Origin of the sequence: Acinetobacter sp. NBRC 100985 (assembly GCF_000241225.1) — a bacterium.
In the GTDB taxonomy this organism is placed as follows: domain Bacteria; phylum Pseudomonadota; class Gammaproteobacteria; order Pseudomonadales; family Moraxellaceae; genus Acinetobacter; species Acinetobacter venetianus.
Window position 1 is genome coordinate 1 of sequence record NZ_BAEB01000038.1, and the last position, 115,343, is coordinate 115,343.

General features: G+C 38.5%; 101 protein-coding genes and 4 pseudogenes (1 of these 105 running past the window's edge). 64 read left to right on the forward strand and 41 right to left on the reverse strand.

What is annotated here, in order from left to right; all coding sequences use genetic code 11:
• Positions 1–19: 19 nt before the first annotated feature.
• The gene (locus tag ACT4_RS13710) at positions 20–940 is read right to left on the reverse strand and encodes an alpha/beta fold hydrolase (RefSeq protein ID WP_004879749.1); all 921 of its coding nucleotides are present in this window, start codon (positions 938–940) and stop codon (positions 20–22) included.
• Between the two features lie 2 nt (positions 941–942).
• A complete protein-coding gene (locus tag ACT4_RS13715; RefSeq protein ID WP_004879746.1) occupies positions 943–1,500 on the reverse strand; it encodes a PadR family transcriptional regulator in 558 nt (185 codons plus the stop codon).
• A gap of 123 nt (positions 1,501–1,623) precedes the next feature.
• Here ACT4_RS13715 and ACT4_RS13720 point away from each other — a divergent pair, with 123 nt between their 5' ends.
• From ACT4_RS13720 to ACT4_RS13735, 4 genes are all read left to right on the forward strand, one after another.
• Complete coding sequence (locus tag ACT4_RS13720) at positions 1,624–3,648, forward strand: NADPH-dependent 2,4-dienoyl-CoA reductase (RefSeq protein WP_007483073.1); 2,025 nt, start codon at positions 1,624–1,626, stop codon at positions 3,646–3,648.
• 78 nt (positions 3,649–3,726) lie between these two features.
• On the forward strand, positions 3,727–4,137 hold the full coding sequence (locus ACT4_RS13725; RefSeq protein WP_007483075.1) for a nuclear transport factor 2 family protein: 411 nt from the start codon (positions 3,727–3,729) through the stop codon (positions 4,135–4,137).
• Between the two features lie 34 nt (positions 4,138–4,171).
• A complete protein-coding gene (locus tag ACT4_RS13730; protein ID WP_007483077.1) occupies positions 4,172–4,891 on the forward strand; it encodes an SGNH/GDSL hydrolase family protein in 720 nt (239 codons plus the stop codon).
• 15 nt (positions 4,892–4,906) lie between these two features.
• A complete protein-coding gene (locus ACT4_RS13735; RefSeq protein ID WP_007483078.1) occupies positions 4,907–5,995 on the forward strand; it encodes a YheT family hydrolase in 1,089 nt (362 codons plus the stop codon).
• Between the two features lie 60 nt (positions 5,996–6,055).
• On the opposite strand, the gene ACT4_RS13740 is transcribed toward ACT4_RS13735, so the two are convergent.
• Positions 6,056–6,493: a hypothetical protein gene (locus ACT4_RS13740; RefSeq protein ID WP_007483080.1), complete on the reverse strand. Its 438-nt coding sequence runs from the start codon at positions 6,491–6,493 to the stop codon at positions 6,056–6,058.
• 368 nt (positions 6,494–6,861) lie between these two features.
• On the opposite strand from ACT4_RS13740, the gene ACT4_RS13745 reads away from it, so the two are divergent.
• The 14 genes from ACT4_RS13745 to ACT4_RS13810 all read left to right on the forward strand — a co-directional run bounded on the left by ACT4_RS13745 (position 6,862) and on the right by ACT4_RS13810 (position 17,447).
• Positions 6,862–8,499 carry a CTP synthase gene (locus ACT4_RS13745; protein WP_007483082.1) on the forward strand — a complete coding sequence of 546 codons (1,638 nt, stop codon included), beginning with the start codon at positions 6,862–6,864 and terminating at the stop codon, positions 8,497–8,499.
• Between the two features lie 32 nt (positions 8,500–8,531).
• Complete coding sequence (gene kdsA, locus ACT4_RS13750) at positions 8,532–9,389, forward strand: 3-deoxy-8-phosphooctulonate synthase (protein WP_007483084.1); 858 nt, start codon at positions 8,532–8,534, stop codon at positions 9,387–9,389.
• A gap of 45 nt (positions 9,390–9,434) precedes the next feature.
• The gene (eno, locus tag ACT4_RS13755) at positions 9,435–10,724 is read left to right on the forward strand and encodes a phosphopyruvate hydratase (protein WP_004879735.1); all 1,290 of its coding nucleotides are present in this window, start codon (positions 9,435–9,437) and stop codon (positions 10,722–10,724) included.
• 125 nt (positions 10,725–10,849) lie between these two features.
• On the forward strand, positions 10,850–11,221 hold the full coding sequence (gene ftsB / locus ACT4_RS13760; protein ID WP_004879733.1) for a cell division protein FtsB: 372 nt from the start codon (positions 10,850–10,852) through the stop codon (positions 11,219–11,221).
• Positions 11,205–11,906: a 2-C-methyl-D-erythritol 4-phosphate cytidylyltransferase gene (ispD, locus tag ACT4_RS13765; RefSeq protein WP_007483087.1), complete on the forward strand. Its 702-nt coding sequence runs from the start codon at positions 11,205–11,207 to the stop codon at positions 11,904–11,906. Before ftsB ends, ispD begins: the two co-directional genes overlap by 17 nt.
• A 140-nt stretch (positions 11,907–12,046) precedes the next feature.
• Positions 12,047–12,523 (forward strand): DUF6438 domain-containing protein, encoded by a 477-nt coding sequence (locus ACT4_RS13770; RefSeq protein ID WP_004879729.1) that lies wholly within the window; start codon positions 12,047–12,049, stop codon positions 12,521–12,523.
• Positions 12,524–12,600: 77 nt separating this feature from the next.
• Positions 12,601–12,855: a hypothetical protein gene (locus tag ACT4_RS13775; protein WP_007483090.1), complete on the forward strand. Its 255-nt coding sequence runs from the start codon at positions 12,601–12,603 to the stop codon at positions 12,853–12,855.
• 3 nt (positions 12,856–12,858) lie between these two features.
• Entirely contained in the window at positions 12,859–13,605 is a 747-nt protein-coding gene (locus ACT4_RS13780) for a hypothetical protein (protein ID WP_007483093.1), read from the forward strand.
• A gap of 82 nt (positions 13,606–13,687) precedes the next feature.
• Complete coding sequence (locus tag ACT4_RS13785) at positions 13,688–14,107, forward strand: YeeE/YedE family protein (protein WP_007483095.1); 420 nt, start codon at positions 13,688–13,690, stop codon at positions 14,105–14,107.
• Positions 14,104–14,514, forward strand: coding sequence for a DUF6691 family protein (locus ACT4_RS13790; protein ID WP_004879719.1), 411 nt, complete (start codon positions 14,104–14,106; stop codon positions 14,512–14,514). The genes ACT4_RS13785 and ACT4_RS13790 overlap by 4 nt, the downstream gene beginning before the upstream one ends.
• A 10-nt stretch (positions 14,515–14,524) precedes the next feature.
• A complete protein-coding gene (locus tag ACT4_RS13795; RefSeq protein ID WP_007483098.1) occupies positions 14,525–15,397 on the forward strand; it encodes an MBL fold metallo-hydrolase in 873 nt (290 codons plus the stop codon).
• 237 nt (positions 15,398–15,634) lie between these two features.
• Entirely contained in the window at positions 15,635–16,333 is a 699-nt protein-coding gene (locus tag ACT4_RS13800; RefSeq protein WP_007483100.1) for a histidine phosphatase family protein, read from the forward strand.
• 16 nt (positions 16,334–16,349) lie between these two features.
• Positions 16,350–16,934, forward strand: a complete 585-nt coding sequence (locus ACT4_RS13805; RefSeq protein ID WP_007483103.1) for a uracil-DNA glycosylase family protein — start codon at positions 16,350–16,352, stop codon at positions 16,932–16,934.
• Positions 16,935–17,000: 66 nt separating this feature from the next.
• On the forward strand, positions 17,001–17,447 hold the full coding sequence (locus tag ACT4_RS13810; RefSeq protein ID WP_007483106.1) for a DUF6334 family protein: 447 nt from the start codon (positions 17,001–17,003) through the stop codon (positions 17,445–17,447).
• Between the two features lies 1 nt (position 17,448).
• Here ACT4_RS13810 and ACT4_RS13815 read toward each other — a convergent pair whose 3' ends face one another.
• Positions 17,449–18,957: a phospholipase D family protein gene (locus ACT4_RS13815; RefSeq protein ID WP_171054827.1), complete on the reverse strand. Its 1,509-nt coding sequence runs from the start codon at positions 18,955–18,957 to the stop codon at positions 17,449–17,451.
• Positions 18,958–19,255: 298 nt separating this feature from the next.
• Between ACT4_RS13815 and ACT4_RS13820 the strand changes: the two genes are divergently transcribed.
• The 9 genes from ACT4_RS13820 (at position 19,256) to hchA (ending at position 30,481) form a co-directional block, all read left to right on the forward strand.
• Positions 19,256–19,531 (forward strand): metal/formaldehyde-sensitive transcriptional repressor, encoded by a 276-nt coding sequence (locus tag ACT4_RS13820; RefSeq protein ID WP_007483111.1) that lies wholly within the window; start codon positions 19,256–19,258, stop codon positions 19,529–19,531.
• A 20-nt stretch (positions 19,532–19,551) separates the two neighbouring features.
• Positions 19,552–20,661: an S-(hydroxymethyl)glutathione dehydrogenase/class III alcohol dehydrogenase gene (locus tag ACT4_RS13825; RefSeq protein WP_034605246.1), complete on the forward strand. Its 1,110-nt coding sequence runs from the start codon at positions 19,552–19,554 to the stop codon at positions 20,659–20,661.
• A gap of 59 nt (positions 20,662–20,720) precedes the next feature.
• Positions 20,721–21,077 carry a winged helix-turn-helix domain-containing protein gene (locus tag ACT4_RS13830; RefSeq protein ID WP_007483117.1) on the forward strand — a complete coding sequence of 119 codons (357 nt, stop codon included), beginning with the start codon at positions 20,721–20,723 and terminating at the stop codon, positions 21,075–21,077.
• Positions 21,078–21,326: 249 nt separating this feature from the next.
• Positions 21,327–23,153, forward strand: coding sequence for an allophanate hydrolase (gene atzF / locus ACT4_RS13835; RefSeq protein ID WP_007483119.1), 1,827 nt, complete (start codon positions 21,327–21,329; stop codon positions 23,151–23,153).
• A gap of 17 nt (positions 23,154–23,170) precedes the next feature.
• Positions 23,171–26,776 (forward strand): urea carboxylase, encoded by a 3,606-nt coding sequence (gene uca, locus ACT4_RS13840; protein WP_007483122.1) that lies wholly within the window; start codon positions 23,171–23,173, stop codon positions 26,774–26,776.
• A 6-nt stretch (positions 26,777–26,782) separates the two neighbouring features.
• The gene (locus ACT4_RS13845; protein WP_004879699.1) at positions 26,783–27,475 is read left to right on the forward strand and encodes a GntR family transcriptional regulator; all 693 of its coding nucleotides are present in this window, start codon (positions 26,783–26,785) and stop codon (positions 27,473–27,475) included.
• Positions 27,476–27,608: 133 nt separating this feature from the next.
• On the forward strand, positions 27,609–28,484 hold the full coding sequence (locus tag ACT4_RS13850; protein WP_007483125.1) for an AraC family transcriptional regulator: 876 nt from the start codon (positions 27,609–27,611) through the stop codon (positions 28,482–28,484).
• 7 nt (positions 28,485–28,491) lie between these two features.
• Entirely contained in the window at positions 28,492–29,496 is a 1,005-nt protein-coding gene (locus tag ACT4_RS13855; protein WP_004879693.1) for an NAD(P)H-quinone oxidoreductase, read from the forward strand.
• Positions 29,497–29,608: 112 nt separating this feature from the next.
• Positions 29,609–30,481 (forward strand): glyoxalase III HchA, encoded by an 873-nt coding sequence (hchA, locus tag ACT4_RS13860; RefSeq protein ID WP_007483127.1) that lies wholly within the window; start codon positions 29,609–29,611, stop codon positions 30,479–30,481.
• 56 nt (positions 30,482–30,537) lie between these two features.
• Here the strand turns inward: hchA and ACT4_RS13865 are convergent, their stop codons facing one another.
• On the reverse strand, positions 30,538–31,896 hold the full coding sequence (locus ACT4_RS13865; RefSeq protein WP_007483129.1) for a hypothetical protein: 1,359 nt from the start codon (positions 31,894–31,896) through the stop codon (positions 30,538–30,540).
• A 387-nt stretch (positions 31,897–32,283) separates the two neighbouring features.
• On the reverse strand, positions 32,284–33,795 hold the full coding sequence (locus tag ACT4_RS13870) for an aldehyde dehydrogenase family protein (RefSeq protein ID WP_004879686.1): 1,512 nt from the start codon (positions 33,793–33,795) through the stop codon (positions 32,284–32,286).
• Between the two features lie 139 nt (positions 33,796–33,934).
• On the opposite strand from ACT4_RS13870, the gene ACT4_RS13875 reads away from it, so the two are divergent.
• On the forward strand, positions 33,935–35,116 hold the full coding sequence (locus tag ACT4_RS13875; RefSeq protein ID WP_004879685.1) for a hypothetical protein: 1,182 nt from the start codon (positions 33,935–33,937) through the stop codon (positions 35,114–35,116).
• Between the two features lie 211 nt (positions 35,117–35,327).
• Here ACT4_RS13875 and ACT4_RS13880 read toward each other — a convergent pair whose 3' ends face one another.
• From ACT4_RS13880 to ACT4_RS13950, 15 genes are all read right to left on the reverse strand, one after another.
• Positions 35,328–36,500, reverse strand: a complete 1,173-nt coding sequence (locus ACT4_RS13880; protein ID WP_007483133.1) for an iron-containing alcohol dehydrogenase — start codon at positions 36,498–36,500, stop codon at positions 35,328–35,330.
• A gap of 174 nt (positions 36,501–36,674) precedes the next feature.
• The gene (locus tag ACT4_RS13885) at positions 36,675–37,877 is read right to left on the reverse strand and encodes an OprD family outer membrane porin (RefSeq protein WP_050934474.1); all 1,203 of its coding nucleotides are present in this window, start codon (positions 37,875–37,877) and stop codon (positions 36,675–36,677) included.
• A 102-nt stretch (positions 37,878–37,979) separates the two neighbouring features.
• The gene (locus ACT4_RS13890; protein WP_007483136.1) at positions 37,980–39,344 is read right to left on the reverse strand and encodes an aromatic acid/H+ symport family MFS transporter; all 1,365 of its coding nucleotides are present in this window, start codon (positions 39,342–39,344) and stop codon (positions 37,980–37,982) included.
• A gap of 181 nt (positions 39,345–39,525) precedes the next feature.
• A complete protein-coding gene (pcaD, locus tag ACT4_RS13895) occupies positions 39,526–40,299 on the reverse strand; it encodes a 3-oxoadipate enol-lactonase (RefSeq protein WP_007483139.1) in 774 nt (257 codons plus the stop codon).
• A 10-nt stretch (positions 40,300–40,309) separates the two neighbouring features.
• On the reverse strand, positions 40,310–41,524 hold the full coding sequence (gene pcaF, locus ACT4_RS13900; protein ID WP_007483142.1) for a 3-oxoadipyl-CoA thiolase: 1,215 nt from the start codon (positions 41,522–41,524) through the stop codon (positions 40,310–40,312).
• Positions 41,525–41,935: 411 nt separating this feature from the next.
• Positions 41,936–42,589 carry a 3-oxoacid CoA-transferase subunit B gene (locus tag ACT4_RS13905; protein ID WP_007483143.1) on the reverse strand — a complete coding sequence of 218 codons (654 nt, stop codon included), beginning with the start codon at positions 42,587–42,589 and terminating at the stop codon, positions 41,936–41,938.
• Positions 42,590–42,599: 10 nt separating this feature from the next.
• Complete coding sequence (locus ACT4_RS13910; protein ID WP_007483145.1) at positions 42,600–43,283, reverse strand: 3-oxoacid CoA-transferase subunit A; 684 nt, start codon at positions 43,281–43,283, stop codon at positions 42,600–42,602.
• Between the two features lie 30 nt (positions 43,284–43,313).
• The gene (benE, locus tag ACT4_RS13915; protein ID WP_007483146.1) at positions 43,314–44,534 is read right to left on the reverse strand and encodes a benzoate/H(+) symporter BenE; all 1,221 of its coding nucleotides are present in this window, start codon (positions 44,532–44,534) and stop codon (positions 43,314–43,316) included.
• Positions 44,535–44,575: 41 nt separating this feature from the next.
• Positions 44,576–45,361, reverse strand: a complete 786-nt coding sequence (locus ACT4_RS13920) for a 1,6-dihydroxycyclohexa-2,4-diene-1-carboxylate dehydrogenase (protein WP_007483149.1) — start codon at positions 45,359–45,361, stop codon at positions 44,576–44,578.
• 17 nt (positions 45,362–45,378) lie between these two features.
• Positions 45,379–46,395: a benzoate 1,2-dioxygenase electron transfer component BenC gene (gene benC / locus ACT4_RS13925; RefSeq protein WP_007483150.1), complete on the reverse strand. Its 1,017-nt coding sequence runs from the start codon at positions 46,393–46,395 to the stop codon at positions 45,379–45,381.
• Positions 46,396–46,464: 69 nt separating this feature from the next.
• Entirely contained in the window at positions 46,465–46,968 is a 504-nt protein-coding gene (gene benB / locus ACT4_RS13930) for a benzoate 1,2-dioxygenase small subunit (protein WP_007483152.1), read from the reverse strand.
• Between the two features lie 11 nt (positions 46,969–46,979).
• On the reverse strand, positions 46,980–48,356 hold the full coding sequence (gene benA, locus ACT4_RS13935; RefSeq protein ID WP_007483154.1) for a benzoate 1,2-dioxygenase large subunit: 1,377 nt from the start codon (positions 48,354–48,356) through the stop codon (positions 46,980–46,982).
• 79 nt (positions 48,357–48,435) lie between these two features.
• Entirely contained in the window at positions 48,436–49,356 is a 921-nt protein-coding gene (gene catA / locus ACT4_RS13940; RefSeq protein ID WP_004879658.1) for a catechol 1,2-dioxygenase, read from the reverse strand.
• A gap of 140 nt (positions 49,357–49,496) precedes the next feature.
• Positions 49,497–49,787, reverse strand: coding sequence for a muconolactone Delta-isomerase (gene catC, locus ACT4_RS13945; protein WP_007483157.1), 291 nt, complete (start codon positions 49,785–49,787; stop codon positions 49,497–49,499).
• Positions 49,788–49,797: 10 nt separating this feature from the next.
• A complete protein-coding gene (locus ACT4_RS13950; RefSeq protein WP_007483158.1) occupies positions 49,798–50,913 on the reverse strand; it encodes a muconate/chloromuconate family cycloisomerase in 1,116 nt (371 codons plus the stop codon).
• 111 nt (positions 50,914–51,024) lie between these two features.
• On the opposite strand from ACT4_RS13950, the gene ACT4_RS13955 reads away from it, so the two are divergent.
• The 8 genes and pseudogenes from ACT4_RS13955 to ACT4_RS13990 all read left to right on the forward strand — a co-directional run bounded on the left by ACT4_RS13955 (position 51,025) and on the right by ACT4_RS13990 (position 61,505).
• Positions 51,025–51,960 (forward strand): LysR family transcriptional regulator, encoded by a 936-nt coding sequence (locus ACT4_RS13955; protein WP_007483160.1) that lies wholly within the window; start codon positions 51,025–51,027, stop codon positions 51,958–51,960.
• Between the two features lie 207 nt (positions 51,961–52,167).
• Positions 52,168–53,237, forward strand: a pseudogene (locus ACT4_RS13960) (amidohydrolase).
• Positions 53,238–53,824: 587 nt separating this feature from the next.
• Positions 53,825–54,886: an HlyD family secretion protein gene (locus ACT4_RS13965; protein ID WP_007483165.1), complete on the forward strand. Its 1,062-nt coding sequence runs from the start codon at positions 53,825–53,827 to the stop codon at positions 54,884–54,886.
• 25 nt (positions 54,887–54,911) lie between these two features.
• The gene (locus tag ACT4_RS13970; RefSeq protein WP_007483167.1) at positions 54,912–56,459 is read left to right on the forward strand and encodes a DHA2 family efflux MFS transporter permease subunit; all 1,548 of its coding nucleotides are present in this window, start codon (positions 54,912–54,914) and stop codon (positions 56,457–56,459) included.
• Between the two features lie 150 nt (positions 56,460–56,609).
• Positions 56,610–57,431 carry a hypothetical protein gene (locus ACT4_RS13975; RefSeq protein WP_007483169.1) on the forward strand — a complete coding sequence of 274 codons (822 nt, stop codon included), beginning with the start codon at positions 56,610–56,612 and terminating at the stop codon, positions 57,429–57,431.
• On the forward strand, positions 57,428–59,014 hold the full coding sequence (locus ACT4_RS13980; protein WP_007483171.1) for a GH3 auxin-responsive promoter family protein: 1,587 nt from the start codon (positions 57,428–57,430) through the stop codon (positions 59,012–59,014). The genes ACT4_RS13975 and ACT4_RS13980 overlap by 4 nt, the downstream gene beginning before the upstream one ends.
• Positions 59,011–60,336 carry a TolC family protein gene (locus ACT4_RS13985; RefSeq protein ID WP_007483173.1) on the forward strand — a complete coding sequence of 442 codons (1,326 nt, stop codon included), beginning with the start codon at positions 59,011–59,013 and terminating at the stop codon, positions 60,334–60,336. Before ACT4_RS13980 ends, ACT4_RS13985 begins: the two co-directional genes overlap by 4 nt.
• A gap of 2 nt (positions 60,337–60,338) precedes the next feature.
• The gene (locus tag ACT4_RS13990) at positions 60,339–61,505 is read left to right on the forward strand and encodes a GNAT family N-acetyltransferase (protein ID WP_007483175.1); all 1,167 of its coding nucleotides are present in this window, start codon (positions 60,339–60,341) and stop codon (positions 61,503–61,505) included.
• Between the two features lie 82 nt (positions 61,506–61,587).
• On the opposite strand, the gene ACT4_RS13995 is transcribed toward ACT4_RS13990, so the two are convergent.
• Positions 61,588–62,010, reverse strand: a complete 423-nt coding sequence (locus ACT4_RS13995; protein ID WP_004879617.1) for an Lrp/AsnC family transcriptional regulator — start codon at positions 62,008–62,010, stop codon at positions 61,588–61,590.
• Between the two features lie 221 nt (positions 62,011–62,231).
• Between ACT4_RS13995 and ACT4_RS14000 the strand changes: the two genes are divergently transcribed.
• The 11 genes and pseudogenes from ACT4_RS14000 to ACT4_RS14050 form a co-directional block, all read left to right on the forward strand.
• Positions 62,232–63,506 carry a Glu/Leu/Phe/Val dehydrogenase gene (locus tag ACT4_RS14000; protein WP_122975452.1) on the forward strand — a complete coding sequence of 425 codons (1,275 nt, stop codon included), beginning with the start codon at positions 62,232–62,234 and terminating at the stop codon, positions 63,504–63,506.
• 74 nt (positions 63,507–63,580) lie between these two features.
• A complete protein-coding gene (locus ACT4_RS14005; protein WP_004879612.1) occupies positions 63,581–64,786 on the forward strand; it encodes an aspartate aminotransferase family protein in 1,206 nt (401 codons plus the stop codon).
• 21 nt (positions 64,787–64,807) lie between these two features.
• The gene (gene astA, locus ACT4_RS14010; RefSeq protein ID WP_007483181.1) at positions 64,808–65,851 is read left to right on the forward strand and encodes an arginine N-succinyltransferase; all 1,044 of its coding nucleotides are present in this window, start codon (positions 64,808–64,810) and stop codon (positions 65,849–65,851) included.
• Positions 65,851–67,320 (forward strand): succinylglutamate-semialdehyde dehydrogenase, encoded by a 1,470-nt coding sequence (astD, locus tag ACT4_RS14015; protein WP_007483184.1) that lies wholly within the window; start codon positions 65,851–65,853, stop codon positions 67,318–67,320. The genes astA and astD overlap by 1 nt, the downstream gene beginning before the upstream one ends.
• Positions 67,321–67,338: 18 nt before the next feature.
• Positions 67,339–68,679 carry an N-succinylarginine dihydrolase gene (gene astB, locus ACT4_RS14020; protein WP_007483187.1) on the forward strand — a complete coding sequence of 447 codons (1,341 nt, stop codon included), beginning with the start codon at positions 67,339–67,341 and terminating at the stop codon, positions 68,677–68,679.
• A 33-nt stretch (positions 68,680–68,712) separates the two neighbouring features.
• Positions 68,713–69,687 (forward strand): succinylglutamate desuccinylase, encoded by a 975-nt coding sequence (gene astE, locus ACT4_RS14025; RefSeq protein ID WP_007483189.1) that lies wholly within the window; start codon positions 68,713–68,715, stop codon positions 69,685–69,687.
• Positions 69,688–69,858: 171 nt separating this feature from the next.
• On the forward strand, positions 69,859–71,340 hold the full coding sequence (locus ACT4_RS14030) for an amino acid permease (RefSeq protein ID WP_007483191.1): 1,482 nt from the start codon (positions 69,859–69,861) through the stop codon (positions 71,338–71,340).
• A gap of 179 nt (positions 71,341–71,519) precedes the next feature.
• Positions 71,520–72,077: a lipocalin family protein gene (locus tag ACT4_RS14035; RefSeq protein WP_007483193.1), complete on the forward strand. Its 558-nt coding sequence runs from the start codon at positions 71,520–71,522 to the stop codon at positions 72,075–72,077.
• 281 nt (positions 72,078–72,358) lie between these two features.
• Entirely contained in the window at positions 72,359–74,560 is a 2,202-nt protein-coding gene (locus ACT4_RS14040) for an OsmC domain/YcaO domain-containing protein (protein ID WP_007483195.1), read from the forward strand.
• Positions 74,561–74,790: 230 nt separating this feature from the next.
• Positions 74,791–75,585: an SDR family NAD(P)-dependent oxidoreductase gene (locus tag ACT4_RS14045; RefSeq protein ID WP_007483197.1), complete on the forward strand. Its 795-nt coding sequence runs from the start codon at positions 74,791–74,793 to the stop codon at positions 75,583–75,585.
• 162 nt (positions 75,586–75,747) lie between these two features.
• Positions 75,748–75,939, forward strand: a pseudogene (locus ACT4_RS14050) (hypothetical protein); the annotation flags it as partial.
• 323 nt (positions 75,940–76,262) lie between these two features.
• Here ACT4_RS14050 and ACT4_RS14055 read toward each other — a convergent pair.
• On the reverse strand, positions 76,263–79,733 hold the full coding sequence (locus tag ACT4_RS14055; protein WP_007483202.1) for an indolepyruvate ferredoxin oxidoreductase family protein: 3,471 nt from the start codon (positions 79,731–79,733) through the stop codon (positions 76,263–76,265).
• A 202-nt stretch (positions 79,734–79,935) separates the two neighbouring features.
• On the opposite strand from ACT4_RS14055, the gene ACT4_RS14060 reads away from it, so the two are divergent.
• The gene (locus ACT4_RS14060; protein WP_007483204.1) at positions 79,936–80,874 is read left to right on the forward strand and encodes a LysR family transcriptional regulator; all 939 of its coding nucleotides are present in this window, start codon (positions 79,936–79,938) and stop codon (positions 80,872–80,874) included.
• A 95-nt stretch (positions 80,875–80,969) separates the two neighbouring features.
• Here ACT4_RS14060 and ACT4_RS14065 read toward each other — a convergent pair whose 3' ends face one another.
• Genes ACT4_RS14065 through ACT4_RS14085 form a run of 5 tightly spaced genes read right to left on the reverse strand, consistent with a single transcriptional unit; the run spans position 80,970 to position 87,483 of the window.
• Positions 80,970–81,872 carry a hydroxymethylglutaryl-CoA lyase gene (locus ACT4_RS14065; protein WP_007483206.1) on the reverse strand — a complete coding sequence of 301 codons (903 nt, stop codon included), beginning with the start codon at positions 81,870–81,872 and terminating at the stop codon, positions 80,970–80,972.
• Entirely contained in the window at positions 81,869–83,860 is a 1,992-nt protein-coding gene (locus tag ACT4_RS14070; protein ID WP_007483208.1) for an acetyl/propionyl/methylcrotonyl-CoA carboxylase subunit alpha, read from the reverse strand. Before ACT4_RS14070 ends, ACT4_RS14065 begins: the two co-directional genes overlap by 4 nt.
• Positions 83,861–83,871: 11 nt before the next feature.
• Complete coding sequence (locus ACT4_RS14075) at positions 83,872–84,675, reverse strand: enoyl-CoA hydratase/isomerase family protein (RefSeq protein ID WP_007483210.1); 804 nt, start codon at positions 84,673–84,675, stop codon at positions 83,872–83,874.
• Between the two features lie 9 nt (positions 84,676–84,684).
• A complete protein-coding gene (locus tag ACT4_RS14080) occupies positions 84,685–86,286 on the reverse strand; it encodes a carboxyl transferase domain-containing protein (RefSeq protein ID WP_007483212.1) in 1,602 nt (533 codons plus the stop codon).
• Positions 86,287–86,310: 24 nt separating this feature from the next.
• A complete protein-coding gene (locus ACT4_RS14085; protein ID WP_007483213.1) occupies positions 86,311–87,483 on the reverse strand; it encodes an isovaleryl-CoA dehydrogenase in 1,173 nt (390 codons plus the stop codon).
• A gap of 145 nt (positions 87,484–87,628) precedes the next feature.
• On the opposite strand from ACT4_RS14085, the gene ACT4_RS14090 reads away from it, so the two are divergent.
• From ACT4_RS14090 to ACT4_RS14110, 5 genes are all read left to right on the forward strand, one after another.
• Complete coding sequence (locus ACT4_RS14090) at positions 87,629–88,252, forward strand: TetR/AcrR family transcriptional regulator (RefSeq protein ID WP_007483215.1); 624 nt, start codon at positions 87,629–87,631, stop codon at positions 88,250–88,252.
• A 103-nt stretch (positions 88,253–88,355) separates the two neighbouring features.
• On the forward strand, positions 88,356–90,050 hold the full coding sequence (locus ACT4_RS14095) for an AMP-binding protein (protein ID WP_007483217.1): 1,695 nt from the start codon (positions 88,356–88,358) through the stop codon (positions 90,048–90,050).
• 59 nt (positions 90,051–90,109) lie between these two features.
• Positions 90,110–90,850: a class I SAM-dependent methyltransferase gene (locus tag ACT4_RS14100; RefSeq protein ID WP_007483219.1), complete on the forward strand. Its 741-nt coding sequence runs from the start codon at positions 90,110–90,112 to the stop codon at positions 90,848–90,850.
• A gap of 251 nt (positions 90,851–91,101) precedes the next feature.
• The gene (locus ACT4_RS14105) at positions 91,102–92,391 is read left to right on the forward strand and encodes a DcaP family trimeric outer membrane transporter (RefSeq protein WP_007483220.1); all 1,290 of its coding nucleotides are present in this window, start codon (positions 91,102–91,104) and stop codon (positions 92,389–92,391) included.
• A gap of 94 nt (positions 92,392–92,485) precedes the next feature.
• Entirely contained in the window at positions 92,486–93,847 is a 1,362-nt protein-coding gene (locus ACT4_RS14110) for an MFS transporter (protein WP_007483222.1), read from the forward strand.
• A 190-nt stretch (positions 93,848–94,037) separates the two neighbouring features.
• Here the strand turns inward: ACT4_RS14110 and ACT4_RS14115 are convergent.
• From ACT4_RS14115 to ACT4_RS14130, 4 genes and pseudogenes are all read right to left on the reverse strand, one after another.
• Positions 94,038–95,211, reverse strand: a pseudogene (locus ACT4_RS14115) (acetyl-CoA C-acyltransferase).
• Positions 95,212–95,283: 72 nt separating this feature from the next.
• Positions 95,284–95,931 (reverse strand): 3-oxoacid CoA-transferase subunit B, encoded by a 648-nt coding sequence (locus tag ACT4_RS14120; RefSeq protein ID WP_007483228.1) that lies wholly within the window; start codon positions 95,929–95,931, stop codon positions 95,284–95,286.
• Entirely contained in the window at positions 95,932–96,636 is a 705-nt protein-coding gene (locus ACT4_RS14125; protein WP_007483230.1) for a CoA transferase subunit A, read from the reverse strand.
• Between the two features lie 219 nt (positions 96,637–96,855).
• A complete protein-coding gene (locus ACT4_RS14130) occupies positions 96,856–97,737 on the reverse strand; it encodes a LysR family transcriptional regulator (RefSeq protein ID WP_007483232.1) in 882 nt (293 codons plus the stop codon).
• 250 nt (positions 97,738–97,987) lie between these two features.
• On the opposite strand from ACT4_RS14130, the gene ACT4_RS14135 reads away from it, so the two are divergent.
• The gene (locus ACT4_RS14135) at positions 97,988–99,010 is read left to right on the forward strand and encodes an AraC family transcriptional regulator (protein WP_007483235.1); all 1,023 of its coding nucleotides are present in this window, start codon (positions 97,988–97,990) and stop codon (positions 99,008–99,010) included.
• 50 nt (positions 99,011–99,060) lie between these two features.
• Here ACT4_RS14135 and ACT4_RS14140 read toward each other — a convergent pair.
• From ACT4_RS14140 to ACT4_RS14150, 3 genes and pseudogenes are all read right to left on the reverse strand, one after another.
• Positions 99,061–99,693 (reverse strand): annotated as a pseudogene (locus tag ACT4_RS14140) (SDR family NAD(P)-dependent oxidoreductase); the annotation flags it as partial.
• 21 nt (positions 99,694–99,714) lie between these two features.
• Positions 99,715–100,632, reverse strand: a complete 918-nt coding sequence (locus ACT4_RS14145) for an alpha/beta hydrolase (RefSeq protein WP_007483239.1) — start codon at positions 100,630–100,632, stop codon at positions 99,715–99,717.
• 164 nt (positions 100,633–100,796) lie between these two features.
• Entirely contained in the window at positions 100,797–101,228 is a 432-nt protein-coding gene (locus ACT4_RS14150; protein ID WP_007483240.1) for an SRPBCC family protein, read from the reverse strand.
• 387 nt (positions 101,229–101,615) lie between these two features.
• On the opposite strand from ACT4_RS14150, the gene ACT4_RS14155 reads away from it, so the two are divergent.
• The 5 genes from ACT4_RS14155 to ACT4_RS14175 all read left to right on the forward strand — a co-directional run bounded on the left by ACT4_RS14155 (position 101,616) and on the right by ACT4_RS14175 (position 107,452).
• Positions 101,616–103,793 (forward strand): TonB-dependent siderophore receptor, encoded by a 2,178-nt coding sequence (locus ACT4_RS14155; RefSeq protein WP_007483242.1) that lies wholly within the window; start codon positions 101,616–101,618, stop codon positions 103,791–103,793.
• A gap of 204 nt (positions 103,794–103,997) precedes the next feature.
• Complete coding sequence (locus ACT4_RS14160; protein ID WP_004879483.1) at positions 103,998–104,453, forward strand: hypothetical protein; 456 nt, start codon at positions 103,998–104,000, stop codon at positions 104,451–104,453.
• A 298-nt stretch (positions 104,454–104,751) separates the two neighbouring features.
• Complete coding sequence (locus tag ACT4_RS14165) at positions 104,752–105,732, forward strand: DUF1852 domain-containing protein (protein WP_007483245.1); 981 nt, start codon at positions 104,752–104,754, stop codon at positions 105,730–105,732.
• 24 nt (positions 105,733–105,756) lie between these two features.
• A complete protein-coding gene (locus tag ACT4_RS14170) occupies positions 105,757–106,788 on the forward strand; it encodes a methionine synthase (protein WP_007483247.1) in 1,032 nt (343 codons plus the stop codon).
• Between the two features lie 172 nt (positions 106,789–106,960).
• Positions 106,961–107,452, forward strand: a complete 492-nt coding sequence (locus ACT4_RS14175; RefSeq protein WP_004879477.1) for a flavin reductase — start codon at positions 106,961–106,963, stop codon at positions 107,450–107,452.
• Positions 107,453–107,521: 69 nt separating this feature from the next.
• Here ACT4_RS14175 and ACT4_RS14180 read toward each other — a convergent pair whose 3' ends face one another.
• On the reverse strand, positions 107,522–108,220 hold the full coding sequence (locus ACT4_RS14180) for a hypothetical protein (protein WP_034605234.1): 699 nt from the start codon (positions 108,218–108,220) through the stop codon (positions 107,522–107,524).
• A gap of 320 nt (positions 108,221–108,540) precedes the next feature.
• Positions 108,541–108,735, reverse strand: a complete 195-nt coding sequence (locus tag ACT4_RS14185) for a hypothetical protein (protein ID WP_007483251.1) — start codon at positions 108,733–108,735, stop codon at positions 108,541–108,543.
• Between the two features lie 116 nt (positions 108,736–108,851).
• On the opposite strand from ACT4_RS14185, the gene ACT4_RS14190 reads away from it, so the two are divergent.
• The 3 genes from ACT4_RS14190 (at position 108,852) to ACT4_RS14200 (ending at position 110,601) form a co-directional block, all read left to right on the forward strand.
• Entirely contained in the window at positions 108,852–109,070 is a 219-nt protein-coding gene (locus tag ACT4_RS14190; protein WP_007483254.1) for a hypothetical protein, read from the forward strand.
• A gap of 140 nt (positions 109,071–109,210) precedes the next feature.
• Entirely contained in the window at positions 109,211–110,284 is a 1,074-nt protein-coding gene (locus ACT4_RS14195) for a replication initiation factor domain-containing protein (RefSeq protein WP_007483255.1), read from the forward strand.
• The gene (locus ACT4_RS14200; protein ID WP_007483257.1) at positions 110,284–110,601 is read left to right on the forward strand and encodes a hypothetical protein; all 318 of its coding nucleotides are present in this window, start codon (positions 110,284–110,286) and stop codon (positions 110,599–110,601) included. Before ACT4_RS14195 ends, ACT4_RS14200 begins: the two co-directional genes overlap by 1 nt.
• Before the next feature lie 174 nt (positions 110,602–110,775).
• On the opposite strand, the gene ACT4_RS14205 is transcribed toward ACT4_RS14200, so the two are convergent.
• Positions 110,776–111,390: a hypothetical protein gene (locus ACT4_RS14205; protein WP_252316393.1), complete on the reverse strand. Its 615-nt coding sequence runs from the start codon at positions 111,388–111,390 to the stop codon at positions 110,776–110,778.
• Between the two features lie 124 nt (positions 111,391–111,514).
• Entirely contained in the window at positions 111,515–111,985 is a 471-nt protein-coding gene (locus tag ACT4_RS14210; RefSeq protein ID WP_026094107.1) for an Lrp/AsnC family transcriptional regulator, read from the reverse strand.
• A gap of 109 nt (positions 111,986–112,094) precedes the next feature.
• On the opposite strand from ACT4_RS14210, the gene rarD reads away from it, so the two are divergent.
• A complete protein-coding gene (gene rarD / locus ACT4_RS14215; RefSeq protein ID WP_007483263.1) occupies positions 112,095–112,994 on the forward strand; it encodes an EamA family transporter RarD in 900 nt (299 codons plus the stop codon).
• Positions 112,995–113,075: 81 nt separating this feature from the next.
• Here the strand turns inward: rarD and ACT4_RS14220 are convergent, their stop codons facing one another.
• Positions 113,076–114,080 (reverse strand): AraC family transcriptional regulator, encoded by a 1,005-nt coding sequence (locus ACT4_RS14220; protein WP_007483265.1) that lies wholly within the window; start codon positions 114,078–114,080, stop codon positions 113,076–113,078.
• A 126-nt stretch (positions 114,081–114,206) separates the two neighbouring features.
• Between ACT4_RS14220 and ACT4_RS14225 the strand changes: the two genes are divergently transcribed.
• Positions 114,207–114,908 (forward strand): NAD(P)H-dependent oxidoreductase, encoded by a 702-nt coding sequence (locus ACT4_RS14225; RefSeq protein ID WP_007483267.1) that lies wholly within the window; start codon positions 114,207–114,209, stop codon positions 114,906–114,908.
• A gap of 65 nt (positions 114,909–114,973) precedes the next feature.
• Here the strand turns inward: ACT4_RS14225 and ACT4_RS14230 are convergent, their stop codons facing one another.
• Positions 114,974–115,343, reverse strand: the end of a protein-coding gene (locus ACT4_RS14230; RefSeq protein WP_007483269.1) for a TenA family transcriptional regulator. It continues 377 nt past the right edge of the window; the window shows 370 of its 747 coding nt (coding positions 378–747); the start codon falls outside the window, past its right edge; the stop codon is at positions 114,974–114,976.

A 115,343-nucleotide genomic window follows, 5' to 3' on the forward strand; every position in this document is an offset into this window, starting at 1 on the left:
TTTTTATATCTATGTTGATTTAGGCGGCATGTTTGGACTGAGCATTAAGGAAATGTCCAATTTCTTGGCTGAATTTTCTTGGTTCTGTAATTAGAGGTGTGTGCCCTGAACGCTCAAAGTAAACGGCTGTTGCATTGCTTAACGAGTTAGCAATCAATGTTTGTCCTGTTTCAGGGTAAAGCGTAGATTCACGACCAATAAAGAAAGTCGTTGGGCAATCAACATGACTGATTGCTTCACGATAATCTTCATCGTGATTTAAATAGTTCTCTACATACCAAAGCAAGTAATCTAGGCGTTGAATTGGTAGTAAATACTTTTGTAAGAATGGGCGATGTAATGCGAGTTTGAAAATCTTAGGGCTGTAACTGTTGCTGCTCTGAAACTCAATGAATCCAGCCCATAAACTTACTAGCTTATAGCGGATATCATCTGGCAAATCCTCTAACTTCTGAGCGTATTTATAATTGAGCAGAAGCGTTTGTATATCGAGGAGCAGCTTTTTAAATTGAGGTTGTTTTTGTCCAAATAAGCCATATTGCCAAGAATCATCAACTGCAATTTTGGGTGTTTGGTCAATGTGTAAATAGGCTTTTAATTTATTTGCTAGATCACCATGCTTCATACCATGCATTGCCGTCGTTGCGCCCATGGAATAGCCCATTAAGATGAATTGATCTAGTTTCAATTGCTTGATTAATGCATCTATATCATTCCAATGGCTTGAAATGGCATCCATTTCAGGAATAGCGCAGTTCTTTGAGCCACCAAAACCACGCCAATCGGGAATAATAAACTCGTATTGCTTACGATTTGCAAATAGGAAAGGTAGCCATTGCCAACTATGCATACCAAGTCCTGACAATACGAGTACAGGTTCACCTTCGCCAACACGACGTACAAAAAGTTTTTCTTGGTCAGGCATAGTATAAAACGGCATTATTATTCTCCAGTTTTGTCTGATTGCTCAAATTTCTTTAATTGAGGAATCATTTGTTCTAACCATTTTATCCATTCATTTTCTTTAATGATACCGAGTTCAAGAATCATTTTATGGATAAAAAGGATACGATTAGTCGGTTCATGATTTTTAAAATCTTTATCATGAATTGCTTGGTATAAGCTTAATTTTTCCTTATGAAGCTCAAGATGACGCTCAAGTTCAGGTAAAATATTGTTACCGCCGAGTTGAGCTTCAGCTCTTAATCTAACCATAAGGTCATCGCGCAGTTGAGCAGGTTCACTTTGTTGTTCAATCCATGAAGCGAGTTGTATTCTGCCGAGTTGTTCGACTTGATAGGTCTTTTTTCGGCTATTCGCAGCTTGTTCTTCTAGTGTAGAGATCCATCCTTTTTTCAGCATTCCATTGAGTTCCCGATAGATTTGCTGATGAGTCGCATTCCAAAAGAAGCCCATTGAACGGTCAAAGCGACGAGCTAATTCAAAACCAGTACTTGGCTTTTCTAATAAGCTTGTCAATAAAACATGGGCAAGTGACATAATATTCCGTAATAAAAATGACTCATTAGAATTATGCAATATGTTGCATAAAAATCAAATCTTGTTTATAACTTTATGCAACAAGTTGCATTAGCAAGCAGATTGCTAGCCAAAGGAGAAAACATGTCAGCTTACCCACATTTATTAAAGCCACTTGATTTAGGCTTTACGACTTTAAAAAACCGCGTGCTTATGGGGTCTATGCATATTGGTTTAGAAGAAGCACCGCAAGGATATGATCGTATGGCAGCATTTTATGCTGAACGTGCAAAAGGTGATGTGGGTTTAATTGTAACGGGTGGTGTTTCTCCAAATGATGATGGTGTTGTTTTTTCGCACGGTACAAAATTAGATTCGATCGAGGAAGCTGAAAAACATAAAGTGATTACTCAGGCTGTACATGACGCTGGTGGTAAAATCGCAATGCAAATCCTGCATACGGGTCGTTATTCTTATCAAGCAAATAACGTTGCACCATCTGCTATCCAAGCACCAATTAACCCAATAAAACCTAAAGCGTTAAGTTCAGCGGAAGTACAACAAACAATTGATGATTTTGCTAACTGTGCCAAGCTTGCTCAATACGCTGGCTATGATGGTGTCGAAATCATGGGTTCAGAAGGCTATCTAATTAATGAATTTATTGCTGCACGTACCAATCACCGTGATGATGAGTGGGGTGGTAGCTATGAAAACCGTATTCGTTTTCCGCTTGAAATTGTAAAGCGTACCCGTTCATTAGTTGGTGAGAACTTCATTATTATCTATCGTCTATCGATGCTTGACTTGGTTGAGGGTGGTTCAAGTTTAGAAGAAGTTATTCAACTTGCTAAAGAAATTGAAAAAGCAGGTGCAACGATCATTAACACAGGGATTGGCTGGCATGAAGCACGCATCCCAACGATTGCGACTAAAGTACCTCGTGCAGCATTTACTTGGGTGACTGAGAAGCTAAAAGGAACGGTTTCGATTCCACTGATTACTTCTAACCGCATTAATACACCAGAAATGGCTGAACATGTATTGGCATCGGGTCATGCGGATATGATTTCAATGGCACGCCCAATGTTAGCAGATGCTGAATTTGTATTAAAAGCCAGTGAAGGTCGTAGTGATGAAATCAATACATGTATTGGTTGTAACCAAGCATGTTTAGATCATATTTTCTCTATGAAAATTGCAACTTGTTTAGTGAATCCGCGCGCATGTTATGAAACTGAGCTTATTTTTAAAGAAGCAAACACAGCAAAAAATATTGCGGTGATTGGTGCAGGTCCAGCTGGTTTGAGCTTTGCAACCTATGCTGCAAGTCGTGGTCATAAAGTAAAAGTATTTGATTCGAGCAATCAAATTGGTGGCCAATTTAACATTGCGAAAACGATTCCTGGTAAAGAAGAATTCTATGAGACTTTACGCTACTTCAAACGTCAAATTGAATTACAACCGAATATTGAGCTCGTACTGAACCACACCGCGACTTATGAAGAGTTGAGTCAAGCAAACTATGATGACATCGTCGTTGCAACAGGTGTTACACCTCGCCAATTACAGTTTGAAGGCATTGATCATCCAAAAGTATTGAGCTATATCCAAGTTTTAAGAGAGCGTATGCCTGTAGGTAAGCGTGTCGCAATTATTGGTGCGGGTGGAATTGGTTTTGATACAGCAGAATACTTAACGCATGAAGGCGATAGTGGTAGCTTGAATCCACAAAAATTCTATGATGAATGGGGTATTGATACATCATATGAAAATGTGGGTGGGCTAAAACCAGCTGAGCTTGAAAAATCTGAGCGAGAAATTTACCTTTTACAGCGCAAGACGGCCGCAGTTGGCGCAGGTTTGGGCAAAACAACTGGCTGGATTCATCGCACTGGCTTAAAACATCGTGATGTGAAAATGATTGCAGGTGCTAGCTATGACAAAGTTGATGATCAAGGTTTGCATATTACGGTTGACGGCCAAACACACATACTCGAAGTAGATAATGTCGTAATTTGTGCAGGACAAGAATCATATACAGCAATGTACGACCAACTCAAAGCAGATGGGAAGAATGTACATCTGATCGGTGGTGCGAAAGAAGCGGGTGAGCTAGATGCAAAACGTGCGATTCGCCAAGGCGCAGAATTAGCAGCAGTCGTATAACTCAATTAAGGGCATTCTTCCAAAGAGGAATGCCCTTAAATATATAAATCACAGCATAATTTAAAAAGGAATATAACAATGACACTCGCAACAACGAAACATTCTTTAGAACAATGGCATGAGATGATTAAAACTCATGATTTGACAAGCCTAAATGATTTATTAGCAGAAGATGTCGTGTTCCGTTCACCAGTCGCATATAAGCCTTATGAAGGGAAGCATGTTGTTTTCTTTATTCTCACAAATGTGATTCAGGTGTTTCAGGATTTTACCTATCACCGTGAGTTCTATACTGAAGATGGTGAAAATGTGGTGCTTGAGTTTAGTGCCAATGTCAGTGGTAAGTCATTAAAGGGGATCGATATGATCAAATTTAATAAACAAGGTAAAATTATTGATTTTGAAGTGATGATTCGTCCAATGAGTGGATTGGCGGCACTTGCAGAGCAAATGGGCGCTCGATTTGCTCAATATCGAGCAAATGCATAAAAGAAAAATAGCCTAAGTAAGCAGAGGTTTGAAGATGTGGTTAAAAATTACGACACTTACATTACTTCCTATTATTGCTATACAAGGAATCAAAGTTCGTAAAAAGATGCTACATCTTCCAGAAGCAAGTGGTGAAAGGGATGGAGTAATCGGCAGTGGAAAACCGCTTTCATTGCTAATTCTTGGTGATTCTGCCGCAGCAGGTGTTGGGGTAGAAATGCAACAAGATGCTTTGTCGGGTTCGATCATTAAAGAACTTGGCAATGAATTTACTTTGACGTGGAAGTTACAAGCGCAAACAGGTGACACGACACAACAAGTGATTCAGGCAGCTAAACAAATAAGTGATCAGCAGTATGATATTGTTGTTACATCAATAGGTGTAAATGATGTTACGAAATTTACTTCGGCGAGATCATGGTTAAAACAACAAAAACAATTATTTATAGATATTGAAAACAGGTTTAATCCTAAATTAATCATCGTGTCTGGTGTGCCACCAATGCAACATTTTCCTGCTTTGCCTAATCCTTTGGCATGGTTGTTTGGAAAATATGCAGCGCAAATGAACCAAGTATTACAACAATGGTTAATGCCGCAGGATAAATTTAAATTTATCCAATATGATATAAAAGAGTTTCAGGCATTAAATTTGCCTATGGCAAGTGATGGTTTTCATCCGGGTAAAGAAATTTACGCAATTTGGGGGCAAAAAGTCGCATTTTTAGTGCGAGAAACATTTACTTATCGTTAAAGGTAGTGAGCGGATATGGGTATTTCAGCTTTAAATAAAATTAAAGTTTTAGGTTCAGAATTATTTGATGCAGTTGTTGGTGCTGAACAACCCAAAATGTATTATGACCCAAAAGGAAAAATTAAAAATACACTCGAAAAGCTACCCCAGTTACGAGAAAAATATCGCCCAACGCCGTGGTTGAGTAATACCCATCTTCATTTACTTTATTTTGATGTGATTAGAAAGAAAACTATAAAACTTGAGTATGATCGCGTTGACCAACTGACGATGCAAGATGGAGGAATCACTGCGATAGCTTGGTATGGATATGATTTACCAGCAGAGACTCCAACAGTGGTGATCATGCATACAATTACGGGAACACCTGAAAGTATGCGTGAGCTTGTCAAAGATTTACATGAATATACAGGATGGCGCATCGCACTCTGTTTGCGCCGTGGTCATGCAGGTTTACCTATGCCTGTCCCGCGTATTTCCTTGTTTGGATCGACGAGTGATCTTCGGGAACAGTTACAGTATATTCAAAGTTTATTCCCTCAAACAGAACTATATGCGGTTGGCTCTTCTGCGGGAACTGGATTATTGGTTCGGTACTTGGGAGAACAAGGCTGTGACACACCATTCAAAGCTGCTTTTGCCATGTGTCCAGGCTACAACACAGAAATTGGATTTAAAAATGTTCATCCGTTTTATAGCAAAATGATGACTAAAAAATTATTCAAATATTTTATTCAACCCTATCAAGATATTTGGAATCAGGTTTCTTCGATTGAGAAAGTACTTGCAACTACGAATTTAGAGGAATTTGAAAAAGTTTATTTTGAAATGGCGGGATATCAAGATTATCAGAGTTATTGCCAAGCTATAAATCCAATCTATGTTTTTGAGAATATTAAAATTCCGTTGATGATTCTAAATGCTGAAGATGATCCTGTGTGTTCAATTAAAAACTTAGAACCTTATAAAGATGCGATTCAGCAGATGGATAATATTGCGGTTGTAACGACGAAGAAAGGTAGTCATTGTGGTTTTTACGAAAGCTTTAGTGCTAAATCTTGGGCTTCGCGTTTAATTGCAGACTTCTTTAAAAGTACAACTTAAGAGAATGAGTGAATAAAAAAGCCAGTTGGAGGCAACTGGCTTTTCAATCTAATGAATAGATTAATTATTTAAAGCAGGTGTTGCTGCCGCAATAGCAGCTGCTACAGCATCATCTTCAGTTTGAGATGGACCAGTAGAGCTTTGAGTTTTTACAGGTTGTTCTACTTTGGCTGGTTTTGGCTGTTCAGTACGTGGAGTTTCTTGAGTAGCTGTGTCATTAGAAGTTTGTGCTGGACGAGTTTCACGACGAATTTCAGTCGTTGTGTTTTCAGTTTCTTCACGAGTTGTTTCAATTACAGGAGCAGGAGATTCTTGTGTATCTGCGCTTTCTAAAGTTTGAAACTCTTGAGCTTTTTCTGGTTCAGGTTGTTGAGTTTCTTGAGTCTCAGTCGCCTGTTCTTGCTGCTCTTCGTTTTTAGGTTCTTCTTTTTTCACACAAGCCGTCAATAAAAGACCTGCTGCAAGTGCTGCACAAATTAAAAGTTTTTTATTCGCCATTGCCAAAACAACATATTAAATTAGGACAGCGGAATTATAGCAGTAAAATTATTAGAGTGAATCACTGATCATTATTCAGTTTGTTGATATTTTATAAACGCTTAACCAATTTTCTTTTCTAAAGAAGCTTCGAATAGTTCATTTCATAGGTTATTTTCTGACAGATTCAGTATTTTGGGTTAGAGAAAACTAAATTAAGTATGAAAATTCCACAAATCCCATAAATTTTTATCGAAAATGCTGATAGAATAACCAGTTGTTTATAGTTCTTTGAATTGATGCGGTTTGACTTTGCTTTATAGGGGCAGAGTACAGTAAAATTGCCCAACATTGTAGGCCGATTTCGGCTCGATTGTACGAGAAACTCAATGACCCATTTTATTTTTGTCACTGGTGGTGTTGTTTCATCACTAGGTAAAGGTATTTCTGCTGCTTCTGTTGCTGCACTTTTGGAAGCTCGTGGCTTAAAAGTCACTATGGTAAAAATGGATCCATACATTAATGTCGATCCAGGTACCATGAGCCCATTTCAGCACGGTGAAGTTTTCGTCACAGAGGATGGTGCTGAAACTGACTTAGATTTGGGATATTACGAACGTTTCTTACGTCGTGCAAAAATGACTAAGTTGAATAACTTTACAAGTGGTCGTGTATATCAAGACGTTTTAAATAAAGAACGTCGTGGCGACTATCTTGGTGGTACTGTTCAAGTTATTCCACATATCACAGATAATATTAAAGAACGTGTGCTTCGTGCAGGCGAAGGTTATGACGTTGCGATTGTAGAGATTGGTGGTACTGTAGGTGATATCGAATCACTTCCATTTATGGAATCAGTACGTCAGTTAATGGTTGAGCTTGGTCATAAGCGTACGATGCTTATGCATTTAACTTTATTGCCATATATTAAATCTGCTGCTGAGTTAAAAACTAAACCTACACAACATTCTGTAAAAGAACTTCTTTCTATTGGTATTCAACCAGACATTTTAATCTGCCGTACAGAATATGATGTAGATGCTGATACAAAACGTAAAATTGCATTGTTTACGAATGTTGAAGCGCGTGCAGTTGTTGTATGTAAAGATGCAAAAACAATTTATCAAATTCCTCGTAACTTCTCCGAACAAAAGGTTGACGATTTAATTTGTGAACGTTTTGGTTTTAATGATCTTCCTGAAGCAAATCTTGAAGATTGGGACAATGTGGTAGAAGCATTATTAAATCCTGAATATACCGTTCGCGTCGCGATGGTTGGTAAATACGTTGAATTGCCAGATGCATATAAATCTGTCAATGAAGCGCTTTTACATGCAGGTATTCAAAATCGCGTTAAAGTTCAAATTGACTACGTCAATGCTGAAGATCTAGAACAACAAGACATCAATGTTTTGAGTACGGCTGATGCAATTCTTGTACCGGGTGGTTTTGGTGAGCGCGGTACAGAAGGGAAAATGCGTGCGATCCAATATGCTCGTGAAAACAAGATTCCTTTCTTAGGTATTTGTTTAGGCATGCAATTGGCTGTAATTGAATATGCTCGTAATGTTGCTGGTATTCCAGAAGCAAGTTCTACTGAGTTTAATCGTTCTACAAAGTCTCCATTAATTGGCTTAATTACTGAATGGTTAGATGAACGTGGCGAATTACAACAGCGTAGTCTTGAATCAGACTTAGGCGGAACGATGCGTTTAGGTGCTCAAAAGTCTGAATTGGTTGAAGGCACAAAAACACGTGAAGTTTATGGTAAAGCTGAAATTACTGAACGCCATCGCCATCGTTATGAAATGAATGATCGTTTCATTCCTACGCTTGAAGAAGCGGGTATGAAAATTTCAGGTTATTCTTCAGTACAGCATTTAGTTGAAACTGTCGAAATTCCTGAACATCCTTGGTTTATTGCTGTACAATTCCATCCAGAATTTACAAGTTCACCACGAGATGGACATCCATTATTTGCTGGTTTCATTGATGCTGCAAAAAAACAGCACAAACAAGGTAAATAAGGCAGTTCTTTAAATAAACTGGGAAAGTTTAAATGTCACAATTAAAACCACAAGAAGTTGTACGTTTAGGCGATATACAAATGGCAAATCATTTGCCATTTGTATTATTTGGCGGAATGAACGTACTCGAGTCAAAAGATTTAGCATTTGAAATTGCTGAAACTTATATTGATATCTGCAAACGCTTAGAAATCCCTTACGTGTTCAAGGCAAGTTTTGATAAAGCGAACCGTTCAAGCTTAACTTCTTTCCGTGGACCGGGTTTAGAAAAAGGGATTGAATGGCTTGCGGATATTAAAAAACAATTTAATGTTCCAATCATTACTGATGTACATGAACCACATCAAGCTGCGCCAGTTGCTGAGGTAGCTGACATCATTCAGCTTCCAGCATTTCTAAGTCGTCAGACTGATTTAGTTGAAGCAATGGCGAAAACTCAAGCCATCATCAATATTAAAAAAGCACAATTTTTAGCTCCACATGAAATGCGTCATATCTTGCATAAATGTTTAGAGGCTGGAAATGATAAGCTTATCCTTTGTGAGCGTGGCTCAGCATTTGGTTATAACAACTTAGTGGTTGATATGCTCGGCTTCGATATCATGAAAGAAATGAATGTTCCTGTATTCTTTGATGTGACTCATGCATTACAAACACCAGGTGGTCGTGCTGATTCAGCAGGTGGTCGTCGTGCTCAAATTACGACTTTAGCCCGTGCTGGTATGGCGACTGGACTTGCTGGTTTGTTCTTAGAAGCACATCCAGATCCTGAAAAAGCGAAATGTGATGGGCCTTGTGCTTTACGCTTATCACAGCTTGAGCCTTTCTTGGCACAATTAAAAGAATTGGATACTTTAGTTAAAGGATTCAAAAAGTTAGACACTCATTGATGCAGCTATTTGCATCTTGTTATTCAATCAACAGAGGAATTGTTCATGAGCCAAATCGTTGACATTCGTGCACGCGAAATTTTGGATTCTCGTGGTAACCCAACCATCGAAGCAGACGTAATTTTAGAATCTGGTGTTGTTGGTCGTGCATGTGCACCATCTGGTGCTTCAACTGGTTCTCGTGAAGCTTTAGAACTTCGTGACGGAGATAAATCTCGTTACCTAGGTAAAGGCGTTCGTACTGCTGTTCAAAATGTAAATAGTTCAATTCATGAATTACTTGTTGGTCAAAATGTTTTTGAGCAAAAATTGCTTGATGACAAAATGATTGCATTGGATGGTACTGAAAACAAAGAGAAATTAGGTGCAAATGCAACTTTAGCAGTATCTTTGGCTGCTGCTCGTGCTGCGGCATCTGAACAAAAACTTCCATTGTTCCAATATATTGCAAACTTACGTGGTCAAACAACTTTGACTATGCCTGTTCCAATGATGAACATCTTGAATGGTGGTGAACACGCTGATAACACTGTTGATATTCAAGAGTTCATGATTGAGCCTGTAGGTTTTACTTCATTTGCTGAAGCATTACGCTCAGGTGCGGAAGTTTTCCATGCTTTGAAATCTGTACTTAAAAAGCAAGGTTTAAATACTGCAGTTGGTGATGAAGGTGGTTTCGCACCGAACTTACGTTCTAACGAAGAAGCCATTCAAGTTATTCTTCAAGCGATTGAGTTGACTGGTTATAAAGCTGGTTCAGATATGATGCTTGCTTTAGACTGCGCATCTTCAGAATTCTATAAAAATGGCCAGTACGTTTTAGAGGGTGAAGGTAACCGTGCATTTACAAGCCATCAATTTGCTGATTATTTAGCTGGGCTTGTAAATCAGTATCCTATTATCTCAATTGAAGATGGTCTTGATGAGTCTGATTGGGAAGGTTGGAGCTACTTAACATCAATTCTTGGCGATAAAATCCAATTGGTTGGTGACGATTTATTCGTGACGAATCCTAAGATTTTACAACGTGGTATTGATGAGAAAGTAGGTAACTCTATCCTGATCAAATACAACCAAATTGGTACATTAAGCGAAACCTTAGATGCAATTTACCTTGCTAAAGCAAATGGTTATTCAACTGTAATCTCTCATCGTTCTGGTGAGACAGAAGATTCAACAATTGCTGATTTAGCTGTTGGTACAGCAGCGGGTCAAATTAAGACTGGTTCACTTTGCCGTTCTGACCGTGTTGCGAAATATAACCAATTGCTTCGTATTGAAGAATTAACGAAAGCAGCTTACCGCGGTAAAGCTGAATTCAAAGGTCTAAAATAAGGTCAATTTATCTATGTTGAATACTTTTGATCATCTTTCTTTACAAAAGAGAGAAACTCTGCAAATTCATAATCCTATAGAATTTGCGGATAATCTTCCTTTGAGAAAGATGTAGAGAGTTTTTCATGATAGAGATGTTTCGATCTACTTCAAGTAAGTTGATTCTGTTGCTTGTAATCGCATTGGTTACAAGCTTACAGTACCAATTTTGGTTTGGTGAGGGAGGCTATCTTGCTCACCAAGCGCTTACACAGCAAATTACCCAACAATCAGAAATAAATACTGAGCTTAAAGAGCGAAATCGTATTTTAGCGGCCGAAGTTTTTGACTTAAAAAATGGCACAGAAGCGATTGAAGAACATGCTCGTCTTGATTTAGGTTTAGTTAAACCTAATGAAACTTTTGTTCAAATGAGCACAATTAGCACGCATTACAAGCCAATTTATATTGATCCAAATGCAAAAGTAGATACAGCGACGAATGAAAACCCAGACTAAACTGTGGGCGGTTGTACCAGCAGCAGGTTCTGGCAGTCGTTTTTCTAAAACAGAATTAAAGCAATACCAATATATTCAGGATCAGACTGTACTTGAACATACAGTTAATCGCCTTAACTCTCTTGATTTAGCTGGTTGCGTGCTTGCTATAGGCGAACAAGACAATTTTGCAAAAACGCTCTCTTTTCAAAATCAAAACAAAGTACATTTTTGTTTAGGTGGAAAGGAGCGTGTCCACTCGGTTTTAAATGCTTTAATCTATTTATCTGAAATAGCGGCAGATGATGATTGGGTGCTTGTTCATGATGCAGCAAGACCTTGCATAACTCAACAGAATTTAGAGCAATTGGTTGTATCTGCGATTAATGCAGATCAAAGTACTATTTTAGCAATACCTGTTCGTGATACTTTGAAATTGGTTCAAAGCAATAATCTGATTACAAAGACTGTGAGCCGTGACTTGTTATGGCAAGCACAAACGCCTCAAATGGCTAAATTAAAAACATTAAAATCTGCAATTGAAAATGCTTTGGCAGACAATGTTTTAATTACTGATGAAGCAAGCGCTCTTGAATATGTAAATGAACCCGTACAAGTTGTACAAGGTCGTTCTGATAATATTAAAATTACTTATAGTGATGATTTAGAGCTTGCTCGTTTAATTCTTCAGTCGCAAAATCCATAGTTAAAGCGTAAATACAGGTCATATCAACCATAGTATCGCAGATAAATAAGTTGAAAATTAAAGCTTTTAACATCAATATAAATGACAACTATTTCACTATTTGTTAAATTTGAATAACATACTTTATAACGGATCAACAAATGAAAAAATTATTACTTGCAGGTCTTTTTACATTTTCTTTAGTCGGCTGTGCAACGACACCCGACCAACCACAAGATACCATGCAAGAAACTATACGTTATTCTTCTAGTCCTTGTTTTGGTGCTTGCCCAATTTATTCTGTAGAAGTTTCGCCATCTGGAGCTGTGCACTTTGATGGTAAGCAATATACGAAAGTTATTGGTACTCAAGATCTTACAGTTGATCCTTCTGTTTATAAAAAGCTCCAACAGGAACTTAAGACATATCGTCCTGAAACTGGTGCGAATGTCAAAACAACAGGTTGTGTGCAAACTGCTACTGATCAACCTAGTGCTTATTTTTGGTGGAAACGCCCAGATGGTACTGTTACGCGTTTAAGCCATTATCAAGGTTGTATTTCTCCAGCAAATGCTGAGTTGAATAAGTTAATTGAGAAATTACCGACATTGATTGGAATTGAAGATTTAGTACGTTAACCCATGCTGTAAAATTAGACAAAATTCGCAGTTATGTTAGTATAACGATACAACGCAATAATGCGGAGGGTTCACAAATGACAGCTTTTACAAACATGCAAATGACAATGCAAGAAGAAGATAATCTTCCAAATCTTGCTGTTCAAGCATTTCGTGATGCTTTTAAGCAAGCTAGTGAATCTTCTACTGTCGTTTTCGCAAAAGATCATCAATTAATTGAGAAGTTACCTTCTGGTAAGATTAATGTGATTAAAGATATTTCTGCGGCATATACGTCGATTACAGCAACTCAAAAAGTACTTAAGCGTAAGAGAAAACAGGCTGTTATATAATAAATGCGACAACCTCGTATTCGTATGTTTGCTGGGCCAAATGGTTCTGGTAAGAGTACAATAAAAGACTATCTATTGCCCCGACATATCGGGGCATATTTAAATGCAGATGAATTAGAAAAAGTCTTAAATCAAACACAAGTTTTAGATTTAGAGAGCTATCATAATCACCTTGAGCCATTAAAACTGCTTGAGTTTTTACGAAGTAAGAAGAAAAAATTAAACCACAATACATTTGCTTTACTTAGTCAAGAACCTCAGCAAATAAGTAAAAAGAAAATACGTTTTGCTCATCAAGATGTTGATTCATATTTAGCGGCTCGAATTATTGATTTTATTCGTTTAGAATTTCTAAGATTAAAAATAAGCTTTACTTTTGAGACCGTGATGTCTCATATCAGTAAAGTCGAGTTCTTGAAAGAAGCACAAGCTCAAGGATTCAAAACATACTTATATTTTGTCTCTACTGTAGATCCTGAGATTAATATTGCTCGAGTTAAATATCGAGTAAGCACAGGAGGGCACCCTGTACCAGAACAGAAAATTCGTGATCGATATTTTAGAAGTATGGATTTACTTATGCAGGCGGTAGAAGTTACAGACAGAGCATTTTTATTTGATAATTCATCTGATGGACAAAAAGCTGCTTTTTTAGCTGAAATAGAACATGCAGAAATATTAAAATTAAATCAAGTGGTTACTGAATTTCCAATATGGTTTGCAGATAAAGTTCTTTCAGAGTTTGAGTAATTTGTATCAAAATGAATAAATCACTTCAATAATTATACTTAATGATATATTATAAAAACATATAATGTAATGGGCAAAGCAAATGTCTAGCATCATCTCAGCTTTAATCGGTGGTGGAATCCTTGGAATCGCAGTCGTAGGCTACCTCTATGTAAACGGTCGGATTGCAGGTATTAGCGGTCTACTCGCACAAGTATTACAACCAAAATCACTTTTAGCGAATCCAGCATTTTGGTTCTTGCTTGGGTTATTTCTCACGCCATTTTTGTATGGATTGTTTGTACAACCTGAAATTAAGATTAATGCAGCTCCATTTAGCTTGATCATCGCAGGTCTTTTAGTTGGCTTTGGTACACGTTTAGGTTCAGGCTGTACCAGTGGGCATGGTATCTGTGGTATGAGCCGTCTATCAATACGCTCAGTGATTGCAACGATGACATTTATGCTTGCTGGCATTGTGACTGTGTATGTGATTCGTCATGTTTTAGGAGCGGTAATATGAAAAATGTATTCGCTTTTATCTTTGGAAGCTTATTTGCTCTAGGTTTAATGATCTCGGGCATGTCGAATCCAGAAAAAGTTCTAGGATTTTTAGATATTTTCGGTCAGTGGGATATTAGTTTAATGTTTGTGATGATCGGCGCAATTGCAATTGCGATCATTCCATTCCAAAAAGCAATCCGTAATCCTAAAACTTTGTTTGGTGAAAAAATTTCTTTACCTACAAATACCCAAATCGACAAAAAGTTGATTTTAGGAGCAGTCATATTTGGTGTAGGTTGGGGGATTGCAGGGATTTGTCCAGCACCAGCAATTACTTTAATTGGTTTAGGTTATTCTGAAGCTTGGTATTTTATCGCTTCAATGTTACTGGGTATTTTTATTCACCGTTTGTGGGCTGAACGATAGGAGCGTAAACATGCAACATCCTCAAGTTAAAGCTTTCTTTGATGAAAACACCAATACTTTTAGCTATGTGGTCAGTGATCCACAGACATTACAATGCGCCATTATAGATAGTGTGTTGGATTATGATTCAGCATCAGCTTCAACAACGACATACAGCGCTGATCATATTATTAAGTTTATTCAAGAAAATCAGCTTAAAACTGAGTGGATTTTAGAAACACATGTCCATGCGGATCATCTCACAGCATCTCAATATCTAAAATCGCAACTTGGTGGAAAGATTGCCATGAGCGAAAAGATTAGTATTGTTCAAGAAACATTTAGCGCAATTTATAATATTGATATTAAAACGTTGAATAGCCATCAAACATTTGACTATCTTTTTAAAGATCATGAGCATTTTAAAATTGGCGATCTAGATGCATATAACATTCCGACACCAGGACATACGCCTGCGTGTCTAAGTTATGTCATTGGTGATGCAGTTTTTGTTGGAGATACGTTGTTTATGCCCGATTATGGAACTGCACGTTGTGATTTTCCGAAGGGCAGTGCGGATATTTTATTTGAGTCAGTGCATAAGCTTTATCAATTACCTGACCAGATGCGAGTTTTCTTGTGCCATGACTATAAGCCGATTGGACGAAATGAATATCAATCTGAAACCAGCATTGAAGCGCAAAAACAGACAAATATTCATCTTAATGTGAATACTCAAAAGCAAGATTTTGTTCGCATGCGTAATGCTAGAGATGCGACGCTATCCATGCCAAAATTGATTTTGCCATCCATTCAAATCAATATGGATGCTGGTCGTTTTCCTGAACCCGAACCGAATGGTATTCGTTATCTGAAACTGCCTTTTAACTATTTTAAGCACTAATTTTTAATAAATGTCATTTTGCGGAATGGCATTTTTATATTTCTAAAATAGCCTAAGCAAAAATTAAGTTGTAATTTTAGAGATTTTGGATACCTCTTAAATAGCAAGAGCAAATATAAATCTCATCATTAAAAAACCAAAATATAAGAACTTAAACAAAAAATCTTTGTATTCAATAAAAAAGCTATGCTACAAATACATCTCATTTTAGAACTGGCAATATTATAAGGTAATTTAATGACCACAATCTATTTAGTCAGACATGGTCAAGCTTCTTTTGGCAAAACAAATTATGATGAGCTTTCAGAAAATGGAGAAGCTCAAGCCAAAATCTTAGGGCAGTACTTTAAAAAAACGATAACTGAACAGCCACTGATTATTTCTGGAGCAATGCAACGTCACCAACAAACAACTCAAATCGCATTAAATGAGTGTTTTCCTCAGGCTAATTATCAAACTAGTGCTTTGTGGAATGAGTTTAATCATCAACAAATTTTTTCACGTTATGAGCCTAAATTTGAACAGCCAGAGTTATTGAAACAAGAGATTCATAACGAAATAGATCCAAGAACTTATTTAGCACAAATTTTTGATCAAGCGATACAGCGTTGGACAGATGAATCCTATCATCATGAATATGATGAATCATGGATTGTATTCAAAACTCGTGTAGAAGTTGCATTACAAAATTTATGTACTGAATTGCAAAACACTCAAGCAAAAGAAGCTATCGTATTTACTTCTGCTGGAGTTATTTCAGTGATTGTGGGCAAATTACTTGAGTTAAATGTACAACGTACATTTGCCTTAAGCTGGTCGATTGCAAATACGAGTATCACAACTTTAAAGCTGTTAAATGATGAACCACAACTTTTTAGTATGAATGAACATCAGTTTATTAAGTCCCAAAATCCCGATCTTTTGACATGGTTATAATTGAGGTTTAAAGATTTTGATCGAAATTGAAACACATCCATTAAAACCATTTTTGCCTTCCAATGCTAAATTACTCATGTTGGGAAGTTTTCCTCCACCTCAAAGTCGTTGGAAAATGGCCTTTTATTATCCAAATTACCAAAATGACATGTGGCGAATATTTGGTCTGATCTTTTTTAAAGATAAAAATTATTTTTTAGATTTAGCCAATAAAAATTTTCAAGAGCAAAAAATTCGTGAATTTTTGACTGAAATTGGTGTAGGGATATTTGATACGGCGTTCCAAGTAAAACGTCTACAAGGTAATGCGTCTGATAAGTTTTTAGAGATCGTTACACCAACTAACCTGACTCAATTGCTTAAACAGATTCCGAAATGTCATACCATTATGACAACAGGAGATAAAGCTACCGATACATTGATGCTACATTTTCCTGAGCAGAGTAATAAGCCCATGATTGGTCAGTCGGTACAAGTCCATTTTGAGAGTCGTGAACTTAATTTATACCGTTTACCATCTTCATCGCGTGCATATCCATTGGCTTTAGAGAAAAAAGCAGAAGCTTATCAGCAGTTCTTTAGACAAATTGGTTTGGTGTAGTTGGTTGTTATGAAAATGACCAATCATGATTATAAGCTACTACTATAAAATAAAAGGAATATAAGTATGATTCATAGTAATGTTTTTGAGGCTATACAGAATGAAAGTGGTATCAGAAGGATCGATAATATTTATATAGATAGAGATGGAAATAGTGAAGATAACTCATTTTCTATAGAACAATTAATGATTGAAATTGATTTTAAGCTTTGGGTCTTTCAAGTAAATCGAGAATTTGATGAAATTGAATTAATCCTTAAAAGTAAATTAGAGATCAATTTTGAAGAGTATAAAGAATTTAATAGCCTTTCTAATTTGAAAGGCTTAGAGATTGGATCATTGTTTGCAATTATTAATGAAAGAGGTTACACCGATGGAGTTAAGTTGAAATTATTTAGTGGGATATTAACTAGTGGAACTCCTCCTTTTTGTGGAACACTCACATTGATTTCTTTAGCTTCAGGTCTACAATATGAGTTGAGTTCGGTAGGAATTGATACATATCTAATTTAATTTACATCATCCATTCCACTGGAAAATAAGAGACAAAATGCATTGTAAAACGCTGAAATTTCGTGCTTTCAGGATCATGATTATGTTTTATCACCTCACCATCTGATCTATGTTCATACCAAACAATATTGCCATTTTCATCAAGTTTAAGTTGGTAAGCGACTTGTAATAAATGTTGATCAAGCAAAGCTGTAATTTGATCTTGTAAATGATCTGACTCAACTACTAAGCCAACTTCAGTATTTAAATGAGCAGAGCGAGGGTCAAAATTAAATGAGCCAATAAAAACTTTACCATCAACATCAAAAAACTTGGCGTGTAAGCTAGAACGGTTTTTACCTTTTTTAGGAATTACGCTACCAGTAGCGATTTCGTACCACGTCCGTTTATTGCGTTCAATATTTGGCTTAAATTCATAGAGTTGTATACCATTTTTTAATAATGGTTTACGGTATTTACTATAAAAAGAATGCACAACAGCGACATCATTTGCCACCAAACTATTGGTTAAAACTCTTACTTTGATGCCATTCTGAGAAAGCTCACTGAGATATTGGGTACCACGGTGTGTTGGAACAAAATAAGCAGAAACAAGCTCCATATGCTGTGCAGGTTTGCCCATGATTTTTAAAACTTGGGAATACAATAATTCCTGATCTTTTGCTTTTCCCAAGGCTTTATTGGGATGATCTGCTACAAAATGTGCCTTTGCCCATTGAATAGGGTAGTTCTGCAGACGAATTTTTAAATAATCTTGAGCGGCCTCTAATTTTTCTTCTGTAGGTGTATTCACTTCATCCAAAGCTTGATAGGTTAGTTTCAAACTTTCCAATTGTTGCGGTTTACCATCACCCAAAAGTTGTTCTGTTGAATAACTGAGAGGATCATTCCAGAATTCTTCAAACACTTGTTCAGCACGATCTACAGCTTTGCCGTAGAAGAGAATGTCCATATCACTAAACTGGAACTGATCACTTGCTTCAAAATATTCACTACTAATGTTACGACCACCAGTTACTGCAATAGAAGCATCGGCAATCGTTAATTTATTGTGCATACGATGATTGATACGATTTAGTCTAAAAAAATAGTCAATAAAACGTAAATGTCTAAATTTATATGGATTGAAAATTCGAATTTCAAAATTTGGAAGTTGTGAAAGGGCTTTCAAGGTTTTATCGAGTTTAACGCCATTCTGATCATCGATTAACAATCTAACTTTAACGCCTCGATCAGCTGCATTAAGCAATTCATGCAGCATCATGTTACCAATGGCATCGTCATTCCAAATGTAATATTGTAAATCGAGATGATGTTTTGCATTTCTAATGAGATGAATACGCGAGGCAATACTTAAAAAGGCATCATCTAATGCTAAAAAAGCCGTTAAACCGTTTTCAATATTAAGATCGGCTTGAGGATCGTTCATCCATTTTGTTTTTGTTTGCAAGGATTTACTCCGATCATGGATTTGATTGGGAGGCAATGAACAGCCACTTATTCCTAATATGATAACAAGCGTTGTAATCTTAAAATGGTATGAATTGTTTATCATTTTATTTATCAAGCGTATGAATCCAATAGCAATTTGCATGTGATTGATTTTGTTATATATCTAAACGCTTTTTGTTTCCAAGGGTTAAATGTAATTGGTAATTTAATCAATGACTTATAGTTTTAATTCAACTAACTAAATAAGGTTTTTACAGCTAAATAACTAGAATATTAAAGTATATAAATCAATAAATATTGAGGTAAGGTACTATACTGGTGTATAGTATATTTTTAGATTTAATGTGGTCGACATTATGCCTAAACAGATAGAGGATAAAAAAAAGATTCTCACACGTGTAAAACGAATTCAAGGTCAAGTTCAAAGTGTTGAGCGAGCTTTGGAAAATGACACAGAATGTGCTGATATTTTGCAGCAAATCTGTGCAGTTCGTGGAGCATTAAATGGTTTGATGACTGAACTTCTCGAAATTCATTTAAAAGATACATTGGTTGTCGGTGAATCTTCAGAGTTGCAACGCAGTCAAGAGCTAACTCAGGTCAGTAAAATTCTTAAATCTTATTTAAAGTAAAATTCAGGAGTGTCATCGTGATTAAATCTCGTGCAGCCGTTGCTTTTGCCGCTGGTGAACCATTACAAATCGTAGAACTTGATGTTGAACCACCTAAAGCAGGTGAAGTCCTCATTAAGATTAGCCATACTGGTGTATGCCATACTGATGCTTTTACTTTATCTGGTGATGATCCAGAAGGTGTTTTTCCAGCTGTATTGGGACATGAAGGTGCAGGTGTCGTTGTGCAGGTCGGTGAAGGTGTAACCAGTGTTGCTGTTGGTGACCATGTCATTCCACTATATACGGCAGAGTGTAAAGAGTGTTTATTCTGTAAGTCAGGTAAAACTAACCTTTGTGTTGCTGTACGTGCAACTCAGGGTAAAGGTGTGATGCCTGATGGTACAACACGCTTTTCTTATAATGGTCAACCGATCTATCACTACATGGGCTGTTCTACTTTTAGTGAATATACGGTTGTTGCTGAAGTATCTTTGGCCAAAATCAATCCAGAAGCCAATCACGAACAAGTGTGTTTGTTGGGCTGTGGTGTAACGACAGGTATTGGTGCGGTACACAATACAGCTAAAGTACGAGAGGGTGATAGTGTTGCTGTATTTGGTTTAGGCGGTATCGGTCTTGCAGTTGTGCAAGGTGCTCGTCAAGCCAAAGCAGGACGAATTATTGTTGTTGACACTAATCCTGAAAAGTTTGAACTTGCAAAACAGTTTGGTGCGACTGATTGCCTAAATCCCAAAGATTATGATCAACCAATTCAACAAGTGATTGTTGAAATGACAGGTTGGGGAGTAGATCATTCATTTGAATGTATTGGCAATACCAACGTTATGCGTTCAGCCTTAGAATGCGCACATCGTGGTTGGGGGCAATCTGTGATTATCGGTGTTGCTGGTGCTGGCCAAGAAATATCAACACGTCCATTCCAGTTAGTGACTGGTCGTAAATGGATGGGTACAGCATTTGGTGGCGTTAAAGGGCGTACACAATTACCAAAAATGGTTGAAGATGCAATGAAGGGTGAAATTCAACTTGAACCATTCGTAACGCATACTATGCCATTGGAAAATATCAATGAAGCATTTGACTTAATGCACGAAGGTAAATCGATTCGTACAGTAATTCATTTCTAAATCGTATTATTTAGAATAGATGACGCGCAATGTGTCATCTATTCTTTGGGTTTAAATCAATGCCAAAAACTCGTTTAAAACTACATGTTCGAATATTGTCTAATGATGAGATTGCATTTGGTCCAGGTAAAGCTGAGTTATTAGAAGCAATTCAACGCACAGGTTCTATTTCTCAAGCAGCAAAGTCGATGAACATGAGTTATCGACGCGCATGGCAGCTTGTAGATACCATGAACCAATGTTTCGACTCAGCACTCGTTGAGACTCAAACGGGCGGAACGCATGGTGGTGGTGCAGTCGTAACTGAATTCGGCCAAACGATCTTAAAAAAATTTAGAATAATGGAGAATCAAGCTGCGCAAGCGATCCAACAGGATTTTGATGAATTGTCAGGTTTATTAAAACGAACAGAATAACCCAGATATTGAAGATTTATAAAAATAATAATGCACAGTTTAGAAGCCAATTTGCTTATGCCTTTTTAATTTGCTGAATTATGGAGCAAGTAAAATTTATAGCAGCTCTTTTTCGTATCATCGCAAAGCAAAAAATTTTGATGAAAATTATGAAATAACGATAAATTATTATTTTTTATAACAAAAATAAGGTTGGCATACTTTCTGCATTTATTAATTCAAACTTGTATACAAGATAGGATTCATAAAGTGCGTGAGATAAAAACTTTAGGCTGGACAGTTTCTGAATGGCAAACAGCTTATTTAAAAAATGAAATCCAGTTAGATAACTTGAAAGAATTAGTGACGGCAATTGATCCACAAGATTGTGCGTGGATTTCAGTAGCAAGTACAGATTTAATTGAACAACAGATCCAAGCACTGAACGCTTTAACTCAAAACGCTGAAGACTTACAAAAACAATTTCCATTATATGGCGTCCCGTTTGCAGTTAAAGACAATATTGATGTTACAGGCTTTGTGACGACAGCAGCATGTAAAGCTTTGACTCAAATTGCCGACCAAGATGCTGAGACAGTTCGTTTGCTCAAACAAGCAGGTGCGATTGTGATTGGGAAAACCAACCTCGATCAATTTGCAACAGGGCTTGTTGGAACACGCTCTCCATTTGGCGCAGTGCCAAATACATTTAAATCTGAATATGTGAGTGGTGGTTCAAGTTCAGGTTCAGCAAGTGTCGTTGCACGAGGTTTTGTTCCTTTTGCTTTAGGTACTGATACGGCTGGCTCTGGTCGTGTTCCAGCGGGTTTTAACAACATTGTTGGATTGAAACCAACCAAAGGCCGTTTTTCTAATCGTGGTTTATTGCCTGCATGCAAAACGCTGGATTGTATTTCAATCTTCGCATTGACTGTGAGCGATGCTGAGCTTGTCGCCAATGTTGTTGAGGCATACGATGCACTCGATAGCTATTCAAGAAAACATCCTAAAAATGTTCCAGCACGCTTTTCGAACAAAATGAAATTTGCTGTGCCAGCACAACTTAACTTTTTTGGTGATATTCAAGCAGAAACTGCATTTCAAAAAACCATTCAACTGCTTGAATCACTGAATGCTGAAATCACAAAGATTGATTTCTCTGATTTTGAAAAACTTGCTGCTCAACTTTATCAAGGCTCATGGGTCGCGGAACGCACAGCAGCCGTTGAAGCCTTACTCAAAACCAATGCTGATGATTTTGATCCAACTGTTTTAGAAATCATTCAACAAGGTGAAAAATATACGGCGATCGATGCATACAATGCTGAATATTTAAAACAAGATTTGGCACGAAAAATTCAAGAAACATTGGCTGAATTTGATGCCTTAATCGTACCAACAACACCGACGATTTATACCATTGAACAAGTACAGCAGTATCCGATCGAGTACAACGCACATTTTGGAACGTATACCAACTTTACCAACCTTGCTGATTTAAGCGCATTGGCTTTACCCGCAGGCTTTAGAGCAGATCATTTACCCTTTGGTATTACCTTGATTGCACCTGCTTGGCACGATGCTGCGCTCGCGCATTTTGGTAAAGCTTGGCAAAACTATTTAGCGCTGAAATTAGGTGCTTTGGACAAAAGTGTACCGTCAAATAGCTCGACTGTTATTTCTCCACATCATATTCGCGTTGCCGTAGTAGGAGCACACCTCACAGGTATGCCACTGAATTTCCAACTGACCACGCGTGATGCGGTTCATGTTGAAACCACAAAAACTTCTCAGAATTATGCGCTTTACGCACTCAATGGAACGATTCCGCCTAAACCGGGCTTAGCACGTCAAGAAGATGGTCAAAGCATTATCGTTGAATTATGGGATGTACCAACAGCGCGTTTTGGCGAATTCGTGGCAGAAATTCCAACACCTTTAGGCATGGGAAATGTCGAACTAGAAGATGGTCGTTGGGTGAAAGGCTTTATCTGTGAGCCTTATGGCTTAGGTGATGCTGAGGATATTAGTCACTTTGGCGGTTGGAGAGCTTACATCCAACATCGTAATAGCCAAACAGCAAATACAACACTTTAATTTTTTGGGGAATCATCATGTTTAAAACTGTACTTATTGCAAACCGTGGTGAAATTGCTGTGAGAGCAATTCGAACACTTAAAAAATTAGGCATTACCAGTGTTGCCGTATATTCAGACAGTGATCGTTATGCGCAGCATGTTGAAGATGCTGATATTGCTGTTGCTTTAGAGGGTTTGAAACCCGCTGATACCTATTTGTGTATTGAAAAGCTGATACAAGCTGCGAAACAAACAGGCGCAGAAGCAATTTTTCCCGGCTATGGTTTCTTGTCTGAAAGCGCTGATTTTTCACGAGCATGTGAAGAAAATAATATTGCTTTTATGGGGCCAACTGCGGAGCAAATTTTAGAGTTTGGGTTAAAGCATCGTGCGCGAGAGTTGGCTGCCGCTGCAAATGTGCCGATGACACCGGGAACAGGATTGCTGGATAGTTTACAAGAGGCTTTAGCTGCGGCTGATCGAATTGGTTATCCGATCATGTTAAAAAGTACCGCTGGTGGAGGTGGTATTGGTTTAACACGTTGTGATACACCACAAGCATTAACGGATGCCTATGAAAGTGTAAAACGCTTAGGCGAGCAATTCTTTAAAGATGCAGGCGTATTTATTGAATGCTTTATTGATAAAGCACGTCATGTCGAAGTCCAAATTTTTGGTGATGGTCAAGGTCAAGTGGTTGCATTTGGTGAGCGTGATTGTTCATTGCAAAGACGTAACCAAAAGGTAGTCGAAGAAACACCTGCTGCAAATCTACCAGAAGCAACCCGCAAAAAATTGCATCAGGCGGCGGTGGAACTTGGACAATCTGTAAACTACCGCAGCGCGGGTACAGTTGAGTTCATTTATGATGCAAAACGTGATGAATTCTATTTTCTGGAAGTCAATACACGTTTACAAGTTGAACACCCTGTGACTGAAATGGTGACAGGCTTAGATTTAATCGAATGTATGCTTAAAGTTGCTGCTGGCGATGAACTGGACTGGAATTATTTAAGCAATATTCAGCCGCAAGGTGCTGCAATTGAGGTTCGTGTTTATGCCGAAGACCCAGCGAAAAACTTCCAGCCAAGTCCGGGTGTTTTGACCGAAGTTGCATTCCCTGAAGATATCCGTGTCGATACATGGGTGAAAACAGGAACGGAAATATCGCAATATTTTGATCCAATGATCGCCAAAATTATTGTCCATGCAGATGATCGTGCGGCTGCAATTGAAAAGTTAAAAACAGTATTGGCTGAAACTCGTTTAAATGGCATCAGTACTAACTTAGATTATGCACGTGCCATTGTGTCGGATGAGCGTTTTGAAAGTATGCAAATCTGGACACGGATGCTCGATGATTTTAACTACGCACCGAATGTAATTGAAGTCATACAAGCAGGTACATTGAGCTCAATCCAAGATTATCCGGGTCGTACAGGATACTGGGATATTGGTGTACCACCATCAGGTCCAATGGATGATTATGCATTTCAGCTTGCCAATCGAATTGTAGGCAATGACGCAAAAGCCGCAGGTTTTGAATTTACACTTGTCGGGCCAACATTAAAGTTTCATGCAAATACGACGATTGCACTCACGGGCGCAAGCTGTAAGGTATTGCTGGATGAAACTGAAATTGATTTTTGGCAACCCATTACAGTTAAAGCAGGTCAAACTTTAAAAATAGGACAAGTTGAATCAGGTTGCCGTACATACTTAGCGGTGCGTGATGGTTTAGATGTTCCATTGTATTTAGGTAGTCGCTCAACATTTGCACTGGGTAATTTTGGTGGTCATGCAGGGCGTACTTTACGCGTTGGTGACATGATAAAATTAGTTGATCCTGCATTTGCCAGTGTTGAGCTACCTGTTGCAATTGATACACCGCAAGCATTATCGACTGATTTAATTCCTGAATATGGCAATGAATGGGAAATCGGTGTTTTATATGGACCGCACGGCGCACCTGATTTCTTTAAACCTGAATATATAGAAGAATTTTTTGCATCTGAATGGACAGTACATTTTAACTCAAACCGTTTAGGTGTTCGTCTTTCTGGCCCTACACCAAGCTGGGCACGAGAAAATGGCGGTGAGGCAGGTCTACATCCATCCAATGTGCATGACTGTGAATATGCCATTGGTGCGATCAACTTTACAGGTGATTTTCCTGTCATTTTGGCAAAAGACGGCCCAAGCTTAGGCGGTTTCGTTTGCCCAGTCACTATTGCTAAAGCAGAGCTGTGGAAAGTCGGACAGCTCAAAGCAGATGATAAAATTCGTTTTTATCCGATGTCAGTTGAGCAAGCAAATGCGCTTGAGCTTAAACAAAAAGCCAATATTGAAAACTTTGCAAACGCTGAAAATGCTGCTGAAATTATTGAACCCACTGAAAATGTCAGTACCACCATTTTAGCGCAACGTGATGAAACAGACGTTTCCCCAAAAACAGTTTATCGCCAAGCAGGTGATAGTTATATCTTGCTTGAATACGGTGAAAATGTTCTGGATTTAGCATTGCGATTACGCGTACATCAATTGATTCAAATGATTCGTGATGCTGACATTGCAGGGGTATTGGAACTGTCTCCCGGTGTGCGTTCACTACAAATCAAATATGATGGTCTCGTGATTCCACAAGCTGATTTAATTAGCAAACTTCTTCAGCTTGAAGCAGAAATGGGCGATTTGAGTAACCTTAAAATCCCATCTCGTATCGTTCATTTACCTATGGCATTTGAAGATAGTGCAACACTAGGAGCTGTTGAACGTTATCAAGAAAGCGTATGTGCCAAAGCACCTTGGTTGCCAAATAACGTCGATTTCATTCAACGCATTAATGGTTTAGCACATCGTGATGAAGTCAAAGATATTATCTTTGATGCCAATTATTTAATTTTGGGTTTAGGCGATGTGTATTTAACCGCGCCATGTGCTGTACCCATCGATCCACGCCATCGTTTATTGAGCTCAAAATACAATCCTGCGCGTACTTTTACGGCTGAAGGCACTGTGGGTATTGGTGGGATGTACATGTGTATTTACGGTATGGATTCACCCGGTGGTTATCAATTGGTTGGACGTACTTTGCCAATTTGGAATAAGTTTAAGAAAAATAAACAGTTTGGTGACAAACAATGGTTTTTAAAATTCTTTGACCAAATTAAATATTTCCCAGTCACTGAGGAAGAGCTGAATCAATGGCGCGCAGATTTTGAAAATGGCCGTGCTGAAATCAAAATTGAAGAGACTGAATTTGATTATGCCGCTTATGTAAACTTCTTGGAAAATGAAGCGGAGAGTATCGCTGCATTTAAAGAGAAACAACAACATGCATTTACAACGGAAGTCAGTCGTTGGAAAGAAGAGTTCTCAACTCAGGCAGAAGAACAAATTGAACTTCCAAATGACGTGGATTACAGCCATCTTTCCTCACTTAATGCTTCTATGACAGGTAATATCTGGAAAATTTTTGTAGAAAGTGGGCAAGAGGTTAAAAAAGGTGAAACTGTTGCTATTATTGAAGCAATGAAAATGGAACTCCCTGTGTATGCTGAGGAAGATGGCATAGTGAAGGCAATTATTTGTCGCGCAGGGCAAACTGTTCACAGCGGTGAACCGTTGGTGTATATGGAATAGGTGCCAATGAAAGAGACAAAAATAACAACTAAAGGCTCAGACAGTTTGTCTGAGCTGGTTTACCAACGCATCAAGAATGATATCTTCGATTTCAAATTGATGCCCGGTGAACGCTTTACTGAGTCCGAAGTTGCAAAAGCCTATGATGTAAGTCGTACCCCAATCCGACAAGCATTGTATCGTTTGCAACAGGAAGGCTATGTCGATGTGAGTTTTCGCAGCGGTTGGCAAATCCGACCGCTCAATTTTCGTTATTACGAAGAGCTTTATGATGTGCGAATTGTGTTAGAAAAAGATGCCATTCGAAAACTTTGTTATATCGATCATCAAAACTCGGTTGAACTGTCTGTTTTAAAAGATTTTTGGATGGTTGAACCAAGCCAATATTTGAAAGATATTAAGCAGCTTTCTCAGCAAGATGAGGACTTTCATTGTGCTTTAGTTCGTGCTTCTGGAAATAATGAAATGGCACGGATTCATCGAGACTTGAGTGAACGCATTCGTATCATTCGTCGCTTAGATTTTTCCAAAGATTATCGTGTTGAGGCAACTTATCAAGAGCATCAAAAAATTTTAGGTTTTATCTTTAATCGAAAAGTTGATGAAGCGATCAATGCAATCGAAGCGCACATCATGCAAAGTCGTGATGAAGTCAAAAAGATTACCTTACAGATGTTGGATTCGAGTCAGTTTTATTAAACTTTTCCAATTTTCAAAAAGATTTATTTTTACGGAAACTGTTTTTGTTATGCCTAATTCTGCATAAAACTAACAGTTTCCATTGTTTTAATATTTAATAATAAATATCAAATTCTAACTCATCAGATCACCTATGATGAATCAACAACAGCTCATTCCTTTATTCCTTAAACTGGTTCGTAAAGAAGGCTTCTTTGCCACAGCGATTGATGGTATTACCTTGATGCGCGTAGATCACAACACACCTCCAATTTCGGTATTGCAAGAACCAACGCTTGTTTTCGTTTTACAAGGTAAAAAGCGCGGATATATAGCAAAAGAAACTTATTCATTTGAACAAGGTGAATGCTTAATCGTATCTGTTTCAATGCCATTTGATTGTGACACGATTGCAAGTTCAGAACAGCCGATGATTGCTGTTAGCATGAAGTTAGATGCCGATACCGTGAATGAATTGCTTGCCAAAACTTATTTTGAGAATTATCAATTTACCCCACTCACAACTGGGATGAGTGTCATTCAATACGATGAAACAATTTCATCTGTGCTTTTGAGACTATTAAACACCTTAACTTCTGAACAAGACATATTAATTCTCGGAGATCAAATTAAGCGTGAGCTGTTATACCGAGTTATTCAACACTCTGGGGCAGATGCTTTAAAGGGGCTTGTTGTACAGGGAAATCTAAGGCCTATTTATAAGATTTGTGAATATATTCAACATCATTTTACTGAAAAATTGACAGTTGAAATGCTTGCTGAACAAGCAAATATGAGTACATCTGCCTTTCACAAAGCATTTAAACAAGTTACTCAACATTCACCATTACAATATTTAAAAGTTGTTCGGTTGCATAAGGCAAAACAATTGTTGCAAAACGCAGACCAAAGTGTTGCCCAAGCGGCTTATGCTGTTGGTTATCAAAGTTCTTCTCAATTTAGTCGAGAGTTTAAAAAGCAGTTTGGTTTTCCTCCTAATCAGGCTGAAGTAAATATAGATAAGGAATGAGTAAATCATGAATCAGAATAGTAGAGAACAAATGAAATATATCGAAATAACTGAAGCAGGCGGTCCTGAAGTTCTAAAAGTTGTACAGGGTGAGAAACCTGAGATTAAAGAAGATGAAGTATTAATTGAAGTTTATGCAACGGGTATAAATCGACCAGATATTTTACAGCGGCAAGGACTTTACCCAATGCCTAAAGGCGTAACTTTAATTCCCGGTTTAGAAGTTGCAGGTGTTATTGTCGAAGTTGGTTCGAAAGTAGAAAAATTTAAAGTCGGTGACAAAGTCTGTGCACTTACCAATGGCGGTGGTTATGCAGAATATTGTGCAGTACCCGCTAATCAAACCTTAACAATGCCCAAAAATTTAAGTTTTGTAGAAGCAGCCGCTATTCCAGAAACTTATTTTACAGTTTGGGCAAATTTATTTCAGATTGGTCATTTAAAAAAGAATGAAACAGTGCTTATTCATGGTGGAGCAAGTGGAATTGGCTCAACAGCAATTAGTCTATGCCATGCGATGGGTATTCAATCTTATTCTACAGTTGGACATGACGATAAAGTCGAAAAACTGGCCTCCATGTCAAATGTTATCAATTACAAAACCCAAGATTTTGAAAAGGAAGTTTTAGCATTAACTGATGGAAAAGGGGTTGATGTCATTCTCGATATCATTGGAGCAGCCTATTTCAATCAGAACTTGCGATTGTTAAAACGTGATGGTCGATTGGTCATTATTGGCTTTATGGGTGGTCGAAAAGTAGATGGTTTTGATATTCAAGAATTAATGTTGAAACGAGCTGTCGTGACAGGATCGACGATGCGAGCCAGAACAAATGATGAAAAAGCAAAAATTACTCGAGAGCTTGAGCAATTTGTTTGGCCATTAATCGAAGCAGGGCAATGTAAACCAATTATTTATAAAACATTTGCTTTTGAAGACGTTGCTCATGCACATCAGTGCCTTGAGAGCAGCCAGCATATTGGTAAAGTGGTATTAGAACTTAAATCTTAGTTTATGCCTAATTATGTTCATTCCATGCCTGTTTATATTCAAAACTTGAGCATGGCGAAGGCTTTAAGCAGTATGTGTTTATTAAACAAAACATATGATGAGGAATCTCAAAATGACTACAAATTTAGATGATCGTAATCCAACTCCAGATCTTGCTGAAGATAATGCTTTTTTCCCGTCTCCGTATTCACTTAGTCAATATACTTCAGCCAAAACAGATTATGACGGCACAACTTATCCTACTCCATATGAAGGCAATAAAAAAATCTTAATGATTGCAACGGATGAACGCTATATCTTGATGCAAAATGAGAAATTCTTTTCAACAGGAAATCATCCTGTAGAAATGTTATTGCCAATGTTTCATCTAGATAACGCAGGTTTTGAATTTGATATTGCTACACTTTCTGGAAATCCTGTAAAACTAGAAATGTGGGCAATGCCAAATGAAGAGCAAGTTGTTTTGGATACTTATAAAAAGTATGAAAAGCAATTAAAAGCACCGCTTAAACTTGCTGATATTTTAAAAAATGCATTAAGTGTTGATTCGCCATATGCAGGCGTATTTATCCCCGGAGGTCATGGTGTACTGGCAAAAATACCACATAGCACAGAAGTAAAAGCGTTATTAAAGTGGGCAATGGATCATGATAAATATGTGATTACTTTGTGTCATGGTCCTGCATCTTTACTCGCCGCTGCTCTAGGTGAAGCACCAGAGGATTTTATCTTCAAAGATTATCAGGTTTGTGTATTCCCTGATGCTTTAGATAAAGGGGCAAACATTGATATTGGTTATATGCCAGGACAGCTTCCTTGGTTAGTTGGTGAAAACCTTGAAAAGTTAGGCGTCAAGATTTTGAATAAAGGGATTACAGGTCAGGTACATAAAGATCGAAAGCTTTTAACGGGAGATAGTCCGCTAGCGTCCAATAATTTAGGTAAGCTTGCTGCAACAACGTTATTGGCTGATCCAAATCTTTAATGAATACTACATAGTAAAAAGCTCAACTTAGTGTTGGGCTTTTACTATTTTAGAGATTAACAAAAATTTAGATTTCCGTAACAGTTTGGAGCAAAATTTTGCCCATTTAATTGTAGGTCTACTAAATTCATTTGTAATGGTGGGGCTGTAGATAAATCAACATTCCCTAAGTTTACATCGAGGCCAGTACCAGTCAACACACCTAATAAATCATTAGTAGTTGCTGGATTTTGTTGTAAATAAGTTGATGCCCTAGCTGCAAACTGTCCTAAAAGAGGTTCAATGCTTAGTCTATTTGTTGGCTCAACTCTACCAATATTTACAGGATCTTGAAATGCAAGCCACCATCCAGGTTGAGTAATATTATCTGCAGCTGAACCAGGCCAAAGAATATTGATTGCTTGTAAGCTCAATGACGCAGCAGAGTTAATTTCTAATCTATGAATAAAACCAAGTGACTCTTGAAGGTTTACAGTAGCTGTAGCGCCACCAACTGTACCAGTCATACTAATATTGGAAAATTCCCGACCATTCGGAGCAATAATACATGTAGGTAGAATGGTGGTATTTTCACAGCTTGTAATATAAGCATTTACTGGGTTACCTGCTGTATAAACACCTGTTGTCGTCCCATTTGAGTTTGAGGTCGTTCTACCTCCTGAGGGATAATTACTTCCTGAGCCTAAATAAATAGTAGGTATATCTACAGAGGCAGATAAACTGACAGCTTTTTGTCTATTTCCTACAACAACAATTTGCTGAGTTTCAAAAGGTAAATTATTCATTTCAGGTATATTAAAACCACCTCCATTGGTTCTAAAACCTGCATTTGCAAGACCCAAAGCAACTAAGTTTCCATCAATTTGATATTTTGATAGATCCATATATTGAGCAGCAGTATTCGCATAACCTTTGACTTTACTTTGTTCTTCTGCTGTTGTTCCAATTCCAGATTGAACTTTCATATATCCTGAAAATGAATTTATTCCATTTGCTTGAGCAGAGTTCTGTGTTCCTAGTGTTAATAAACCTAATACTTTTTCTGCACTTAGTCTTAACCCAACAACTTCCCGAGTAGATGAAGTATTTGGGTTTCTTATTGCAAATTCAATGAAAGGGTTTGTTATTTTTGCACTAGAACTCGCACGCTCAGTACTTGTTTCCGCTACACCACTTAAGCTCAAATAATCAATGTCAATATCACAACCAATACCATTAACGCCCCCACAACCTAGTTGCAATCTTCTAATATTTGCATTTAAGTCAATATCAGCTTCCATACCTAGTTTATAAAAACCAATATTTTGATTACCATTTAATCTTTTTGCTTCTAAATTATTAGAGTCATTTGGCGAAATATAAGAAAGAGTTAATAACGATTGACCAGTAACATTTGATAATTGTGCGTCATCCATGATTTGTAATGAGTTAGCTTGGACTAATGTTGAATTTAATAAAAGTAAAAAAAAGCTGATTTCGAAGGAATCCTTGGTAAATACATTATAATTTCCCTATATTGCTATCCATTAGCTAAAAATTTAATTATTTGACGTGATGTTATTTATCTAAAATAGACTAATTATTATACATGTCAACAAAAATATACCATTTGATACATTTCGGATTAATGGGGGAAATAATTTTTCGAATGAAATAAAAAAAACATGTTTGTAGAGATGTAGAACTATTAAGTTAATAATATTAAAAAGATTATTACTCTAAATACAGTGGGCCATTTTCACTATATAAAAAGGCCAGTTCATTTTAACTGACCTTTTTTAATAATAAATTTATGGTAGGTATTAGAAAAAACCTGCTGGTTTAGTTGAATAACTTACTAAAAGATTTTTAGTTTGTTGATAATGATCTAACATCATGCGATGGTTTTCACGACCAATACCTGACTTTTTGTATCCACCAAAAGCTGCATGTGCTGGATAAATGTGATAGCAGTTAGTCCAAACACGACCAGCTTCAATTGCACGGCCTGCACGATATGAAATATGTGCTGAACGTGACCAGACACCTGCACCTAAACCATAAATGGTTTCATTTGCGATTTTGATCGCTTCGTCAAAGTCTTTAAATGTTGTTACTGAAAGTACAGGTCCGAAAATTTCCTCTTGGAAAATTTGCATACTGTTGTGACCTTTAAAGACAGTCGGTTCGATATAAAAACCTTCACCTACTTCTTGACGAGCACTACCACCCGTGAGGACTTCTGCACCTTCTTCACGACCAGTGCTGATACAACGTAGGATTTTCTCTTGCTGTTCTAAAGATGCTTGAGCACCAATCATGGTTTCCGTATCTAAAGGATGACCTAATTTAATACGTTTCACACGTTCAATGGCTTTTTCTAAAAACTTATCTGCGATACTTTCTTGAACAAGCGCACGAGAAGGACAAGTACATACTTCACCTTGGTTTAAGGCAAACATTGCAAAACCTTCAAGTGCTTTATCAAGATAGTCATCGTCTTGATCCATCACATCTTCAAAGAATAAGTTTGGAGACTTACCACCAAGCTCCAATGTAACAGGGATAATATTTTCAGTTGCATACTGCATAATTAATTGGCCAACTTGTGTTGAACCAGTGAAGGCAATTTTTGCAATACGTGGGTTTGTTGCTAGTGGGCGACCAACTTCTGCACCAAAACCATTAACTACGTTAAGTACACCAGCAGGTAAAATATCTTGAATTAGTTCAAGTACTAATAGAATACCAACAGGAGTTTGTTCAGCAGGTTTTAATACCACACAGTTTCCTGCTGCTAGTGCAGGTGCAAGTTTCCATGCCGCCATGAGGATAGGGAAGTTCCAAGGAATGATTTGCCCCACCACACCTAAAGGCTCATGGAAATGGTATGCAATTGTATCTTCATCAATTTCAGAGATTCCGCCTTCTTGTGCACGAATACATCCTGCAAAATAACGGAAGTGATCAATTGCCAGTGGAATATCAGCTGCCAAAGTTTCACGAACTGGTTTACCGTTGTCCCAAGTTTCTGCGACTGCAAGAAATTCCAAGTTTTGTTCCATACGATCAGCAATTTTTAATAAAATATTTGAACGTGTTGTTGGAGAGCTTTTATTCCATTCAGCTTTCGCTTTATGTGCCGCATCGAGAGCAAGTTCAATGTCTTCAACTGAAGAACGCGGGATTTTTGTAAACACTTTGCCATCGACAGGTGAAACATTATCGAAGTATTCTCCTCTTACAGGAGCTACCCATTGACCGCCAATAAAGTTTTCATATTGAGCTTTAAACTGGACTTTAGAGCCAGCTTGATTAGGATCGATGTAACGCATATTAGATTCCTTTGCTTATAATTGATCTTAAATATCTACAGCTTTGGTATAAGGTACTTTTGTACGCTATTTCATTAGGATATAAATGAGAAGGTTGGAGAAAGGTTGGAAATCAGGGTCATGAGTGAGGGATACACAAATGTTTACAAAACAAGACCTGCTACAACAACGTAAGTCAGTAGATCAGCTAAAACGACAAAATAGTTTATCGCCGCAAAATGCTGAAAAACTTGGACAAAGTATTGCTAGCTCATGGCAGAGATCAGCTTCGTCTGCTATTCCTAAAGAGCGTTTAGCCGCACCTTTGTTGAGCCAAAATAGTAAAAATAAAACCAGTTTAGATATGGCTTTAGAAAGTTGCTCAAATGAACTGAGCCATATTGCTGATCAATCTTCAATGGTGATTGCGGTTGGTGATGTTGGTAGTACGATTATTTGGACAGCTTCGAGTTCACAAATGCAAAGCGCAGCTGAAAAAGTTCATTTCATTGCTGGCGGACAATGGGCTGAAGATGTTGTAGGGACAAATGCATTGGCATTGTCACTGAAAACACAACAATCTAGCTGTGTATTTTCCAATGAGCATTACATGGAATCTGTGCATGATTGGGTATGTTATGCAGCGCCGATCATTGATCCATATTCCAAACAAGTGCTTGGTGTGGTTGATTTATCTACGACTTGGAAAAAGCATAACACTTTGGGCATGTTAGCCGCTGAGCGTTGTGCATCTATTATTCAAACGGCTTTGATTGAGCAACAACGCCAACGTTTATATATTCGTGCGTTCGCTACGCCACAAATTATTTTTAATCAAAAATCGTTAGTTTTAACCCCACGTCAAGTCGAGATTTTGGTCATCCTCGCATTGTGTCCAAATGGATTGAATCTTGAGAATCTTCATCAAGCTTTATATGGCGAACGCAAGGTGAGTATTGGTACTTTAAAAGCTGAAATGTCGCAATTAAGAGATATTTTAGGGGGAATGTTAGGTTCTCGACCATATCGATTATTGGCAGATGTTGAAGCAGATTTTTTATCGGCAGAACAAGCACTTGACTCAGGCTATGTGGCATCGGCTTTGCAATTGTATAAAGGTGTTTTTCTTTCAAAAACTGAAAGCCCATTTTTATGCGCATGGCGAGATTGTTTGGAGTCTCGTTTGAGTGATGCAATTTTTAAGACCAAAGAAACTGATCTTTTACTGAAGCATGTTGCACATTTCCCTGAAGCAATTGATGCTGTAGAACGTTTGATGGAACTATTGCCAGAAGATCATCCAGCACATTTATCTCTGAATAAATTTAAAGATATTTACTAGAATCAGTTCGTGAAAATTTGATATGTAAAAGCTGATTACTTGAAATGAAATCTGAAAAATGATGAAGTTGATTAGTTACTAAATTTTGAAAAAACAATTCTTAAGATCATAATTTTTATAAATAAAAAAAGTGGGAATATAACCTTTTTAATATTCCCACAAAAAAGTAAGCCAATTTCTCGGAGTTTTGGCTTACTTTTGAGAGGAACTGTTATAACGCAGCTTTGAAAATTTCTACCACTTGAGCATGTGTTGCTTTACGAGGGTTAGTCAACATACATGCATCTTTCTGAGCATTTTCAGACATGATTGCAAGATCTTCAGTCTTAACGCCTAACTCAGTTAAACCAGATGGAATTCCAATTGATGAAGATAATTCACGGATAGCATCAATCGCGGCAAAAGCAGCTTCAGTTTCAGTGAAACCGTCAACATTAACACCCATTAACTCAGCAATTTTAGCGTAACGATCTTGGCAAGCAATTAAGTTAAATTCACATACATGAGGTAATAAAACGGCATTACATACACCATGTGGAAGATTGTAGAAACCACCTAATTGATGTGCCATCGCATGAACATAACCCAATGACGCATTGTTGAATGCCATACCAGCAAGATATTGTGCATAGCTCATTGCATCACGAGCTTCGATATTCTCACCATTGGCGACAGCAGGACGTAACCATTGACTGATCATCGTAATTGCTTTTTCAGCGCATGCATCGGTAATTGGGTTTGCCGCAGTTGATACATAAGCTTCAACAGCATGTGTCAATGCATCCATACCTGTTGCAGCGGTCAAACCAGCTGGTTTTGCAACCATAAGTTTTGGATCATCGATGGCGATCAAAGGCGTACAACGCCAATCTACAATTGCCATTTTTACGTGAGTATCAGTATTGGTAATAATGCAGAAACGCGTCATTTCTGATGCAGTTCCAGCAGTTGTGTTTACAGCAATCAGTGGAGTCATCGGAACAGTACTTTTATCGATACCTTCATAGTCACGAATATGTCCGCCGCCAGCAGTTACAAGACCAATCCCTTTCGCACAATCGTGTGATGAACCGCCACCTAATGAAACGATAAAATCACATCCATTGTCGTTATAGGCTTTAACACCATTATGAACATTAATGTCAGTAGGGTTTGGTTCAGCACCGGGAAAAACGTGGCTATCTACACCAGCATCTTTTAAATATGCTGAAATTGTATCTGCTACGCCAAATTTGAATAGACCTTCGTCTGTGACGATCAGTGCTTTCTTTGCACCAAGGTTTTGCGCTTTTATGCCAATCTCTTTAGCACAGCCGGGACCAAAAAGTGAAACGCAAGGGATATAAAAACCGTTTGTTTGATCTGCAATATTTTTAAAAGCCATGGAGTGATTCCTTCTTCCATATTCCATAATTTGTTATACAGGTGGTCTAGCACCTTGGACTTAGTATGGAGTGCTTTAAAAAATTTCCTACCTACCAAAAACCTACCAAAGAAATTTTTTTTAATCATAAGGATATGGGTGCCTTAGCACCCATAATTAAACATTTTTCTGAGATTAGAACCGCTTTGTATAGTTCACAAATAGACGGTCTTCACCAAAATCATTACCATGCTCTACATTGTAATCAATACGAATATATTGTAATGCTAAACCTTTAAGAAAAGGCTGTTGAAAAGCATAATTTAAAATAATGTTAGATTCACTTTCATTATTTTCTTTGCCATCAGCTGTTTTGAAGCTATCGCCATATACATATTTTACTGCTGCATTTAACCCCGGAATATAATCTTTAAAATTATATCCATAGATAAAATGATATGATTTTTCATCCTTTTTAAAGAAACCCGTTGCATTCCAGTTAATAAAATAAGTTTCAGGTAAAAAACCATCTGGTAGAGGATATGCAGATTCGCCAATAATTTGTTGATAACCTAATCCAAAAGTATGATTGTTTACTTTTAGTGTTTCTAATAAACCTATATTTTGTGTGTCAATATTGAAGTTATTGCCATCTTCTTTTGCATTAAAATATTTAAATTTTGAGCCAAGAGTAAAATTTTCTGTATTAAAACTATGATCTAAACCAAGATAATGTTTGTTATACAAATCTTGCATATTGCCAAAATAGTATTCAGCTTTTAAAGAAGGCATAACCTGATAGCGTAAATCAATGTAGTTTAAACCATCTGAATATTCAGTTTTTCCATTTGAGGTAAAAGAGAATTTCTGAAAATCTTCAGCATTTCGTGGTGAAACTTTTTCTACACGACCAATTTCTGCATAGAGTTGATCAGTAAGCTGAGATTTTAAGTTCGTTCCCCAGTAGGAAGTAAGCAACTGACGACTTGCATCTACAGCCGTAACAGGTAGATCTAGCCAAAGTTCACCCATACTTAATAACGTTTTATCATAACTAAGTTTTAATGTTGCTCCATGCTTTAAATAATCTGGTGCTTGAGACTGAGTTTCTCTATCGAAGGGAAGGACGGTATCTGCGACATGTTTATCCGAGCTTAGACGAACTGCATATTGAACGGATGCATCCACACCGATCTTTAATGGCTTATCAGCAATAGTAAGCGGAGTGTCTACCATTCTTGAATTATAAAATAATGATGCTGCTTGAGACCAACTCCCTGTATCTTTTAAATTTTCATTTTCAAAATTACGGTTGATATAGGCATTTTTTAAGGTAAATTTCCATTCGTCTTTAGCTGTATCATCTGCAAATGCAGACATACTTGTGCAGCTCACCATCAGGGAAAATGTGGTTATAGCAATACGATTTAATTTAAAGATAGGCATTCTTTCATCATCCATTTAAAAGTTAAGTTGCGCCAATCCTAGGCACAACAAGTTTTACTGTTGGCTAAGTGAAGTTTGAGGTTGAAGGGTGTTCTTTGTTGATTCAGTCGCGTTGACAGAAGCTTTAAGATTCACTAAGAAGATTGCTAATGCAGCAACTACACCGGGAATCGCAATTGCTAAGAAGTTCATTTGATGTGGTAATTCAAAGGTAAGTAATGCACCTGTTAAGACTGGCCCAATAATTGCCCCGATACGACCAATTCCTGATGCCCAGCCCATACCTGTTGAACGGACAGTGGTTGGATAAAACTGTGCGACGAAAGTATAAAGTAAGATTTGAGAACCAATCGTTGCTGCGCCAGCGAGTGCAATTAAGCTGTAGAGAATGAATTGAGGGCTGTTGAAACCTAATAAAATCAATGAAGCCGCACCGATGATAAACATAGCGGTAATCACGGGTTTCAAATGGAATTTATCTGCCAAAGCACCACCGCCAATCGCACCAACCATTCCACCAATATTCAAGGCAAATAAGAACAACATACTTGCACCTAGCGAATAACCCGCTTGCAGCATTAATTTTGGTAACCAGCTACCCAGCGCATAAACCATAAGCAGACACATAAAAAATGCGATCCAAAACATAAATGTACTGAATGCTCGACCTTGTTGAAATAACGCACGTACAGGTGCATCTGTGTGAATATTCTCATTAAATACAAGTTTAGTTTCTTGGTTAATTTCAGCATTGGGTGCAAGTTTCGAGACGATCTGCTTTGCTTGATCGTGATGTTCCGACTTGATTAGAAATGCTAATGATTCAGGTAGGAATTTCCAGATAACAGGCAAGAGCAGTAATGGAATACCTGCAAGAATAAACATGATCTGCCAACCCATGTCTTTAACTAACCAAGCACCCAATAATGCTGAAGTCATACCACCGATTGCATATCCACTAAACATAATTGCAACTAAGGTGCTACGAATCTTTTTCGGTGCGTATTCAGTCATGAGTGCGACGACATTTGGCATAACACCGCCAATGCCTAGACCTGCTAGAAAACGCAAAATAGCGAATTCGACAGGGTTATCAGCAAATGCACCAATAAATGTGAAGCCACTGAATAATGCGACACAAATCATTATGGTTTTCTTTCGGCCTAAACGATCTGAAATCGTGCCGAAAATCATCGCACCAAACATCATTCCAAATAGCGCGGCGCTTGCTAATAAGCCTGCTTGCACAGCAGTTAAAGACCATTGCTGCATTAATAATGGCAGAGCAACACCATAAATAACTAAATCATAACCATCGAATATAATAATTAATAAACACCATATTAAAACCTTCCAATGAAATGGGTTAAATTTAGCATTATCAATAATCTCATTAATATTGACATTTGACATATTCATCCTTCACCTCCAATTTGTGAAGCATCTGTTATTTTGTAATTAAATTATTTTGTTATGTGTTCTGAGTCAAAAACTTAATTGATATATCTTTATGTCATTAAAGTATTAATATTTATTCTATTTAAATTAAGAACGACAAAAAGCAGAGTATTTAAACCCTGCTTTTATATCAAATGGTATATTAAATAAATTTATCGATTAACTGATTAAAATCATCTGGCAGTTCAATATTTGAAATATGCGATGCATTAATTTCTGCTAATAGTGCATTTGGAATTTGCTGTTGCATAAACTCTCCGTCAGCTACGGTTGTTACAGGATCTTGAGTCCCTGCAATAATTAGCATAGGAATAGAGATTTTTTTTAGTTCTGTGCGAACATCCGCTTTAGCCAAAGCCTCACAACAATTTGCATAACCTGACGCGCTGCCAGCACTTAAGTCGTTACATAGGTTCGTTACAACTACTGAGTGACTTTGGATAAAGGGATCGGTAAACCATCTTGAGGCTGCTGTGGCCGCAATAGGTTGTAAACCTTGTTCACGAACAAGCTGTGCTCGATCAAGCCATGCTTGTTCCTGTCCAATCTTCGCTGCGGTATTAGCAACGATTACATGGCTAAACCGTGTTGGATAATGAATCGCCAGCCATTGTCCTGTGATTCCACCCATTGAAATACCACAAAATGCTGCTTTAGAAATATTGAGGTGATCTAACAAAGCAATCACATCTTTTCCAAGCTGTTGCAATGTATAAGGCCCTTGTGGTGCTGTAGAAGAACCATGACCTCGTGTGTCATAGCAGATCACAAAAAAGCGTTCTTTAAAATAATTAAACTGCTTTTGCCACATGCCATAATTTGTGCCCAACGAGTTTGAAAACACAAGTGCAGGGGAGTTTGGATCACCAAAAGTTTGATAATTGATTTGAGCATCTTGAGATTGAAAAATAGACATAAAATGCTCCTTAAACTTCTTCAACACGTTGAATAATGAGCGCAATGCCTTGCCCTACACCAATACACATCGAACACAATGCATACTGTCCTTGAATCTGTTCAAGCTGGTTCAATGCGGTGGTGACTAAGCGTGCGCCTGACGCTCCCAAAGGATGACCTAAAGCAATCGCACCACCATTTGGATTGATACGAATATCGTCATCTGCTAAACCTAAATCACGAGTTACCGCTAATGCCTGAGCTGCAAAGGCTTCGTTTAACTCAATCACATCCATTTGCTCTAGTGTCAGATTGGTCTGTTGTAGTAATTTCTTAATCGCAGGTGCAGGCGCAAATCCCATAATGCGTGGTTCAACACCCACTGTAGTTGCGGCAATAATTTTGGCGCGTGGTTTCAGTTGATATTCAGCAACCGCTTCATCTGAGGCGATCAAGAGTGCTGCTGCACCATCATTAATCCCTGATGCATTACCTGCTGTCACTGTTCCATCTGCTTTCACCACACCTTTGAGTTTGGTTAAGGCTTCAATCGTGGTTGATGCACGCGGATGTTCATCGCTATCCACCACAATCGCATCACCCTTACGCTGAGGAATAGTGACGGGCACGATCTCTTGTTTAAAAAAGCCTTTGGCTTGCGCTGCTGCAGTACGTTGTTGGCTCACCAAGGCAAACTGGTCTTGATCGGCACGATTGATATTGAATTGTTCTGCCACGTTTTCAGCCGTTTGTGGCATGGTGTCCACACCATACATTTGTTTGAGTTTTGGATTGATAAAACGCCATCCCATGGTAGTGTCTTCAATCTTTTGACTACGTCCAAATGCGCTCTCTGATTTACCCATCACGTATGGGGCACGGCTCATGCTTTCCACACCACCAGCAATGATCAGGTTTGCTTCATTGGCTTTGATCGCACGAGCGGCTATGGCAATGGCATCTAAAGATGAACCACATAAACGATTCACTGTAGTAGCAGGCACTTGATAAGGTAAGCCAGCCAATAATGCGGACATACGACCCACGTTACGATTGTCTTCACCCGCCTGATTGGCACAGCCGTAAATCACGTCATCTACTTGTTGCCAATCGACACTTTGATTACGTTGCATCAAGGCCTGAAGTGGAATAGCTCCAAGATCATCTGCACGTATAGGCGCTAAACCACCTGCATAACGACCAAATGGAGTACGAATGGCATCAATGATATAAGCGTTTTTCATAGTCTTACACTTCCATATTTCAATCTGTTGTGACCACTGCCACAAATTGCGGGTTCAGTCATACTTCCTTTGCGTAAGTAATGCCTCACTGTTGACAGGGCAAAAGTGACAAAACCCATTGTTGAACAGAGGAGGCTTCCTTGCCTCCCTGTCCAACGGACGACATCCATGTCGCCTGTCACGATAGTTAGTTACTGGAAAAAATCTAAATATAAGTGAGTAAAAAACTGCATTTAAACCATTCCAATCAATATTTCACGGTGGCGACATGGATGTCGCCTCGTTACTCAGCACAACACGGATGTTGTGTCTGAGTAACAAAGGATTTTTGTTACTTTTTATCCTTAAAAAGTAAGGCAATGCCTATACAAAAAACTTTCGCTTTAACCCGTAATTAGTGGCTGGTCAACATTATCCCTGCGTCGCATCAATCAATTGAGCACCTGTCAAAGCCTGTAGCTCTTCAAAGCTCAGACCATCCACTTTTTCAATCACCCTTAAACCTTCTGTGGTCACATCAATCACACACAGATCGGTATAAATACGATCGACACATTTCAATCCTGTTGCTGGATAAGTGAGTTCTTCAACGATTTTTGGCTCACCTTGTTTGGTGACATGATCAGTCGTGATAAAGACTTTCTTAGCACCAACAGCTAAATCCATTGCACCACCTACAGCAGGAATGGCATCGGCTGCACCTGTGTGCCAATTGGCAAGATCACCGTTGGCTGCAACTTGGAATGCACCGAGTACCGCAATATCCAAATGTCCACCGCGCATCATGGCAAATGAATCGCCATGATGGAAAAAGCACCCACCTGTTAGCATAGTGACGTATTCTTTACCTGCATTAATCAGTTCAGGATCTTCTACACCTTTGGCTGGAGGGGGGCCAAAGGCCAACAAACCATTTTCAGAATGCAGAAACACATCTTTATCGGCAGGTAAGTATTTTGAAATCTTGGTCGGTAAACCAATGCCTAAATTGACATAAGCCCCATCTGGAATATCTTGTGCAACACGTTCAGCAATCTGGTCACGGTTGAGTTTTTGATAGCTCATGTTGTTCTCCTTATGCTGATACAGGTGAAGTGGCTTCAACGGCAACTATATGTTGGACAAAGATACCTGGGGTAATGATGTGCTCAGGATCAAGCTGACCCAGTTCCACCACTTCAGAGACTTGAGCAATGGTGACATCTGCTGCCATCGCCATGATTGGACCGAAGTTACGTGCAGATTTATTGAAAACTAGATTACCCCAACGATCGCCTTGATAAGCTTTGATCAAGGCAAAGTCAGCTTTAATTGGGTATTCCAGTACATAGTCTTTGCCATCGATATGACGAGTTTCTTTGCCTTCTGCCAATAACGTACCAAAACCAGTAGGGGTAAATACGGCACCTAAACCCATACCAGCAGCTTGGATACGGCAAGCGAGATTGCCTTGCGGGACAAGTTCTAATTCAATCTTGCCTGCACGGTACAGTTCATCAAATACCCATGAATCGGACTGACGTGGGAAAGAACAAATGATTTTACGAACAGCACCTGTTTTTAGCAGTTTTGCCAAACCGTAATCGCCATTACCAGCATTGTTATTGACAATCACAAGCTCTTTCACGCCCAGTTCAATCAGACCATCGATAAGTTCAGCGGGTTGTCCTGCTGTTCCAAAACCTCCTATCATGATGGTTGAGCCATCTTGGATTTGGGAGAGTGCTTCAACGAGTGAAGTTTGGGATTTATCAATCATAATAATTCCATCCTAAAAAATTTGGTCTACTCATCCTGTTTGGGATGAGGACGGCTGAGCAGGAGAGGTTATTTTTTCTGGTTTATTCAGGAGAAGTTGGGCAATTACACCGATGCAAATTCCCCAGAAAACTGAACTCAGTCCGAGAAAATGCATACCTGAAACCGTTGCTAAAAAAGTAATTAATGCAGCGTCGCGCTGTTGGTCATCTTTCATGGCGATCATGACATTTGTACCAATTGCACCAAGCAATGCAAGGCCAGCCAAAGCTGCGATCAGTTCTTTAGGAAGAAGACTAAATAACATGACAATACTGCCTGCAAATAAGCCACCTAAAATATAAAAGATACCGTTAGCGACACCTGCGATATAGCGTTTTTCTTTTAGTTCATGGGCATCTTTGCCCATACATAAAGCAGCGGTAATTGCTGCTAAAACAATTGTGATGCCACCCATACAAGCGACTGCGAGTGAGGCAATACTTGATGCTGTGATAATTGGTTTAGCAGGGGTGTCATAACCACTTAATTTCATAATGGCCATACCCGGTAAAAATTGCCCTGTAAGACTCACAATGATTAAAGGTAAAGCCAAGTTAAATGTAGAGTGCCAAGTCCATTCAGGCAGAATGAGCTGTGGAACAGCAAAACTAAAATGCATTGCTACGGAATTCATTTTTCCCAAAAATAAACTGAGTGAAACACCACATAACAATACCCAAAGCATGGTGTAGCGCGGCGAGTATCGTTTTGCTAATAAATAGCAAATCAACATACTAAATACGATCAAAGGCATGGTATCTGTCGCAACAAATAATCCTAAACCAAACTGAAATAGGATTCCTGCCATCATGCCAGCTGCGATTCCTTGAGGAATCCACTTTAATAATTTATCGAAATAACCTGTAGCACCCACGATGAAAATCACGATTGCGGAGGTTATATAAGCCGCAACAACTTCATTCAAAGTAATGTGAGGAAATAACGCGACAAGTAGAGCAGTCCCCGGAGCCGACCATGCTGTGATAACGGGCGTTCTATATCGAATTGAAAGATAAATTCCAGCAACAGCAGCACCTATTGAAATTCCCCAAATCCATGAAATCATCATAGAAGTCGAGACATTGGCTTTTTGCGCAGCCTGAAAAAAAATGATCAATGGACCAGAATAGGAAATCAAAACTGCTAGAAATCCAGCAACTGTTGCCGATATTGACCAATCATCTTTCAGTGTTTTTAACAGGGTCATCATATTGCCTCCGTGCTAGATACCTTGTCTTTATATTTTGGAGATCAACCTTGATCTCCACCGCCTACAGCAATCACACTACCAGTCATATATGACGACTCATCCGATGCAAGAAATACAATCGCATTGACTTGTTCATCAATCGTGCCATAACGCCCCATCAAACTTCTGTCCTTAGTTTGCTCTACGACTTGTTGCATCCAGTGTTTTTCATCATCAGTTAAAGGATTGGCATTTCGAGGAACTTTTCTTGGCGGTGCATCTGTACCACCTGTCGCAATTGCATTAACGCGAATCCCATCTTTAGCATGTTCAAAGGCGAGTGAAGCTGTAAGAGCATTCACACCACCTTTTGCGGCAGAATAAGGAATTCGATTGATACCACGGGTCGCAATAGAAGAAACATTGACGATGACACCGCTTTTTTGTTTCAACATTTCAGGCAAAACAGCACGACAACACCATAAAGTTGGGAACAATGATCGATTGATTTCTTTAATGATTTCATCCTCACTAAAGGCATCATAGGGTTTCATCCAAATTGCGCCACCGACATTGTTAATCAGCACATCAACACGACCAAAATGTTCGATTGCAGCACTTACAACTGCTTGCGCACCTGCATAACTTTCCAAGTCTGTTTTGACTGTGATGGCTGTACCACCTGCATGAATAATTTCATTGGCAACCTCATCGACCAACTCTGAACGATCAGCTAAGATCACCTGCCCATTTTCAACGGCAACTCGAAGTGCAACACCACGACCAATCCCTTGCGCTGCACCTGTAACTATGACGATTTTGTCTTTGAATCTATCGTGAAAAATCATGGTCATCTCCAATTCAATTAATTCGCTGAGAATTTTTCAAATAGGAAATTGGCAGGTTTAATACCTTCGTGATCCAACCAACCGCGAACAGCTTCAACCATTGGTACTGGGCCGCATAAGTAAATATCGACATCACCATTATTCAACCAGTCATTTTCAATATGACCTGTGACATAACCTTTACGTTCATGTTGGCTATCTGGATTTGCAACGACAGTCCGATATTCAAACCAAGAATATTTATTTTGCAATTCTTCTAACTTTTCAATTGCCACCAAATCAAAATCATTGGTTACACCAAAAACCAGACGAATAGGGTATTCAGAAGCTTTTTCTTCAAGGATTTGTAACATCGACATAAATGGCGCAATACCTGTACCACCAGCAAGCATTAAGACTGGACGGGTCACATTACGTAGATAAAAACTACCAAATGGACCAGTAAAACTCATCTTGTCACCTGCTTTCGCATTTTTACTAAGGAACTCGCTCATCTGTCCATTTGGAACATTACGAACGACGAAGCCTGTTAAGCGATTTCCGGGTTTAGAACTAAAAGAATAAGAGCGGGTTTCAGTCGTATTAGGAATACCTACATTGACGTACTGACCTGCCAAAAAGTGAATATCTGGCTGGCCTTCATCAAGTTGAATATCGAAGGTAATCGTTGAGTCCGAAAGGTTTTCTACGCGTGATAGCGTACCTTGGAAGCTATGAATTTCTGTTTTACATACATCAGAAGACGCTTGAATTTGAAATACAGCATCTGAGGTTGGGCGACATTGACAGGCGAGAATATAACCTTGCTCAGCTTCTTCAGGAGTTAAAGCATCTTCAATATAAGTTTCTTCTGGCATGTCATAGCTACCAGATTCACAGAATGCTCGGCATGTACCACATGCACCATCTCGGCAATCCAAAGGAATGTTAATCTTCTGGCGGTAAGCGGCATCAGATAAAGTTTCATCTTGTGCGACTGTAATGAATCGCGTTACGCCATCTTCAAATTGAAGTGCTACATTATGGTTAGACATGGCAATCATCCTATTTAAAAATTTTGATCTGGCTAACCCAACCAAAAGTCCTTTTGGCTGGGCGGCTGGTTAGAGATGATAAATATCAATTACTTGGTTGATATAATCGTTCTTTAACACCACATATTTGCTCAGGATTTTTGGTTGCTCTTTTGAGAAATCAATGACATAACGAGACATCCCAAAATAGCTATAGTTGGTTTTGTAGCGGAAACTCAAAGTGTTCCAATTAAAGCGTACAGTGACCTTTTCACCGTCCTGTTCCACAACCTCGATATTTGCGATGTTATGGCTAGTACGTGTATCAGGCATGGTTGCTGATGAACGTTCGGTTTTGATACGAAATATTCGATCTTCCAAGCCTTGACGATCAGGGTAATAAATTAAAGAAATTTCAGACTGAGGATCTTCGGTCAGTTTGTCGTCGTCATCCCAAGCTGGCATCCAAAAAGAAGCCTCTGGTGCATAACAATTTAACCAATCATCCCATTGCTCATCATCTAGGAAACGCGCCTCGCGATAGAGAAATTGAACAATATTTTCCAAAGTCGCTTTTTCTGTCATGTTATTCATACTGTTTCTTCCTAATCCTGATTGGCTGCCAATTGTTTTTCGGTAGCAATCGCATGTTTCATAGAGGTCAACCAGTATTGATGCTGAGCAAGATACAAACCTTCATCCTCAGTTTTCACACCACTTAATTTCGGTTTTAAACCAATTTCATTTGCAGCATCATCAGGACCATGAATCCAGTGCTTAGAACCACGACACATATCGTTCCATTCCAGTTCAAGGCCAGCATAACCTGCTTGGCAAGCACGAAATTCTTCTAAGTCGTCTGGGGTTGCCATACCAGAGGCATTGAAGAAATCTTCATATTGACGAATACGACGAGCACGCGCTTCAGCAGATTCGCCAACAGGCGCGATGCAGTAAATCGTGACTTCAGTTCTATTAACACCTAGAGGACGCAATACCCGAATTTGAGAACCAAATTGATCCATCAAATATACGTTTGGATATAAGCAAAGGTTACGTGAGCGCTCGATCATCCATTTAGACATCGCCGCACCGAATTTTTCGGTATATTCTTCTGATTTCGGGAAGTTTGGACGATCTTCAGGATTTGCCCATTGTGTCCAAAGCAGCATGTGACCATGTTCGAAACCATATGAACCGCCACCTTGTTTACCCCATGATCCTGCACTCATCGCACGGATATTATCGCCAGCTTCAGCTTCTTTACGATGTTGAGTGGTCGCAGCATAATTCCAGTGAACCGCTGATACATGGTAGCCATCAGCACCATTTTCTGCTGTGAGCTTCCAATTACCTTCGTATGTATAACTTGATGAACCACGTAGAACTTCTAAGCCTTGTTCTGACTGACCAACGATCATATCGATGATTTTCGTGGTTTCACCTAAAAATTCTTCCAACGAAGGGACATCTGGATTTAAGCTGCCAAATAAGAAACCTTTATAGTTTTCAAACTTTGCAACTTTCTTTAAATCATGTGAACCATCTTGGTTAAAACAATCTGAGTATCCAGCATCACTTGGATCTTTTACTTTAAGTAACTTACCTGAATTGTTAAATGTCCAACCATGGAAAGGGCATGTGTACGTTGCTTTATTACCACGTTTATGACGGCAAAGTTGCGCTCCACGATGTGAACATGCATTAATCATGGCATTTAATTCACCATTACGGTTACGCGCAATAATGATCGGCTGGCGACCAATATAGGTCGTATAAAAATCATTATTTTTAGGGATTTGGCTTTCATGTGCCAAATAGACCCAGTTACCTTCAAAGATGTATTTCATCTCTAAATCAAACAATGCTTGATCAGTAAATACAGAGCGATGAAGTTTGTATTCACCTGTTTCTTCATTGTCGACCAATAACTCATCAATACGATCAAGATGGCTAGTATTAATTACAGGAATTCGTGGCATGTCCGTTCTCCGACTTTCCAAGGGTGGAAGTCCTGAGCTAACACTTTTCAGGCGCTAACTCAGTTCCAAATAGGCTGAGTTATGCGCTAGCGCGACGACGATCTACTTCAGTAGAAGGTGCTGCATCAATATCTTTCACAAGTTCAATATTGAAAGTGATGTGTTTGAATGGTTTATCTAAACCATGACGCTGCATTTCAGCTTGATCAGACACATCCACAGCAGTTGCAACTAAACCATCGCGTGTAGCGAACGCGAAGTCATCCCATAAATATTGATCACCTTCGATGTTGAATTGTGTAGTCAATTTACGGAAGCCGGGTGCAGAAACGAAATAATGAACATGAGAAGGGCGATTGCCATGACGACCTAATTTATTAAGTACAAATTGGGTCGTACCCTCTGGTGGGCAGCCATAACCAACAGGCATGGTTGTCAGTGCAACATATTTACCTGCTGCATCAGCTAAAATGGTACGGCGTAAGTTGAAATCAGATTGAGATTTATCAAAGAAAGAGTAGTTACCTAAACTATTGGCATGCCACACTTCAACTTTTGCGCCTTCAATGATATTGCCATCAGTATCAGTGACTTTACCTTCAATAATTAAAGTATCAATTTTGTCTGATTCAGAGCCATCATCCATACGTGCAAAACCTACTGATTCAGGTGCACCAGCAACATAGAGTGGGCCTTCAATTGTACGAGGCGTGCCACCCGTAATACCTGCTTTAGCATCGGCTTCATCAGCACGTAAATCTAAATAATGCTCTAAACCTAAACCTGCTGCGAGTAAGCCTAATTCATTGGCTTGACCAGCATCAGTAAAATATTCAAGACCTTTCCATACTTCTGAGGGTTGGATATCCAAGTCTTCAATCGCTTGGAACAAATCACCTAATAAACGAACAACAATACTTTGAACACGTTGATCAACTTCACCAGTCGCAGTATCAACATTCATTTGTTTAACTAGCGCATCGATTTCTTGACGATTCATACTATTTCTCCTTAAGTATGCTTATAGCGTTTGTGGCGGGTAAACCAGCTCTTGGTTGCTTTATTGCCTTGCCACATTCCTTGTTTCAGCTAAATTCTGAGAACATTTCACTATGCTTCAGAGTGATTAAATTCATTTGCTCAACTGTCATCTTCACGAATAGATGAGGGATGACGATTCATCGCCATTACTTCGATATTCATGTACGGATACAGTGGTAAACCTTGCAAAATGTTGTGCAGTTCTTCGTTGTTTTCGACATCAAAAATACTGATATTTGAATACTGACCCGTGATGCGCCAAATATGACGCCACTTGCCTTGACGCTGTAAATCTTGTGAATACGCCTTTTCTACAGATTTAATTTCATTAACTTGTTGAACTGGCATATCGAGTGGAATATGCACATCCATGCGAACCTGAAATAACATGTTTTTCTCCTTATGCTTTGCGTCGCAATTGCTCAATTTTGTCTTCATCAATCTCAATACCTAAGCCAGCTGCTTGGGGTACAGCCAATTCAAAATTTTCATATTGCAAAGGTATTTTTAAGATTTCTTCAGTGAGTAGCAAAGGACCAAACAACTCTGTTCCAAACGCAAGGCTTTCAAAAGTGCTAAAAGCATGGGCAGATGCGATCGTTCCGATAGGCCCTTCAAGCATCGTGCCGCCATAAAGGTCAATCCCTGCAAGTTTGGCAATTTTTGCCACTTCACACGCCTCAATCAGACCACCTGATTGTTCAACTTTTACAGCGAAGACATCTGCTGCATGGTGTTGTGCTAAACGATAAGCACTGTCAGGACCTGTTAATGCTTCATCAGCCATAATTGCAACATCAAAACGTTGTGTTAAACGCGTCAAAACTTCGGTTTGTTCAATTGCACAAGGTTGTTCAATGAGATCAACTCCGCCATCTTGCAGTTGTTGAATACCACTAATGCATTCAAGCTCAGACCACGCACGATTTACATCGACACGAATACTAATGTCTGCACCCAATGCTTTTTTAATCGCAATGACGTGATCAACATCATGTTGAAGCGGATTTGAACCGATTTTTAACTTGAAAATATTGTGGCGTCTTAGCTCAATCATTTTCTTTGCTTCAGCAATATCTTTATCAGTATCACCAGAAGCTAAAGTCCAAAGCACAGGTAAACGATTACGCAAACGACCACCTAAAACCTCACTTAATGGAAGGTTTAATAACTTTGCTTGAATATCCAACAGCGCAGTTTGAATGGCACATTTTGCAAATCGGTTACCATTGATACTTTTACGGATCAACTTAAAAGTTTGAGCAAAATTCAACGGTTGTTTGATTGAAAGTAATAATGGAGCGAAATAGGTCTCTATATTCGCCTTAACACTTTCAGGGCTTTCTTCACCATAGTTCAACCCACCAATTGTGGTGGCTTCACCCCAACCCACCACGCCATTTGCAGTAGTAACTTTGACCAAAACTAATGTTTGAGTTTGCATTGTTGTTACTGAAAGCTTGTGTGGACGAATCGTTGGAATATCAACTAATATGGTTTCGACAGATTTATACATTTCACACCATCACTGGTTCTTTATGTCCTTCCTATACCTTAAAAGAATGATTAAACTGTGTCTAAGACTGAATATGTATTTTTTTATACCTATTAGGTATGGAGATAAGGAATGGAACTCAGATATCTACGTTATTTTGTCGCAGTGGTGGAAGAACAGAGCTTTACCAAAGCGGCTGAAAGGCTATTCATTGCTCAGCCACCATTGAGTAGACAAATTCAAAACCTTGAAAATGAACTCGGTGTGCAACTTTTCGAAAGAGGGAGTCGGCCACTACAAACTACGACAGCAGGGCAGTTTCTCTATCAACATGCCCTCAAACTTTTGTCTAATGCGGAAGAAGTCAAAAGTATGACCAAGCGGATTGGTCTCATTGAACGAACCTTGACGATTGGATTTGTCGGATCATTATTGTTTGGTTTATTGCCTCGGATTATTTATTTATATAGACAGCAAAACCCAAATTTAAATATTCAACTCATTGAGCTGAGTACAACCGAGCAAATCCAAGCTTTAAAAGAAGGGCGGATTGATGTTGGTTTTGGTCGACTCAGAATCAGTGATCCTGCCGTAAAGCGTGTCTTATTACGAAAGGAAAGATTAGTTGTTGCTGCGCATTCTAGTCATCCAATTGCCCAACGTGTTGAAGGTGTTCATTTAGCTGATCTGGTAGATGAAAAATTATTTGTTTATCCGAATACGCCTAAACCAAATTTTTCGAGTCAACTTTTAAATATCTTTGCTGAACATAGTCTATCTCCACAAAATATTCGTGAGCTTAGAGAAATACAGCTTGCTTTAGGTTTAGTTGCAGCAGGTGAAGGGCTTTGCGTGATTCCTGCAAGCGCAGATACAATTCGTTTTCCGCATTTAGTCTATATTCCTATCTTAGATAGTGGCGCTGTTAGTCCCATATTCATCACAGCTAGAGCAATGGATAATAGTGAGGATGTACAGGCAATATACGATGCTGTTTTCCAAGTTTATGATTTGGAAGGTATTGAATATAAAAAAGCACCTTTTCAATGGGGGCAAGCAGAAGACTAAACCTTGAGAACCTAAACATCTATCGCCAAACAATTGATTACTTTTGATTTGTTCGGCGATATAGCTTTCACGCATGAATAAACTTCATAGCTAACAATTACTATAAATCATTTTATAAATATGAAGCACTTCAGTAAGCTTTTTCAAACAATCAAATTTGCAAGATATAAAATTTGAAAAATGGATTTTTAAATTAAGAGAATAACGATGCAAAGACTCAATTTTCCAATCATTGATCCACATATTCATCAATGGGATCCTTACCACACGCCACATTCTGCTGCTTTATTAGTAAAAGCTTTTGGTCATTCTCCGTACCTTATGGATAAGATCGTTAGGATTGTTAAACCTAAAGATTTAATAGACACATTAGGTATCACAAAGTATGCCTTAGCACCTTACTTACCCCATGATTTTAAAGCAGATAATGATATTTACAAGGTTGAAAGTGTCGTTCATATCGAAGCGAGTTGGCATCATCAAAAAGGTTTTGGAGTTGTAGAGGAAACTGATTGGATCAACCAGCTACCTTTTGAAGAACAAGGTATAAAATTAGGTGCAATCATCGGCACTGCTGATCCAAGACACAAAAAATTTAAAGACATATTGAAAGCTCATGCCGATGCTAGTCCAGTATTTCGCGGAATACGAAAAATGGCAGCGTGGCATTCTGATTCAGGTGTGCATCGTTGGACTGATAAAGCAGAGCTTTATCGCTCAAAAAATTTTTAAAGGGTTTCGAAAGTTTAGCCTCGATGAACTTATCTTTTGATGCTTGGATTTATTCACATCAAATTAAAGATGTCACGCATTTAGCTAAACAATTCCCTGATACCCCGATTATGCTTGATCACTTAGCAACACCAGTTGGCATGTTTGGAAAAGTAGGGAAACGCACTGGGCGAACTGAAGAAGAAAGAAGAAAGATTTTTGAGCAATGGAAATCAGATATTTCTGAATTAGCGCAACAGAAAAATGTGCATACAAAAATTTCAGGTCTGATGATGCCTGTATTAGGGCACTGCTTTTATCAGGCAAATAGAACAGCTTCTATGAATGAATTAGTGCATTTATTGTCACCACTCATTCATCATGCCGTAGATTGTTTTGGAACAAATAGAATTTTATATGCTTCAAATTTTCCAATGGATAAGCCAAATGCAAAACTAGGCGATCTAATCAGCGCATATACTCAAATGCTTCAGCCTTATGGTATACAGGCACTGCAAGAAATTTTTAGAGACAATGCAAAAATCTTCTATCGTATCGATATATAACTCATCACTTCGACAAAATATAGATTATGAATAAATAATATTAGTCTATTTACAGAACTGTATTTTGTCGGAATTCTCAATAAACCTTATTATAAGATGAGCAGCTTTCATTAAATAAGTGAATATATTTCATCTGAAAAAACTAATTATATGCATATTAAAAAGTTGATTTAAAACCTATTTAAATAGTATTATTCATTACAAATTTTTTACAAAATAAAAACATATATGTAATAAAGCACGCAAAGATTTTCTAATAAAAATGTATGCATTGTTCAGAAAAGTTTAACTTTAATAAGTATTTATGTTTTCCATACATTATCTAGTAATGATAAGTTTATAAAAAAGCACGCGTTATATAATTATTTTAAATTATTTTTATGATTGAAATTTAATTGACACAAAATAAAGCTAAGTTAAAAAAATGGTCAATGACAACTTATTTCAACTGGAATGATAATCCACGCCAATTATTACTTTGTAACTTTTTATTCATATAAAACAAGATGAAAAGTTATGTGAAATAAAAGCCTAAATCTTATTAGGTCAAAACAAAAAACTGTGCATTACAATTAAGCGGAAAAAATATGGATAACGTGGCTCAGCTTGAAACTGATACAGATTTCCAAGATCGAAAGAAAATAACGTGGGCTGTGTTTGCTGCACTGTTATTATTTCTCTTGATTGGTATTTTGTATTATTTCTTCGTATACAGATTTTACCAATCTACTGATAATGCTTATGTTCAGGCTGATGTCACTTGGGTGATGCCTAAGATCTCAGGTGAAGTTGTTGATTTAATCATTCAAGACAACCAAGTGGTAAAAAAAGGTGAAGCCTTAGCGATACTTGACCATCGTGATTATCAAGCTCGTTATGATCAAGCACAATCTGTTGTGACCTTAAAAAAAGCAGCGCTTGATGTTCAACAACAAAATGAAAGGTCTGCTAAATCAACAATTAGCGAAGCGAATAGTGGTGTTATTGCTGCACAAGCAGACTTATCTCGCTTAAAGAAAGATTATGCTCGTTACCAAGATTTACTTAAAGATGGTGTGATTACACGACAGAATTTTGACAATATTCAGTCTCAATACTTATCAGCTCAAGCACAACTAACCAAAGCTCAAGCAACTGTAAATTCTGCTGAAGCTCAGTTAGGAAGTTTGCAGGCGGGTAGAGCACAGTTATTAGCAGATATTCAAAGCGCAAATGCCACATTAGATCTTTATCGTATCGATTTAGATTCCTCTAAAGTAATCAGTCCTGTATCTGGAAAAGTAGGCAGCCTTGCAATTCAGAAAGGATCACGAGTTTCACCTCAAACACGTCTAATGGCAATCATTCCTGAGGGGAGTTTGTATGTAGAAGCGAACTTCAAAGAAACCCAGATTGAAAAAATGCATATTGGGCAGAAAGTTAAGTTAAAAATTGATGCTTATCCGAGCCTCACATACACAGGCAAGATTGAGAGTTTTTCACCAGCATCAGGTGCAACGTTTTCAATGATGCCACCTGATAATGCAACAGGAAACTTCAATAAAGTTGTCCAGCGAATCCCTGTCCGAATTGCCATAGATTCAAGTCCACATATCGATCTTATAAAACCTGGAATGTCGGTTAATGCAACCGTCGATTTAAAAACCTAATAATAAAAATTCTAGGTAGAAAATAATGGATAAGCATTTTGACGGTGAGTGGAAGTTTGCACCAAAAACAGCTTGGGTCATCTTCATCGCAATGATCTTTGGCAACTTCATGGCAATTTTAGATATCCAAATTGTTGCCAGTTCTCTGAATGAAGTTCAAGCAGGAATGAGTGCAAGTCGCTATGAAGTGACATGGGTACAAACGGTCTATTTAGTCGCTGAAATTATTGCTATTCCAATGTCTAGTATTGTATGTCGCGTCTTATCTACACGGGTTTATTACACCTTGTGTGCGATCGGATTTACCATCAGCTCATTACTTTGTGCGTTGGCATGGAATCTAGAAAGCTTATTGGTCTTTCGTGCCATTCAAGGTTTTATGGGGGGCGGTATGATTCCAACATCGATGACCGCGCTTTATATTTTATTTCCTGAAGCTAAACGCTCTTTGCCTTTGGTGTTATTTGGGATGATCAGTACTCTTGGACCTGCGATTGGCCCGACGATTGGTGGATGGCTTACCAATAACTTTTCATGGCACTGGATGTTTTTGATCAACATCGTGCCGGGAATCATCATTGCAACCATTATATATTCAGGGCCAAGTATTGATCGTGCGAATTACTCACTGATTAGAACAATGGACTGGCTGAGCTTAATTGGCATGGCGATGTTCTTAGGCGGTTTAGAGTATTTCCTTGATGAAGGTGCACGACATGATTGGTTTGCTGATTCAGGCGTAAGAAATGCGTTCATCATCTGCTTTGTTGGTGGTTTGATCTTCTTTTCTCGAAGTTTTACGCAACCCAAGCCATTACTCGATTTAAGTGTATTTAAAAACAAAAACTTTACCTTGAGTTCTATCACCACCTTTGTGATCGGCATGGCACTGTACGGATTGGGTTATATGATCCCTGTTTTCCTTGGGCAAGTCCGTGAAATGAATAGTAGTCAGATCGGTCACATTATGATGGTGACTGGCGTTGTAATGTTTTGCTTTGCGCCATTTTTGGCCTGGCTTATTCCAAATTTTGATACCCGAAAAACAGTTTTTGTCGGCATGATTCTAGCGGGATTTGGCGTTTGGCTGAACTCACACCTAAGTATTCATAGCGATTATGACTTTATGTTTTGGCCACAAATTTATCGTGGTATTGGACTCATGATCTGTTTGATCGTTGTCTCCCATCTTGCAATGAGCACCTTACCACTGAGTAAAGTAGCGGATGCCAGCGGTATTTATAACCTCATGCGAAATATTGGCGGTGCAGTGGGATTAGCTCTGATTAACTCATCACTTGACTGGTTAACCGCTTTGCATGTGACTCAATTAAATCAATACATGACGCCACAGAATTGGCTTTTCATTGAACGTTTAGATCAGCTAACAGCGCAGTATCAAGAAATCGGGGCCAATGCTCAACAGATCGCGCTCAGCATTATTTATCGAGATATTCATTATCAAGCATTAACATCCAGTTTTAATGATTTATTGCGCATGCTTTCAATCATTATGTTCGTTACTGCATTCTTAACATTCTTTATGGATAGGGGAAAAAAGATGGATATGTAGCGTTTAGTTAGAGGGTAATTTTCAAAAAATGAAAAATCAAAAAGGCGTAATTATACAAATACTGCCTTTATAAAAATAACGGTTATATGAGTTTTAAATATTTCATATGAGATAGAGGCTAACTCATGTCTAAAATTAGAGGTTAGAGTCATGATTAATACAACGTACAAGCTAATTTCAATATTCAATAGTAAGGAAACAACTTATGGTCAGTATATTGAAAAGGAGCAAATCGATATTGATCGATTGAAAGCAATGTATTCTATTTATGAGCAATATTATGAGAATACAAAGTTTTCAATTTTTGCGGATGATTTTAAAAAGAAAAGCGGAGCAATTTTAATTTTCAACTCAGAAACAGATGAAATCGTTGGTTTTTCTACTGTTGCTGTACAACATTTTTATTTAAATGGAAAAGACTATACCGTCTTATTTAGTGGTGACACTGTCATTCTAAAAGCATATTGGGGAACGCGTACACTACAAAGTTCAATGCTAAAACTGATGATTAAGCTTCGAGTGAAATATCCATTTAATGAGTTGTATTGGTTACTTATTTCTAAGGGCTATAAAACCTATTTGTTATTGGCAAATAACTACTACGTTTATTACCCAAATATCAAAGATGAAAACCAGCATTTATCTACCGTGATCGAACATTACTGTGAGAACTTCTTTGGAGAATATTACGACAAAGAAATTGGCTTATTGAACTTTGGTGATGACTACCAGCCATTGAAAGGAGAAGTTGCTCCAATTACAGAGGAAATGCGCGTCAAAAATCCTAATATTCATTTCTTTGAGCAAAAGAATCCAACATGGGTAACTGGAACAGAACTCCCTTGTATCGGACGATTAGGCTGGAAAGATCTTGCTCGTTTTCCAGTGAAGTTGATGAGAAAACCTGTGAGTAAAGGTAAGTACGAAGCGATTGTTAATCAACAAGCACATCGCCAAGGAGTCTTACAATGAAATATGTCGACTGGCTAACATCTGGATCACATATTATTTTAAAGCAATGGTGTGATAGTTCTGATCGAAAATTTAAAAAGAGTTTTTCTGCTTTGGAAGCAACTCAAAGAGAAATTCTAAGTGCAATTTTAGCAACATCAAGCTTAGCAAACAGTAAAGGTGTTCAAGACTACGAGCAATTTGTACAAGCCTTTCCATCAACGCGTTATGCGGCTTGGAGAGAAGAAATCAATTTGTATCGTGATCAGAAACTAGCACTTTCCAGTAGCAAACTTGTACGCTTTCAGCCAACCAGCGGCTCAAGCGAGCAAATCAAATTTATTCCATACACCAAGCAGTTTTTAGATGAACTTGATCATGCCATCGCACCTTGGCTAGCAAGTCTGTATCGCAAATGTCCTGAGCTACAGTCTGGAACGCATTATTGGTCAGTCTCATGGTTACCTGAGAGTCAAAGGGAAGTACTGAAAGATAAAAATCTAAATGATGATAGTGCGTTATTGGGTATAGGCAAACGTGTTTTATCTAAATTTACACAAGCCGTTCCTAGCAATATCGCCTTTGCAGCAAACGCAGATGATGCGCTATTTGCAACTATTTGTTATTTAGTTGCCAACCGAAATCTAGCCATGATTTCGGTTTGGAGTCCAACCTTTGCTTTGCAATTACTAGACCGTTTAGAAGCGATGCAACAGGAAGTTGCCGAAGTATTACAACGAGGAACATGGGGAATAAGACAGCTTTCTCTTAAGCAAGTCGATGCGCCACATTGCCCAAAAAGTGCAGATTGTCTCATCAACAGTTCAAATGGACATGAGATTGATTTCAAAAAGCTTTGGCCAAAATTAAGTTTGGTTTCTAGCTGGGATACGGCTGGATCAAAAGCATGGGCAAATAAATTACAACAACGTTTGCCGCATGTTCAGTTTGAAGGTAAGGGCTTATGGGCAACTGAAGGTGTGGTAACAATTCCTTATGATCAACACTATCCACTTGCATATCAAAGTCATTTCTATGAGTTTGAATATCTCGAAGGTGAAAAACAGGGGCAAATCATTCCTTCATGGAAGCTGAAAAAAGGAGATGTTGTTAGTCCTATCATTACCTCAGGCAATGGTTTACTTCGTTACTGCTTAGATGATTGTCTACGCGTAACAGATTTCTTAGAACAAATTCCGTGTTTTGAGTTCCAAGGTCGTCGTTTTGGTGTAGACCTGGTTGGTGAAAAGTTAGCACCTGAAACTGCGCAACAGCTGTTATCTCAACTTAACCAGATAGAATCTAAAGCAATTTCTTTACTGGCAATTGATACAGAACAACAAGTTAAACCTTTTTATTGTGTACTATTTGAGGGAGACATTCACCACTCAATTGATAGTTCATATATCGATGAGTTGTTACGGGAAAACTTTCATTACGAACTTGCTCGTAACCTTGGACAGCTTGATCAGCCTCAGATTAGACAAGCAAGTAATGGTTGGAATGCTTATAAAAAACTAGTCATGTTTGATGGCATTATTGAAGGAAACATAAAGCCAGAACCTTTAAAGAAAGTCAGTTTGAATAGTTTGGAACAGCTATGAAAAAAGGGATCAACGTGTTCAGAAAGCTTGTTTTAAAATATCAGTCTTTTCTATGCTTAGGTGCTTTCAGTATTTGCTTTCCCATTCATGCGATGACGCTAGATGATGCTTTATCTGCGAGTTTAAGGCATGAAAGTCAGTTGGAGTTAAGTCGCTTAAATGTTGGTCAGTCTGCGGCAACACTTGAGCAAGCGAAGCAACGTGATGGTCTGAAAGTAAATTTAGTAGGGCAACTAGATTACGAAAAGATAGAGACGCCTTCCGATGTGTTCTTTCCAACAGAGGGTAATCGAAAAGGGAGAAGTCTACAGTTGCAATTAGACTATCCTGTTTACACCTCTGGTCGGCATCGTTTAGGAATCGATGTTGCGAAAAACCAGCTTTCTGCACGTTCCCAAGGTCTATCCGATCAGCGATCAGAAACCATTTTAAATACTGTGATGGTATATACCGACGTTCTAAAGAAAAAAGCAATTTTAGAGCTTAGAAAGAAAACCATGTCTAACTTACAGCGTTCGTTGTACGAGTCACAACGACGTTTTGACGTAGGCATGATTACACGTGCAGATTTGGCGCAAGTTTTGGCTCAAGTTGCACAAGGGCAGGCTGATGTCACTCAAGCTCAGTCAAATTTGACCATTAGCGAAGCACAATTTTATCAAGTCACAGGACTTAGTGCTGAGCAATTAGTACCTATCTCACATTTACCTCAAATTTCGAATAATTTAGATGAAATTTTGACGAAAACAAAAACTCATCCCGCTTTAATGCAAGCAAAATATGAAAAACAGGCAGCTGAAAAGCAATTTGCCTTAACAAAGCGAGAGTTGTGGCCAACGGTGATGCTTACCAGTCGTGCAGGTACACAACATGAAGCAAGTTATATCGGTTCAGAAAGTAATAACTATATGGTTGGCGTACAACTGAATGTTCCGCTATATGATGATGGTCTGAATCGGGCAAACATCAAAAAAGCGCGAGCAGATATAGACCTTGCCGAGCAAAAAATTAAAACCCTTGAATTGGATTTAAATCAACGTACACGTACAACTTTCGCTCAACTACAAACAATCCGTCAAAATAAAGACGCACTTCAAAATGCAATTGATGCGGCTTCGATTGCATTTGTATATACCCGCAAAGAATTCGATTTAGGTACAAAAACTACTTTTGATCTATTGAACACTGAACAAAAGCTATTGGATGTTCAAACACAAAAAACAGTCAATGAACAAGATGAAATTGTGTTTGTTTATCAGCTATTAGATCAAATGGGACGATTGAATGATCTCGTACCAAGTGCAAACCAACAGGTAAATTAAAAATGAACAATAATAATTCAGTGGAAAAGATTGAGAGTAACCTTGTTACTAGAGAAGCCACACATGCTGATGATGCAGCATTGCGTGCATTAATCGCAGTTCCAATGACCACCAAAGGCGTGCAAATTAGTTTCCAGCGTGAACCCAGTTACTTTAAAGCATCTGACATTTTGTACCGCAATAAATTGCATGTTGTGATCGAAGATACCACCACATCGGAAAAAGTGGCTTGTTATAGCAATGGTTATCGCCCTTGTTTTGTAAATCAAAAAATAAGTAACCTTCGTTATGCCAGTGATTTACGTGTTGATCCTAACTATCGCGGTAAATCACTCGTAAAAAATTTAGGGGAGCACGTTAGACAAACAATGTTTGAACCTAATTACAGCCAAATGATTATTTTCGATGATAATCATGCAGCACGCGCTGCCATGCAAACCTCAAAAACAGGTATGCCAGATTATTATGATGAAGGATTAATTGAAACGCTGACATTGACCGATTTAGGCAACACAAAGAATGTCAGTTCATTTTTAAATAAGAACAACCGAGAACAAGCTTCAAATCAACTTCACTCATGCACTGCGCAAGTCGAACATATTCAGCAAATGAATAATTTTATTGCAGAAATGTCAGCTTACTATAATTTTATTCCAGCATACAATTTCAATGAGTTAGCAGAAGATCATACCTATTTTTCAGGAATCAAATTGTCAGATTTTCAACTCTATTTTCAAAACGATAAATTAGTTGGAATGTTTGGTTTGTGGGATCAGCACTCAGTCAAGCAAACCAAGATTTTGCACTACAGCTCACTGATCGGTTTTTTTAGACCGATTTATAACTTATCTACGCGAATGACCAAGATGATGCCATTACCAAAACTAGGAGATTCTCTGAAATATCATGTTTTACATACTTTGCTATGTAACCCCAACAAACTTCATTTACATCATCAAATGCTGAAAGATGCACATCAAAAATCTAAGGCTTTAGGTGTAGGAGTAATTAGCTTCACGTTATCGCATAAAGATCCACGTCATCAACTGAACCAATTTTATAAAGGTGAACGTTTAACAGGAATGCACGGATTTATTAGTTTTGAAGGAGATCCTCGCCCTAATTTTGATCAAAATTTAATTCCATACTTTGAAGTTGGGCGAATTTAGTTTGAACGTTAAATAAAATTCCTCAAAGCAAACTCAAAAACTCTGAGGAATTTAATCATAACAATTAAATCACATGAATTTTTTAAGTTTTATACGTCGAAAGTAAAATGCTGGTTTCACTATTATAAATCCCTGAAATATTGCGGATACGTTCAAGAGCCTTGTCGAAATTTTCTAAACTATCAGACTGTAACTCGACCAAAATATCCCATTTACCATTCGTTGTATGAAGTCGCTCAACCGCTGTTTCAAGACGGAGCTGGCGGATTACGGCCTGAGCTTTTGTGCCTTCAACCATGATATTCATCCATGCGCGGATAATATTTTTCTCAGCGTTTGGACGAAAACGAACCGTGTAGCCCGTGATAGTCCCTGTAGATTCCATGTACTCAATTCGCTTTTGGACAGTCGCTCGAGACACTTTAGCTTTTGCTGCCAAGTCTGTTATTGACATCCGTGCATTGTCTTTGAGTAATCCTAATATTATATGATCAACATTGTTCATTTTGATACTTACTATTAGCAAATTGATAAAAATTAATTCATTTTAATCATAATAAAGAATTTTGTGAATCATTTTGATTCTTAATAATAGTGTCCATACAAAGCCCCAAACATTTTAATTCAAGTAAATGATGCGAAATGTACCTATGGATGGCGGGGTAGATAGCAGCCCTGAAAAGGGAATCTATAAGAAACAGGGACAATTGATTAATTAAGGAATAGATGATGTCTTTATCATATGCGGCTCAAAATAATGGTGCTTGGCAAACATATCTCACTCAAATTGATCGAGTGACACCATATTTAGATGCTGATCTAGGCAATTTTGTTAATACTTTAAAAAGTCCAAAGCGTACATTAATCGTCGATGTACCAATCGTTATGGACGACGGAACAATTCGCCACTTTGAAGGATACCGTGTTCAACACAACCTATCACGTGGTCCAGGTAAAGGCGGTATTCGCTATCACCAAGATGTTGAACTCAACGAAGTGATGGCTTTGTCAGCTTGGATGACGATTAAAACTGCAGTTTTGAATCTACCTTTTGGCGGTGCTAAAGGCGGTATTCGCGTAAATCCTAAAGAACTTTCGCCACGTGAATTAGAACGTTTGACACGTCGTTTCACCAGTGAAATCAGTTCAATCATCGGTCCACAAATTGATATTCCTGCACCTGATGTTGGTACAAATCCAAACATCATGGGCTGGATGATGGACACTTACTCAAGCATCAAAGGCCATACCGTAACTGGTGTTGTAACTGGTAAACCTGTTCATCTCGGTGGTTCACTTGGTCGTGTTCGTGCGACGGGTCGCGGTGTATTTGTTACAGGTATGCAAGTTGCAGAACGCATCAAATTACCAGTTGAAGGCAGTAAAGTTGCTGTTCAAGGTTTCGGTAACGTTGGTAATGAAGCTGCATACCTATTTAACCATGCTGGCGCAAAGATCGTAGCTGTGCAAGACCATACAGGCACAATCTTTAATGCTGAAGGTCTTAACGTTAAAGCATTACAAAAATATGTTGCTGAACACGGCGGTGTAATGGGCTTTGAAAATGCAACGGTTATTTCAGACGAAGAGTTCTGGACGATCGACATGGATATCCTCATCCCAGCAGCATTGGAAGGTCAGATTACAGTTGAGCGTGCGAAAAACCTAAAAGCGAAAATCGTACTTGAAGGTGCAAATGGTCCAACTTATCCAGAAGCTGATGATGTTTTCGTAAGCCGTGACATTACAGTTGTACCTGACGTGATCTGTAACGCTGGTGGTGTAACCGTAAGTTATTTTGAATGGGTTCAAGATATGGCGAGTTACTTCTGGAGCGAAGACGAAATCAATGAACGTCTCGATAAGTTGATGATCCAAGCGATTGCGGATGTTTGGAATACCGCAGCACAGAAAGAATGCAGCTTGCGTACAGCAGCCTACATCTTGGCTTGTGAGCGTATTTTAAAAGCACGTAAAGAACGCGGTATTTTCCCAGGTTAATTTTCAAATTTCAAAATATGGCTTGTTGAACATTCAGCAAGCCTGAATATCAAAACAGGAAGTGAGTAAATAAAATGAGTGATGTAGCAATTACACGTAGCAACTTTAATGATTGGATGGTTCCAGTTTTTGCTCCAGCAAATTTCATTTTAGTTCGTGGCGAAGGTTCTCGTATTTGGGATCAAGACGATAAAGAATATATCGATTTTGCAGGTGGAATTGCAGTTAACGCTTTAGGTCATGCACATCCTGTTGCAGTAAATGCATTAACAGAACAAGCGCAAAAACTTTGGCATATTGGTAATGGTTATACCAATGAACCAGTGTTACGCCTTGCAAAACAATTAGTTGAAAACACGTTCGCGGATAAAGTCTTTTTCTGTAACTCAGGTGCAGAAGCAAACGAAGCAGCATTAAAACTTGCGCGTAAAGTTGGCTTACTCAGCGGCAATCCTCACAAGAATCATATTGTTGCATTTAAAAATGCATTCCACGGTCGTACCTTATTTACAGTAACTGCTGGCGGACAACCTAAATATTCACAAGATTTTGCACCATTACCAGGTGGCATTGAGCATACAGCATTCAATGATTTAGAAGCTGCAAAAGCTGTCATTACAGATGAAACTTGCGCGGTTATCGTAGAGCCAATCCAAGGTGAAGGCGGTGTTCTACCTGCTGATATCGAATTCTTAAAAGGTCTACGTGCGCTGTGTGATGAAAAAGGTGCTGTACTGATTTTTGATGAAGTACAAACGGGTGTTGGTCGTACAGGCTCACTTTATGCCTACATGAATACAGGTGTAACCCCTGATATTTTAACCACAGCAAAAGCACTAGGTGGTGGTTTTCCTATCGGTGCAATGATTACTACTGATAAATACGCAAACATGTATGTTGTTGGTGATCATGGCACGACCTATGGTGGTAATCCATTGGCTTGTGCAGTCGCGGGTGCGGTATTTGAATTTATTAATACTCCTGAAGTTTTGGATGGCGTAAAGCAGCGTCACCAATATTTCGTTGATGCATTAAATAAATTAAATGCTGAATACGGTTTATTTAAAGAAATCCGTGGGCAAGGTTTATTGATTGGTTGCGTACTGAAAGATGAACATGCAGGCAAAGCAAAAAATATCGTGACATTAGCAGGTGAGGAAGGGCTGTTAGCACTTGTTGCTGGTGGTGATGTTGTTCGTTTTACGCCTTCACTTATCATTCCACAAAAGGATATTGATGAAGGTTTAACGCGTTTTGCTCGTGCATTAGCACGTTTCTAAATCTGTTGTGAGCATCTAACCATGATGATTGTTAGACATGCCGCGCATCGGGACTTAGATGATATTTATCGTTTAGCGCAAAGAGCAGGAGAGTCAGGCATCGGCTTGACCTCTCTTCCACAAAACAAAGAAATTTTAGCCGAACGTATTACACGTACAACCAATACATTGGCTGGGCTAGCTGAGAAAGAAGATGCAAGTTATTTATTTGTACTTGAAGATACCGCGGTTCAAAAAATTATTGGAGTCAGTGCAATCGAAGTTGCAGTTGGCTTAAGAGAGCCTTTCTATAATTTTCGAATTGCAAAACAAGTACATGCGTCAAAAGCATTGGACGTTTATAAAACTTTAGACACGTTATATCTAAGTAATGATCATACAGGTTGTAGCGAACTATGTACCTTGTTCCTCGATCCTGAATATCGTGTGAATCAAAACGGAAAATTTCTGTCTAAAGTACGTTTTTTATTTATCGCCGCTTTTCGTCGATATTTTGAAGAAAGACTAATCGCAGAAATGCGTGGATTCTCAGACGCAAATGGCTTTTCGCCATTCTGGGATGCGCTAGGCAATCATTTTTTTAATATGGATTTTGCTGCTGCGGATTACTTGAGTGGCGTAGGGCAAAAAGCATTTATTGCTGAATTAATGCCGAGATTTCCATTGTACGTCGATTTGCTACCCAACGAAGCAAGGGCCGTGATTGCAGAGGTTCATCCTCAGACAAAACCTGCGGCGAAAGTGCTGATGTCAGAAGGTCTGAAGTATCAAGGCTATGTCGATATTTTTGATGCAGGTCCAACCTTAGAAGCGAACACAGCCGATCTTCGTGCAGTGAAAGAAAGTCGACTGTTGAAAGTCAACATTGCAGAACAGATTGAACGCGCAGAAGTTCAATACTTAGTTGCAAATGATGAATACCAAGATTATTGCGTCCTGCTCATCAATAACAAGTTGCAAGATAACGATAATTTGTTGATGACAGCAGAACAAGCTCAAGCACTCAACGTTGCTGAGGGCGATGAAGTCCGAGTTTTAGCATTAGAAAAAATGGAGAATCACTAATGTCACAAGGTGCATTATTAATCAATGGTGCGTGGGTACAAGGACAAGGTACTGCGTTTACCAAAACAAATCCTGTGACCAATCAAACGATTTGGTCAGGTCATGAAGCGAGCAAAACTGATGTAGATCATGCTTGCTTAGTTGCACGCCAAGCATTTCCAGCATGGGCACGTTTAGATTTAGAAGATCGTGTCGCTATTATTGAGCGTTTTGCGGCATTACTTGAGCAAAATAAAAGTCAATTAGCAGAAGTCATTAGCCAAGAAACCTCAAAGCCGTTCTGGGAAACTTTAACGGAAGTTCAAGCGATGATTGGCAAAATCGCAATTTCAATTCGAGCTTATCATCAGCGGACAGGCTTCAGTAAAACAGAAATGCCTGATGGAGTTGCTTCTTTACGTCATCGTCCTCATGGTGTGCTTGCTGTATTTGGCCCTTATAATTTTCCAGGTCATCTGCCCAATGGTCATATCGTACCCGCACTAATTGCTGGTAATACCATTGTATTCAAACCAAGTGAATTAACGCCTTGGACTGCAGAAGAAACGGCAAAATTATGGCAACAAGCAGGTCTGCCAAATGGCGTACTCAACATCGTTCAAGGTGGCCGTAGCACTGGAGAAGCACTGGCAACAGCAGAGCAAATTGATGGTTTACTTTTCACAGGCAGTGCTAATACGGGTTATCACTTACATAAGCAAATGGCAGGTGCACCAGAGAAGATTCTTGCTTTAGAAATGGGTGGAAATAACGCACTCATTATCGATGAAGCAACTGATATTGATGCAGTGGTAAATATTGCAATCCAATCTGCATTTGTCTCAGCAGGACAGCGTTGTACCTGTGCACGCCGCATTATCGTAAAACATGGTGCCAATGGTGATGCCTTCATTCAACGTTTTGTAGAAGTTGCTAAAAACCTTGTGATTGGTAAATGGAATGCAGATCCGCAACCATTTATGGGGGGGGTGATTTCATCTCATGCAGCAGAACAAATGCTAATTGCTCAACGCAAATTGATTGAATTAGGCGCGAAACCTTTACTCGAAATGACACGTCCTCAAGCGGAGAGTTCTTTGCTGACCGCAGGGATTTTAGAAGTTAGCCAAATGACGGATATTCCTGACGAAGAATATTTTGGACCTTTAACCACAATTTATCGTTACCACGATTTTGATGAGGCACTCGACATTGCCAATAACACACGTTTTGGTTTAGCAGTTGGTTTAGTTTCACCTGATCGAGATCTGTTTGATCGTGTCCTGATTGAAGCTCGTGCAGGCATTGTGAACTGGAATAAGCCACTCACGGGTGCATCAAGTGCAGCACCATTTGGTGGTGTTGGTGCGTCGGGTAATCATCGTGCCAGTGCATTTTATGCCGCTGATTATAGTGCGTGGCCAATGGCTTCACTTGAAAGTGATAGCGTGAGCTTACCTGCAAAACTATCACCAGGCATCGTGCTGTAAATCGGTTGGAGAGAAAAAATGTCAGGTTATGAAATTAATTTTGATGGTTTAGTTGGCCCTACGCATCATTATGCAGGCTTATCTTTTGGTAATGTTGCTTCAACGAAAAACCGTAATAACACGTCGAATCCACGATTAGCAGCAAAACAAGGCCTCATGAAAATGAAAGCACTTGCTGATCTTGGACTCAAACAAGGGGTATTTGCTCCGCAAGAACGACCTCATGTACCAACATTACGTCGTTTAGGTTTTACAGGCAGTGATATTGATGTGATCGCTCAAGCGATGCGCACCGCACCAGCATTGTTATCATCGCTCAGTTCTGCATCATCTATGTGGACAGCAAACTCGTGTACGGTTTCGCCATCAGCTGATAGTGCGGATGGACGTGTACATTTTACCGCCGCAAACTTAAATAATAAGTTCCATCGATCAATTGAGCATCATACGACAACCCGTATCCTTCAAGCGATGTTCAATAATGATGTATATTTCGCGCATCATGAAGCATTGCCTGAAGCGGCACTGTTTGGTGATGAAGGTGCAGCAAACCATAACCGTTTAGGTGGTGCATACGATCAAGCGGGTATACAAGTTTTTGTTTACGGTCAGCAACAGCTTGGCGGCAAGGTTGCGCCTCAGAAATTCCCTGCACGTCAAACACGTGAAGCGAGTGAGGCTGTTGCACGTTTACATCGTTTAGACGCAAAACGTACAGCATTTATTCAGCAAAATCCTGATGTGATTGATAAGGGCGTTTTTCATAACGATGTGATTGCAGTCAGCAACCAACAAGTTTTATTTCATCATCAGCAAGCTTTCTTAAATCAAGCTGATGCATTAAATGAAATTCGTCAAAAAATGGCTGGCATTGAGCAAGAATTTATTTCAATCGAAGTGCCAGAAAACAGAGTAAGTGTTGAAGATGCTGTCTCAACATACTTATTCAATAGCCAAATTTTGACGCGTACTGATGGTGGTATGAGCATCGTTGTGCCTGAAGAATCTCGTCAAAACCAAGCTGTGTGGAGCTATTTGAACGATATGATTCAAATGGGGACACCAATTGATGACATCAAGGTTTTTGATCTGCGTGAAAGTATGCGAAATGGTGGTGGGCCTGCTTGTTTACGCTTACGGGTTGCTGTCAATGATGCTGAACTTGCTGCGGTCAATCCAAACTTATTTATGAATGATGATTTATTCAAAACCTTAAATCAGTGGGTGGATCAACATTATCGTGATGAGCTTTCTCAAGATGATTTAGCTGATCCAAACTTACTCATTGAGAGCCGTACCGCACTTGATGAACTCACCAAAATTTTAGCTTTAGGTTCGGTTTATCACTTCCAAAGATAAGTACCAAACAACTGCTTTTAAGGATGAAAGTACATGGTTGATCTATTAACGTTGACGTTAGAACAACAAGCGCCTAAGCATAATCATGGTGAAATGGCTGGCTTTACATGGCAATGGCTAGGTGAAGGGCTATTGCAATGTACGCCAAAAGCACATTATAGAAAAACCATCGTACTTTCTGCTGGTATTCATGGCAATGAAACTGCCCCGATTGAATTACTAGCAAATATTATTAAAGATCTCTTTGCAGAACGCTTAGCTTTATCTACACGTATCCTTTTCGTCTTAGGCAATCCTCAAGCCATTCGGCAAGGTATTCGTTATCTTGAAAATGATATGAATCGTATGTTCTGCGGAGCGTATAAAACTTTAGTAGCAGATCAAGAAACGCAACGTGCAGCACAACTAGAACAAGTCACAGCACAATTTTTTGAGCAAAGTGATAAAGATGCGCAACGTTATCACTATGATTTACATACCGCGATTCGAGCCTCTTTATTACCTGTATTTGCATTATTTCCTCACCAAACTCGCGCTTATGATGACTTCTTAATTGAAAGTCTGAAAGCTGCAAATTTAGATGGATTGGTCTATCACAATGCAGTAGGGAAAACATTTACCCATTTTAGCAGTGAAATGTTGCACGCTGAAAGCAGCACCTTGGAATTGGGCAAAGCAAAAGCTTTTGGTCAAAATGATCTCTCAGAATTTGCAGATATTGATCAAGTTTTACGTGCTGTCATTTCTGAGCAAGCTTTGCCTCAACGGAAAAAACCCAAAATTCGTCAATTTAAGGTTGCAGATTCAATCTTAAAACAAAGTGAAGATTTTCAACTCAAATTAAGCGCAGATGCACCTAACTTTTCAACTTTTCAGAAAGGTGAGGTGATTGCTACACAATCAATAGGTGATTATGCGGCTCAAGATACTCAGGTTTGGATTTTGTTTCCAAACCCAAAGGTCAAAATCGGGTTAAGGGCTGGATTAGTTTTAAAAGAAATTGAATAAGAGCACAACCAAAATGATCGGTTGAATCTTTCAAGGATAGATGGAGTTTGAATATGGATATTCAGTAAAAAATAAAATGCAAAAAAAGTATCTATGTATAGATATTAATTTTTTATGAAAGTGAAACAGCAAGGACAGGTTGTCATAAAAATATCGTTGGAGTGATCGTGAATGAGCAACAATAATGACAAGACATTTCTCTCAGGTGAATGCTTGAGTGAGCAATATGTATCCCAAGGTAGCTCAAATACTATTTCTACCTCAGAAATAGAAGTTGGTAAGCCATTGAAACGTGCCATGACCAAACGTCATTTGGTTATGATTTCACTTGGTGGCGCGATCGGAACAGGTTTATTTCTCGGTTCAGGAGATGTTATTTCTCAAGCTGGCCCTGTAGGTGCAATTTTATCGTATCTACTTGGTGGTGTAATTGCCTACATGGTGATGTTGTGCTTGGGGGAGTTGGCAGTACAAATGCCAGTTTCGGGTTCTTTTGGTGAATATGCGCGTACTTATATTGGCCCAGGAACTGGCTATATGATTACATGGCTATATTGGCTAACTTGGACGGCGACTCTTGGTACAGAATTTACAGCTGCTGCACTGTTGATGCAGGAATGGTTTCCTTCAATTTCCATGTGGACATGGACATTAGTATTTGCTGGTTTGGTCTTTACACTCAATGTCAGTTCAACACGGTTCTTTGCGGAGTCTGAGTTTTGGCTTTCTTTGGTTAAAGTACTGACCATTATTTGCTTTATTGCACTTGGTTTAGCTGCAATTTTTGGCTTTATCCCATATCACGGACATGAATCTGCACCTTTATTCAGTAAATTGACTGAACATGGTTGGTTCCCAAATGGCATCTTCCCAATTTTCGCAACGATGTTAATTGTAAACTTTGCATTTTCAGGTACAGAATTAATTGGTGTTGCAGCTGGTGAAGCAGAGAATCCAGCGAAAACTGTTCCTAAAGCAATCAATGCAGCGATTTGGCGTTTGTTGATTTTCTTCGTGGGTACAATTGTGGTGATTTGTGCATTACTGCCGTATGAAATGGCAGGCTTAAATGCAAACTCTGTAAGTAACAGTCCATTCGTAACCGTATTTAACTATATCGGTATTCCTTATGCCGAAGACATTATTCGTTTTGTTATCATTACGGCGTTATTGTCAGCAGCAAACTCAGGTTTATTTGCAGCATCACGCATGATGTGGTCTTTGTCTGCAAAAAAACAATTACCAAAAGTATTCTCAAAACTGACTCGTTCAGGCACACCTATTGTTGCAATTATTGTCACAATGTTTGGTGCGATTCCGGGTTTACTGTCTGAACATTTTGCTCCAGAAACAATTTTCAAAAACTTGTTAGGTGTTGCTGCATTCACGATGGTTGTTGTTTGGATTTCGATCTGCGTATCTCAGTTTAACTTCCGCAGACAGTGGATTAAATCAGGTAAAACAGTCAAAGATCTTAAATTTGCTGCACCATTATTCCCACTAACACCCATCTTAGGTGGCGTATTCTGTATGATCACCTGTATTAGTATGGTGACTGATCCTTCGATGCAAGTTGGTTTTGTCTGCTGTATCTTATTTATGATCGCATGTTATGTAAGTTACGCTATTTTTTACAAAAACAAAGAAGTTTAAATTTTAAACTGACACGAAAAGTTGAAGTTAATCTTCAACTTTTTTTGTTTTTAATTCTTTTAATATTATCTCTATAAGTAAAAATATGCTTTAAAACGTATACATTTACATTCTCACATTTTATTCACGGTAGACTTTTTATAGTTGAAAAGTATTGTATTAATAAGATTGAGGATTAAATGAACATTAAAGTGTTATGCAGTAGCGCAGTATTATCAATTTCTCTCGCGGCGTTAAGTATGGCTACTTTCGCTGATACAGCTAAGCCCACTGCAGTCGATAAAATTGATATTAAACAATATGCAGGGAAATGGTATGAAATTGCACATTTACCTATGTATTTTCAGCGTCAATGCGTGAGTGATACCACTGCAAAATATTCATTGAATGCGAATAATACAATCCAAGTTATCAATAGTTGCCGTAATAAATCAGATCAAATGGATCAGTCTGTTGGAGTTGCTTATCCAGACAATGCAGGTATGAGTAAATTAAAAGTAAGTTTTATGCCAAAAGCACTACGCTGGATTCCCTTTACTAAAGGGGACTATTGGGTACTCAGAGTTGATCCAAACTATAAAGTTGCGTTGGTTGGTGGGCCATCAAATAAATATTTGTGGCTACTTTCAAGAACGCCGACAATTGACGAAGCAACTTATCAATCCTATCTCGAAACTGCAAAACAACAAGGCTATGACTTATCTGAATTGATTAAAACGCCACATACGAGCCAATAATGATTATTGTCAGATGCGAAAATTTGCATCTGACATTTTTAATGCTAATCATTTTTATATTATGAATTGTTCATAAATAAGCTGGAAGAACAGACAAAAGTTATCAATTCAACAAAATCACACTATAATACTGCCATCCATTCGAGTTTCAGTTGTACAGTGAGTTCATTGCACGACCAACATCGTTCATTTAAGTCAATTTCATATCCATAATTCGACTTTTTATCAATATTTTTCAATCTCTTGTGTAATCTTCACATCAGACCCATTTAGGTGCCAGCATGGAAATCAAGGTTAATTACCTCGACAACCTTCGACAAGAAGCCAAATTCGACGATTTTACAGTGATCGCCGATCAACCTATTCGCTATAAAGGGGATGGCTCAGCACCCGGTCCATTTGATTATTTCTTGGCTTCATCAGCTCTTTGTGCTGCTTACTTTGTCAAAGTCTATTGTGCCGCGCGTGATATTCCAACGGATAATATTCGCTTATCTCAAAACAATATTGTTGATCCTGAAAATCGCTATAAGCAAATTTTTAAAATTCAGGTTGAACTTCCAGCTGATATTTCTGAAAAAGATCGTCAAGGGATTTTACGTTCGATTGATCGTTGTACCGTAAAGAAAGTGATTCAAACTGGCCCTGAATTTGTTATTGAAGAAGTAGAAAGTATTGATGCTGATGCTCAGGCATTATTAATGCCAAGCCTGACATCTGAAAATAGTACCTTTATTCAAGGTAAAGATCTGCCACTTGAAGAAACGATTGCTAATATGTCAGGTATTTTGGCTGGCTTAGGCATGAAAATTGAAATCGCATCATGGCGCAATATCGTACCTAACGTATGGTCGCTGCATATTCGTGACGCTCAATCACCTATGTGTTTTACCAATGGTAAAGGCTCAACCAAAGAAAGCGCACTCGCATCAGCGCTCGGTGAATTTATCGAGCGTTTGAATTGTAATTTCTTTTACAACGATCAATTTTGGGGTGAGGAAATTGCAAATGCTGACTTTGTGCATTATCCAGATGAAAAATGGTTTAAGCCGGGTCCAAATGGTGAGTTACCGAAAGAAATCTTGGATGAATATTGCTTAGAAATCTATGATCCTGAAGATGAATTACTAGGTACACATCTCTACGACACGAACTCAGGCAATACCGAGCGCGGTATTTGTTCGCTACCTTTTGTTCGTCAATCAGATCAAGAAGTAGTTTATTTTCCATCGAATTTGATCGAAAACTTATATCTCAGTAATGGGATGAGTGCAGGTAATACTCTAGCTGAAGCTCAAGTGCAATGTTTATCTGAAATTTTTGAGCGTGCTGTTAAGCGTGAAATTATTGAAGGTGAGATTGCATTACCTGATGTACCTGAAGATGTTTTAGCACAATACCCAAGTATTGTTGCAGGCATCAAAGGTTTAGAGGAACAAGGTTTTCCAGTCCTCGTGAAAGATGCATCTTTAGGTGGTCAATTCCCAGTGATGTGTGTGACCTTAATGAACCCACGTACTGGTGGGGTATTTGCCTCATTTGGTGCGCATCCAAGTTTTGAAGTTGCTTTAGAGCGTAGTCTGACAGAGTTATTACAAGGTCGTAGTTTTGAAGGTCTCAATGACTTACCACAGCCAACCTTCCAAAGTGAAGCAGTGACTGAACCAAATAATTTTGTGGAACACTTTATCGATTCGAGCGGCTTGGTGTCTTGGCGTTTCTTCAGTGCAAAATCTGACTATGATTTTGTCGAGTGGGATTTCACCAATGAGGGTGAAAACTCAAATGCAGATGAAGCTGCTGAACTATTTGGCATCTTAGAAGAAATGGGCAAAGAAGTTTATATGGCAGTCTATGAGCATTTAGGTGCAACAGCTTGCCGTATCTTAGTACCCGATTATTCTGAAATTTATTTGGTTGAAGATTTAATTTGGGATAATACCAACAAAGCCTTGGCTTTCCGCGAAGATATTCTTAATATTCACCGACTAGACAACTCTCAATTAGAAGCACTTGTTGAACGCTTAGAAGAATGTGAACTAGACGACTATACGGAAATCACCACGCTGATTGGAATCGAGTTTGATGACAATACCGTGTGGGGACAGCTTACTCTCCTAGAACTTAAACTTCTCATTTATCTAGCTTTGCAACAATTTGAAGAAGCAAAAGACCTTATTGAGCAATTCTTACAGTACAACACTAACACTGTAGAACGTGGTTTGTTCTATCAATGCATGAATGTGGTGCTTGAAGTTGTCTTAGATGATGAAATGGAACTGGAAGACTACGATCTGAATTTCCGTCGTATGTTCGGTCAAGAACGTATGGATGCGGTTGTGGGTTCAGTTGAAGGTAATGTTAGATTCTATGGTTTAACACCTACCAGTATGAAACTTGAAGGATTGGATCGCCACTTACGCTTAATCGAAAGCTATAAGAAACTACATGCTGCAAGAGCTAAAGCAGTTGCTGTAGCTTAATAAATAATTTTATAAAAAAGTGCATGTCTATCGTGCACTTTTTTTATGCCTCTAAGAAAATGGAATACTTTTTAAAATTTTAACAGCACAACCTGTATACATTTATTTGATCTAAGCGGCGATAAAATGCATGCTATTGGGTCAAAATCAAACAAAAATACATCTATAAAATAAAGCATTTGATGATAAACATCATAGATCAATATTTCTACTGATCATAGGAAGGTGATATGAACTTAAATGGAAAAACAATCATACTGACAGGGGGATCGAGTGGAATAGGAGAACAAGCAGCTATTCAGCTTGCATCCTTAGGCGCTAAAGTTTGCATCGTTGCGCGTCGTAGTGATGAGTTAGAGCGTGTACAAAACACTATTCAGCAACAGGGTGGTCAAGCTTGGATTTATCCTGTTGATATTACTAAAGATGATGATGCTCAACAGTGTATAGAAATAATCCTGAGTGAACATAAAACCGTTGATGTTCTAATTAATAATGCAGCTCGGTCAATTCGCCGACCGATCATGGAAGCATTAGACAGACTGCATGATTATGAACGCACCATGCAAATAAATTATTTTGCAGCAGTACGTTTGACCTTAGCACTCTTGCCACATTTTTTAGCCAATGGTCATGGGCATGTCGTCAATGTATCAACTATGTCTACACAAGTCCCAATTCCATTATTTTCGGCATACTTAGCCAGTAAATCTGCACTTGAATCATTTTCGCGATCATTAAAAATGGAATTAGGAGATCAAGGGATTAATGTGAGTATCGTGTATTTTCCGATGGTGAGAACCCCGATGTCTTCTAAAACGAAGATTTATAAACATATGCGTATGTTGGATACAGAGACAGCGGCTGGTTGGTTAGTCAAAGCTGTACAAGAAAAACCCTATCGAGTGACCAGTACAAGTGGGGCAATTGCCAATGCCTTATTAAACGCCGCACCCAATACCGTCATGAATCTAACTCGTCCTTTATTTAAGTTAATGGATCGGCGTTTAGAGAAGAAGCTATAACATACAAAGTGTCTTCCATATTTTAAAAAAGGATTCCTAAGTCTAAAGTAGAAATCCTTTGCTATTTTATTTTTTCACAATCAGAACCAACTTGCCGACATGTTCACCGTGAGTCAGAAATTCATGTGCTAGATGTGCGTCCTCAAGGTCAAATGATTTAAATTGGCAGGTGTAGCTAAAAAAGTACCTTACAATGCTGAGCAAATATCAAAAGAGCACGGTGCACATTATGAGAAAAAATTAATTCCATTTGCACCAAATGTTGTTCGAGACGGTAATTTGATTACGGGACAAAATCCATTTTCGGCACGCATCACTGCTGAAGCCGTTATTGAAGCATTGAATAGTAAGTAATTGGCATATCTAGTCAGATCACTAATAGATAAATATAAAGTAGTTGAACTTGATCAACGCAAACTGGGTTTGATCATGTATCAGCTACTTATTTATTCCAATTACGCCAATCACAACGTTATCAAGAACAATTAAATATAAATCAAATAGATATATTTTAAAATCTATCCCAACCTCCCTTTAAAAAGGGAGGAATATCACCAATTCAATGACTCTTAAAATTTTAGGATGAGTCCCCCTTTATCAAAGAGGGATTTAGGGGGATTCTGTAGTTTTAAACCCATTCAAAGTTGAGATTGGCGTTTCAATTGCCTTCATTAATGCTATTTACGGAGACTTAATGAAAGTTCATCCCAACGTTGTATTGCTGTTTCCATCGATTGCATTTTGACATGACCAAATCCACGTACATCGGCAGGTAATTTAGCAATTTGTTCAGCTATGGATAAATCATAATTTTCAGGGGCTGAACTAATCGCTTTTACAAATGCGATATAACGATCACGCCAAGCATGTTCCCTTTGACGTTCTAGCTGTAAAGCAAATGGATCAAGGAACGTTTCTCTGAGCAATTGTAGGCGGGCAAGAATCATCATTGGAATACGCATCCAATATCCAAATGCACGTTTTCTTACCGTGTCATGAGCTCCCAAAGCAGGTGGTGCAAGGTGATAAGTCAAACGTAAACCTTTACCAAACTGCGAATCAATTGATTGTTTAAAACTTTTTCCTGTAAGTAAACGCGCTACCTCGTATTCATCTTTATAAGCCATCACTCTATAGAGTTGCGTCGCAATTATTCCTGTTAATTCTTCTGGCAATACTTTGGCTGCATGTTCCACAAGTGTTCGATACTGCGTTGCATAATCTTGATTCCAATATTCAACCAAGCGCGTAGAACGATCTTCAATCAGTTCAGCTAAAGTCGTTGGTTTAGCAGTTGCAGGAATCGTTGCAATAATGCGTTTTGCCAAATCAGGTTCACTAATTAGGTGGCAACCAATACGGAACGCTTCAAGATTTTTCTCAGCGGCTGTACCATTTAAATGAATTGCTTTTTCAATACTTTCACGTTTCAAAGGAATTTGACCTGATTGCCAAGCCATGCCAAGTAGAATTTGATTGGCAAAAATCGCATCGCCTAATACTTGTGTAGCAATACTTGTTGCACGTAAAGAGACCAATTTTCCTTGCGTAGTTCGGCCACGAAGTCGATCAATCAAATCAGAAATTGGCGCATACCAATCACGAGACTCTAGAAAGTCAGAAGTAGGGGAACCATCTTCATTGACGATGACCATAGCATCCATTTTTAACCGAGAAAGTGCTGCATTACTTCCTGCTACAATTGCATCTGCACCGATTAAAACATCACATTGACCAGCAGGAATTTTAGTTGCCGAGATTTGATCATCGTCTGTAGCGAGTTGTACATATGAATAAACCGTACCACCTTTCTGAGCAAGTCCTGCCATATCCATAATACGCGCAGCTTTACCTTCCAAGTGAGCTGCCATACCAAGCAGAGCACCTGCGGTTACGACACCTGTACCACCAACACCACCGACCATAATCCGAATAGGTTGTTGATCAAGTCCAGGAATGATTGGCTTTTCTGGCCAGCCAGCTTCAATTCCTTGAAATATTTCTGGTCGTTTCATGTCACGAGTATGCACAGTCACGAAACTTGGACAGAAACCTTCAACACAAGAAAAGTCTTTGTTACAACTACTTTGATTAATTTGCCGTTTAGTACCTAATGCTGTTTCTACAGGCTCGATAGATAAACAGTTCGATTGCTTAGAGCAGTCACCACAACCTTCACAAATCTCACTATTGATAAAAACACGTTCTGCTACATCAGGATAAGCATTACGTTTACGACGACGGCGCTTTTCACTTGCACAAGTTTGAACATAAATTAAAGCCGTCACACCTGAAATCTCACGTAATTTGCGTTGTACATCATCCAGTTCATTTCTGTGGTAAATCTCTACGTGAGGGGCGATACCTTCTTCTGCATGAATCAACTCAGGTTCATCGGTGACAATGACTTGTTTTTTAATGCCTTCAGCATCAAGTTGTCGAGTTAACTGTGCCACGCTGAGATGACCATCAACATGTTGACCACCCGTCATTGCAACGGCATCATTATAAAGAATTTTGTAGGTAATATTGAGTTTTGCAGCGATAGCTTGGCGTATTGCAAGATAGCCTGAATGAAAATAAGTTCCATCACCTAGATTGGCAAAAATATGCTTTTCATTGGTGAAATGAGAAGCACCAGCCCAACTCACACCTTCGCCACCCATTTGTGAGAAAGTTTCAGTACCGCGATCAAGCGACACAGCAATAAAATGACAACCAATTCCACCTAATGCACGACTCCCTTCGGGTAATGCCGTTGATGAATTGTGCGGACAACCACTACAAAAAAAAGGTTTACGCTCTGCAATATCAAGCACACGTTGTGACTCTTGCTCGGCTTTTTGTAGTAGCTCAACTCTATTTTGAATTTGCGTTTTTAAAGCTTCTGGAATGTCTAATTTTAAGAAGCGAGCCGCCAGCATTTTTGCAATAGGTTCAGGTTGGAATTCATAGTGACCAATTAAAGGGGCTTCATCAATAGAAGTACTCCATTCACCTTTACCATCGCATGCTTTACCAATGACGCGAGGGCGCTTGTCATCTGGAAGTGCGTAGAGTTCATCTTTAATTTGCGATTCAAGAATCGGGCGTTTTTCTTCTACAACAATTAATTCTTCTAAACCTTCGGCAAATTCGCGCAGACCGTGAGGCTCTAAAGGCCAAATTAAAGCAACTTGATAGACTCGCAGTCCAAGCTGCTGAGCCGTTTCACCTTCGATACCTAAAATACGTAATGCTTCAATGGTATCCAAATAACCTTTACCACTTGCGGCAATGCCAATACGCGCATTAGGACAATGCCATGTTACCTGATTCAGTTCATTTTCACGGGCATAGGCCAATACAGCGGGTAAGCGATATTTATATAGACGCTCTTCTTGTTGAATGCCGTGATCAGGCCATCGAATATTGACACCATCTTCAGGCATTTGAACATTTTTAGGCAAAGCAGGTGTGACGCGATCTAAATCAACATGCACAGAAGCAGAGGTTTCAACAATTTCACTGACCAACTTCATTGAAGTCCATACACCAGCAAAGCGTGACATTGCGACTGCGTGAGCACCTAAATCAAGAATTTGTTGAATTGAGGTTGGGTAAAAGATTGGAATACCGCAGCCTATCATCACATGTTCTGACTGATGTGGAATACTCGAAGATTTACAAGAATGATCATCACCAAAAAAGGCGACTACACCGCCACGTTCAGCCGTGCCTGCAAGATTGGCATGACGTAAAACATCTCCAGAACGATCTACACCAGGGCCTTTGCCATACCACCAAGAGGCCACACCATCATATTTACCTTGACCTGCGAGATTGGCTTGTTGGGTACCCCAAATTGCAGTAGCAGCTAGATCTTCATTTACACCTGGTTGAAAAACAACATGATGGTCTTTGAGTATGCCTTCAACTTGCCAGAGAAAATTATCATAATTCCCAACAGGAGAACCACGATAACCAGAAATAAAACCAGCAGTATGATAACCGTTTAAAGTATCCCGACGTGTTTGCGCAAGTGGTAAACGCACCAATGCCTGAATACCTGTCATGTAAGCAGTACCGTCATCACTTAGATATTTATCTTCAAGTGACACATCCTTTGTTGGAATCTTATTTGGAGTAAATTTTGTAGCTATATTCATTTATGTCTCCTTAGAATTTTGTAGTTCGAGCTACTTTCTTTTTTCAACTTCCAGTTGAATATTTGGAGTAAATGACATACTTAGAAAAAGATTGATCAGTTCTTTTGGAACCGTAGAACTGTTCAATGTATGTACATTAATGTCATTGTGATTGATCCAGACTGGTGCAACAATGCGTAATTAAACAAAAGATATTTACGTTATGCGCAAAAATCTTGATGGTGGATTACTTCATGCAATGCATGCTTTTCTGAAAGTCATTGATAGTGGAAGCTTTACAGCCGCCGCAGAGCAGATGGAACTAACTACAGCGCAAGTATCTCGACTGATTAGCGAGTTAGAAGGGCGTTTAGGAACAAAACTACTACAACGAACAACGAGACAACACGCATTGACCGATATTGGTGCAACTTATGCGGAGCAATGTCGTCAAGTGCTTGCAATGGTCGACGAAGCTGAAACTCAAGCCATGGGTAGGGCAACTAAACCTCAAGGAAAGTTACGTGTTTTGAGTATGGCGAGTTTTGGCCATCATTATGTGTCACCAATGATGGCAGAGTTTTGTCAAACCTATCCTGAACTTACGGTTGAATATCGAACTTCGCAAAATGTTCCAGACCTTTTAGGTAAAGGCATTGACGTCAGTTTATACCTTGCGGAATCGTTGGCTGATTCTAGATTTGTTGCTCGCCAAATTGGGACGATCTTTTCAGTACTTTGTGCTTCTCCCGCATATTTAGAAAAATATGGAGAACCAAAATCATTGGATGATCTACAAGAACATGCGTGTCTCAGACTAGTGAATCCGTCAATTACACCGCAATGGCATCTGGTCAGTGAAAAAAGTTGCTCTTATCAAATTGATATTACAGGGCCATTAATTGCAGATTCACCTGAGCTTTTACTCGACATGGTACAACAAGATATGGGCATTGCATTACTGCCGACTTTTGCAGTCATAGAGGCTGTTCGTACTAGACGATTGCACCGTATATTATCTGACTGGAGATCACCAAATATTGGTGTTTATACCTTATTACCATCCCGACATTTTATTGATGCCAAAACACGGGCATGGTTAACGTGGGTAGAGCAGCATATCTCTCCAAAAATTCAGAGTGATACAGAGTATTTTTTATAATCAAAACTTGATCTCAATACTTTAAGGAAAAATAAAAAGGGAATACATCTGGTAAGTCGATAATCAACCAGATGTATCAAGTCATATTCGCTTTATTAAGCGCAACGTGACTGTAGATAAGAATTTGTATAATTAGATAGACTTTTTCGACCCAATATCTGACTGATATTTTGACTCGCTGTCATCAATTTCTCTAAATCAATTCCTGTTTCAAAACCCATATGTGAAAGCAAATAAAAGAGATCTTCTGTCGCGATATTGCCAGAAGCACCTTTTGCGTAAGGACAGCCGCCAAGACCTGCTAATGATGAATCAAAAACACGAATACCTTGTTGTAAAGACTGATAAATATTGGCAATTGCCATGCCATAAGTATTATGAAAATGCCCAGCCAAAACTTTGCTATCAAGTTCAGCTAAACATGCTTGCCACACCTTTTGAACTCGATCTGGCGTCGCTGTCCCAATGGTTTCACCCAACGAAATTTCGTAGCATCCCATCTCATAAAGCTGCTTAACCACGTTCACGACTTGCTGTGGCTCAATTGCGCCTTCATAGGGGCAATCAACGATACAAGAGACATAGCCTCTTACACGGATATTGTGTTGTTTGGCTGCTTGCATGATTTCGGAAAACTTTTCTAAGCTTTCATCAATAGAGCAATTAATATTTTTACGAACAAAGCTTTCAGAAGCAGCCGTAAATACAGCAACTTCTTTGCAGCCAACAGCAAGTGCTGTTTCAAAACCTTTAATATTTGGTGTGAGCAAACTCAAATTAAGATCAGCTCGTTGTGGTAGCTGTTTAAATAATTCATCACTTTGAGCCATTTGAGGAACCCATTTGGCTGAAACGCATGAACCAACCTCAATCGACTTTAAGCCAGCATCTATTAAGTCAGTAATGAAATTTAAACGCTGCTCTAATGTGAGCGTCTGTTTCTCATTTTGAAGCCCATCACGAGGGCCAACCTCTACAATTTTGACAAACTCATTCATGCAACTTCTTCCTGATCAGGTTGAAATTCTACGAGTTCGTCGCCCGCTTTAACTTGATCACCGACCTGAAAATAAGCATCTAAAATAATGCCGTCCTTCGGTGCGCGAATGGTGTATTCCATTTTCATCGCTTCAAGCGTCAACAGCACATCATCTTTTTTCACCGTATGGTTCGCACCGACTAGTAGTTGAGTCACGACACCCGGCATCGGAGCTTTAAGATGTCCTTGCTCATTTTGTCCATCAGTTTGATTGAAATTTTGGCGGATATAATCAAATTTATAACTCTGACCAGAGTGGAATAGAGTGATGCCTTGCTGACTTTGATTAAAAGCTAATTTATGTTGATTACCGTTAATCAGAATCCTGGCTGTATTCGCATCAAGCAACTCACCTGTGATCTGATAATGCTGACCATTAAATTCTGCGTTAAATCCTTGCTCAGCAGCTGAAAATTTAATCTGAATGCTGTTATCTAAATAATTTAATTTAATGCTGTGCTGGTAGGCAACATTACTCCGCCATAATGGCTGTGCCAGCCAGAGTTGTTTTTGAGCTGATTTGTTATGTTGCATTTGGCTTAAAAACTCAATAAATGCAGTCGCAACAATAAACTCAGGTTTTATATTCGCAGGGCTAAACAAAAATTGTTCTTCACGCTGAATCAAATTTGTATCTAATTTGGCTTGTTTAAAAGAGTCACAACGAACAATCTTTTCAAGGAACGCAATATTGTTACCTAAGCCATCAACATGAAATTGGCTAAGCGCGTGTTGCATTTGAATTAAAGCAGCTTCACGGTTTTTGCCCCATACAATCAATTTTGCAATCATTGGGTCGTAGAATGTAGTGATTTCATCGCCCTCGACGATTCCGCTATCTACACGCACATATTGGTTTTGAGGTGGGTAGCGCAGATAGTCAATTTTGCCAATTGCAGGTAAAAAACCTTTTTCTGGTTCTTCGGCATAAATTCGTGCTTCTAAGGCATGTCCATGTATCTGTAATTCATCCTGCAACTTTGGCAACGGTTCACCATAAGCAACGCGTAACTGCCATTCTACCAAGTCTTCACCTGTAATCATTTCGGTCACAGGATGTTCGACTTGTAGACGCGTATTCATTTCCATGAAATAAGCAGTACCGTCTTGTTCTACAATAAACTCAACTGTCCCTGCACCCACATAATCTACGGCACGAGCGGCATCAATTGCAGCCTGTCGCATAGCATCTAGTTTTTCACTTGGCATTTGTGGTGCTGGTGCTTCTTCTAGCACTTTTTGATGGCGACGTTGTACCGAACAATCACGCTCAAATAAATGAACATAATTCCCATGTGTATCACCAAACACTTGTACTTCAATATGACGTGGTTGAATCACATAACGTTCAATCAAAACATCATCATTGCCAAAGCTCGATTTCGCTTCGCGTTTACAAGAGGCAAGGGCATGTAAAAAGTCTTCGCTACGTTCAACGAGACTCATACCTTTACCACCACCGCCAGCACTCGCTTTAATTAACACGGGATAACCAATACGATCTGCTTGCTGTTTTAAAAATTCAGCATCTTGATTAGTTCCGTGGTAACCCGGTGTTAACGGCACACCAGCTTTTTCCATCAATGCTTTGGAAGTCGCTTTCAAACCCATGGCTAAGATGGCATCTACCGGTGGACCAATGAAGCAAATATTGTGTTGCTGACAAGCAAGTGCAAACTGGTCATTCTCAGAAAGAAAACCATAACCAGGGTGGATTGCCTGACTTCCAGTATCTACCGCCGCCTGAATAATACGATCAACCTGAAGATAGCTCTGAGTTGCAGGAGACTGTCCAATATAAATCGCTTCATCGGCAAGTTTTACGTGCTGTGCATTTGCATCTGCATCTGAATAAACAGCAACCGTCGCAATACCTAATTTTTTCGCTGTGCGAATTACGCGGCAAGCAATTTCGCCACGGTTCGCAATCAAAATTTTCTCAAACATGTTGATTGTCCTTAATTGTTGTTATTCGAGTTAGAAATCCAAGCAGGCTGCTGCTTATTTAAAAAGGCATTTAAACCTTCTTTCGCTTCAGCGCCCTGACGGACTTGTGCAATATGATGTGCGGTTTGTTGTAACAAGACATCACTCATCGGTTGCTTACTCACCATTTGAATCAACTGTTTAGATGCTGCTTGGGCATGTGGGCCACCGAGCAATAACGCATCAATCACATCTTGAACTTTCTGGTCTATATGTTCAGCATCCGTTACTTCATGCGCTAAGCCAATTTGCTTGGCTTCAATTGCAGAAATACGCTCAGCAGTTAGAAAATAGCGTGAAGCTTGTCGTTCTCCAATTGCACGAATCACGTAAGGGCTAATAGTCGATGGAGCTAAACCCAGTCGAACTTCAGACGTTGCAAATTTTGCTTCATGACTCGCAATACAAATATCACATGCTGATGCCACACCCATTCCACCACCAAAGGCAACACCATGTACACGAGCGATTGTGGGCTGCTTTAAAGTGGCCAATGCATGAAGCATCTCTGCTAATTTCAACGCATCAGCTTCATTTTCTACTGAAGAAGCTTGACCAGCTTGCTTCATCCAATTCAAGTCAGCGCCTGCGGAAAAACTTTTACCACGACCAGCTAAAACCACGACACGAATATCATCACGGTTATTTAATGTGTTAAAGCAAGCATGAAGCTCCTCTATCACGATTGTATTAAAAGCATTGTGTAGTTCTGGTCGATTAAGCCAGATATAGGCAACCTGATCCTGTTGTTCGAGTTGTAAAAATTGATAGCTCATACAGACCTCTTACATACGGAACACGCCGAATTTTGTTGGTTGAATAGGTGCATTCAATGCAGCTGCAAGACTTAAACCCAAAACATGACGAGTTTGAGCAGGATCGATTACACCATCATCCCATAAACGTGCAGATGCATAATAAGGATGACCTTGTTGTTCGTACTGATCACGGATTGGCTGTTTGAACTGATCTTCTTCCTGTGCAGACCATTCTGCACCTTTTTGTTCGATCTGATCACGTTTCAAAGTTGAAAGCACACTAGCGGCTTGTTCACCACCCATCACTGAAATACGAGAGTTTGGCCACGTCCATAAGAAGCGTGGTGAATAAGCACGTCCACACATTCCATAGTTACCTGCACCAAAAGAACCACCAATAATCAGCGTTAATTTTGGAACATTGGCTGTTGCAACAGCCATCACTAACTTCGCGCCATGTTTGGCAATGCCTTCATTTTCATACTGACGACCCACCATAAAACCAGTGATATTTTGGATAAATAGCAAAGGAATATTGCGCTGAGTACAAAGTTCAATAAAGTGAGCGCCTTTCTGCGCGGATTCAGAAAATAGAATGCCATTATTGGCAATAATTCCAACAGGCATACCATACAGGGATGCAAAACCCGTGACTAACGTTGACCCAAAACGCGCCTTAAATTCATCAAAACGAGAACCATCAACGATACGAGCAATCACTTCACGAACATCAAAAGGTTTTCGTGCATCACTTGGAACAACGCCATATAACTCTTTGGCATCGAATAATGGCTCATCAATTTGTTTACTTAGATCATTCGGCTTTTTATTTAGATTCGCAACGATGTTACGAGCAATTGCAATTGCATGTTCATCATTTTCAGCAAGATGATCAGCGACCCCTGAAAGGCGAGTATGAACATCACCACCACCTAAGTCTTCACTGCTCACGACTTCACCCGTCGCAGCTTTAACGAGAGGAGGACCACCTAAGAAAATCGTACCTTGGTTTCGAACAATAATGGTTTCATCTGACATAGCAGGCACATAAGCACCACCAGCAGTACAACTTCCCATGACCACTGCAATTTGTGCAATCCCTTGACTCGACATACGGGCTTGGTTGTAAAAAATGCGTCCGAAATGATCACGATCAGGGAAAACTTGATCTTGCATAGGTAAATATGCGCCACCAGAATCCACCAGATAAATACAAGTTAAGTGGTTTTGTTCAGCAATCTCTTGGGCACGCAAATGCTTTTTAACTGTCAGTGGATAATACGTTCCACCTTTGACCGTTGCATCATTGGCAACGATCATGCAAGTTACTCCATTGACTTGACCAATCCCTGCGACAACACTCGCAGCAGGAATATCATCTTCATAAACCTTATACGCCGCTAACTGACCAATTTCTAAAAAGGCAGTACCTACATCTATAAGTTGGTCAATACGATCACGAGGTAGCAGTTTGCCACGCGCCAAATGTTTCTGACGCGCATTTTCACCACCACCAAGGGAAATGGATTGCGCAACCTGTTTTAAATCTGAAACCAAGGCGTTCATGGTTTGTTGATTTACTTTGAAGTCTTCGCTTCTAACATTAATTTTGCTTTGTAATTGGTTCATCAGATGCATCCTTATTTGTCGTTATTATTTGGTTTCATTAAACAGTTCACGACCGATTAACATACGGCGAATTTCAGATGTTCCCGCACCAATTTCATAAAGTTTTGCATCACGCCATAAACGACCCGTAGGGAATTCATTGATATAACCATTTCCACCTAAGGTCTGAATTGCTTCACCTGCCATCCATGTTGCTTTCTCAGCAGCGTATAAAATGGCACTTGCAGCATCTTTACGCAGACTGCGATCATGATCTGCGTTATCACAGGCTGCACCGACAGCATATACAAGTGCTTTACAAGCCAACCAAGTTGAGTACATATCTGCAAGCTTTCCTTGCATCAACTGGAACTCACCTAAAGCCTGACCAAATTGTTCACGTTGATGAATGTAGGGGATAACAACATCTAAACAGGCATCCATAATGCCTAACGGCCCAGCGCTTAAAACGGCACGTTCATAATCCAACCCACTCATTAAAACTTTTGCACCGTTGCCGACGCCACCGAGTACATTCTCAATTGGTACTTCAACATTATCGAAAAATAGAGGGAAGGTATTTGAACCGCGCATACCGAGCTTGTCTAAATGCTTACCATGACTAAAACCTTTCATATCTTTTTCAATTAAGAAAGCCGTCATACCTTTAGCGCCAGCATGAGGGTCAGTTTTGGCATACACCACCAAAACATCGGCATCACCGCCGTTGGTAATCCACATCTTTGAACCATTAAGAACAAAATGATCACCTTTTTGTTCAGCGCGTAATTTCATACTCACCACATCTGAACCCGCATTTGGTTCAGACATAGCCAACGCGCCGACAAAATCACCTGAAACTAACTTAGGTAAATATTTTTGTTTTTGCTGTTCACTACCATTACGGTTAATTTGGTTGATACATAAGTTTGAGTGTGCACCGTAGGACAGACCGATTGCTGCTGAAGCACGAGAGATTTCTTGCAAAACAATAATATGCGCAAGATAACCTAAATTTGTACCACCATATTCTTCAGAAACCGTTAGACCTAATAAGCCCATATCTCCAAACTTTTTCCAGAGATGTGCAGGAAAGTGATTATCTTGATCAACTTGTTGAGCAATCGGTGCAATTTCTTTTGCACAAAATGCCGCAACTGAATCTTGAAGGGCAATTAGTGTTTCATCCAGACCAAAATTCAAGCTACGTAGGTTCATTGTGTTCATCCCATTGGTTATATTTGTTGTTCCATAAGCATTCTTGTGTGTGCTTATGAAGTACCATACAATGAATTTTTAAAAAAGTGAATAGAGATTCATAAATTGATTTACAATTCACTTTATTTGTTAGAGAATAAATTTCATGAGCTATAAACGATCATCTTTGATGCAAGAAAGAATGGAACAGAATCGCAAGGCGATTTTAAGTTCTGCTCGAAATCTAATTTCAGAAGGAGGGTTTAAAGACGCACAAATTCAAACGATTGCTGAGCAAGCAGGCGTTTCGAGTGGGTTGGTTTATCGCTACTTTGACAATAAAAGTCAGGTGCTGATCGAAGTTCTATCCGAAGCCATCAATACCGAACTACTGGTAATTGATGCGATTACGGAAAGTGATCTGACAGCCGAACAGAAATTGCATAAAGCGGTAGCAACTTTTGTAAAACGGGCACTGAATAGTCCCCAGCTTGCATATTCACTGATGTTTGAACCCGTTGATTCAACGGTCGAGCATGAGCGTTTTCGTGTTAAGCAGTTGATTAAACAGAGTGTTATTAAAATACTCGCTGATGGAAATGCGAGTGGTGAGTTTGTTTTAGAGGATTTGAACACTACAGCGCTATGTGTAGTGGGTGCCATGACTTTCGTTGTGGTTGAACCTTTAGACCCTGCTCAAAACACAAAGTTTGATCAGGAACATAAAGACTATTTTTCAAAACAGATTGCTGATTTTTGTGTAGATGCCGTAAGGAAAAAGCAGGCATAAGCAACAATTAAAACCACAGAATAGGCAGTTTGAAGAGTAGTTGCAGTTACAACAATTAGATGATGTAAGAACAGAATTAAAAAGAATCAAGGAGAATGATTCAATGCAACACGTACGGTTAAGCTATGCCTCTGGAACAAGTTCGCAGCCCTTATTAGGGATGACGATTGGAGAAAAATTTGATCAGGCTTGTCAGCAATATGCTGATCAAGAAGCGATTGTAAGTTCACATCAGAACAGACGGTTAACATATAGAGAATTACAGCAGGAAGTTGAGGCATTTGCCTGTAGTCTGCTGAAACTCGGCCTCAAAAAGGGTGATCGGCTGGCAATTTGGTCCCCAAACTGTGTAGAGTGGACAGTCACCCAATTTGCGGCATTTAAAGCAGGGATTGTTTTAGTTAATCTCAATCCAGCCTATAAAAGCCATGAACTTGAGTATGTGCTCAATAAAGTCTCTTGTAAGGGCTTAATTATCGCATCTCAATTCAAAACAACAAATTATCAGGAACTTCTCACTAGAATTGCGCCAGAAATCAGTTTTTGTACGGATAAGATCATTCATACTGAGCGTCTGCCATTCTTAAAATTTGTTATCAAAATTGATGAACAACAACATACAGGGATTCATCGTTTTAGTGATCTGGTCACACCACCAACTGCCGATCAACTTGATCAACTCGATCTTGCAAGCCAACAACTACAATTTGATGAAACCATTAATATCCAATTCACTTCTGGTACAACTGGCAATCCGAAAGGAACCATGTTGACGCATCATAATATTCTAAATAATGGATATTTTGTCGGTGAGGGCATTCGCCTAACGTCTAAAGATAAAGTCTGTATTTCTGTGCCATTATTTCATTGCTTTGGCATGGTAATGGGGAATCTAGCATGTATTACACATGGCGCGACAATGGTATATCCATCAGCCGTGTTTAATCCATTAGATACATTAAAAACCATTCACGAAGAACGTTGTACAGCTGCTTACGGTGTACCAACGATGTTCATCGCAACATTAGAACATGAACAATTCAGTGAATTTGATTTATCAAGTTTGCGTACAGGCATTATGGCAGGTAGTCCTTGTCCACGTGAAATCATGCAACGTGTGATCGAACGTATGCATATGTCTGAAATTACAATTTGTTATGGAATGACAGAAACTTCGCCTGTCAGTGCTCAAAGCTCTGTCAACGATACTATTGATAAGCGCGTAAGTACTGTCGGTCGTGTACACCCACATGTTGAAGTCAAAATTGTCGACCTTGAAGGGCAAATTGTCCCGACAGGTACTTTAGGCGAATTATGTGTGCGTGGTTATTCAGTTATGGCTGGATATTGGGGTGAAGAAGAAAAGACTCGTGAAGTGATAGACGCAGCAGGTTGGATGCACACGGGTGATATTGCAGAAATGGATGCTGAAGGCTTCGTTAAAATCAAAGGACGAATCAAAGATGTCGTGATTCGTGGTGGTGAAAATCTCTTTCCGAAGGAAATCGAGGATTTCTTATATACCCATCCCGATATTAGCGATGTCCAAGTGATCGGACTACCTGATCTTCGTTATGGTGAAGAATTATGTGCTTGCATCATTTTGCATGAGCATCATCAGAGCGATGAAGAGAGTATTCGTAGCTTCTGTAAAGACCACATTTCACATAATAAAGTGCCACGTTACGTTAAATTTTTTAGCGAGTTTCCAATGACTGCTTCTGGCAAAGCACAAAAGTTTAAGTTACAGGAAATCATGCGTGCTGAACTGAACTTAACGGCGACCGTGTTTGACTAGGAAAACAAATAAACTATTGAAAGAAAGTATTGAAATAGCTTGAACACAGGTAGATAAAAATGGCAAAAGATTTTAATAGCTCGAAAGTAGTCGATGAATATGATCAGCATATCCGTAAATTAATTCCGGGTTATGAAATGCTCCATCAACAAGTGGATGCGATTTTACAGTCAGTTTTATCTCCAAAAGCACATATCTTAATTGTGGGCTGTGGTACAGGTTACGAACTGGAATATCTACTTAAGAAACACCCTGATTGGATGTTCACTGCAGTCGATCCATCAGCAACCATGCTACAAAAAGCGCAAAAACTTGTTTCAGACATAGGAAAATCTGATCAAGTCTCATTTGTACATGGTGAAACCTCAGCTTTAGCCGATCAAGCTTGTTTTGATGCAGCACTTACAATTCTTGTCGCACATTTTATTGCTGATGGCTCAAAAAAGGCTTTCTTTCAAGAGATTTATAATCGTCTGAAAGACAGCGGACTTTTAATGACCTATGACTTGATGACTTGTACCGATTCTCAACAATTTCAGGCACTACAACATTTGTGTCAGCACAATGGACTGACATCAACCCAGTGCCAGAAAATGATTGAGCGTCTACATCAAGATTTTTCAACCGTTAGTTTTGATGAATATCAGCAATTATTACTCAAAACAGGCTTTGAGCATGTGTATTCCTATAGTCAGATTTTGATGTATCAAGGATTTATCGCACACAAAAAGCAATCGGATGCTTTAGTGATGCAAGATTCTAAAAATGTGGCTTTAACCCATCATGGAATAAAACATTAATACTAAAATTTAACTTGTAACTTTTTACCAAGCGTTTAATTGACAGTGGCTCATATTTGCCACTGCGTACTTCTTTTGCCTGTGAAAAGTGAAAAATCAAATCAAATAGGAGGTGAATTAAAGATAAATCAATGTGTTGAGATTAAAAACAAGAAATGCAATGCGGTTAGGTATGACTGCAAAGGATACAAAGCAAACAAATAACGATCTTAAAAGAACTTAATGATCAGGAAAGAAGGAAGTTTATTTAAATGAAAAATTTCATTTTAACGGTACAGAAAAGTGTTTTGGCTCTATCCGTAGTGACTGTCATGTCACCTACATATGCAGCTTCTGAAAGTGCTGAAATCGAACAGCTACGCCAAGAGGTGAAAGAGCTAAGAGCGATGTTGCAACAGTATGTACAACAATCTACGCCTGTACAGACAGCGGCAGCACCCTCAACACCAAGTACGACTATGCCACAAACGGTTCAACCATTTACGCCTAAACTCAGTACAAAATCAGGTGCTGAAGTCAATTTGTATGGTTACATTCGTGCCGATGCCTCATATCAAGCTCAAGGGGCATCGAGTATGTATAACAATATCAGCGGTGTTCCTCTAGAGGATACACCTGAAGAATCTCAACAAAAAGACCGCTTGCACACCACAGTGAGTGTGACACGTTTTGGTTTGAATTTTAAAACGCCATCTGCTCTAGGGGACGTAGGTGGGAAATTAGAAATGGATTTCTTCGGTGGGTCATCTCGTGATCAATTTCGTATTCGCCATGCATATTTGACCTTAGATAAATGGTTAATTGGTCAAACATGGTCAACGTTTATTGCACCTGAATATTATCCTGAAACCATTGATGCAGCGACTTATGTGGGTGGTGCTTTACAACGTTCTCCATTGGTTCGTTATAGCGATAAACTCTCAGAAAATACCAGTTTTGCACTAGCGGTTGAAGATCCAAAATATACAGCAACATCTGACCCCGACAATGAAATGCGCTTACCCGCATTTGTTGGACGTGTGAATCACAAATTTGACAATGGCTCGATGCTATCGGGACGTAGTTTTGTTGCTGAGAAGAAAACCAGTAATGACAATGAATGGGCATGGGGTGTTGGTTTAGGAGGTAAATATCAGCTCAATCCAAACACATTCTTAAAAGCAGACTACTACCACGTCAAAGGTGATGGACGTTTTCTGATGTGGACCAATAGTGGCTATGCAATTGATGACAAAAATAATATTCAAACCAATGAGTTTGACTCAATTTCAACGGGTATTACACATCAATTTAACTCTCAGCTTCGCTCAACATTGGGCTACGGCTATATGAAAGCTAAAGACAATAACGACTTTGCTCGTATCCAAAAAGATAATCCAAACCAAAACAAACAGCTTTGGCAAGGATGGATTAATGCCATGTATAACCCGTATAAGCCAATTACGCTGGGTATGGAGTATGTCTATGGCGAACGCGAAACATTTGATGGCCGCTCAGGGACAGATAACCGCATCAATATGATGGCGAGCTATGATTTTTAATATAAATAAAGCCTTGAATAATATGTTTTTCTTTAAGGTGCATTATGTCGTTTTAAATAATGATTAGGAAATTATCTCATTGAGGAGATGAAGAATGACAACAGTTAATGTAAATGCAGTAATTGATCAAGCAAAATTTACCCCGTTTCACTGGACGATTTTACTCTGGTGCTTATTAATTATTATTTTTGATGGTTACGATCTCGTTATTTACGGTGTGGTATTACCATTATTGATGCAAGAGTGGTCATTGACCTCGGTTCAAGCGGGAATGTTGGCCAGTACCGCACTCTGTGGCATGATGTTCGGTGCCATGCTATTTGGCGCATTGGCAGATAAAATCGGCCGAAAAAATGTCATATTAATTTGCGTCACATTCTTTAGTGGTTTTACATTTTTAGGTGCATTTGCATCGAGTCCTTTCGAGTTTGGTATTTTACGGTTTTTAGCAGGTTTAGGTATTGGGGGCGTGATGCCAAACCTTGTTGCGCTGACTTCTGAATACGCACCCAAACGCATACGCAGCACTTTAGTGGGCACAATGTTTAGTGGCTATGCAATTGGTGGGATTCTTTCTGCACTTATCGGTAGTTATCTAGTCGAAAGTCAAGGATGGCAAATCATGTTTTTGATTGCAGGTATTCCTTTACTTTTATTACCAGTGATTTGGAAATTTCTTCCTGAATCTTTGACCTTTTTGGTTAAAACAGGGAAGACTGAACAAGCACATCGTATTATTCAAAAAATTTCACCAGAACAAACTATTACCAGCAGCACTCGCTTAACTTTAAATGATGATAACCTCCCAACAGGCAGCTCTGTCAAAGGTCTGTTCCAGCAAGGACGTGCATTCAATACACTGATGTTCTGGGTATTGTTCTTTATGTGTTTATTGATGGTTTATGCATTAAGCAGTTGGTTGCCAAAACTGATGCTTGCCGCAGGCTATTCACTTGGCAAAAGTATTTTGTTCTTACTTGCTCTCAATGTCGGAGCAATGATCGGTTCAATTGGTGGCGGTATTCTTTCTGATAAATTCCATTTAAAACCCGTCATTATGGGAATGCTAATGGCAGGCGTTGTGGCGCTCGTTGGCTTAGGATTTAACTCACCAGCTTATGTGCTATACGGTTTAGTTACTGTTGCTGGCGCTGCAACTATCGGTACTTCAATTCTACTTTATAGTTATGTTGCTCAGTTTTATCCGCTCAGCGTCCGCTCCACAGGCATTGGTTGTGCTTCAGGCGTTGGACGAATCGGTGCAATTGTCGGGCCGATTTTAACGGGCATGTTACTGACCTTAAACCTTCCACATACAATGAATTTTGTGATGATTGCTATTCCAGCCATGATTGCAATCTTTGCGATTTTAAGCTTAAAGCGTCATAAGTTTGATGAACCAGAACATCAAGTGGAACAAATAAAAGTAAGCCTAAGTGAGTCGAGTAATGCTTAATCTAATTAGCAAAATTTAGTTCTTTAAAAGAAGAATAAAAAGCCCATTAAATATTTGATGGGCTTTTTAGCTATATAAGCAATAATACAATATAGATATGATTTTATTATTCAATTTTAAATTCCAACTCAGCAAAACAAAAAAAAGCATTCATAAATGAATGCTTTTTCTAATTTCAGATTTTAAATATTTAAATTTCAATCGCAACAGCCGTTGCTTCACCGCCGCCGATACACAACGCAGCAACACCTTTCTTCTTGCCTAAACGTTTTAATGCATAGATCAATGAAAGAATAATTCGGGAACCTGTCGCACCGATTGGATGACCTAAAGCACATGCACCACCATGAATATTCACTTTCACTTCATCAATTCCTAGTTCATAAATAGGCGCCATTGCAACCATCGCAAAGGCTTCATTAATTTCCCAAAGATCAACCTCATCCACAGACCAACCAGCACGATCAAGTACTTTTTGAATCGCGCCAATAGGGGCAACAGTGAACTCACTTGGATGTTGTGAATGACTTGATGTTGCTACGATTTTTGCAAGAACACCCAAACCATTTGCTTGAGCATAATCTTCTGTCGTAAGCACTAAAGCTGCTGCACCATCCGAAATCGAGCTAGAGTTTGCTGCTGTAATCGTACCGTCTTTACTAAAAACAGGTCGTAAAGTTGGTATCTTGTCGAGATTCGCTTTTAATGGTTGCTCATCTTGATCAATAACTTCTGTACCTTTACGCGTCTTGATTTCGACTGGAACAATTTCTTCTTTAAAATATCCTTCCGTAATTGCAGCCTGAGCCTTTTTGAGTGAAGAAATTGCAAAATTATCCATTTGTTCACGGGTGAAACCTTTGGTATTTGCCATATCCTGTGCAAAAGAACCCATTAAACGGCCTGTTTCAGCATCCTCAAGACCATCTAAAAACATATGATCTTTGATTTCACCATGCCCCATACGATAACCACCGCGCGCTTTGGGTAAGATATACGGCGCATTGGTCATAGATTCCATGCCCCCCCGCAACCACAATATTTGCGCTGCCAGCTTTTAATGTATCAGATGCCATCAATACCGCTTTCATTGCAGAACCACAAAGTTTATTGATCGTTACAGCACCAACATGATCTGGCAATCCAGCTTTACGCATTGCTTGACGAGCAGGGCCTTGTCCAATCCCTGCACTCAATACACAACCGAAAATCACTTCATTCACTTGATCGGGTGTAATACCTGCTCTCTGAACAGATTCTCGAATCACAGCTGCACCTAACTCAGGCGCAGTTAAAGATGACAAGCTCCCTTGAAAACCGCCCATTGCAGTACGGCTACCAGATAGAATCACAATTGAACTCATGTTTATTTTCTCTTTAAATAACTTATAGACTTAAAAAAGCTCCAGAAAAACTAGAGCAATGTCATAATAAAATTAAGCAACTAATGATTTATTAAAAATTAATGGCACACCTGTAGCGGCTCTTATTTGCTCTAAGCTCACATCTTTGGCAAGTTCAATCAGTTCAACACCTTGTGCCGTAATATCCATCACGCCTAAATCACTAATAATTCGATGGACTACTGCTTGACCAGTGAGCGGTAAACTGCAATTTTTCACAATTTTAGCTGTTCCATCCTTAGCGCAGTGTTCCATCAACACCACAACTTTTTGCACGCCAACAACTAAATCCATTGCGCCGCCCATACCTTTTACTTTTTTACCTGGAATCATCCAATTAGCCAAATCGCCTTGTTCAGAGACTTCCATTGCACCCAAAATTGCAATATTCACATGACCACCACGAATCATGGCAAAAGATTCAGAGCTAGAGAAGAATGCAGCACCTGCACGCGCAGTAATCGTCTGTTTTCCAGCATTGATTAAATCAGCATCTAATGTTGCTTCAGTTGGAAACTCTCCGATACCTAACAAACCATTCTCTGATTGAAGCCAAACATTCATATCTTTTGGAATATAGTTAGCAACAAGGGTAGGTAAGCCAATTCCAAGGTTGACATAAAAACCATCTTCGAGTTCTTGTGCGGCACGTTGTGCCATTTCATTACGAGACCAAGCCATTTATACCGCCTCCATGCTTAATGTTTTTTGTTCAATACGTTTTTCTGGTGCTGCATTTAAAATAATGCGATTGACATAAATTCCCGGCAAATGAATTTCATCTGGATCTAGCTCACCGATTTCAACAATTTGTTCAACTTCTGCGATGGTGATCTTGCCAGCCATAGCACATTCAGGATTGAAGTTCTTGGCCGTTTTTCGGAAAATCAAATTACCGGCTTTATCTGCTTTATATGCTTTAACCAATGCAACATCTGCTGTAAGCGATTCTTCTAAAATATAATTTTTGCCATGAAAAGATCGCTGTTCTTTGCCTTCAGCAATCAAGGTACCAACACCTGTTTGAGTATAGAAAGCAGGAATACCTGCACCGCCAGCGCGTAGTTTTTCCGCTAAAGTTCCTTGTGGTGTAAGTTCAACTTCTAGCTCACCATTGAGATACTGACGTTCAAACTCTTTGTTTTCACCAACATAAGAGGAGATCATTTTTTTTATCTGTCTGGTTTGTAGTAAAACACCTAAACCGAAATCATCAACGCCAGCATTGTTAGAAATACAAGTAAGTCCTTTGACACCACTTTGCTTTACTGCTGTTATTAGTTTTTCTGGTATTCCACACAATCCAAAACCGCCAACAGCAAGTGTCTGATGATCGAAAACAATCCCTTTGAGGGCTTCCTCTGCATTGCTATAAACTTTATTCATTCTGTTGTTTTCCTATTATCCCTTAGCATTTTTATTATTAGCACTTCGCTTTTTTGATGTAGAAGTTGATTTTTTTAAAGGATTAATGAGGAAAATTAATAAATGATAGTTTTAAATGAAATACCATGTAGCAAACAATTAAATAAAAAATTGATTTATATGAATAAAAATTAAATTAGACTGAATACCCTAAAAATTATCGGCAAAATAATTTAATTTTTAAAATTTATGCTGTAGTAAGGCATCTATGAATTGCTCTGAAATATTCGACATTTCAAAATTCTTTTTATAAACAATACCCACTGTTTTATGGATCGTTTCTGATTCAAGCTCAAGCAGAACATTCTGCTGTTGATCGATGTGTTTGGCAAAATGTCGAGGAATCGCACTTACCCCGATACCATGTGCCACAAAACTCGATAAAGAAGAGATTTGATGACATTCTACTTTCAAATCAAGTGTCATTTCATTTCTCAGGCAGTTCTGCTCAATTAAATAACGAACAATCGAAGGCTTTTGTAAGGTAACAAATGGATTAGAAAAAAGCTGTTGCCAAGTAATAGCGCTCGAACTAGCGAGAGGATGCGACTTCGGTAACAACGCTAAGAAGTCTTCTTCAAATAGCGCTTTAAACTCTAAACCCTCACTCAAATCAGGCTCAAAACAAATACCTATTTCAAAAATACCATCCTGAACTTTTTCAATGATTGTTTCATTTGGAATGTCGTGAATAGAAAAATTGAGATTAGGATGTTGTGTTAAAAATGCATAGATGACTTCTGGCAAAATCGCGTGGGTTACAAAAGGCATGGAGGCGATACTTAGCGTCCCACGATTTAGTTTAAACCGTTGTTTAACGTCATTTTCCATCTCATCCCAATTTGCCAACAGCTTTTTAGCATAAGGAATGAGTGATTTTCCTTCTTGTGTGAGTTCTACACGGCGTGTATTACGATTAAAGAGCTTTCCGCCCAATTCATCTTCTAGACTTTTTATACTTAAGCTCAAAGCTGACTGACTCAAGTACAGTTCAAGCGAAGCATTGGCATAATTTAAAGTACGTGCGAGTGCTAGAAAAGCCTTTAATTGTTTAAGTGTCACGTCATCCTCTGACTATATAAATCGTTTAACAAAGAAATATTTATATATACATACAGTATTCATGCACTGATTGTACGCGAATAACTGAACCTTGGAACAGATGAAACATAAAAACTCAAAAAGAGGTGAGGTCAAACTAAATACTTACTACTCCATTTTGATAATCATAATGAGAGCTATTTTATTCTCTTGCAATATTTAGACATCTATTTGATACTTTACGCCACGAAAAATAAAAAGAGCGCCATCGGTGTCTAAGCCACTGCATAGAAAAATTATCCCTGCAACTTATGTGCAATTACTTTTTGAATACTTAGAAGGGCAAGGGCACGACCCTGAAAAAGTCCTTGGCGAACGTTGGCCAACACCTGATGCAACAGGGTTAGGTGGGATTAACGTAGAACACTGGCAAACACTACTAGAAATAGCAAAAGATTATCTGAATGACCCATTTATCAGCTTACATGTTGGGCAAACGATTACAACACGTCACCTCGGTGTTTTGGGAGCTGTACTTTCAGCTTGTGATAACTTTTTTTCCGCAATGCAACGATTTGAACGTTATCAACGACTCATTTTTGATGTTGTTCCAGCAAACATAACCATAATGTCTGAGTATGTAGAACTCACTTGGGATATTGAAGAAGATATCGCGGGAGGATTGGTCGATGAAACAGGGCGAACTGTGATGGTACAGTTTGGTCGTAGCCTTCTCCGAGATAAAGATATTATTCACGCAGTACATTTCATTCATGAAAAGCCGGAAGATACTAAACCATACGAAGAATACTTTGGCTGTCCTGTGTTGTTTGAACAACCAGTTCCGTTGATCCGCTTTGGCTTGGAAATGCTCAATTTCCCACTAAAAAGTCCAGATGCAAATTTAGTTGCAATACTTGATAAACATGCAGATCAGTTATTAGAAAGTTTACCGCATGAAGACGAACTCATTGAGCAGGTTCGTAAAGATATTGCCCATTTACTGCACAATGGTGAACCCAAAATTGAACAATTAGCTGATCGATTGCAATTCTCACAGCGTACCTTACAAAGACGTTTAATCGAAGCAGGGACTAGCTTTCGCAAAGAATTAAATTTTGTTCGCTATCAACTAGCACAATCATATTTAAAAGATCCGAGGTTACAAATTATTGAAATCGCTTTGTTACTCGGTTATGCAGAACACAGTCCTTTTACCCGTGCTTATAAAGAATGGTCAGGAAAGACACCTCAGCAACAACGTGACGAATATCAAGTTGAGTTACTAAGCTAAATAAGCACGGATCAACAACTCTATTTCATTATTTCAATTACGTTCGGTTTGCCGCCAAGCGCATGCCACACAGCATGACCCACTGGATCTGCTTGTACGGCATCCATCATCGGCGTTTTAAAAAAAGTTGGATGAAAGCTACCTACACCAATATTCAAATGTTGTAACTCTAAACGAAGGCTATCGCATAAAGCCCAAACACCCGCTTTGCTCGCAGCATAGTGACCATTCAGCGGCGCATGAACAAATGCTGCTAGGGATGAAATTGCCAGTAAATAACCTTGTGTCAATTTCACATATGGAAGGGCTGCTCGGAAGGTACGGAATACGCCATTGAGATTAATATCAATGGTGCGTTCAAAGTTTTGCGGATCAATATGCTCTAAAGCATCGACGGCACCAATCCCAGCACCAGCAATCACCACATCAATTCGACCGAAATGTTTTGCTGCTTTTTCAAAAGCATCTTGCATACTTTCCAAAGAGCAAACATCCGCGACCCAAGCCGCTGCAACCGAATCACCACCGAGCTGTTTTACCTGTGCCTCAAGCTTTTGCAGATCCAAATCGAGTAAAGCTAACTTTGCACCTTTAGTTCTCAATACCTGAGCAACTGCTAGTCCAAGCCCATCTGTCGAACCTGTAATTAATACAACTTTATCTTTCAATTCATATTTAGCCATATTGTTATTCCTAACCCACAGTTACGCTGCATTTAATTTCACTGTACGTTTTAAGAACTCAATTTGATCTTTAACGATATGTTCGAATGCATCACCTGTGTAAATCTCAAAATGACCATATGAATAGGTTTTGATGTCTTTATTGGGTGTTCGTTTAGCATGAGCAAGCGTCTTATTTGCAGGTGCAACGGTATCTGTTTCACATATACAAAACAAAACGGGTGCTTTAATTTGCGGTGTTTTTCGTCCAGGATAGTAACGGATAATATCTAGGGCAAAACGAGCAGCCACGTAATTCTTATAATCTGGCACTTCTTTCGTTAAAGATAATATACCTGTGTAAGCATCTGGTGCTGTCATCAATGCGGTTTGGTTAGAATGTCCTGCCAATGCAACCATCACAGGCTCATTTCCAAATGCAGCTCCTACACGATCACGAATAGCCAAAGCTGTGAGCTTTGCTGACATAATAGGATTCATCGCTAAACTAGAAGAAAGTCCATCTGTGAAAGGGCACTGTGAAATAACCGCTAAAATATTTGCATCTTGTGCAGCAGTTGCTAAAACATGCCCACCAGAGAAAGAACTCCCCCAAAGAATAATTTTATCTGCATCAATGTTAGGCAAATTACGGGCATAGTGAATCGCGGCTTTCCAGTCGGCAAGCTGACGGTCTATATCGAGTAATTGGCGAGGTTGACCTTCACTTTCACCAAAGTGGCGATAATCAAACACTAAACATGCATATCCTTCAGCAACGAAACGTTCAGCAAATGCTGTTAGTCGCATTTTTCTTGTGCCACCTAAACCATGAGCCATCACAATCATTGGTAAGTTTGTTTGATTATTGGGAACATACAAATAGGCGCTACATTTGATACCATCAGAATAAAATTGAATGTCTGTAGGCTGTTGTACAGTATTTGATTTATTGTTCATCGCAATTTCCTAGAGTGTTTGAATTACTCTATTCTCAAGAGAAATTGGAATTCAAGCTTGATGGAAACTGCCATATCACTTGATATTTTGCGCCATTTTTCTATACACAAATAAAAAAACTCCCAAACAGCGTCAGGGAGTTCCATAAAAATATATTTTGAGAATTACACTTTTAGTTTTTTAAGTCCACGGCTCACACCATTTTGTAATGCCAATTTGATAATTGGACCAATAAATGGCACACGACCTTTAAAGCTAATCGTATAGTCCAAACGACTACGATTATTTCCAAGATCACTAAATTTCATTACACCGCGATGTGCTTTGATTGGTGAAATACCACTCGTAATAGCATATTCGATCAGTTCATTTTCTATATAAACCAAATTGGTTTCGACAAATGAAGGCGCTAGTGGAATAGAAAGCTTGCGAGCAGAACCAACGCCGTTTCGAGCATCTTTGCCATCACTCAAACGCGTTACTTTTGCTGGAGCGAAAAGCTTATTTAAATTTTCATGTTCGCTCAGAACAGCAAAAACTTTTTCTACAGGTGCATTAAATTCTTGGATGATTTTAATCTGTTGCATTTTTAGCATAACCAATTCCTTTTATTTTTTGACATGATGAATTGTCAATTTAAAAATATTAGCATGCTTTGTAATTGTCAGACTATTGCTTTATCGGAAAAAATATTAATCACAGCTGAGGTACTTGTATATCGTTTTGACTGTTAAATAGGCATTAGCGAGAGTATCAAATGACAGGAAGCCTATGAAAAATCAGTTATATACAAAACAAAAATATAGAATCCTTTATTGATTAAGCAAAAAATCTTCAATATATGGCTAAATTCATGGCGAGATTGAAGATCTACATCGCTGAAATATGTCATAGAAGATGCTTGTTCAAATAACAAAAATTGTGAATACTCATGCGCGAAAAATTCAAGCTATATGATTTTCTTTTGGGGTTAGGCGACTACTGTGAATATATATCCATTTTCATTTTCTCATTTACAAAAAGCACTGTTGGCTGTTGGTTCATTTTCTTGCTTGGGACTTAGCTCAATTGCGGCACATGCTGAAGCTGAAAATGATATTCAACAGCTCGAAACCATCAAACTCACTGCTCAAGCCTCACAATCCGCTTATTATGCACCCTCAGTGAATTTATCAGGATTTACTCAACAAAATCTTGCTGAAATTCCGGCATCAATCAACACGATTACAGCAACACAAATTGCTGATCAACATGCCAAAACATTAACTGACATCGTGAAAAATGATGCGGCGGTAGGTGATGGCTATGCACCTATTGGTTACTATTCTAACTTTATCATGCGTGGGTTTGCATTAAATGCGGGTTCAAGCTATTTGTTAAATGGAAACTTAGTTCGTGGCGAACAAAACATCGCTCTTGAAAATAAAGAACAAGTTGAAATTTTGAAAGGGATTAGCGCGATCCAGAGTGGCATGTCTACACCAGCTGGTGTTGTAAACTATGTTACTAAACGTCCTAAAGATGTTCGTGCTCTCACTTTGGAAACAGATAGTCAGGGTGGTTATCGTGTCGCGACAGATCTAGGCGGCTTATTCGGACAAAATCAACAGTTTGGTTATCGTGTAAATATCGCGAAAGAAGAAATTCATCCATATGTAGAACATGCAAATGGGCAACGTTTATTCAGTTCGATTGCTTTTGATTGGAATCTTTCTGATCGCTCTAAATTAGAGTTTGATATTGAGTCACAACGCCAACGTCAGCGATCAGTTCCGGGTTATCAACTACTTGATGGAAAAACTGTTCCTACTGGTGTCGAATGGGATCGCTTACTCGGTCACCAAAGTTGGGGTAAACCAGTTACCAATGAAAGTTTAAATGCTAACCTAAAATACCTTTATAAAATCAATGATAGCTGGACGGCAAACTTATCAGCTTCACAAAGCCGTGTTGTCGTAGACGATTATTCTGCATTTCCTTGGGGATGCTACAGTGATATTTGCGAGTTCACAGGTCTAGGCAATACCTTTGATAAAAATGGTAACTATGATATTTACGATTTCCGTAGCCCAGATGATAGCTATCTCACTAATCAGTTCAAGGCGGGTTTAAACGGTAAATTTAATACAGGCACTGTGCAGCATACACTCAGTCTCGATTTAACGAATAGCTATAAGCGCCATGCACAGCATGATCCGATCAATGAACTGGTTGGCACAGGAAATATTTATACCAATACGGTGAATTACAGTCCTACAGATGTTGCTTTAGGTAATCGCTATAAATCATTAGATAGTCAACAAACTGCTTTGAACCTACTTGATCAAATCGACTTTAATCGCGAATGGTCTATGCTAGTAGGTGGAAAACTGTTGCATTTAAATGAAAAAGCATTTGATGCTGAGGGTAGTACTATTCGTGACACGGATTTAAATCGCTTCTTACCACAGTTCGCCGTGATGTATCAGCCTTGGGAACACACTCATCTATATGCTTCCTACGCCAAAGGTTTAAGTGATGGCGCCCAAGCGCCGTGGTTTGCAAATAATGCATACGCAACCTTAGCACCACTCCGTTCTAAACAATTTGAATTAGGCGTAAAACAAGAATGGCAGTCTTTGCTCTTCACTGCGGCATTATTTGACCTAAGACAAGATCATCAATATACCAATACGATGGGTGATTTTGTCTCAGAAGGGAAGCAAAATAATCTTGGTTTAGAATTAGGTCTACAAGGGCGTGTAGGTCAAAACTTAGATATTAGCTCGACGCTGGCATTGACACGTTCGCGTTTGAAAGACTTAGACGTAATAACCTATCAAGGTCATCAAACACAAAATGTACCTAAAGTACGCTTTGCCACGCATCTTTCTTATCAAGTTCCGCAGTTTGAAGGCTTACGTCTATTAGCGGGGATGCGATACAGTAGTAGTAAATATGCCAATAAGACAGGAACAGTAAAAGTTTCTGGTTATAGTGTCTTTGATGCTGGTGCAGCTTACAACTTCAATGCTTATGGCTATGAAAACACGTTAAGACTCAATGTAGATAATCTTTTTAATAAAAAATACTGGCGTGATGCTGGTAGCTTCTTTGGCGATGATTATTTATTCCTCGGCGCACCGAGAACAGCTCAACTATCTTGGACTGTTAACTTCTAAAAAACTCAACTTTAATCTGTTTAAAACTGTCTGAGTGTTTCGCTCAGACAGTTTTTTTGTATCCATAAGAAACTTAAAAAACCCTTAAAGTAAGATATTCATTATTTATGAGTGAAGGGATGTTAAAATCAAATCGCGCAAAGCAAATAACATAATCAATTTAAAAAGATCACATCACAAATAACTCTAAAAGGTATCTATACAATGAAGAAAATTATCTTAACAACGTCTATCGGTTTAACTACGTTATGCATGATAAATCCAGCCTATGCAATTGATGCGAAATACAGAGCTAAACTTGAGCGCTCTGGATGTACACAAGTTTCTGAGATGCAGGGTTGTGACATCAATAAATCTAAAGCAGAAAATGCAAAAGCTGGATTTTTAAATAATACAGTAATAAATACAAACTCTTATACTGGAATTTGGACTGCAAAAAATTCAAATACAGGCCAAACAGTAGCAAAAATTCACGTTGATCATAATCAAAAGGTTTGGGTCAACGGGCAGGAGGTAAAAGCCAAAACGAGTGATGGTGGATTAATATTTAAACAAGGCTTTATTACTTTCAAGCTAGAAGGAGATCCTAAACACCAAAATGAAAGTGTTTGGCATGATTCCGATGCACAGACATCTGGACCAATTCTAAAGACCAACTAAACTAGAAAATTAAGCCGTTAAAATAAAATGAGTTTTAATGGCTTTAAAAACTATCTCATTCACAATAAAAAATTCTAGTTATAAATCGTCGTAGAAAATAATCATTCTTTGCTCATAACTTATCTTCCATAAATCAATTAAAAAATGCTCTACTTTTCACATTCTATCAATAAATTTCACATCATGAATTTCATTCATCTTTGACTGAGACAATATCATTTTTATTCATGTATTGATTCGGGTATAAATTACAACAAGAAATTTAAGTTATCTCTCAGACATTAGGTGGTAAATCAAAATGAGTAAAGAGTTTGCATTTACGATAAAAAGCATTTGTTTCGATGAAAACTATCATCCGTCAAACAATACGCGTATCACAACAAACTTCGCGAATTTAGCGAGAGGAGCAAGTCGTCAAGAAAACTTGCGTAATACACTACAAATGATTAATAACCGTTTCAATTCGTTAGCACATTGGGACAACCCAAATGCTGATCGTTATGCACTTGAGCTTGAAATTATTTCAGTAGATATAGATGTAGAAGGCAAGGGTGAGACATTCCCGACAATCGAAATTTTAAAAACAAATATTCTTGATCGAAAAACCAATCAACGTATTGACGGTATAGTTGGCAACAATTTTTCATCTTATGTTCGTGATTATGATTTTAGCGTATTGCTGTTAGAACATAACAAAGATCAAACGACATTTAGCACGCCTGAAAACTATGGCGAGCTACACGGTAAGATTTTCCAATCATTTGTAAACTCAGAAACTTATAGCAACAACTTTAATAAAGCACCAGTTATTTGTCTCAGCGTTTCAACGACGAAGACTTATCACCGAACTGCAAACCAGCACCCAATACTCGGTGTTGAGTATGAGCAAGATGCATATTCATTAACAGATGAGTATTTTGCAAAAATGGGCTTAGAAGTGCGTTATTTCATGCCTGCAAATAGCGTTGCACCTTTAGCATTTTATTTCCGTGGTGATTTGCTCAATGATTATACCGATCTTGAATTGATCAGCACCATTAGCACAATGGAAAGCTTCCAGAAGATTTACCGTCCAGAGATCTACAATGCAAATTCTCCAGCAGGTAAATGTTATCAACCAAGCTTGAAACACCAAGATTACTCATTAACACGAATTGTTTACGACCGCGAAGAGCGTAGCCAATTGGCTGTGAAGCAAGGCAAATTTACAGAAGAGCAGTTCATCAAACGGTATCAAAATATCCTTGATCAATGGGCTGCAAATTACGCTGTTGTATAACTTAGTATAGACAAGATTTTTATTATGAAACGATTATTACCGACTTCAACTGCTGGCAGCTTACCAAAACCATCTTGGTTAGCTGAACCTGAAAAACTTTGGTCTCCTTGGAAATTAGAAGGAGAGCAGTTGATTGAAGGCAAACAAGATGCACTACGTTTGTCATTACAAGAGCAATTACATGCTGGTATTGATATTGTCAGCGATGGTGAGCAAACCCGTCAGCATTTTGTTACGACCTTTATTGAACATCTCAATGGTGTAGACTTTGAAAAGCGCGAAACTGTAAGAATCCGTAATCGTTATGATGCTAGCGTTCCATCAGTTGTAGGTGATGTATCTCGCCAAAAGCCTGTTTTTGTTGAAGATGCTAAGTTTTTACGTCAACAAACCAATCAACCGATTAAATGGGCGCTTCCTGGGCCTATGACTATGATTGACACGCTTTATGATGGTCACTATAAAAGTCGTGAAAAACTAGCTTGGGAATTTGCGAAGATCCTGAATCAGGAGGCTCGTGAATTAGAAGCTGCTGGTGTGGATATTATCCAGTTTGATGAGCCAGCATTTAATGTGTTCTTTGATGAAGTAAATGATTGGGGAATCGCAACTTTAGAAAGAGCGATTGAAGGCCTAAAGTGTGAAACTGCGGTTCATATTTGCTATGGTTACGGAATCAAAGCTAATACAGATTGGAAGAAAACTCTTGGTTCTGAATGGCGTCAATATGAAGAAGCTTTTCCGAAGCTACAACAATCTAATATCGACCTTATCTCATTAGAATGTCACAATTCACGCGTGCCAATCGATCTACTTGAACTCATCCGAGGTAAAAAGGTGATGGTTGGGGCGATTGATGTAGCAACCAATACTATTGAAACACCAGAAGAAGTTGCAAATACTTTGAGAAAAGCACTTCAATTTGTAGATGCGGATAAGCTTTATCCTTGTACAAACTGTGGCATGACGCCGTTGTCTCGTGACGTTGCGAGAGGTAAATTAAATGCATTGAGTGCTGGTGCAGAGATTGTCCGTAAAGAGCTATTGAGCAATTAACTTAACCTCTAAGTGCGTAAATAGTTAAGTATTTGATACATATAATCAAATGCTTAACTCTATGCGTAACTTAGACAAAATAAGCCTTAATAGCGCTTATTTAAATGATGTAACATGAAGTAATCGTATCGCTAAATTTGAAAAAGATACGATTCAATTTAGGAACAATGTGATGATTGAAGCAACTGACTTTAGAAATGCAATGTCTTTGTTAACAAGTGCAGTAAGTGTCGTAACTACTGCAGGCATGTCTGGTCGTTACGGTTTCACTGCATCCGCTGTGTGCAGCGTGACAGATACACCTCCAACATTATTGGTGTGTATGAATCTTGCTTCTAGCTCACATGTTCACTTTGTCGACAATAAAATACTCACCGTTAATGTATTAGCCGCTCACCATGAGCACATGTCTAAAGTATTTTCTTCAAGATTAAGCCCAGAAGAACGATTTAAACATGGTATTTGGACTGAATTAGAAACTGGTGCGCCAGTTTTAGATGATGCTTTAGTAAGTTTTGATTGTGAAATTGATCAAATTCAAGAAATTGGAACACATAGTATTTTTATGTGTCGGATTGTAGCGATAAAACAGAGTCTTCATGATCAAAGCCTAGTTTATTTTAATCGTGCTTATCATCAAGTTGGGCAGACAGAAGTTGTTTAAAGAATTGTTTATGTTGCTAAAAATCATTAACAACACATCAATAAGCAATCTTTGACTTATCATCAACATTTAACAAATCAGTAGTAGCCTATATTCACCGTTATTTTCCATTGGTGCTCTATGAACACAAGGTAGTACGTGTTGAGTAGGATGATCAACAGCCAACCGCCAAAGATTTCCTAGACCTAAATTTATCGGTTTTGCATCTGGTTTAGGCTGATAATGCAAATCAAAAAAATTTTCCTCTAGGAAGTTTTCAAACTCAGCTTCAGGACCATCATATAATGCCTTAAGTTTATTTCTAATCTCAGGTATACAAACTTTTTGTTGAACCTGACTATTAGGAATAATATCGCTTGCAGCACCGTAATAAGTGCATAAAAAAGTGTCTGTTTCTATTGGTGATCGATCAATATGGTATGAATATACATCAGTAGAAATGAAATCTAACTCGTTATCACGTTCGTAACATTTGAGTAAATTTAAAGAAGGTGAGGCTCCGAAATCAGTAAGATAATGTATATCTTTTAAAATAATTTCTCTTGCTAAATTACCATCTTCTGAAAGCTGTAATTCTAAAAGATCTTCCTCAGAAACTTCAGTAATATCTTCTTTAAGATCTAGTTTATTAACAATTTCTTGAAAATCACCAACCAAGTATCTTGACCAGCAAATAGCATTCATATCTCCATGAAAACTTGTTTCTATAAGCTCGGAAAAAGAAGATACTGTGCCAACTTGAGCATTCCCAGACAGCGGATTTGACATACTTGAGTGAATTAAATGATAGATCTTGTCTCATAATACACTGAAACTGATACAAATCCTGCATATGTGAAGGTTTTTAAAAACTAGAAACTTTATTTTTCTAAATACTAGGCTGATAAACGAATGAAGTACGTAGTTGTAGATGTGAAGCTACAAATGCCAGTTGAGTTACATTATTTCGTATAATGTGTACGAAGATTATGTTACATAGCTGATTTGCAATGATATTTCTTACATGCAAATCAGCGTTATTTAACATCAATCTTCATTATGCGAAGTTGATGGGCAGGGCACTTAGTAATCGGGATCAACAACTATAATTAATCGTCTTTTTTTAGTACTTCAGCACGATATTTCATAACGTCTTCAGTTTTTAAATCCTTTAAATATTTTCTTATTAGTGAATGTATTAAGTCAGATTCCTTAATTCTGATCTTAGTTGCAAACATCATTTCTAAAGCTGCTTCTTTGATCATTTCTTCTTCTTCGTCTCTTAATCTAACTGTGATTGCCATATAGCTTTTCTCCTAAAGTGGGGCACATCATATCTGATTTATATTTTATGATATGTTACGAAATCACAAATTAGATGTTATAAAGCAATCAAATATCATTTGTGATAAATCATAAAATGGAACGAGAACAAGCTTTCGAGATCGTAGCCAAGATTATCCACGACAGAGGGGTGGAATTGATCGTTGGTGGAAACCCTGCCTTTGAGACTGAATTTGTCTTATTTCATATTGAATCAACTATGCACCAGTGGGGCTATAAGAACCCAAAGGTTGCTGCTTACTGTGACGCTATCAAAGCCGAAAACGATAATTTCAGAGCTATGGGAATTTGCTAATGGATAAGTATAAAAAACAACCAATCCCCACTGTTTTATCGGGGGGAATGAAAAAGGAAGCAGTTGGAACCCCCATTAATAAGATGGGGGTAAAGAAATAAGATGGGGGTAAAGAAATAAGATGGGGGTAAAGAAATAAGATGGGGGTAAAGAAATTCGATACTCGTCCACAAGACGCCGATCTCCCGTACCAACACAATACGCTATATACCATTCCTCATACTCACATGATCATGACCAATGATGGCGTGAAGCATATTGAATACAGAATGCCTGCCGACAATGAAATTGCTGTCATTGACTGGGTGAATTTCACAATCGGTTTAGAGTCTCTCAGTGATACGTTATGGCAAGAAGATGAATATATCCTTGAATCAAGCCGTTGTACTGCTGCGATTGACATACTCGATCCAATCTTAGAGCACATATTTGGATTTAATACGACACATTGCCGTAACAGTGGTCTGAATTTCTATAACCAAAGCTATGTACTAGGCGAAGACTTTGGTTTTGTCTGTATTGGCGGTCAACGAAATACAATCCTGATCATGATCAATGGTCGTGGCTGTAATTTCGCTAAAAGTGGTTGGGAATTAAGACTTTATCACTTCTTAGTGACTCAAGCTAAACGAGCGAAATTAACCCGTGTAGACATTGCACATGATGACTTTGAAGGTAAAAACATCAGTGTAGATTGGGGCAACATGCAAGACGGGCTAGGTGGGTTTCAGCTTGGTAATCGTGCACCAAACATCGAGCATAAAGGGAATTGGCGTAGACCTAACGGCAAAGGACGTACTTTATGTATCGGTAGTCGTGATTCAGGTAAGTATCTGAGATTGTACGAAAAAGGTCGTGCTGAGGGTGATCCTAACGACAACTGGCAACGTGCTGAGGTTGAATTTAAGTCTATAGATCGCATTTTGCCGTTCGATATGCTACTTGCACCATCTGAATATTTTATCGCTGCTTATCCATGTTTCCGTGATCTAGCAGAACATATACAGCCTGAACGTATTGAAACCATTACGAAAACGGCTCAAATCAATTTCCAAAATGCTATTGAGAATATTAAGCATCAATACGGGAAATACATCAACGTCTTTAAAGACGTATTCGAACCTGAAGAACTCATTAATTTAATTTGTTGCTCTGATCCGTTTGCATTTCCCAAGCGACTCGATCATGTGCTTATAACTGCTCGGAGAATGTAATGCATACATCAACTGTAAAAATTTTAGGCGCTAAAGCTGTTGATTTCAAACCTGATGATAAATCGGGTCGTCACTATGATCATGTTGCTTTGTACTGTGAGATTCCAATGGATTTAAGTACTGGCATGGCTATAGGTAACGGCTGTGAGACGTTTAACTGGCAAGACTCTAGCAACATGGCTTTGTTACGTCAGTTTAAACAATCTGACTTTCCAATTACTGCTGATATTACGTTTGACATGGTGACTACTGGTAAAGCGATGAAGTACGTAGTTGTAGACGTGAAGCTACCAACGCCACCGAAAGCAGTAGCTTAAATAACAAAAAGCCCTTGTATATCAAAGGCTTGAGTTACATTACTTCGTATAATGTATATTATGTTAAATAGGATATTTGAGACTGTAGCCTCCACAACCTATTTGTTGCCACAGCTCAGTAACGTGATGAACATAATATAAGTTATGCTGAAAATAACGTGGACTCTTTTTTTATCAACGAGCATAATTAAATGGTATGTTTCTTTTGTGAAACTCAACAACATAAGATCCTAATATTTTCATTGAAAAAACCAAGTACAAGAACACAATCCTATCTTTAGTCGAAATATTTATACCATTCCAAGATAAAACTTTATCTCCAACTAGGCTTTCAAATGATGGATCATCACATTTTGGTATCGGCTGTGATCCAAAATTTGGAAGATTATCGATTTTCACTCTAATATCGTTTAGTTGCTCCATTGTAATTTGAGCGGAAGTATCATAGGCATACTTATTTCTAATTGAATTGAATAACTTAAAAATAACCGATAGGTTTTCAGGTAATCCGAGTTTTACTGCAATCTTTATTTTTTTATCAAATCCAATAAAACCGAAATCAAAAAAATCTTTATTACTTGTGACTTTATTACACCAAATATTTAAAAATTCTTCTAAACAAAAGTGAACCCTTAAAACTGCACCAATTAAATCCTGAGTATTCGCAAGTGCAGTAATGACTTCATCATCAAAAGCCCCTAATACATCACTACCAACACGTACTAACTGTTGATCCTTCATTTTCATTTCTTGATCAAGCGAAGTAACCCCAATCCCATTAATTTTCATATCAAAAAATTCACTGATTAAGTCATTCTGAAGTCGCATAACTTCATTTTATGTTAAATAAAATATCTAAGACTGTGGCCTACACAACACTGTATCTAGCTTATGACCAAATCTTTGTTCCTTATTAACTTTCAGAGTTTATATTTGGAACATCTAAAGATACTTTTACCCGATCCAATACAACCGTTGTCTTAAACCATTCGACATTAGAATTATTGTGAAATAATTCATCACAAACCTCCTGAAAGCGCTTCATACTTGGGACTAATAAAACAAGCATAAAATCTGCTTCACCAGTGACGTAATAACATTGTTGTATCTCCGAACTAGAAAAACTTTCTTTAATTACATCAAGATCTGTATTGTGCGTTTTATTAAGCCTAACTTCGACGATAACTGTGATCACTTGATTAAGTTGATCTGGATCAAGTACGGCAACATTTCCAACGATATAACTGTTTTCACGCAACTTTTGAATACGCCGTTGTACCGAAGCCGTTGATAAATGCACAGCTTCTGCTAATTCACGTAATGGAATCAAGCAATCCTTTTGAAGCAGTTTCAGCAATGAATAATCGAATTTATCTAAAACCATATTACTCAGCACCATGAGAAATTTTCTCATTTATCTTAAGAAATTAGAGCCTAATTATCAATAAAACTGAAATAAAATATCGTTTAAATAATTCAATTAGTACATATCTATGCATACTCAATCAAATACAGTTCTTGGCATAACATTTAATGTAATTGCCTCTTTATTATTTGCATTAATGTTTGCATATACCACCCTACTCCATTCATTACAAGGAAATGAAATCTACGGTTGGCGTATATTACTCACATTACCATGTCTGACACTTTTCATTATTGTTCAAGGAAATTGGTCGCAAGTCATCACTATTTACAAACGCCTATACAACGAACGCTACTTCTTTTTAACTCGTTTTTTATCGTCTTTTTTGATTGGAATACAGCTTTGGTTATTTATGTGGGCACCTAGCAATGGCTATGGGCTTGATGTTTCCTTAGGCTATTTTATCATGCCAATTACTATGGTGATTTTGGGTCGTATAGCATTTAAAGACAAAATGTCACGTTTACAAAAATTATCCTGCATTTTTGCAATACTTGGCATTATTAATATGCTGGTTATATCAAAAACATTAACATGGCCAACTTTACTCATTTGCTTAGGCTATCCAGTTTACTTTTGGTTAAGGCAAAAGACCAATACCAATAATATTGGTGGCGTTTGGTTTGATATGGTGTTCAGCCTGCCAATCAGTTTCTTTTTCATATTACAAGGTGGAGTTTTTTTAGGTGAATTAGGCTCTATTTTTGACACGCTTTGGCTGGTTTTAGGTCTAGGACTCATCAGTGCACTAGCTTTAGGATTCCAATCTCTTTCGGCTCCTCATCTCAATCTTAGCCTTTTTGGTCTTCTAGTATATGTTGAGCCAATATTATTATTGATGGTTTCTATCTTGCTTGGCGAAACAATCAAGCCAGCAGAATGGCCGACTTATATCGGAATTTGGTTAGCGGTTGGTGCACTCGTTGCTGAAGGCATTATAAGTTTAAGAAAAAAGCGTTTTGTCTAATTTTCAGAACAGATAGCATTCAAAATAAAGGGCTAATCTGTTCTTTTAACTGAGAAAATTTAACTGAATCAGAATTAAAGCTTATGCTTTTCTATAGATTGTAGGTGTTAAACCTACCCACTTCTTAAATGCTCTTGTGAAATGAGAAATATCTGCATAACCTAAAATATTAGATATTTCTTGGATAGATAACCTTGTACTTTTTAACAATTTCTCAGCGTACTCTCTACGAGCCTCAGCTAACACAATCTGAAATGAGGTTTCTTCAGATGCAAGCTGACGCTGCAAACTCCTAACAGATGTTTTTAGTTCTAGAGCTACTTGGTTCAAACTAACACTATAATCTTGAGAACCGTGAAGTAACTCTTTAACTAAAATCTTCGTGCTGTTTAGCTTCTCTTTTTTTATGATTTGTCGTTTTACATCACGCTCACATTGTTCCTTTAGCAACCTAAAAACTATTTCATCTGCTGTTGGCAACTGATTGGTTAAAAACGCTTTATCGAATATCAAGCAATTACTTTCTTGACTAAAGTGAGACTCAAAACCTAACAATTGATTGATATTACTAGAGTAAAATACATCAACCTGTGTTAAATTGGCTTGAATTTTAATATCACTTTTAAGCAAATCTTTAATTAAACTGGCAAATCCTAAAATGGAAAATAATAATCCATTGTTACTTAGATGTTCTGAAATGAATGATTGGTCGAAATAAATGTAGGCTTTGTTCTCTTTGATTTTTAAAACAGGCTTGAATACCGAGCAATGTAGTCCTATAAATTTTTCAAGTATTTTAATTGCTTGCAACAAATTTTCAGCAGCTACAGCCGCAACCCCAACATGACCATAGCAAGAAGCTTTCATAGACTTCGCCATATGAATAATCAGCAACTGATCCTCAGTGAAAATGATCGAACTATCAATTAATTCATTGAAAACATTTAGATTTACATACCAAAATGGGGCTTCTATATCTTTCATTTCAATATCGAAGTCACCCAATAATTGCTCTACTGAAAGATTTCTAGCCCTTAACGCATCAACTAACAGATTGACATAAGTACCAGGCAATTTAGCAGACATTTTTCTTCCTTGGAATTTAAATTGGCGTAAAATGGTAAAAACTGGCGGTTCATGAACTATGCCAGTTTTTACGACTACGGCATAGTATTAGGAGTCAAATAAATTAATTACAACGGTATTCTATCTATGAATATTCTTATTGTTCATGCACATCTTGAATCAAAATCCTTCACTACAGCATTAAAAGATAAAGCTCAGTGTGTATTTGAAGAACAAGGCCATAGCGTTGAAGTTTCAGACTTATATGCGATGAACTTTAATCCAATTGCCTCACAGAATGACTTTGCAAACCTCAATCAACCTGAATATTTTAACTATGCCTTAGAACAAAGACATGCTTACAAGCAAAATTCCTTAGCACCAGATATTCAAGTTGAAATCGAAAAAATTAAACGTGCCGACCTACTCATCGTTAGTTTTCCACTTTATTGGACATCTGTACCTGCTATCCTAAAAGGCTGGATTGATCGTGTTTTTGTTTCTGGTCTGTTTTATGGTGGAAAACGTTTTTACAATCATGGTGGCATGGCTGGTAAGAAAGCGATGCTATGTTTCACTTTAGGTGGACGCGATTATATGTTTGGCGAAAATGCGATACATGGTTCAATTGCAGAATATCTATCTCCCATTCAACGCGGAACACTTGCCTACGCTGGTTTTGAGGTACTACCACCCTTTATTGCTTACCATGTTCCTTACATTTCAAATGAAAATCGACAAAATATACTTATAAATTTTGAAGCCTATTTAAATGATCTACAGAACTTAGAACCATTAACATTTCCTTTAATAGAAAATTTTGATGAAAAAATGCGACCATTGCCTTGATGAGTAAGCATAAAAAAACTGTCACATAGCCCCCAACTATGTGACAGTTTTATCCTTAAATTCTTTTAATTCTTATGCTGTAGTTTATAGCACTCATCCAAAGCCAATTCATAATATGCCAGACCATCTTGAGCTGCTCTAAACGCTTTTTTCTGCAAGACAGGATCTTTGTCACACAATCTTTTGATAAGTTCCATCGCTTCGTATGGATGTAAATCATCATAATGTGCATGAGCTCGCAACCAAGCTAAAGATCTTTTATTAATATTGACTTCAGGATGCTCTGTATATGTCTGTATACCTTTATATACTTGAATTGTCCAGTCACCTGTCGCCCATTCAATTGCGAGATTTGTAGCTGCGATACTTTCCGCTAAAGTGCCACGAAAATTCATATCCCATAGAAAGTGATTTACTGCATTCATGGCTGCTGGA

Bases quoted from the DNA above. Each gene is read 5' to 3' on its own strand.
- ACT4_RS13710 (WP_004879749.1), bottom strand. From the start codon at position 940: ATGCCGTTTTATACTATGCCTGACCAAGAAAAACTTTTTGTACGTCGT.
- ACT4_RS13715 (WP_004879746.1), bottom strand. From the start codon at position 1,500: ATGTCACTTGCCCATGTTTTATTGACAAGCTTATTAGAAAAGCCAAGT.
- ACT4_RS13720 (WP_007483073.1), top strand. From the start codon at position 1,624: ATGTCAGCTTACCCACATTTATTAAAGCCACTTGATTTAGGCTTTACG.
- ACT4_RS13725 (WP_007483075.1), top strand. From the start codon at position 3,727: ATGACACTCGCAACAACGAAACATTCTTTAGAACAATGGCATGAGATG.
- ACT4_RS13730 (WP_007483077.1), top strand. From the start codon at position 4,172: ATGTGGTTAAAAATTACGACACTTACATTACTTCCTATTATTGCTATA.
- ACT4_RS13735 (WP_007483078.1), top strand. From the start codon at position 4,907: ATGGGTATTTCAGCTTTAAATAAAATTAAAGTTTTAGGTTCAGAATTA.
- ACT4_RS13740 (WP_007483080.1), bottom strand. From the start codon at position 6,493: ATGGCGAATAAAAAACTTTTAATTTGTGCAGCACTTGCAGCAGGTCTT.
- ACT4_RS13745 (WP_007483082.1), top strand. From the start codon at position 6,862: ATGACCCATTTTATTTTTGTCACTGGTGGTGTTGTTTCATCACTAGGT.
- kdsA (WP_007483084.1), top strand. From the start codon at position 8,532: ATGTCACAATTAAAACCACAAGAAGTTGTACGTTTAGGCGATATACAA.
- eno (WP_004879735.1), top strand. From the start codon at position 9,435: ATGAGCCAAATCGTTGACATTCGTGCACGCGAAATTTTGGATTCTCGT.
- ftsB (WP_004879733.1), top strand. From the start codon at position 10,850: ATGATAGAGATGTTTCGATCTACTTCAAGTAAGTTGATTCTGTTGCTT.
- ispD (WP_007483087.1), top strand. From the start codon at position 11,205: ATGAAAACCCAGACTAAACTGTGGGCGGTTGTACCAGCAGCAGGTTCT.
- ACT4_RS13770 (WP_004879729.1), top strand. From the start codon at position 12,047: ATGAAAAAATTATTACTTGCAGGTCTTTTTACATTTTCTTTAGTCGGC.
- ACT4_RS13775 (WP_007483090.1), top strand. From the start codon at position 12,601: ATGACAGCTTTTACAAACATGCAAATGACAATGCAAGAAGAAGATAAT.
- ACT4_RS13780 (WP_007483093.1), top strand. From the start codon at position 12,859: ATGCGACAACCTCGTATTCGTATGTTTGCTGGGCCAAATGGTTCTGGT.
- ACT4_RS13785 (WP_007483095.1), top strand. From the start codon at position 13,688: ATGTCTAGCATCATCTCAGCTTTAATCGGTGGTGGAATCCTTGGAATC.
- ACT4_RS13790 (WP_004879719.1), top strand. From the start codon at position 14,104: ATGAAAAATGTATTCGCTTTTATCTTTGGAAGCTTATTTGCTCTAGGT.
- ACT4_RS13795 (WP_007483098.1), top strand. From the start codon at position 14,525: ATGCAACATCCTCAAGTTAAAGCTTTCTTTGATGAAAACACCAATACT.
- ACT4_RS13800 (WP_007483100.1), top strand. From the start codon at position 15,635: ATGACCACAATCTATTTAGTCAGACATGGTCAAGCTTCTTTTGGCAAA.
- ACT4_RS13810 (WP_007483106.1), top strand. From the start codon at position 17,001: ATGATTCATAGTAATGTTTTTGAGGCTATACAGAATGAAAGTGGTATC.
- ACT4_RS13820 (WP_007483111.1), top strand. From the start codon at position 19,256: ATGCCTAAACAGATAGAGGATAAAAAAAAGATTCTCACACGTGTAAAA.
- ACT4_RS13830 (WP_007483117.1), top strand. From the start codon at position 20,721: ATGCCAAAAACTCGTTTAAAACTACATGTTCGAATATTGTCTAATGAT.
- uca (WP_007483122.1), top strand. From the start codon at position 23,171: ATGTTTAAAACTGTACTTATTGCAAACCGTGGTGAAATTGCTGTGAGA.
- ACT4_RS13845 (WP_004879699.1), top strand. From the start codon at position 26,783: ATGAAAGAGACAAAAATAACAACTAAAGGCTCAGACAGTTTGTCTGAG.
- ACT4_RS13850 (WP_007483125.1), top strand. From the start codon at position 27,609: ATGATGAATCAACAACAGCTCATTCCTTTATTCCTTAAACTGGTTCGT.
- ACT4_RS13855 (WP_004879693.1), top strand. From the start codon at position 28,492: ATGAATCAGAATAGTAGAGAACAAATGAAATATATCGAAATAACTGAA.
- hchA (WP_007483127.1), top strand. From the start codon at position 29,609: ATGACTACAAATTTAGATGATCGTAATCCAACTCCAGATCTTGCTGAA.
- ACT4_RS13865 (WP_007483129.1), bottom strand. From the start codon at position 31,896: ATGGATGACGCACAATTATCAAATGTTACTGGTCAATCGTTATTAACT.
- ACT4_RS13870 (WP_004879686.1), bottom strand. From the start codon at position 33,795: ATGCGTTACATCGATCCTAATCAAGCTGGCTCTAAAGTCCAGTTTAAA.
- ACT4_RS13875 (WP_004879685.1), top strand. From the start codon at position 33,935: ATGTTTACAAAACAAGACCTGCTACAACAACGTAAGTCAGTAGATCAG.
- ACT4_RS13880 (WP_007483133.1), bottom strand. From the start codon at position 36,500: ATGGCTTTTAAAAATATTGCAGATCAAACAAACGGTTTTTATATCCCT.
- ACT4_RS13885 (WP_050934474.1), bottom strand. From the start codon at position 37,877: ATGGTGAGCTGCACAAGTATGTCTGCATTTGCAGATGATACAGCTAAA.
- ACT4_RS13890 (WP_007483136.1), bottom strand. From the start codon at position 39,344: ATGAATATGTCAAATGTCAATATTAATGAGATTATTGATAATGCTAAA.
- pcaD (WP_007483139.1), bottom strand. From the start codon at position 40,299: ATGTCTATTTTTCAATCTCAAGATGCTCAAATCAATTATCAAACTTTT.
- pcaF (WP_007483142.1), bottom strand. From the start codon at position 41,524: ATGAAAAACGCTTATATCATTGATGCCATTCGTACTCCATTTGGTCGT.
- ACT4_RS13905 (WP_007483143.1), bottom strand. From the start codon at position 42,589: ATGAGCTATCAAAAACTCAACCGTGACCAGATTGCTGAACGTGTTGCA.
- ACT4_RS13910 (WP_007483145.1), bottom strand. From the start codon at position 43,283: ATGATTGATAAATCCCAAACTTCACTCGTTGAAGCACTCTCCCAAATC.
- benE (WP_007483146.1), bottom strand. From the start codon at position 44,534: ATGATGACCCTGTTAAAAACACTGAAAGATGATTGGTCAATATCGGCA.
- ACT4_RS13920 (WP_007483149.1), bottom strand. From the start codon at position 45,361: ATGATTTTTCACGATAGATTCAAAGACAAAATCGTCATAGTTACAGGT.
- benC (WP_007483150.1), bottom strand. From the start codon at position 46,395: ATGTCTAACCATAATGTAGCACTTCAATTTGAAGATGGCGTAACGCGA.
- benB (WP_007483152.1), bottom strand. From the start codon at position 46,968: ATGAATAACATGACAGAAAAAGCGACTTTGGAAAATATTGTTCAATTT.
- benA (WP_007483154.1), bottom strand. From the start codon at position 48,356: ATGCCACGAATTCCTGTAATTAATACTAGCCATCTTGATCGTATTGAT.
- catA (WP_004879658.1), bottom strand. From the start codon at position 49,356: ATGAATCGTCAAGAAATCGATGCGCTAGTTAAACAAATGAATGTTGAT.
- catC (WP_007483157.1), bottom strand. From the start codon at position 49,787: ATGTTATTTCAGGTTCGCATGGATGTGCATATTCCACTCGATATGCCA.
- ACT4_RS13950 (WP_007483158.1), bottom strand. From the start codon at position 50,913: ATGTATAAATCTGTCGAAACCATATTAGTTGATATTCCAACGATTCGT.
- ACT4_RS13955 (WP_007483160.1), top strand. From the start codon at position 51,025: ATGGAACTCAGATATCTACGTTATTTTGTCGCAGTGGTGGAAGAACAG.
- ACT4_RS13965 (WP_007483165.1), top strand. From the start codon at position 53,825: ATGGATAACGTGGCTCAGCTTGAAACTGATACAGATTTCCAAGATCGA.
- ACT4_RS13970 (WP_007483167.1), top strand. From the start codon at position 54,912: ATGGATAAGCATTTTGACGGTGAGTGGAAGTTTGCACCAAAAACAGCT.
- ACT4_RS13975 (WP_007483169.1), top strand. From the start codon at position 56,610: ATGATTAATACAACGTACAAGCTAATTTCAATATTCAATAGTAAGGAA.
- ACT4_RS13980 (WP_007483171.1), top strand. From the start codon at position 57,428: ATGAAATATGTCGACTGGCTAACATCTGGATCACATATTATTTTAAAG.
- ACT4_RS13985 (WP_007483173.1), top strand. From the start codon at position 59,011: ATGAAAAAAGGGATCAACGTGTTCAGAAAGCTTGTTTTAAAATATCAG.
- ACT4_RS13990 (WP_007483175.1), top strand. From the start codon at position 60,339: ATGAACAATAATAATTCAGTGGAAAAGATTGAGAGTAACCTTGTTACT.
- ACT4_RS13995 (WP_004879617.1), bottom strand. From the start codon at position 62,010: ATGAACAATGTTGATCATATAATATTAGGATTACTCAAAGACAATGCA.
- ACT4_RS14000 (WP_122975452.1), top strand. From the start codon at position 62,232: ATGATGTCTTTATCATATGCGGCTCAAAATAATGGTGCTTGGCAAACA.
- ACT4_RS14005 (WP_004879612.1), top strand. From the start codon at position 63,581: ATGAGTGATGTAGCAATTACACGTAGCAACTTTAATGATTGGATGGTT.
- astA (WP_007483181.1), top strand. From the start codon at position 64,808: ATGATGATTGTTAGACATGCCGCGCATCGGGACTTAGATGATATTTAT.
- astD (WP_007483184.1), top strand. From the start codon at position 65,851: ATGTCACAAGGTGCATTATTAATCAATGGTGCGTGGGTACAAGGACAA.
- astB (WP_007483187.1), top strand. From the start codon at position 67,339: ATGTCAGGTTATGAAATTAATTTTGATGGTTTAGTTGGCCCTACGCAT.
- astE (WP_007483189.1), top strand. From the start codon at position 68,713: ATGGTTGATCTATTAACGTTGACGTTAGAACAACAAGCGCCTAAGCAT.
- ACT4_RS14030 (WP_007483191.1), top strand. From the start codon at position 69,859: ATGAGCAACAATAATGACAAGACATTTCTCTCAGGTGAATGCTTGAGT.
- ACT4_RS14035 (WP_007483193.1), top strand. From the start codon at position 71,520: ATGAACATTAAAGTGTTATGCAGTAGCGCAGTATTATCAATTTCTCTC.
- ACT4_RS14040 (WP_007483195.1), top strand. From the start codon at position 72,359: ATGGAAATCAAGGTTAATTACCTCGACAACCTTCGACAAGAAGCCAAA.
- ACT4_RS14045 (WP_007483197.1), top strand. From the start codon at position 74,791: ATGAACTTAAATGGAAAAACAATCATACTGACAGGGGGATCGAGTGGA.
- ACT4_RS14055 (WP_007483202.1), bottom strand. From the start codon at position 79,733: ATGAATATAGCTACAAAATTTACTCCAAATAAGATTCCAACAAAGGAT.
- ACT4_RS14060 (WP_007483204.1), top strand. From the start codon at position 79,936: ATGCGCAAAAATCTTGATGGTGGATTACTTCATGCAATGCATGCTTTT.
- ACT4_RS14065 (WP_007483206.1), bottom strand. From the start codon at position 81,872: ATGAATGAGTTTGTCAAAATTGTAGAGGTTGGCCCTCGTGATGGGCTT.
- ACT4_RS14070 (WP_007483208.1), bottom strand. From the start codon at position 83,860: ATGTTTGAGAAAATTTTGATTGCGAACCGTGGCGAAATTGCTTGCCGC.
- ACT4_RS14075 (WP_007483210.1), bottom strand. From the start codon at position 84,675: ATGAGCTATCAATTTTTACAACTCGAACAACAGGATCAGGTTGCCTAT.
- ACT4_RS14080 (WP_007483212.1), bottom strand. From the start codon at position 86,286: ATGAACCAATTACAAAGCAAAATTAATGTTAGAAGCGAAGACTTCAAA.
- ACT4_RS14085 (WP_007483213.1), bottom strand. From the start codon at position 87,483: ATGAACCTACGTAGCTTGAATTTTGGTCTGGATGAAACACTAATTGCC.
- ACT4_RS14090 (WP_007483215.1), top strand. From the start codon at position 87,629: ATGAGCTATAAACGATCATCTTTGATGCAAGAAAGAATGGAACAGAAT.
- ACT4_RS14095 (WP_007483217.1), top strand. From the start codon at position 88,356: ATGCAACACGTACGGTTAAGCTATGCCTCTGGAACAAGTTCGCAGCCC.
- ACT4_RS14100 (WP_007483219.1), top strand. From the start codon at position 90,110: ATGGCAAAAGATTTTAATAGCTCGAAAGTAGTCGATGAATATGATCAG.
- ACT4_RS14105 (WP_007483220.1), top strand. From the start codon at position 91,102: ATGAAAAATTTCATTTTAACGGTACAGAAAAGTGTTTTGGCTCTATCC.
- ACT4_RS14110 (WP_007483222.1), top strand. From the start codon at position 92,486: ATGACAACAGTTAATGTAAATGCAGTAATTGATCAAGCAAAATTTACC.
- ACT4_RS14120 (WP_007483228.1), bottom strand. From the start codon at position 95,931: ATGGCTTGGTCTCGTAATGAAATGGCACAACGTGCCGCACAAGAACTC.
- ACT4_RS14125 (WP_007483230.1), bottom strand. From the start codon at position 96,636: ATGAATAAAGTTTATAGCAATGCAGAGGAAGCCCTCAAAGGGATTGTT.
- ACT4_RS14145 (WP_007483239.1), bottom strand. From the start codon at position 100,632: ATGAACAATAAATCAAATACTGTACAACAGCCTACAGACATTCAATTT.
- ACT4_RS14150 (WP_007483240.1), bottom strand. From the start codon at position 101,228: ATGCTAAAAATGCAACAGATTAAAATCATCCAAGAATTTAATGCACCT.
- ACT4_RS14160 (WP_004879483.1), top strand. From the start codon at position 103,998: ATGAAGAAAATTATCTTAACAACGTCTATCGGTTTAACTACGTTATGC.
- ACT4_RS14165 (WP_007483245.1), top strand. From the start codon at position 104,752: ATGAGTAAAGAGTTTGCATTTACGATAAAAAGCATTTGTTTCGATGAA.
- ACT4_RS14170 (WP_007483247.1), top strand. From the start codon at position 105,757: ATGAAACGATTATTACCGACTTCAACTGCTGGCAGCTTACCAAAACCA.
- ACT4_RS14175 (WP_004879477.1), top strand. From the start codon at position 106,961: ATGATTGAAGCAACTGACTTTAGAAATGCAATGTCTTTGTTAACAAGT.
- ACT4_RS14180 (WP_034605234.1), bottom strand. From the start codon at position 108,220: ATGTCAAATCCGCTGTCTGGGAATGCTCAAGTTGGCACAGTATCTTCT.
- ACT4_RS14185 (WP_007483251.1), bottom strand. From the start codon at position 108,735: ATGGCAATCACAGTTAGATTAAGAGACGAAGAAGAAGAAATGATCAAA.
- ACT4_RS14190 (WP_007483254.1), top strand. From the start codon at position 108,852: ATGGAACGAGAACAAGCTTTCGAGATCGTAGCCAAGATTATCCACGAC.
- ACT4_RS14195 (WP_007483255.1), top strand. From the start codon at position 109,211: ATGGGGGTAAAGAAATTCGATACTCGTCCACAAGACGCCGATCTCCCG.
- ACT4_RS14200 (WP_007483257.1), top strand. From the start codon at position 110,284: ATGCATACATCAACTGTAAAAATTTTAGGCGCTAAAGCTGTTGATTTC.
- ACT4_RS14205 (WP_252316393.1), bottom strand. From the start codon at position 111,390: ATGAAAATTAATGGGATTGGGGTTACTTCGCTTGATCAAGAAATGAAA.
- ACT4_RS14210 (WP_026094107.1), bottom strand. From the start codon at position 111,985: ATGGTTTTAGATAAATTCGATTATTCATTGCTGAAACTGCTTCAAAAG.
- rarD (WP_007483263.1), top strand. From the start codon at position 112,095: ATGCATACTCAATCAAATACAGTTCTTGGCATAACATTTAATGTAATT.
- ACT4_RS14220 (WP_007483265.1), bottom strand. From the start codon at position 114,080: ATGTCTGCTAAATTGCCTGGTACTTATGTCAATCTGTTAGTTGATGCG.
- ACT4_RS14225 (WP_007483267.1), top strand. From the start codon at position 114,207: ATGAATATTCTTATTGTTCATGCACATCTTGAATCAAAATCCTTCACT.